The following is a 113926-nucleotide window of genomic DNA, read 5'->3' as shown; positions in this document are numbered from 1 at the left end:
AACGACCCCCACGCTCACTTTGTTCGCTGTCGACCGGAGTTGGTGCATCAGCGCTTACTCCGGTCCCATGCAACGCTCCCCCCGAGGGGGCGGTCAGCCTCATTGGCGCGGCCCGGCGGCGGAGGCTGACATGATCATTCATCTGGACGGCCGCGCGCTGACGGTGGCCGACGGCGCGACCGTCGCGGCCGTCGTCGCGGCGAGCGGCGACGACACGACGCGCGTGTCGTGCACGGGCGCGGCGCGCGCGCCGTTTTGCGGGATGGGCATTTGCCAGGAATGCCGGATGACGATCGACGGCCGCCGCCGGCTCGCGTGCCAGACGCTGTGCCGCGACGGCATGCAGGTGGAGCGCACGCGATGAAACAGGAACGACTGAGCGTCGACGTCGCGATCGTCGGCGCGGGTCCGGCCGGGCTGTCGGCCGCGCGGGCCGCCGCGCGAAGCGGCGCGACCGTTGCGATCGTCGACGACAACCCGCGTGCGGGCGGGCAGATCTGGCGGCAGCCGGCAGCGGCTGTACCGACGCCGGCCGCCGCCGAACGCGTCGCCGTGCTGCGACAGCCGAACGTCACGCACCTCGCGGCGACCCGAATCGTCGCCGAAACGCAGCCGGGCACGCTGCTGCTCGAAGACGACGAACGCGGGCTGCTGCTCGATTTCCGGACGCTGATTCTCTGCTGCGGCGCGCGCGAGCTGCTGCTGCCGTTTCCGGGCTGGACCCTGCCGGGCGTGACCGGCGCGGGCGGCTTGCAGGCGCTGATCAAATACGGGCTCGACGTGCGCGGGCAGCGTACGGTGATCGCGGGCAGCGGGCCCCTGTTGTTGGCCAGCGCGGCGACGGCCCGGCAGGCCGGCGCGCGCGTGTCGCACGTGGTCGAACAGGCCGCATGGGGCGACGTGGCCGGCTTCGGCGCGGGGCTGTGGCGCTGGCCGTCGAAGCTCGCGCAGGCCGCGAAGCTCGTTACGACCGCGTATCGGCCCGCTGCGCACGTCGTCGAGGCATTCGGCGATAAGCGGCTCGAACGCGTGCGAATTCGCCAGGGCGATCGCGAATTCGACGTCGACTGCGACCGGCTCGCGTGCGGCTTCGGCCTCGTGCCGAACACCGTGTTGCCGCGTCATCTCGGCTGCCGGATCGACAACGGCGCGGTGGCGGTCGACGCGCACCAGCGCACGAGCCGCGACGGATGTTTCGCGGCGGGCGAGTGCACGGGCGTCGGCGGCAGCGAGCTGGCGATGGTCGAAGGCGAGATCGCCGGCTATGCGGCGACCGGGCAGACCGCACAACTGGCCGCGCTGGTTGCACGCCGCGCGCACTGGCAGGCGTTCGCGGATGCCGTGCGCGAGCGCTTCGCGATCCGGGAGCCGATCCGCCGGCTCGCGCGACCCGACACGCTGCTGTGTCGTTGCGAAGACGTGCGGTTCGATGCGGTCGCGCGGGAACCGGGCTGGACGGCCGCCAAACTGCAATCGCGCTGCGGGATGGGCGCGTGCCAGGGCCGCGTGTGCGGCGCGGCCGCGCAGGCGTTGTTCGGCTGGACGCCGCCGGCGCCGCGCACGCCGCTCGTGCCCGCGCGGGTCGGCACGCTGATGCTCGACGGCACGGAATCCTGCGACCGCGCGTGACGCATGCAGCGTCGCGGTGATGCGGCCCGGTTCAGGCCGGGCCGCGCCTTTTACTCTTCCTCCACTTCGGATCGGCGACGCGATGCTGTTGACCGCGTTCGCCGTTGTTACCGCGCCACGCGTGATCGCGGCGGTCGTGATGCTCGCGCTCGGCGTGGTTCGCGGAGGTGCGGTACGCGCGGCAGCCGCCGACGGGTTGGCGGGCAAGCAGGCCTGACAGAAGGAAGGGCGGCCGGATTGCCGATCCGGGAAGCAGCGGGATACGACAATATATAAAATTATATAATATTAGTTCTTTAATCGTATCCCGCCCCGATGAACGACGATCTTCCCGCCGGCTTGCCCGGCCTCGATCAGATGCGCGCCGCCGCCGAATCGGCGTGCGCGCTCCTCAAGGTGATGTCGAATCCCGACCGGCTGCTGCTGCTGTGCGAACTGTCGCAGGGCGAGCGCGGCGTGAGCGATCTCGAGGCGCGACTCGACATCCGTCAACCGACGCTATCGCAGCAGCTCGGCGTGTTGCGGGACAACGCGCTGGTCCGTACGCGCCGCGAAGGCAAGTCCATCCGCTATTCGCTCGACAGTCCGGCCGTGATCGCGGTGATGGGCGTGCTGTACGAACAGTTTTGCGGGGCGACCGCGAAGGAGGCGCGCGATGCAGGTTGATGCGCTTCATTTCACGCCGTGGCTGTCGCTGGCCGGCGGCGTGCTGATCGGGCTCGCGGCAGCGTGGCTCGTCGCGTTCAACGGCCGGATTGCCGGTATCAGCGGGATCGTGGGCGGCTTGCCGACGGCGGGCGGCGCAGAGCGCGGCTGGCGCGCCGCGTTCGTCGCCGGGTTGATCGCAGCGCCCGTCGCGATGCGTTTCGTCGGGAGCGATCTGACGCCGCAGGTCGACGCCAATTGGCCAGAATTGCTGGCGGCCGGGCTGCTGGTGGGAATCGGCACGCGGTACGCGGGCGGCTGCACGAGCGGTCACGGCGTATGCGGGATATCGCGCGGGGCGTTGCGTTCGGTGGTCGCCACGGCGACCTTCATGGTCGCGGGCTTCGCGACCGTCTTCGTGCGGCTGCACGTGGCGGGAGGCTGACATGCAAGCAGGATTCGCGTTTCTGGCGGGGCTGCTGTTCGGCGTCGGCCTCATCGTGTCGGGCATGGCCAATCCGCAGAAGGTGCTCGGTTTTCTCGACTTGGCGGGCCGCTGGGATCCGTCGCTCGCGTTCGTGATGGCGGGCGCGATCGGCGTCGCCGTGTTCGCGTTTGCGTGGGCGAAGCGCCGGACACGGTCGTGGCTCGGCCTGCCGATGCAGTTGCCGGCATCGCGGGCGATTACCGTGCGCCTCGTTGCAGGAAGTGCGATATTCGGCATCGGCTGGGGAATTGCCGGGTTCTGCCCGGGGCCCGCGATCGTGTCGATCGGCTTCGGGTCGGCCAAGGGGATCGGGTTCGTCGTCGCGATGCTGGCCGGGATGGCCCTGTTCGAGTGGATCGAGCGTCGGCGGAACGGGCGGTGACGCCGGGGCACGCTCGCCGGGTACGGTTGCCCGGAACATCATGCGTTCGTCGGTCACCGCGATGATGCGATGAGCTCCCAGTGTTTCCCGCGGCAGGCAGGTCGCGATGTCAGACATGCTCGCTTACGTGGCGGCCGCCGTGCGCTCGCCCGGACAGCCGGCGCAGGATGCCGCGCCACACCGAGAGCATGCCTCGTTGCCCCGAGGGTTCAACGATCGTTGTGCTGACCACGCCGCTGCCGCGAGCCGACAGCGCGACATGACCGGCGGTTTCGAGCGTCAGGCATTCGCCTTCGTCGAGTTCGCGGCGAACGTATTGCGGTACATCGGGCAGCCAGTCGAGCCCGCCGTGGCGCAGCGTGACCGCCAGCGCGCCGTCCAGCACGATCAACTGGCTGCCCTTGTCGAACCACGCAAAGTGGCTTTGCCCGGCGTCGAGCCGGAGGTGTTGCGTCCGCATGGCGATTCCCTTTTTCCGGTTACTCCGGTTGTGCGGCCTCGCGACGACGAGGCGACATCGTGCAATCAGGTTAGGGAAACGGACGTGCGCACGACAGATTCAGGGGACGGGAATCTGTTGCGGTGCAGGCGACGATTTCGGGCTGCTGTATCGGTGGGTTTTCCCCGGATCTGTATCTGGCGTGCGCGGGAGGCAGCGGGCACGATGGTCCGCATGACGATTCTCGCCGACGCATCCCGCACGCCTTTGCCGAGGGACGGCGAGCCGCTTTACGAACGGCTCGCCGAACATTACCGCCGCATCATCGCGGCCGGCACGCTGGCGCCCGGCGACCGGATGCCGTCGGTCCGCGCGTGCATGGCGCAGCACGGCGTGAGCCTGTCGACCGCGATCCATGCGTTTAGGCGGCTCGAGGATGCGGGCTGGTGCGACGCGAAGCCGCGTTCGGGTTACTTCGTGCGCCGCCGCGCGGCGGCCGTGCTCGACACGCTGCCGGAAAGCGACGGGCCGCCGCTGAGCGTCGAGCCGCCGTTCGCGGGGCTGCACGAGCGCGTATCGCGCGTGATCGACCGTGCGAACGCGGCGACCGATGCGTTGAATCTCGGCGGCGCATCCGCGCACGCCGCGCTGTATCCGACCGAGCGCCTGCAGGCGCTCGCGATCCGGCTGCTGCGGCGCAAGCCCACGTTGCTGACCGACGCGGGGCCCGTCGGCGGCTCGCCCGAATTCCGGCAGACGATGGCCAAACGCGCGTTGTCTTACGGCGTGACGCTGACGCCGGACGACGTGATGTCGACGAGCGGCGGCGTCGATGCGGTGAATCTCGCATTGCGGGCGGTCGCGCGGCCCGGCGACACGATCGCGATCGAATCGCCGGCCTTCTTCGGCCTGATCCAGTTGCTCGAAAGCCTCGGCCTGAAGGCGCTCGAAATCCCGGCAAGCCCGACGACCGGCCTGTCGATCGAGGCGCTCGACGTGGCGCTGGCTGCCTATCCGGATATCCGGGCCGTGGTCGTCGTGCCGAACCTGCAAAACCCGCTCGGCTGCGTGATGCCCGACGAGCGCAAGGCCGCGCTCGTCGCGCTGTGTTCGCGCCACGGTGTGGCCGTGATCGAGGACGAGCCTTATCGCGAGCTCGTCGAGGCGCCGACGGCGGCCAGGCCGGTCAAGGCATGGGATCGCGACGGCACGGTGATCTACTGCCCGTCGTTCAACAAGGTGCTGGCCCCCGGGATGCGGCTCGGCTGGATGAGTGCGGGCCGCTGGCAGGCGCGCGTGAGGATGCTGAAATTCGCTCAGAGTCGACACAACGCCGCGTTGCTGCAGGCCGTGGCCGCCGAATTCGTCGGCTCCGGCGCATTCGATCGACACCTGCACCGGTTTCGCGAACAGTTGCGCGTGCAGCGCGACGTGACGATCGACGCGATTGCGCGGCATTTCCCGGCCGGCACGCGGATGAACCAGCCGCCGGGCGGGATGTTGCTGTGGATCGCGTTGCCGGCAGGCGTGCGCTCCGATGCGCTGTTCGACGCCGCGCTGGCGCATGGCGTCAAGATCGCGCCCGGTTCGATCTTCTCGAATTCGGACCGTTTCGACGGCTATATCCGGCTTGCCTGTACGCGCGTATTCGACGCGGCGCACGAGGCGGCGTTCGACATACTCGGCCGCCTCGTACGGGAAGCCATGGCGGCCGCGTAAGCGCGACGGCGGCAGCGGGCCGGATTTCCGAATACGCGAGTGCTCCGGCCGGACGCGGTACCGAAGCGGCAAGCCGCCGCCACTTCATCGGCCGACCGAATGCGTGGCGAGGTGCTGGCGGATCAGCGACAAATAACGATCGCCGACCGAGAAATCGCGTGCCGCGCGCGGCCGGGCGGGGGCCGGACGCAGCGTGGCCGGCGCGCTCATGCCCAGGTACCGGCAGACGGCGGACGGAAAGGGCTTGCGCGTATGCCCGAGCTGACGCGCCGCGCGCTCGACGCGGGCATCGCCGACCTGGGCACGCAGCCACGCCAGCACTTGGCGATCGGTGTCGTTGACGATACGGACCAGATGTTCCATCGCGCACCTCACTGTTCATAAATACAGTACTGTAAATATAACCAGTGTTTGCGCGAACCGCAAGCGCGGGCGCGTCGGCTGGCCGTTCGGCCAGGGTCAGCGCACCGGCGCGGCGGTGCGCGCGACCCGGGCCGCAGGAGGCGCAGAGGCGGCAGGCGCGGCCCGGCCGGTATAGCGCGCATCGGTCAGCGTGCCGAGGAACGCGACGATGTCGTCGATTTCCGCGTCGGTCAGCGCGGGCGGCGTGCCGGGCCGGCGGTTCATCGGCGTCGAATTCACGTTGATGTTGCCGCGATAGGCGGCCGGCACGTCGTCGAACGTCTTGGCGCCGTGATACCAGAAGCCGGGATCGGTCGAACGCGTGTTGTAGAACGCGACCGCGTCGCGCAGCGTCGTGAACACGCCGTTGTGCATGAACGTCTGCTTGAGCGCGACGTTGCGCAGCCCCGGCGTGCGCAGGTAGCCGCACCATTGCGTCGGCTCGGGCCAGCGCAGCCGCCGCGCGGTATTGCACAGCCCGTTGTCGAAATGGCGCGGATCGCGGTTCGCCGGCAGCGCGCGGTTGCGCGGCACGGCGATCGCGTCGTAGCCGAAATCGGTGAACAGCGAGCGTTCCGGGCGGCTCGACGTGTCCGACAGCGTATGGCAGGTCATGCAATTGCCCTTGTCCGGATTCCGGAACAGCGCGAGGCCGCGCATCTCGGCCGGCGCGAGCGGCTTGCGCGTGCGCAGGAACGCGTCGAAGCGCGACGTGAACGGCGCCATCTCGTCGCTCTGCAGATAGGCTTCGACGGCCGCGCCCAGCGCGCGCACCAGTTGCTCGGGATCGCGCCGCACCGGCGCGCCGAAGCGCGCGGCGAGATCGGGCGCGAGTTCGGTCGCATCGACCTTGCGCAGCAGCGCGGCCGGCGACCGGTTGTTCATCTCGTTCGGATCGAACAGCGGCCCGCGGATCTGCTCGGCGAGCGTATCCGCGCGACCGTCGCTGAACAGCCCGCCGAACGGCGACGGCGCGGGCGCATCGTCGTCCTGGTAGAAGTGGCGGCGCGGCACGTAGCGCACATACAGCAGCGATGGCGCATTGCGCTGGCTGAAGCGTCCGGGCCGGCTGCCTTCCGGCACGCCGGGCCCCGCGAGCGATGCGGCCGACAGTGTCGGCGCGAACGCGCGGCCCGGATCGTGGCAGCCCGCGCACGACATGCCGCGCGGCTCGGACAGCCGCGGGTCGAAGAAGATCCGGCGGCCGAGCGCGACGAGCGTCGGGTCCGGCGCGAAGCGCGCGGTGGCCGCGTCGATCTTGCCCGTCACCTGCGGCGTGCCGTTGCCGATCGTGTCGACGACGCGCGACGGCGGCGCGCCGGGAAGCAGCACCGTTTCGGCCGGCGCGGCGTGAACCGCGAGCGTCAGGCCGGCGAGCACGGTGGCGGCAAGCGTGTGCAGCGTCTGCCGGCCACGCTTGCCACGGCCGTCGCATCGAACTTCTTTCGTCACGGCGCGATGAACCCCGTCTTGTCGCAGGCGAGCGTCCGGCCCGACTGATTGCACGACGCCAGCAGCTTGCCGGCCGCCGAATACGCATGGAACGTCCAGCCCGTCGCCGGCGCGGCGTTGCGCTCCATGATCAGGAAGCCGAAGCTGTTGTTGTGCGACAGCCGTTCGATCACCGCGCCCGGCGCGGGCGTCAGGCCGGCCGGGAACGGGTCGGGCAGCGCGACGTCGAGGTTGTCGCCGCCGTTGCCGGACACGATCGTCGCCGGGTGCCCGGAGGAGAAGTTGATCGCCTGGAAATCGTGCACGTGGCCGTGCAGCGCGACGTGCACGCCCGGCGGGTAGTACGCCTGCGCGTTGAGGCTCGACATCACCGACTGCAGTGCGAGGTTGCCCGGCGCGGGCGTACTGCCGGCGATCGGCGCGAACGCGAGGATCGGATGATGGTTCGTGAAGATCGTCGTCGTGATGCCGGCCTTCGACGCGAGCGCCGCGACCGTCTGGAACTGCTTCTGGTAGATGCCGAACTGCGCGTCGGTGGTCTTCAGCGGCGTGCGGCCGACCTTCGCGGTGTCGAACACGATCACCTGCGAGCCACTGCCGAGCGACACCGCATAGGGTTCCGAATAGTTCGCGTTGTTGTCGTTGGCAGGATCGTCGCACGAGCGTACGGCCGAATACGGGCGCGGGTCGAGGAAGCGGAACCAGCCCTGGCCCGCTCGCGCGCATTCCTCGTGGTTGCCGCGCACGACGACCCACGGCGCCTTCGCGAGCAACGGCGCGGCCGGGCGGAACAGGTCGGCCTGCCACGTATCCCAGCCGTAGCCCCACGGGCTGTCCTTGCAGCCGGCGATGTCCGGCGGGCATGCGTTCTCGCGATAGTGGTAGTCGCCGACGTGCAGCACGAGATCGGGCGACAGCTTCGCGACGCTGGCCGCGATCGTATCGAGCGGCCAGACCGACGCATCGTTGCACGCCTGCCATGCGTTGTCGGCTTTCTTCATTCGGCAGCCGGTGTCCGCGATGATCGCGATGCGCTGCGGCTGCGCTTTCGGCAGCGGCAGCGTGCGGCCCGCGACGCTTGCCGCCTGCGCGCCGGCCGGCAGCGTCGCCTCGCAGACGGACACCGGGAAGCTCGACGGTTTCGAATCGGCGGGGTCGCTGGCAGTCGGCCGCTGGGGGACGGTCGCGGCGCCTGCGCGCAGCGCCATGCGCGACACCTTGCCGTCGGCGCTCAGTTGCGGGCACAGCGGGTCGCCGGCCGACGCGGGCGTGTAGTTCGTGATCACGCGCGCGATCGCCTGGTTCGCATCGCCGATCTCGACCCATGCGGCCTGGACGTTGGCCGACGCGCTGGCCGGATCGTCCGGCGTATCGATGTGATTCGAGCACGCGGACAGCGCGGCGAGGGCAGCAAGGGGAGCGCAGCGCACGAGCAGGCCGCGCGTGAGGAATCGTCGCATGGGAGGGGCAGGCACCGTAGGAAAGTCGTCAACGATACGCAGCGCGAATGTAAGAAATGTGAAAACGGGGCGTGACGGGGCGCACACCGGCAGTCCTTGACTTCAAGCCGGCTTGAAGCGGCACAGTCCGGTTCGTGATCAATGAAACGGAAGGGGATCGACGATGGAAGCCAACCGGCCCAATGAAGCGCAATCCGCGCTATGGAACGGTCCGTCGGGGCGCGCATGGGTCGATGCGCAGGCGCTGCTGGACCGGATGTTCGAGCCGTTCGAAACGCTGCTGGCGGATGGCGCGGCAGCGTCGTCTGCCAGCAGCGTGCTCGACGTCGGCTGCGGCACGGGTGCGGTCACGCTCGCGATCGCGCGGCGGCTCGGCGCGAACGCGCAGTGCACGGGCATCGACATTTCGGCGCGGATGATCGACGCCGCCCGGGCGCGTGCCGGACGCAGTGGTCTGCCCGCCCGGTTCGTGTGCGCGGACGTGCAGACGCACGCGTTCGAGCCGGCGAGCGTCGACCTGATCGTGTCGCGTCTCGGCGTGATGTTCTTCGACGATCCGGTGCGTGCGTTCGCGAACCTGCGGCATGCGGCGCGGCCCGGCGCGCAGATGCGGTTCGTCGCGTGGCGCGGCGCGGCCGACAACCCGTTCATGACGACGGCCGAGCGGGCGGCCGCGCCGCTGTTGCCGAATCTGCCCGCGCGGCAACCCGGCGCGCCCGGGCAGTTCGCGTTCGGTGACCGGCAGCGCATTGCGTCGGTGCTGTCGGACGGTGGTTGGGCCGACGTTGCGATCGAGCCGGTCGAGCGGGCATGCGTGCTGTCGGAATCCGCGCTGGACGACTACCTTGCCCGGCTGGGCCCGGTCGGCCTGGCGTTGCTGGAGACGGACGAGGCGACGCGGCGGCGCGTGATCGACACGATGCGCGCGGCGTTCGAGCGGTACGTGCACGGCGCCGAGGTGCGCTTCGATGCGGCGTGCTGGCTGGTGACGGCGCGCGCGCCGTCCGCATGACATGTAGCGTGGAAGCAGCGGATGAGGAACGGCATGGCCGCCCGTTCGCCCCGCACGCGACCGTGCCCGCGTGACGAAGCTGGGGCTGCGCGACCTGCGTGCGTCAGCGTTTGCGCGCGCGCAGCATCAACCACGCGCAGCCACCGGCGACCAGCGCCAGCCCGAGCAGAACGGCCTCGGCGCCGAGTGCGAAACCCGGCGGCATTTCGCCGCTGTTCGGCACCGGCGACAGGTTGCCGCCCATCGCGACCGCGCCGCCGGCAAGCAGTGCCGCGCAGACGATCCAGTAGACCTTGCCGAGCGGCGCCGCGGTGCGGATTCGCCACAGCGCGATGCCGGCGCCGCCGAGGTACAGCACGGCGAGCGTGCCGAGCGCGATGACGTCGACCGCGCGGCTTTGCAGCAGTCCGCTCATTCGGCCTCCGTCGCGTGCCCCGGCGCGCGGCTCAGCAGATGCGTGCGGGTGTCTGCCGCGAGCGATACGTAGCGTTCGTACTGGCGCAGCACGTCGGCGATCACTTCGTCGCCGCGCAGGTATTCGACGTCGTAGCCGAGCCGGCCATCCTCGAAGAACGTGACGATGCCATACACGTGCGCACGTGCCTCGTCCGGCGCGGCCGTCTCGCGCACCAGGAACGCGGCTGCGGATTTCGCGGTGACGCGCACGCCGTACACGAAATCGCGATGTTCGGCTGTCGGCACGGTCAACCGCACCGCATCGTCGCTGTCGTGCTGTACGTGCGCATCGACGCCGCTCGCGCGCAACTCGTCGGCGACCTTGCGCAGCGCCGGTTCGACCGTTTCCGCGATGAACTGGCGCGCTTCGGCCTCGGTCGTCTGCCGCAGGATGTGCGTCAGGCGATGGCGCCAGTGCTGACCGGTCCAGAAGCTCGTTGCAGGCGCAACGTCCTGCGAATAGTGCGCGCGATCGGCCGCGAGCCCGCGCCACAGCCCGTAGCAGAGCGCGAGCATGATGATGGCGACGGGCAGCGCGGCGATCAGCGTCATCGCCTGCAGCGCGCCCAGCCCGCCCGCGACGAGCAGCACCGCGGCCGTCACGCCGAGCAGTGCGGCCCAGAACAGCCGCTGCCAGACCGGCGAATGCGCGCTGCCGCGCGTCGCGATCTGATCGATCACGAACGCGCCCGAATCGGCGGACGTGACGAAGAACACCGCGATCAGCACGATCGCGACGATCGATAGCAGTTGCGGCAACGGCAGGAAATCGAAGAAGCGGAACAGCAGCGCATCGACGTTGGTCGCCGTCTGCGCGAGCGCGCCGGCCGCGGCGTGCGTATCGAGCCAGATCGCGCTGTTGCCGAACACGGTCATCCAGACGAGATTGAATGCGGTCGGCACGAGCAGCACGCCGATCACGAACTGGCGGATCGTGCGGCCGCGCGAGATGCGCGCGATGAACATGCCGACGAACGGCGACCACGACACCCACCACGCCCAGTAGAGGATCGTCCAGCCCCCGAACCAGCCTTCCTCGCGCGGCGGTGCGTACGCATAGGTGCGGAACGACAGGTCGACGAGGCTCGACAGGTACTGGCCGATGTTGTCGCCGAGCGCACGCAGCAGGAACGCGGTCGGGCCCGCGACGGCCACGAACGCGAGCAGCAGGAACGCGAGCAGCAGGTTCAGCTCGGACAGCCGGCGCACGCCCTTGTCGAGGCCGCTCGCGGCCGACAGCCCTGCGAGGATCACGACGAGCGCGACGAGCCCGATGCGAAACAGGTTGCTGCCGGTGTCCCATCCGGCGACCGTATGCAGGCCCGCGCTGATCTGCATCACGCCGTAGCCGAGCGTCGTCGCGATGCCGGCGACCGTGCCGACCAGCGCGAACGCATCGACGGTGTGGCCGATCCAGCCGTTGATGCGCTCGCGCAGCACCGGATACAGCCCCGAGCGCAGCGTCAGCGGCAGGTTGTAGCGAAAGCCGAAGTACGCGAGCACGAGCCCCATCAGCCCGTAGATTGCCCACGCATGGAAACCCCAGTGGAAGAAGGTCATCAGCATCGCCTCGCGCGCGGCGGCGGACGTGCCGGGGTCGACGGTCGGCGGCTTCAGGAAATGCTGCATCGGCTCGCCGACGCCGAAGTACATCAGGCCGATGCCCATGCCGGCCGCGAACAGCATCGCCGTCCACGACACGAAGCTGAATTCGGGTTCGGCATCGTCGGGGCCGAGCCGGATGTTGCCGAAATCGCTGGCGGCGATCAGCACGAGAAACACGAGGAAGCCGGTGACGGCGAGCACGTAGAACCAGTCGAACCGTGCGATGACCCATTGCTGGCCGGCGGAGAACAGCGCGCCGGCTTCGCTCGGGCGCAGTGCGCACACGACGAGCAGCGCGCCGATCACGACGAGCGCGGGCAGGACGACCTGCGGCTTGAATGTCGTGCGGGGCGAGGGACGGGAATCCGGCATGGCGGGTATCCAGTTGTGGGCGCAACGAGGCGCGACGCCGCCCGGCGCGTGGTGCGCGTCGGACCCTGATACGGCGTGCGTCGAGTGTACCGCGGTGTCAGGACTGCAGGAACAGGGCATGCAGAAGGGTAAACCTGACGAATTGTAAGGTATCGGGGTGAGCGAGAAAACCCGCGCGGTGCGTGCGGCGGGCCGGCGAGGCCGGGAAAAACGCCGCGGCGAACGCATATCGGACACCCGGACGGCGCGCACGGCATGCGCAGCGTCCAGGCGTCCAGGTAGAAGACAGCGCGCGGAAGGCGCCGTCGGGCGGGTTCAAAACGTGACCGCGATCCCGGCCATGCCGACGAACTGGCCGTGCGTCGTCGACGGCGTGAGCTGCTGCGAATCGCCGACGATCGGCGCCGCGTCGACGATGTGGCCGGCGCCTTGCGCGCCGAGCGTCCGCCCGCTCGAATGCGTGTACGCCTGCAGCGCATAGAGCGTCGTGCGTTTCGACAGGCTGTACGACTCCTTCAGCGAGTACTGCTGATAGCGGGCCGCGTTCGCGACGCCGTTCGCCTTCGATGCGAGCGTGTACGCGAATGCGCCGGCCACCGAGAACGTCGGCGTGAAGCGGTACGCGGCGAGTGCGCCGTAGGTATTGAACACGGCCGTATCGGTGAAGGCCGAACCGTTGCCGGGCAGGTACTTCACGTTCGAATAGTTGAGACCCATCGTCAGGTCGCCGAGCGTGTAGTTGCCGGCAGCCGCGACCTGCTCGACGGCCTTCGCGGTCAGGTAGCCCTGGTTCAGCACGGACACCGCGAAGCTGCCCGACGACGCGGTGGCCGGATTCAGGAAGCCCACGGAAGAGCCCGAGCTGTTGATCCGCAGATAGCCGGCCGCGATCCCGATCGGCCCGTTCGCGTAGCGCAGCGCGGCGCTGAACGTGTTGCCCTTGCCGGTCGCGCCGGCAATGCCGCCGAATGCGTACATCGCGCTCGCGGTCAGCCCGGCGAAGGTCGGCGACGTATAGGTAACCGAATTGTTCACGCGAATCGTCGTGTCGAGGCCGTCGATGTCGCCCGGATGCGCGCCGGTCGCACCGGTCAGCCAGCTGCTCGACGCGTACGGGCCGACGAACAGGAAGTAGGGCGTGTACTGGCGGCCGGCCGTCACCGTGCCGTAGCTCACGTTGCGCAGGCCGACGAAGGCCTGGCGATTGAACATCGTGCCGGCGGCGGCCTGCGCGCCCGTATTCAGGTTGAAGCCGGCCTGCAGGTCGAAGATCGCATGCGTGCCGCCGCCGAGATCCTCGTCGCCGCGCAACCCGAACTTCGACGCATACAGGTTGCCGTCGCGCAGGTAGATGTTCGAGTGCCCTAGCTGGTTGTTCACGTACGCGAGCGAATCGTCGACGACGCCGTACAGCGTGACACTGCTCTGCGCATGGGCGGCGGGCGCGCCGAGCGACGCGGTCGAAAAAATCAGGATTGCGTAACGGTTGACGGGTGCTTTCATTGTCGATCTCCGGGGTGCTTCATCTTTTCAAGGGGCGGGAGGTTGAATGCCTCCTCTGTGGCAGGCGGCGGGCCGCGCGAACGGCCCGCCTGATCGGGTTGGCTTCAGTGGTTCAGTGGTCGAACGCGACGACGAGGCGGCGCCACGCACCGTCCCCCGCATCCTGCTCGACACGCGCGCCGCGCACGGCGACCGGGCCTTGCAGCGACGCGGGCAGCAGGATCTCGACGCGCTCGGCCGGGCGCGCCGGGCGGCCGTCCCAGCGGACCGACACGCCGAGCTCGCCCGACGCCTCGCGGCCGGTCTCGATGCGCCACAGTCCGTATTCGCCGTCGCGCCACGCTTCCGTCTCGCCGTCGTCCTCGACGCATTCGCCGTACGCGACGCCGTCTTCGATGCGCGGTGCGACGACGAAGCCGCGCGTGTCGGCACGCGCACCGAAATGCTGGTCGGCGACGTTCAACGGCAGCACGCGACCTTCGCGCAGCAGCATCACCGGCGTGTCGAGCGGCGCGGGCAGCGTCACGCTCGCGCCGCCGTCGAACGACTGCGCGCTCGAACAGCATGTCCAGCGTGCGCCCGACGGCAGGTACACCGTGCGTTCGGTCCGGCCGGGATCGACGACCGGTGCGACCAGCAGCGCGTCGCCGAGCATCATGTCGTCGCACGCGTCGTAGCAGCGCGCATCGCCGGGGAAATCGGCGAGGGTCGGCCGCAGCACGGGCTCGTAGCGCGTCGTCGACAGCCACAGCAGGTGATAGAGGTACGGCAGCAGCCGGTAGCGCTGCTTGATCAGCGACGCGACCTGCGCGGTGATCTCCGGGTACATCCACGGTTCGTTGACGGTGCCGTCGTCGTTCCACGAATGAATGCTGAAGCGCGGCATGAAGATGCCGAACTGCACCCAGCGCAGCAGCAATTCGGGCGACGGCGCGGGGCCGGAGAAGCCGCCGATGTCGTGGCCGATGTTCGACACGCCCGACAGCGCGAGCCCAAGGCCCATCTTCAGGTTGTAGCGCAGCGTTTCCCACGACGTAGTGTTGTCGCCGGACCACGTCTGCACGTAACGCTGCATGCCGGCGCCGCCGGAGCGCGACACGAGGAACGGCCGCCGCGCCGGCGCATGCGCGCGCTGCGCGTCGCGCGACGCGCGCATCATCAGCATTGTCTGCAGCACCTTCGCTTCGCGCGCCGGAAACGGCTGGCCGAAGCCGTGCGCGATCGCGTCGGGCGACCAGATCTCGTATTCGTTGTTGTCGTTCCAGGTCGATTCGATCCCGTATTCCAGCAGCGCCGACGTGACCTGCTCCTGCCACCAGCGGTAGGCGTCCGGCTGCGTGAAGTCGATGTACGCGCCGACCTCGTCCCAGAACTGCACCCATGCGGGCTCGCCCGACGCGGAACGGATCAGCAGCCCGCGCTGCGCGGCGTCGTCGAAGGCGGGATGGTCGCGCAGCAGGCACGGCTTGATGTTCGCGCACAGGCGGATGCCGTGGTCGCGATAGTGCTGCACGAAGCCTTTCGCATCCGGAAACTTGTCGCGGTTCCAGTTGAACACGTAACGCTTCGCGCCGATCGACGTATAGCCCGACGACAGGTGGAACGAATCGCACAGGATGTCGTGCGCGTCGCACTGCTCGACGAACTGGTTCATCTGCTGCTGCGCGTCCGGCGCGTCGGTATAGCTCATCGTCGAACCCGAATAGCCGAGCCCCCATTTCGGCGTGCGCGCGGGGCGCCCGGTCAGCCACGTGAAGCGTCGCGCGGCCGCGAGCGGCGTCGCGGGCGACGCGATGAAGTAGTAGTCGAGATCGCCGTGCTCGGCGACGAAATAGCGATAGAGCCCGTGATAGTTGTCGAGCTCGCGGCCCATGTCGAACACGCAGTCGGACAGCGTGTCGTAGAACAGCCCGAAGCCCTGGCACGCATCGGGCGACCACGTGATGTAGAACGGGATGTGCTTGTACAGCGGGTCCGTGCTTTTCGCGCTGTAGCCCATCGCGTCGATGTTGCGCATCTCGAAGCGCGCGCCCGTGCGGTCGAGTTCGCCCGCGCGTTCGCCGAGGCCGAACACCTTGTCGCCGCGCTCGCGGGCGACGTAGTGATACGCGCGATCGTCCCACCAGCCGAAGTTGTATGCCTGCGTCGCGCGGTCGGCGAGCGCGACGCGCCATGCGCCGTTCGCGTCGCGCATCGACCACGTGCAATGGCCGCCTCGCCGGCGCACCGTAAGCCGGACCTGCGCGGTTTCGATCCGCACGCCGTCGTCGTCTTCGACGAAGTCGTAGTGGGGCAGCGCGAAGCCGCTCAGGTCGAGGCGGTCGCGCCCGTCGAGCGGCACGTCGTCGAGACCGGGTGCGATCGTCCACGTGCGCGGGGTGCGCGCCGTCGCGTCGGGCAGCACGCGCACGCGCACGATGTCGTCCTCGAGCACGAAGATTTCGACGGTGGCGCCCGTATCGGACGCGAGCAACACGCGGTTCGCGTGGTGGCTGGCGACGCGGAACACGGGCGGATGAAGGAGCGAAGTCATGAATGCGATTCCTGGTGAAAACGGAGGTCAGGCGTGCTGCGCGAGCAGGCGTTCCTGCTTCGACTGCCCGCGGATCAGCAGCGCGAGCAGCGTGACGCCGATGATGTCGAACAGCCCGAGGCACGCGAACAGCGGCGCATAGCCGATCTTGTCGGCGAGCGCGCCGACCAGCAGCGAGAAGCCGAGGCCGCCGATCCACGCGGCCATCCCGGCGAAGCCGCTCGCGGTGCCGACTTCCTCGGGGTCGAACACGTCGGCCGACAGCGTGTTGACGAGCGCGGAGATCATCTGGTGCGCGAAGCCGCCGACGCAGAACAGCGCAATCGCCGTGTACGGCGACGACACGAGCCCGATCGTCGCCGGCCCGAGCATCAGCACCGCGCCGAGCGCGACGCCGGCGACGCGCGACCACACGAGCGGCAGCTTGAAGCGATTCGCGAGGTACGGCGACAGGTAGCCGCCCGCGATGCCGCCCAGGTCGGCTGCGAGAAACGGCATCCACGCGAATACCGCGATCTGCGTGAGCGGCATGTGGCGCTCGGTCGCGAGGTACAGCGGAATCCAGAAGCTGAAGGTCTGCCACGCGGGTTCCGCGAAGAAGCGCGGCAGCGCGATCGCCCAGAAGCGCCGCGCGGTGACGACGTCGCGGATGCGGCGCTTCGACACGGGCGGCATCGTCGCCTGGCCGTCGCGGATCAGCGTGCGCTCCTGCGGCGTGAGGCGCGGATGGTCGGCCGGGGACCGGTACTGCGTGTACCAGAGCGCGGCCCACAGGAACCCGAGCGCGCCGGTGACCATGAACGCGGCCTGCCAGCCGAAGCGCATCGAGATGAACACGACGAGCGGCGGCGCGATCGCGGCGCCGAGCGACGTGCCCGCGTTGAAGTAGCCGACCGCGACGGATTTCTCGCGATCGGGAAACCATTCGGCGACGGCCTTCATCCCCGACGGAATCGCGGCGGCCTCGAACAGGCCCAGAAAGCCGCGCAGGATGCCGAGCGACAGCCAGCCCGATGCGAAGCCGTGTGCGACGCCGACCACCGACCACAGCATCGCGAACAGCGCGAAGCCGAGCCGCAGCCCGATCAGGTCGACGATGAAGCCGCACACCGGCTGCATGATCGTGTAGCCGATCTGGAATGCGCCGACGATGTACGAGTACTGCTGCGTCGAGATCGCGAACACCTGCTTGAGTTCGGGCGCGAGCACCGCGAGGGAATTCCGTGCGAGGTAGTTGAGGATCGTGCCGAGACACACGAGCACGATGATCCACCAGCGCAACGCCTTGACTGTCTTCACTGCTGTCTCCTGTCAGGGAGGGCGGCGCGCGGCGCCTGCCCGGTCCATGAGGGCCATCCGTCGGAATGGCTTGTTTCGTTTTGGTTCGTACGATGTCCGATCTTGATGCGCGCCGGTTTTTGCCGGTTCATATCGAAATCACGGTGTTCGAGCGAACATTTCGTCGTCACAGATCTGCAATGTTATCTGACGACTGATCATTTTCGAACATCCTATGTTCGAATGCGAATCCGGTCAACGTGAATCTGCATTCGAACGAACGTACTCGGGGTTTTCCCGATGACCGGATGGCGACCGTGAGCGGCGACGCAGGGCGATCGGCCGTCAAAGGCCCGTGGGGCGGGGCCGAACGATCGTCCGCACGGTCGACGGACGCCGGTTGAGGCGCAACACACCCTGATGGAAATTTATTTCTTTTCAGTCGGGAGATTGTGTAAATTCATTTTCATCGAACCTTGCAACAACCCTTCGCATGACGCCTCTCGTTCCGCCCGATGTCAGTCACGACGAACCCGCGATCGCCGAGCGGATCGCGTCGGCGATGCCGTTGATGACGCCGATTCACCGGCGCATGGGCGAGTTCGTGCTCGCGAACCCGTTTCGCGCGGCGACGATGCGGATCGACGAGCTCGCGCAGGCCGTGAATGCGTCGATCGCGACCGCGAACCGCTTCGCGAAGGCGCTCGGTTTCGACGGCTATCCGGCGATGCGTGCGGCGCTCGTGCGCGGCTTCGAGGCCACGCTCGGGCCGGTCGAGCGGCTGCGTTCCGCGCAGGAGCAGGAATCCGGCGTACGCGGCGCAGTCTGGATCGATGCGGTATTCGACCAGGCTGTCGCCAACATCGAGAACACGCGCGCGCAACTGGACGCGGCCGATGTCGAGGCGGCGGTCGAGGCGATCGTCGGCGCGCGGCGCGTGCTGATTCTCGGCGCCGGGTCGAGCGCGTTCCTCGCCGGGCTGATCGAGCATGGCCTGTCCGTCTGCCATGACAGCGTGCAGTCGCTCGCGCTGCTCGGCGGGCCTTCGCATGCGGCGCGACGCCTGTACACGGCCGATTCGCGCGATCTCGTGATCGCGCTCGCGTTTCCGCGCTACGTGAAGGACACGATCGAGCTGGCGCGTCGTGCGGCGGCGCGCGGCGCGCGCGTGCTCGGCATCTCCGACGGCCCGCAATCGCCGCTCGCGCCGATCGCGTCGCTGAACCTGTACGTGAAGGCCGAGCGGCGTTTCGCGGCCACGTCGGAAGCGGCCGTGCTCACGATGATCGAGGCGCTGATCGATGCGGTCGCGCTGCGCACGCACCGGTCCGCGAAATCCGCCGCCGAGATGACTGAATTCCTGCTGCCGTGGCTCGTGCAGCCGCAAGCGGCGCTGCCGGCCGCCAACCCTTCTTCCCCACGTCCGAAAAAATCATGACTTCACCCGCGATCGTCGCGATTCACGGCGGCGCAGGCACGATCCTGCGCGAAGCGATGGATACCGACACCGAACGTCGGTACCGCGCCGAACTCACCGCGATCCTGCAGGCCGCGCAGCAAGTGCTGGCCGACGGCGGCAGCGCGCTCGACGCCGTGACCGTCGCGGTGCGCATGCTCGAGGACTGTCCGCTGTTCAACGCCGGGCGCGGCGCCGTCTATACGGCCGAAGGCAAGCACGAACTCGACGCGGCGGTCATGGACGGCGCGACGCTCGGCGCCGGCGCGATCTGCTGCGCGACGCGCGTACGCAATCCGGTGCTCGCCGCGCGGCGCGTGATGGAGGCGAGCGAGCACGTGCTGTTCGCCGGCGCGGGCGCCGATGCGTTCGCAGCCGCGCAAGGGCTCGAACTCGCGGAACCCGGCTACTTCGACACCGAAGCGCGGCATGCGCAGTGGGTCAAGGCGCGCGCGGCGGCCGGGATGATGCTCGACCACGATGCGGCCAGCTTCGCGTTCGGCGGCGCCGCGCAACCCGCCGAGCCGCTCGATCCGGACCGCAAGCACGGCACGGTCGGCGCGGTCGCGTGCGACGTGCACGGCCATATCGCGGCGGCGACGTCGACGGGCGGCATCACGAACAAGCAGCCGGGGCGCGTCGGCGATTCGCCGATCATCGGCGCCGGCTGCTATGCGGACGACGCGACCTGCGCCGTCTCCGCGACGGGCACCGGCGAGATGTTCATCCGGCTCGCGACCGCGCATGACGTGGCCGCGCAGATCGCGTATCGCGGCGCGTCGCTCGCGGACGCCGCGCACGACGTCGTGATGAACAAGCTGCCGCGCCTCGCGGGCCGCGGCGGGATCATCGCGGTCGATGCGCACGGCAACGTCGCGATGCCGTTCAACACCGAAGGGATGTACCGCGGCTACGCGCGCGTCGGTGAAGCGCCGGTCGTCGGCATCTACCGCGACGATGCGGCCTGATTCCGGATCGCACGAGGAGAGATGCCATGACTTCGAGCCGTAACCCGTCGCCCCTGACGTTGCCCGAGCAGCGCGTGGTGGCCGTCGACGACCTGTCGGTCACGTTCCGCCGCGAAAACGCGACGTTCGACGCGGTGCGCAACGTGTCGTTTCACGTCGATCGCGGCGAGACGCTCGCGATCGTCGGCGAATCGGGCTCGGGCAAGTCGGTCACGTCGCTCGCGCTGATGCGGCTCGTCGAGCACGGCGGCGGCGAGATCACGAGCGGCCGGATCGCGTTCCGGCGCCGTGGCGGCGCGCTGGTCGATCTCGCGCGGGCGAGCGCCGCGACGATGCGCGGCATCCGCGGCGCGGACATCGCGATGATCTTCCAGGAGCCGATGACGTCGCTGAACCCGGTGTTTACGGTCGGCGACCAGATCAGCGAGGCGATCGCGCTGCACCAGTCGAAGAGCGCGGCCGAAGCCCGCGCGGAAGCGCTGCGGCTGCTCGATCTCGTGCGCATCCCGGAAGCGCGCCGCGTGTTCGCGCGCTATCCGCACCAGTTGTCGGGCGGGATGCGACAGCGCGTGATGATCGCGATGGCGTTGTCGTGCCGGCCCGCGCTGCTGATCGCCGACGAGCCGACGACCGCGCTCGACGTGACGATCCAGGCGCAGATCCTGCAACTGGTACGCGGGCTGCAGGACGAAATGAACATGGGCGTGATCTTCATCACGCACGACATGGGCGTGGTGGCCGAAGTGGCCGATCGCGTGCTCGTGATGTATCGCGGCGAGAAGGTCGAGGAGGGCGAGTCGGACCGCATCTTCGCGACGCCCGCGCATCGCTACACGCGCGCGCTGCTCGCGGCCGTGCCGCGGCTCGGCTCGATGCAGGGCACCGACGCACCGGAGAAATTCCCGCTGTTGAAGGTGGACGGCACGAACGCGACGGCCACGGCCGCGACGACGGCGTCCGCGGCGAACGACGCGCAGCCGCCCGTCGATCATGCCGCGCCGCCGATCCTGCGCGTGCGCGATCTCGTCACGCGGTTTCCGGTGAAGAGCGGCGTGTTCGGCCGCGTGTCGCAATACGTGCATGCGGTCGAGCGAGTGAGCTTCGAGCTGCGTGCGGGCGAGACGCTCGCGCTCGTCGGCGAATCGGGCTGCGGCAAGTCGACCACCGGCCGTTCGCTGCTGCGTCTCGTCGAATCGCAAAGCGGCTCGATCGAATTCGACGGCCGCGACATCAGCGCGCTGAAGGGCCCGGACCTCCAGGCGCTGCGTCGGAACATCCAGTTCATCTTCCAGGACCCGTTCGCGTCGCTGAACCCGCGCCTGACCGTCGGCTTCTCGATCATGGAGCCGCTGCTCGTGCACGGCGTCGCGAGCGGCAGCGAAGCGCAGGCGCGCGTCGACTGGCTGCTCGACAAGGTCGGCCTGCCGCCGGATGCCGCGCGCCGCTATCCGCACGAATTCTCGGGCGGCCAGCGCCAGCGGATCGCGATCGCGCGTGCGCTCGCGCTGAATCCGAAGGTCGTGATCGCCGACGAGTCGGTGTCGGCGCTCGACGTGTCGGTGCAGGCGCAGATCGTCAACCTGATGCTCGACCTGCAGCGCGAGCTCGGCGTCGCGTACCTGTTCATCTCGCACGACATGGCGGTCGTCGAGCGCGTCAGCCATCGCGTCGCGGTGATGTATCTGGGCCAGATCGTCGAGATCGGCCCGCGCCGCGCGGTGTTCGAGGCGCCGCAGCATCCGTACACGAAGAAGCTGATGAGCGCGGTGCCGGTGGCCGACCCCGCGCGCCGGCATGCGCCGCGCCAGCTCGCGGCGGACGAGATTCCGAGCCCGATCCGCGCGGTCGGCGACGAGCCGGTCGTCGCGCCGCTCGTCGCGGTCGGCCCCGATCATTACGTCGCGACGCATCGCGTGGGCGGCGCGTATTGAGGAGTGGCGTCGTGCGCCGCGATGACGGTGCGCGAACCAGCAGGCAGTCGAAACCGAAACGCCCGTGAGGCGTCACCGATTCACCGATAGGAGCCCAGCAAAATGAGCAAGCAGCATCCGTTTCCGATGTTTCGTCCGCGCGCATGCTTCGTCGCGCTCGCCGGCGCGTTCGCGCTGTCGGCCGCGCTGCCCGCGTTCGCGCAGCAGACCGCGGTGATGGCGGTGGATTCGACCTTCACGACGATGGACCCGTACGACGCGAACGACACGGTGTCGCAGGCGGTCGTCAAGTCGTTCTACCAGGGGCTGTTCGGCTTCGACAAGGACATGAAGCTCGTCAACGTGCTCGCGACCGGCTATGAAGCCAGCCCCGACGCGAAGACGTACACGATCAAGCTGCGCTCGGGCGTGAAGTTCCACGACGGCACCGATTTCAACGCGGCGGCCGTGAAGGCGAACTTCGACCGCGTGACCGATCCCGCGAACCATCTGAAGCGCTACAACATGTTCCGCGTGATCGAGAAGACCGAAGTGGTCGATCCGACCACCGTGAAGGTCACGCTGCACGAGCCGTTCTCGGCGTTCATCAACACGCTCGCGCACCCGTCGGCCGTGATGATTTCGCCGGCCGCGCTGAAGAAGTGGGGCCGCGACATCGCGCTGCATCCGGTCGGCACCGGGCCGTTCGAGTTCGTCGAATGGAAGCAGACCGACGACCTGAAGGTGAAGAAGTTCGCCGGCTACTGGAAGAAGGGCTATCCGAAGATCGACGCGATCGACTGGAAGCCGGTGGTCGACAACAACACGCGCGCGGCGCTGATGAAGACGGGCGAAGCCGATTTCGCGTTCCGCATTCCGTTCGAACAGGCGGCCGACCTGAAGAGCAACCCGAAGGTCGACGTGGTCGAGCGGCCGTCGATCGTGCAGCGCTACGTGTCGCTGAACATGCTGCAAAAGCCGTTCGACAACCCGAAGGTGCGCCAGGCGCTGAACTACGCGGTGAACAAGGAAGCGCTCGCGAAGGTCGCGTTCTCCGGCTTCGCGACGCCGTCGACCGGCGTGGTGCCGCAGGGCGTCGATTACGCGACGAAGCTCGGGCCCTGGCCGTACGACCCGGCGAAGGCGCGTGCGCTGCTGAAGGAAGCCGGCTATCCGAACGGTTTCGAGACGACGCTGTGGTCCGCGTATAACAACTCGACGTCACAGAAGGCGATCCAGTTCGTGCAGCAGCAGCTCGCGCAGGTCGGCGTGAAGGTGCAGGTGCAGGCGCTGGAGGCCGGCGAACGCGTCGCGAAGGTCGAGAGCGCGCCGGATCCGGCGAAGGCGCCGGTGCGGATGTACTACATCGGCTGGTCGTCGTCGACCGGCGAAGCGAACTGGGCGATCACGCCGCTGCTGGCCGGCGCATCGGCGCCGCCGAAGCTGGTCAACACCGCGTACTACAAGAACGACACGGTGGACGGCGACCTGACGAAGGCGCTGGAGACGGTCGACCGCGCGAAGAAGGCCGAGCTGTACGCCGATGCGCAGAAGCAGATCTGGGCCGATGCGCCGTGGATCTTCCTCGTGCAGGAGAAGATCGTGTATGCGCGCAGCAAGCGGCTGCAGGGCGCGTACGTGATGCCGGACGGCTCGTTCAACTTCGACGAGATCTCGCTGAAATGACGGCGGCTTGCCCGCCACGCAGTGCCGGCGGCGCGGGCCGCCGGTGCGCTGATTCGATCGGTGTCCCATGCTGAATTTCCTCGTCAAACGCCTGTTCGGCCTGCTGCCCACGCTCGCGATCGTCGCGGTGCTGGTGTTCCTGTTCGTGCATCTGCTGCCGGGCGACCCGGCGCGGCTCGCGGCCGGTCCCGAAGCCGACGAGGCGACCGTCGCGCTCGTGCGCGCCGATCTCGGGCTCGACCGGCCGCTGCCCGCACAGTTCGCGCGTTTCTTCGCGAAGATCGCGCACGGCGATTTCGGGATGTCGACGCGCAGCAAGCGGCCGGTATCGACCGAGATCGGCGAGCGCTTCATGCCGACGCTGCTGTTGACGCTCGTCAGCATGGGTTGGGCGACGGCGTTCGGGATGGCGATCGGCATTGCGTCGGCGGTCTGGCGCAATCGCTGGCCTGATCGGCTCGGCATGACGCTCGCGGTGTCGGGCATCTCGTTTCCTGCGTTCGCGCTCGGCATGCTGCTGATGGAGATCTTCTCGGTGAAGCTCGGCTGGCTGCCGGTCGTGCCGGACGGCACGTGGAAGAGCTACGTGCTGCCGTCGCTGACGCTCGGCGCCGCGGTCGCGGCGGTGATGGCGCGCTTCACGCGCGCGTCGTTCGTCGAAGTGCTGAACGAGGATTTCGTGCGCACCGCGCGCGCGAAGGGCGTGCATGAACCGATGGTCGTGCTCAAGCACTGCCTGCGCAACGCGATGATCCCGGTCGTCACGATGATGGGGCTGCAGTTCGGCTTCCTGCTCGGCGGCTCGATCGTCGTCGAGGCCGTGTTCAACTGGCCGGGGCTCGGGCGCCTGCTGGTCGACGCGGTGACGATGCGCGACTACCCGGTGATCCAGGCGATCGTGCTGCTGTTCTCGCTGGAATTCATCCTGATCAACCTGACCGTCGACGTGCTGTACGCGGTCATCAACCCGACCATCCGGTTCAAGTGAGGCCCGCATGAACGCGACTGTCCAGCCCGCGGCGCCGGCCGCAACGACCGCGATCCGTACGCCGTGGCGCGAATTCTGGCGCAAGTTCCGCAAGCAGACCATTGCGCTCATTGCGGGCGGCTTCGTGCTGGCGCTCGTCGTGCTCGCGTTCGTCGGCCCGCACATCGTGCCGTTCGATCCGGAAAACTATTTCGACTACGACGCGCTGAACGCGGGGCCGTCGGCCGTGCACTGGTTCGGCGTCGATTCGCTCGGCCGCGACATCTTCAGCCGGATCGTCGCGGGCACGCGCATCTCACTCGCGGCCGGCTTCTTCTCGGTGGCGCTCGGCGCGGTGATCGGCACGTTCTTCGGGCTGCTCGCCGGCTATTACGAAGGCTGGTGGGACCGCATCACGATGCGCGTCGCCGACGTGCTGTTCGCGTTCCCGGGCATCCTGCTCGCGATCGGCGTGGTCGCGATCCTCGGCAACGGGATGGTCAACGTGATCTGCGCGGTCGCGATCTTCAGCATCCCGGCGTTCGCGCGGCTCGTGCGCGGCAACACGCTGATGCTCAAGCACATGACCTACGTCGAGGCCGCGCGCAGCATCGGCGCGTCCGACTGGACGATCATCATGCGGCACATCCTGCCGGGCACCGTGTCGTCGGTCGTCGTCTACTTCACGATGCGGATCGGCACGTCGATCATCACCGCCGCGAGCCTGTCGTTCCTCGGGCTCGGCGCGCAGCCGCCGACGCCGGAGTGGGGCGCGATGCTCAACGAGGCGCGCGCGGACATGGTGACGGCGCCGCACATCGCGGTGTTCCCGAGCCTCGCGATCTTCCTGACCGTGCTCGCGTTCAACCTGCTCGGCGACGGGCTGCGCGACGCGCTCGACCCGAAGCTGGAGCGCCGTTGATGCAGGCTGCGCCGATGTGGGCCGCGACGCTGCCGGCCGGGCCGCGCGGCACGATCGCCGACGTGCCGGGCGTGATGGTCGGTCATTGCACGCTCGACACCGGCAGCGTGCAGACGGGCGTGACCGTCGTGAAGCCGCATCCGGGCGACGTGTACCGCAGCAAGGTGCCGGCGGGGGCGGCCGTGATCAACGGTTTCGGCAAGAGCGTCGGGCTCGTGCAGGTCGACGAACTCGGCACGCTCGATACGCCGATCGCGCTGACCAATACGTTCGGCGTCGGCGCGGTCGCAGAGGCGCAGATCCGCGCGGCGATCGCCGCGAATCCGCGGATCGGCCGCGACTGGCCGACCGTCAATCCGCTCGTGTTCGAGTGCAACGACGGTTACCTGAACGACATCCAGGCGTTCGCGGTCACCGCCGCGCATTACGACGACGCGTGCCGCGCGGCGTCGCGCGACGTCGCACGCGGGGCGGTGGGCGCCGGGCGCGGGATGTCGTGCTTCGACCTGAAAGGCGGGATCGGTTCCGCGTCGCGCGTCGCCGTCGCGGCCGGCCGCCCCTATACGGTCGGCGCGCTCGTGCTCGCGAATTTCGGCCGGCTGCCGATGCTGACGCTCGGCGGCGTACCGCTCGGCCGCGTCGTCGCGCAACGGCGCGCGGCCGACGCCGCGCACGCGGCGCCGCCCGAGCAGGGCTCGATCATCCTGTTGCTGGCGACCGACGCGCCGCTCGACGCGCGGCAGTTGTCGCGGCTCGCGCGCCGCGCGGCGGCGGGGCTGGCCCGCACCGGTTCCGTGTACGGGCATGGCAGCGGCGACATCGCGCTCGCGTTCTCGACCGCCTACACGATCGCGCCTGACGCATCGACGATCGCGCTGCCGGCCCTCGTGGCCGATGCGGCGCTCGATCCGCTGTTCATGGCCGCGGCCGAAAGCGTCGAGCACGCGATCGCCGACGCGTTGCTGCAAGCGGTAACGGTCGCCGGGCGCGACGGCCACGTGCGGCCATCGCTGCGCGACGCGGTGCCCGATCTCGACCGGTGGTTCAACGAATACAACGAAGGACGTTCGACCCTGTCATGAAGATCCTGATCTCGACCGACATCGAGGGCGTCGCCGGCGTATTCGCGACCGAGCAGACGCGCGCCGGCAATCCGGAATACGAGCGCGCGCGCCGCTGGATGACCGCCGAGGCGAACGCGGCGATCGAAGGCGCGTTCGCGGGCGGCGCGCAGGCCGTCTGGGTCAACGATTCGCATGGCGGCTTCCGCAACCTGCTGCCCGACGGGCTCGATGCGCGGGCGCGCGTCGTGCTCGGCAAGCCGCGTACGCTCGGGATGATGACGGGCGTCGAACAGAAGCCCGATCTCGTGTTCATGATCGGCTATCACGCGAAATCGCAGACGCGCGGCGTGCTCGCGCACACGATCAACAGCTTTGCGTTCACGCAGGTGTGGCTGAACGGCGTCGAGCTCGGCGAAGCCGGGCTGTACGGCGCGCTGGCGCGCGAATACGGCGCGCATGTCGCGCTCGCGACCGGCGACGACGTATTCGCCGAGGAAACGCAGCCGCTGTTTCCGGACGCGCGTTTCGAGACGGTCAAGACGGCCGGCGGCGCATCGAGCGGCGAGACGCTGACGCCGTCGGCGTCGTGCGCGCGGATCGCGACCGCCGCGCGGGAAACGGTCGCGCATGCGCTGTCGTCCGGCGTGCGCGCAGGCGCGCATCGGCCCGCGCCGGCCGCTTGCACGCTGCGCGTGCAGACGGTCGCGCTCGCCGACCTGTTCTGCGTGCTGCCGTCGCTCGAGCGCGTCGATGCGGTGACGCTGCGCTTCGACGGGCCGTCGGTCGAGCACGTGGTGCGCACGCTGAACAGCCTGTCGGCGATGTCGTTCATGCTCCGGTGATGCGTGCCGCGACGCCGCCGCCGGTGCGCGGCCGGTCAGCCGGTCGCGACGGTGCCAACCGTCGCGGCGAGCAGGAATGCTTCCATTGCCGCAACCGGCGAGAACGGCGTCTCGTTCATCGGATGGGTGTTGGCCGCGAGGTCGCGCAACGGTGGAGCGAGTCGTGGATCGTTCGAAGGCGACCGCCTTCGATATCGGGTCATTGATGATGGAATTCGGGCCGTGAGAAATACGCAGCTAGATCCCTACGAACACATTCCCCGGAGCGTGGTCGTGACCGCCAACGACTATGCGGGGGGCACGACGTTTCCGGATCACGCGCACGTGCGCGGACAATTCGCGTTCGCGTCGCGCGGCACGATCAGCGTGTCGACGCCGCACGGCCGCTGGCTGGTGCCGCCGCAGCGCGCGTGCTGGGTGCCGGCCGGCGTGCGGCACGAAATGACGATGACCGGGCCGGTCACGATGCTCAACGCGTTCGTGGCCGCGGACGCCGCGCAGGCGGCCGGGCTGCCCGCGCAGTGCGGCGTGTATGGCGTGTCGCCGCTGCTGCGGCAACTGCTCGACGATGCGGTCGACCTGCCGGCGATGTACGACGTCGACGGCCGCGCGGGCAAGCTGATGGATCTGCTGGTCGCCGAAATCGCGACGATGCCGCGCCTGTCGCTGCATGCGCCGCTGCCGGCCGACGCGCGGCTGGCGAAGGTGTGCCGACACCTGTTCGCGGCGCCGTCGATCGCGGCCGATCTCGACCGGGTCGCGGCCGACGCGGGCGTGAGCCGGCGCACGTTCACGCGGCAGTTCCGCGCGCAGACGGGCGTGAGTTTTGCCGCGTGGCGCCAGCAGGTGTGCATGCTCGCGGCGATTGCCCGCCTGACCGACGGGCAGCCGGTGACGCGCGTCGCGCTCGATCTCGGCTATGCGAGCGCGAGTGCGTTCACGTCGGCGTTTCGCCGCATTCTGGGCGACACGCCGAGCCGGTATCTGGAGAGTCGCCGCTAGGCGGTGCCTGCCGCCAAAAAATACGCGTCCGCCAACTTCGGCCAGACGCGTTCAAAGGCACTCTGTCTGAAAAAATGCGCGACCGGCCTGTTGGGCAGCGTCGCGCATCGTCCATATCATTGTTGCTTCGTCCGATTCAATCCTGCCGGCTCGTTGCGGATAACGAAGCATACGCTGCATAACGCGCAAACGATATCGTGTCGATCCCATGATTCATGTGCTGTCGCAGCATGCGTTCCGATTGCGCATTCGATATCGGAGCGGAAAGCCGATGAGGACGGGCATCCGCGGCTCCGCCGGTCACGATGCGCCGCACCATCGAATGCGGGCGACGGAGTCCCCCCAAACGCCGCGTGGCGCGATGCCCATCGGAATCGCGCCACGCGGCGGTGCGGTTGCAGGCGAAGCCGACGTGCGCCGGCGCACGCGTCAAACGTCGAAGAACACGGTTTCGTCCGGCCCCTGCATGCGGATGTCGAAGCGATAGACGACCGGCCGGCCCGGCTGCGCGTCGCGTTTCGCGACGAGCGTCGCGCGGCGCTCGGCGGGCACCGCATTCAGCACGGGGTCGGTCGCGTTCGCGGCGGCCTCGTCGTCGAAGTACACACGCGTGAACGCATGGGTGAGGATCCCGCGCATCATCACGGTCACGTTGATGTGCGGCGCGTCGTCGGCGGCGACGCGGCCCGGCTTCACCGTCTCGACGACGAAGCGCTGCTGCGGATCGGTGCCCGTGCCGACGCGCGCGAAACCCGTGAAGCCGGATTTCGCGATGTCGTCGCGCGACGCGGGATAGCGGCCCGCGCCGTCCACCTGCGTGAATTCCAGCACCGCGTCGCCGACGACGTTGCCGTCGCCGTCGAACACCTGCCCGACCAGCAGCACATGCTCGCCTTCGGCGTGCGCGGCGGCAATCGTCGGCGTGAACAGGCTTTTCAGGTCGTAGTCGTATTGCTGCGGGCACAGGCCGTACGCGAAGTACGGGCCGACCGTCTGCGAAGGGGTTTGCTTCAGCGTCGTCATGGTTCAGCGCTCCATCGGGGTGGCGTCGCGGCCGCGCAGCACGATGTCGAATTCGTAGCCGAGCGCATAGCCTTCTTCGGTGATGTCCATCGAGAAGCGCGAGATCAGGCGATCGCGCGCGGCCTCGGGCGTGCCCTGGAAGATCGGGTCGTACGCGAGCAGCGGATCGCCGGGGAAGTACATCTGCGTGACGAGACGCGAGCCGAAGTAATCGCCGAACAGCGAGAAGTGGATGTGATTCGGACGCCACGCGTTCGGATGGTTGCCCCACGGATACGCGCCGGGCTTGATCGTCAGGAAGCGGTAGCGGCCTTCGTCGTCGGTCAGGCAGCGGCCGGCACCGAGGAAGTTCGGGTCGAGCGGTGCGTCGTGCTGGTCGACCTTGTGCACGTAGCGGCCGGCCGCGTTGGCCTGCCACACCTCGACGAGCGTGTTGCGCACGGGCTTGCCGCCTTCGTCGAGCACGCGGCCGGTGACGACCATCCGCTCGCCGAGCGGCTCGCCGTTCTTCACGGCGTTCTTCGTCAGGTCATGGTCGAGCGCGCCGAGATCTTCCGCGCCGTAGACGGGCGCGTACTGGTCGCGCAGCTTCTCCTTCAGCGGGATCAGCGGGCGGGTCGGGCCGCGCTTGACGGACGAACGGTACTCGGGGTGAACATAGGCCGGATGCGACGGCCAGTCGCGCGGCGTGAGGATCGTGGGGGAATCCATCGGGCGTCTCCTGTCAGTTTTTCGCGAAGTGGATGGCACGACTTTAGCCAATCCGGAAAGTTATGCAAAATGACCTTTTTTCGCGAATCGCATAACCGTTCGTTATGTTCGTCCTGACAATGAAAATTCCGCCGGACAGGCAACCTGTCCGGCGGAAAAAGCGATCGGGCTTCGCGTCGTCGGTGACGACCCCGTGCACGGCCCTCCAGCCAGCCCGTCGCTGTTTTTTGTCTTTCGTTCTCGTTGTTATCCGGTCTCCCCGAGCGTGCCCGTCGTCATGGATGGCGGGGATCGAAGACGATCCCGTCGAATTCGAGCACCAGCGTGCCGCTGCGCAGCAGGGCCGCCGGTGTCGACGCGTGGCCGGCGCCGAGCACGTCGGTCACGTACTGCGCGCAGAAGCTGCGCCGCGCCCGCAGGTTCAAGCGACTGCCGAGCAGCGCATCGATTCGCTGTTCGGCCAGCGCATGGACGTGACGCTGCGCGTCGGCCGACGCTGCCGCGACGCGGCGCGCCAGTGCGATGCGTCCGCCGTCGGTACGGGCGACGAAGCGCGACAGCGGCGTGAGCTTCGTCCACGCAAACGCGGTGGACTCGGCGATCAGCGGTTCGTCGCCCGACGTATCGACGACGATGCCGAAGCGATTGGCCCAGGTGTCGACCGCGCCAGCCGCGGCATCCGATGCACCGGCCGGTACGCGGATGAACACCAGATCGCCGACATGTGCGCCGGCGGCCAGCGTGCGCACGGTCGCGAGCGGCATCGTGCGATCGGTGTCGCGTGCATCGCGCGGGGCGGCGTGGTGCGGTTCGCAGAGGGCAGTGTCGATTCGGGTCGTCATTTCGGCTCCGTCGTTGCGTGACAGGACGGAGCGGATTATGCAGACAAGTAACCAAAAGTGCTGATGTGGATGCGCAAGTAGCCTAATATCCGACCTCGAGCATCATTTTTCGATACCGCCATGACCGAGACCGCCCAACTCATCGAAACGCTGAAGCGCCAGCTGAAGGCGCAGGGAATGACTTACCGGGACGTCGCGCGTGCGCTGGACGTGTCCGAGACGAGCGTGAAGCGGCTGTTCGCGAGCGGCCGCTTCACGCTGGAGCGTGTCGCGGAGATCGCCCAGCTGCTCGGCTATACGCTCGCCGAGCTCGTGCAGGAAGCGTCGGCGTCCGCGCCGCGCTTGCGCGTGCTGACCGAGCAGCAGGAGGCGTTGCTGGTGTCGGACGAGAAACTGCTGCTGGTCGCCGTCTGCGCGATCAACTACTGGACCGTGCAGGACATCGTGTCGGCCTATCGGCTCACGCAGGCCGAGTGCGTGAAATATCTGCTGATGCTCGACCGGATGAACGTGATCGCGCTGCTGCCCGGCGACCGGATTCGCGTGCGCGTCGCGCGCGATTTCGACTGGCTGCCGGGCGGGCCGATTCGCCGCTACTTCCATGCGCACGTGCTCGACGACTTTCTCGGCAGCCGCTTCGACGGCCCGGGCGAGACGATGACGTTCCTGCAGGGGATGCTGACCGATGCGGCCGCCGCGGAGCTCGAACAGGAACTGCGGCGGCTCGCCAGCAAGGCGGCGGCGCTGCATGCGGAGTCGTCGTCCGCGCCGCTGGGGCAGAAGCACGGTACGGCCCTGCTGATCGCGAAACGGATCTGGGAGCCGACGGGATTCCACGCGCTGCGGCGCCATGCGTGATGCCGCGCCGAATGCTTGGGCCTTTCCGGAAAGTTATGCAAAATGGCGATTCATCATCATTCGCATAACGACTCGTTATGAATAACCGTATCGCCGACGGTCGCGTCAAATTCCGGCACCTGCAGTGTTTTCTCGCGGTCGCGCAGCTGGGCGGCGTGCAGAAGGCGGCCGAAAGCCTGTCGATCACGCAACCGGCCGTGTCGAAGACGATCGCCGAACTGGAGGCGATCCTCGGCGTGAAGCTGTTCGAGCGCGGCCGGCACGGCGCGCAGCCGACCCGCGAAGCGCAGCTGTTCATGCCGCACGCGAACGCGTGCGTGCTGGCGCTGCGGCAGGGCGTCGGGCTGCTGGCGCGCGAGGGCGGGGCCGCCGCCGCGACGCTGGAAATCGGCATGCTGCCGACCGTCGCGGCCTCGCTCGCGCCGGCCTTGATGAAGGCACTGACCGCACGCTGGCCGCGCATCGTCGTACGGATCGCGACGGCCGCGAACGCCGAGTTGCTCGAGCGTCTGAAATCCGGCGCGATCGAGTGCGCGATCGGTCGGCTGTCGGAGCCCGAGCGGATGATCGGGCTCGCGTTCGAGCAGTTGTACAACGAGCCGCTCGTCGCGGTCGTGCGCGCCGGGCACCCGCTGCTCGCGAGCGCGGCGCCGGCCGCCGAGCTGGCGCGCTATCCGGTCGTGCTGCCGCCGTTCGGCACGCTGATCCGCCAGTCGGCCGAGCAACTGCTCGGCGCATGCGGCGCGCCGCCGCTGGATTCGTTCATCGAGGTGCTGTCGGTATCGGTCGCGCGCGCCTTGGCGCTCGAGAATGACGCGGTCTGGTTCGTGCCGCTCTATGCGGCCGAATACGATCTGTCGGCCGGCGCGCTGGCGCGCCTGCCGCTGCCGTCGGCGGGCACCGACGAGCCGGTCGGGCTCGTGCTGCGTACCGATGCGCAACCGTCGCCGGTCGCGCGGACGCTGATCGACGCGGTGCGCGACATCGCGCGATCGCGGTTCGGCGATGCGCACCCGCACCGGGCGCCGCGTGCGGCGCGCAAGCCCGGTCGCGGCAAGCGTTGATTCATCGGGCCGGGCGACGCGCCGGGCCCGATCTCCTTTCTTGCTGCAGGGATCCGCCATTCGGCCAGTAGCCGTCATAGGGGTGCTTGGCATATCGTACCGTTTTTGATACGATTGGCGGCAAGACGATGACGAGACAGCAGATTCAGGCCACGCTCGGCGTGCGGTTCTTTCGCTCGGCCCGCGGCAACGAGCCGGTGCGCGAATGGCTCAACGCGCTCGGGCAAGTGGATCGAAGGGCGATCGGCGAAGAGATCAAGACCGTTCAACTCGGCTGGCCGCTCGGCATGCCGCTGGTCCGCAAGATGGCGAAGGATCTGTGGGAGATCCGCGTGGCGGTGCCGGGGCGCAGCGCACGCGTGCTGTTCACGGTCGTCGGCGACACGATGGTGCTGTTGCACGGCTTCTTCAAGCAGTCGCAGGCCACACCGTCGGACGATCTCGACGTCACCGTCGCGCGCCTGAAAACGCTGATGCGCGCCATCTGAATTCCCCGGTTGCGCCGGAATACACCGTCTCCGACGGTCGGGCAGCCGGCAACGCCATGCACTGGAGTACGACATGACGACCACGAACAATCCGCATATCGGCAGCGATTTCGATGCCTTTCTCGAAGCGGACGGCAATCTCGAAGCGGCCACCGCCACCGCGATCAAGCGCGTGATCGCGTGGCAGATCGGGCAGGAAATGAAGGCGCAGCACATCACGAAAACCGCGATGGCCGCGCGGATGAAAACCAGCCGCGCCGCACTCAACCGTCTGCTCGACGAAACCGACACGAGCCTCACGCTGGCGACGCTCGCGAGCGCGGCCGCCGCGCTCGGCAAACGGCTCAGCTTCGAGCTGGTGCCGGCCTGACCGGCGCGAACGAACGGCGCACGGGCGGCTCGACGTGATGGTTCGCGCGCCGGGCGGGGCGAGCGGGCCGGCGTCGGCCCGCGGGCGCATGCCGGGTCATTTGCGCGGGCCGGCGACCTGCAGATAAAGCAGTGCGCCGCCCGCGAGCAGTAGCGGGAACAGGAAATACCAGCCGGTCGTCATGAACAGTCCGGCCACCGCAATCAGCGAAATCCACGCGCAGCGATACGCGATGCCGCCACGCGGCAACAGTTTCAGCGCGGCCGCCGCGCCGAGCCCATACACCATCACGAAACATCCGGACGTCACAAGCACGAGCGGCTTCGGCCCGACGTCCGACAGCGCCGTGGCGGCCAGTGCGACGGCCGCGAGCACGGCGATCACGCCGAGGCTGCGGCGCGGCACGCCGCCCACCTGGCTGCCTTGCGCGAGCCACGCAGGCAACGCGCCGTCGCGTCCGAGCGCCGCGCCGAGCTTGGCCGCGCCCGCGAAATACGCGTTCATCGTGCCGAGCGTGAGCAGCAGCGCGGCGGCCGCCGCCAGCACTTGCGCATGGCCGCCGATGCCGCCCGCGATCAGTTCGGCGAGCGGCGCGCCCGATGCGCCTGCGGAAGGCCCGAGCACCGTCACGCTCGCGGCGGCGACCGACAGATACAGGAACCCGACGACCACGACCGCGATGCCGGCCGAACGCGGCATGTCGTGCGCGGGCCGGCGGAATTCGGCGGCGAGATGGGTGATCGCTTCCCAGCCGGCGAAGCTCCACACGAGCAGCGCGGCGGCCTGGCCGACGGCGAGCCAGCCATGCGGGGCGAATGGATGCAGGTTCGCGGTGCGCGCATGCGGCGCGGACGCAAGCACCGCGGCGAGCAGCAGCGTGACGAGCAGCGCCGACAACACCAGTTGCATGCGGCCCGACACGGTGACGCCGAATGCATTTGCGGCCGACACGGTCGCGATCAGCGCGGCGGCGGTGACGATGACCGTCGTGTGTCCGCCGCCCGTAACGGCCGCGACGTATGCACCGCCGAACATCGCGGCCGCCGGTGCGCCGGCAGGCACCGCGAAATAGAAGCACCAGCCGACGATGGCGGCAGCCTTCGGGCCGAATGCACGCCGCGCGTAGGTCGACACACCGCCCGCATCGGGATAGCGGGCGCCGAGTGCGGCGAAGGTGGCCGCGAGCGGCCCGGACAGCACGACGAGCGCCGCCCATGCGAGCAGCGAGGCCGGCCCCGCGACTTCGGCGGCGAGCGCGGGCAGCGCGATCACGCCGGTGCCGAGCACCGCGCCGATATAAAGCGCGGCGCCCTGGAAAATGGTCAGCGAACCCGCGTGATGAGCAGCGGGCGAATCGGCATGCGAAGGCATGAGCGGCAGTCTCCGGGAGTCTTGTTTTGTGTGGACGACGCGCGAAAGCCCGCGCGGTCGATCACCGATGCTACCCGAACGATGGCGCTCGCGCGGCCCGGCGATGAGTAGTCTCGTGCCGCGACCGTGTCAGCCGATGTCAGCAGGAACGCGCGAGCCGCAGGCGCGCGTCCTCGCGCGCGGCAGGCGACAGGTCGGGCGCGTAATGGAACGTGCCCGATACCAGCGAGGCGACGGGCACGCCGTCGCGGAACAGCACGCGATTGCCGGCCAGCGCCGGCACCTTGTCGCCGGGCAACAGCGTGCCGGCGAGATTCAGCGGATCGGCGCCCGTCACGCATAGGTATTGTCCGTCGCCCGGTTGCCGTCGGAGTTCGCGCAGGATCGGGATGGCCTCGGGCAGCGCGAACTGCTCGCCCGCGAGCCCGGCGACGAAGCGACCGCCGCGAATCTCGCCGCGTGCTTCGAGGCGCTGCAGCACGCGCACGAGTTCGCGCCAGCTGGGCAGCCAGTCGGCTTCGCGTTCGAGCAGCCGCCAGAACACGACGCCGTAGCGGCGCAGCAGCGTCCACACGATATGTTCGAGCGCGTCGGGATCGGTCGTGGCGAGGTTGCGTTTCGGTGCAGGCGTGTCGTCATCCGGCGGTGCCTGACGCTGTACGAGCGCCCAGCGGCCGGCGTCGTCCATCCCGCCGATCAGCGCGCCGCCGCGGCGCGTGCGTGGCGCATACGTCGCGCTGCGCTTGACGGCCGGCTTCAGCAGCGCGCGCAGGCCCGCGTAGCTGTCCGCATTCACGAGGCCGGCCGACACGAGTTCGCCGAGCGCCTGTTCGAGTTCGACGGGCAGCATGTGCAGGTCGTCAAGCAGCGCATCGAAGAACATCGCGCCGTGCGCGGCGAGTGCGTCGCGCACTTGCGTGGCGCGCGCGGACAGCGCCGGTTGCGCATCGGGGTCCCGCAGCGCCTGCCACGCGGAAAGATGACGGCGTGGCAGCAGCACGATTGGCGTCGTCTTCACGGGCGTGCCGGCCGCGCGCGCCGGCGCGCCGATGCGGGTCCACACGAGCTTGCCCGAGCGGCACAACTCGTCGAGGCCGCCCGCCGTGTAGTCGGTGAGCCGCGCGGGCAGCAGCGCGTCTTCCCACGCGCTTGCCGCGGCCTCGTAGCCTTCGAGCTGTTCGACAACGGCTGCCAGCGCGTCGCGGCCGGTGCCGCGCGTGTCGGGCGTCAGGTGCTGCCAGTGGAACAGGAAGCGCATGAAATCGGCGCGTTCGACCGGCTCGATCTCACGACGCAGCCGCTTCACCGTATAGCGATGAATGCGCGCGAGCAGATGGCGTTCGCACCATTCGTCGATCGTCGCGCCCGGCGTGAAGCGGCCGCGCATCACGTAGCCTTCGCGCTCCAGCGCCGCGAGCGCCGTCGCCACCGACGCGGGCGGCAGCCCGAGCGGCGCGGCGATCGCATCGAGCGTCAACGGCCCGAAGCCGGTGAGCCGCGCGCGGATCACGTCGACGAGCGCCGCATCGGCTTCCCACGGCTGCACGCATGCGGCCGGCACCTTGAGCGCTGGTGTCGCACGGGCGTCCGCATGCAGCGCGCGCAGGCAGACGAGCCGCTCGACCGGCACCCACAGCGCGGCGCCGCACGGCGTGGCGAGTTTCGTCGCGCGGCGGCGTTCCGCGAGTTCCGCCAATCGCTCGGGCCAGCCTGCGTGCGCGTGCGCCTCGCTGTCGGCGACGCACGCGAGCGTGAGCAGCGCATCATGCATTTCGTCGGCGTCGCGCACGAGCGGCCACGCTTCGTCACGCACCGCGTCGATTGCGTCGGCGTCGAGCGCACCGAGATCGTCGGCCGATTCGGGATCGCTCCAGCGGCGCGACTGCACGGCCTGCGTGCGGCGTTCCTCGAGCGGCGCATCGTCGAGGAATGCGTAGGGCTTCGCGTTCAGGATCTCGGCCGCGAGCGGCGACGGCGCGGGCAAGTCGCGCGCGACGAGCTCGATCGCGCCGCTTTCGATCCGGCGCAGCAGCGCGAGCCAGCCGTCGGTGTCCATCGCGTCGTGCAGGCAGTCGTCGAGCGTCTGGTCGACGAGCGGATGATGCGGAATCTCGCGTTCGCCGACGATGTTCTCGAGGCACGCGACCTGATCGGGGAACACCGTCGCGAGCAGATCGTCGCTCTTCATCCGCTGCAGTTGCGGCGCGGTGCGCCGGCCGCCGGTGAAACGCGGCAGCGCGAGCGCGGTGGTCGCGTTCCAGCGCCAGCGCACGCCGAACATCGGCGCGTCGAGCAGCGCCTGGGTCAGCACGTGCTCGGCGCTGGCCGAACGCAGGTAGCGCCACACTTCGTCGAGCGCGAAGCTGTGCGCGAGCGACAGCGACAGGATGATCGCGTCGTCGGTCGCGGCGGCCTGCAGTTCGAAGTTGAAGTTGCGGCAGAAGCGCTTGCGCAGCGCGAGCCCCCAGGCGCGGTTGATCCGGCTGCCGAACGGCGAATGGATCACGAGCTGCGTGCCGCCCGATTCGTCGAAGAAACGCTCCATCACGAGCGTGTCCTGCGTCGGCAACGCGCCGAGCGCGGCGCGGGTGCGCGCGAGGTAGTCGGCGATCTGGCGCGCGGCGTCGGGCGACAGGTGCAGATCGTCGACGAGCCAGCGCAACGCGGGGGCGAGGCGGCTTTCGGTGGGGGCGAGCGCGGTGCCGCCGGGCGCGTTGTCGGGCGAGGCGGGCTGCGCGTCAGTCTCGGCGGCCGCTTTTCGGCGTTTGCCGCGGGTAGTCGTCTTGCCTGCCTCGGTGACGTTCGCGTGCTTCGCCGCGTCGGTCCGCGCCTGCCGGTCGCCATCGGCGAACAGTCCGTCGAGCCGCGCGCGCAGCCGGCCGACCGCCGCCGACAGCTCGTCGCTGCGCCCGAGCCCCTCGCCGAGCCAGAACGGAATGCTCGGCGATTGACCCTGCGCATCCTCGACACGCACGCGGCCCGTCTCCACACGAATGATCCGGTACGACTGGTTGCCCAACTGGAACACGTCGCCGGCCAGGCTCTCGATCGCGAAATCCTCGTTGACCGTGCCCACCTGGATGCCCTGCGGTTCGAGCAGCACCGCGTAGTCGGCCATGTCGGGGATCGTGCCGCCGGAAGTGGTCGCGGTCATCATCGCGTTGCGGCGGCCGCGCACGGTGCCGCCCACCACGTCGCGATGCAGGTATGCGCCGCGCACGCCGCGCCGGCTCGTGAACCCTTCGGCGAGCATCTTCATCACTTCGTCGAAGCGCTCGCGCGTCAGCCGCGCGTACGGCGCGGCGCGCGTGAAGCTCGCATACAGCGCGTCTTCCTGCCATTCCGTGCACGCGACTTCGGCGACGATCTGCTGCGCGAGCACGTCGAGCGGCGCTTCGGGAATCCGCAGCGCGTCGAGTTCGCCGCGCTGCACGCAGTCGAGCAGCGCCGCGCATTCGACCAGCTCGTCGCGCGACAGCGGAAAGAGCCGCCCCTTCGGCACGCCGCCGACGTGGTGCCCCGAGCGGCCGACGCGTTGCAGGAACGGCGCGATGCCGCGCGGCGAGCCGACCTGGCAGACGAGATCGACGTCGCCGATGTCGATGCCCAGTTCGAGCGACGCGGTCGCGACGAGCAGTTTCAGTTCGCCGCGCTTCAGGCGCTGCTCGGCGTCGAAGCGGTGCTCCTTCGCGAGACTGCCATGATGCGCGGCGATCGCGTCCTTGCCGAGCCGGTCGGCGAGATGGCGCGCCATGCGCTCGGCGGTGCGGCGCGTGTTGACGAACACCAGCGTCGTGCGGTGCGCGGCCGCGAGCCCCGCGATGCGGTCGTACACCTGTTCCCACACGTCGGTCGCCATCACCGGTTCGAGCGGCACGTTCGGCAGTTCGAGCGCGAGATCGCGCTCGCGCGTGTGGCCCGTGTCGACGATCGCGCAGTCGCGCGGCGCGTCGGCCGGCCCGCCGACCAGGAAGCGCGCGACCGCGTCGATCGGCTTTTGCGTGGCCGACAGCCCGATGCGCGGCAGCGCGCGGCCGACCAGCGCGTCGAGGCGTTCGAGCGACAGCGCGAGATGGCTGCCGCGCTTGGACGACGCAAGCGCATGGATTTCGTCGACGATGACCGAGCGCACGTTCGACAGCATTTGCCGCCCCGACGTGGACGACAGCAGCACGTACAGCGATTCGGGTGTGGTGACGAGGATGTGCGGCGCGCGCTTGCGCAGCGCGGCGCGTTCGGCCTGCGTCGTGTCGCCGGTGCGCACCGCGGTGCGGATCGCGGGCACCGGCAGGCCGAGTTGCGCGAGCGATTCCGCGATGCCGGCGAGCGGCGCGTCGAGGTTCACGTGGATGTCGTTCGACAGCGCCTTCAGCGGCGATACGTAGACGACCAGCGTCGCGTCGGGCAGCGTGCCGTCATGCGCGAGCGCATCGCGCACCAGATCGTCGAGCGCGCACAGGAACGCGGTGAGCGTCTTGCCGGAGCCGGTCGGCGCGGCGACGAGCGTCGAGCGGCCGGCCTTGATGTGCGGCCACGCGAGCGCCTGCGCGCCGGTCGGCGCGGCGAACGTGCGCCGGAACCACGCGGCGACGGCCGGGTGGAACACGTCGAGCGCGCGGGCGGCAGGGCGGGTAGCTGTGACGTCCATCGGAGCGTTGAAATAGGGTGCGAGCGGGGGGCGAGCGTGCGGACGGATCGCACGCGAATCGAATTGTCAGTGTGCCAGACGCCGCGCGCGCGTGCCGGACATGCGTGCCGGCGATTCCAATTCAGATGGGGGCTCGCGCCGTGCTTTCAATGGACGGAAAGTTGCGTGCCCGCCGGCACGCCGAGCGCGCGCTGAATTGTGTCGAATTGCAACTGGGCCGAGCCCCAAGCCTGAATTTTTCCGAACAGCGGAACGTGCGTGATGAGCGCGAACCGCTCCTAGACGCGATGCAGCCAGCCGAGCCAGTGTTCCACCAACGGCGCACGCGACCACAGCGACTGCGCGAGCCACAGCGTGCCGCCCCACGCGGCGGCCACGACGATCAGGTCGCAATGCCCGCTGTTCCACAGGTTCAGCGAATGGCGCCGCCAGATCCACGGTACGCCGAGCGGATTGGGCCAGTCGGCGAGCAGGTGCATCACGCCGCCGCAGGCGAAGCCGAACAGCGGCGCGGCCCACAGCGGATGCGGATGATGGGTGAGCCCGTGCCAGCCGAGCGCGAGCAGCGCGACCCAGCCGATACCCCAGTGCGTGAGGGTGCGATGCGTGATCCACAGGCGGCGTTTGCGGCTCCACCAGGCGACTTCGAGCCAGTCGGGCGCGGTGCCGCCCGCGACGCCCGCCGCGAACGCGGCGAGCATGCCCGAATGCCACGGGCCGGTTGCGCCGGTTTGCGCGACGAGGACGGCGGCGGCGACGCCGGCCGCGAAGCCGGACGCGTGATGCGCATTGTGTGATGCCATAGCGAGCGAGACGAGGAAACGTGAAGCGGCGCGTGCACGAAACGATGATGCGGCGCGCAAGCGGGGCGCTATATTCGCAGATCGGCCCGAGCCGCGCGCGGCGCGTTTGCAGATTTTTTTACGCGCAATGCACGGCATGCCGCGCGGTTCGCAACTTTCGGTTTTGTGCATTGCGCGACGGCGCGCGCCGCAGGCGGTGTCGAACGCTCCACTTGTGTGTCGCGGCGCCGCAACGTGACCGGCCGCACACACGCGGCACGCTTTCGTCGCGCGCCGCGTGTTCGACCCTTTTTGTGCCCCTATACTACGAAGCCGGCATATGGCCGTCGGCGCGCCAGCGGCCATCCACGGATCAGGTGCTTGTCGTGCCTGAAGGAGATCCACATGGGGGACATGCAATGACTACGCTGAATCGCTTCAAATCATCCGCCGCCGTGCTGGCGACGGTGGCCGGCATCGGCTTCCTGCCGAACGCGCCCGCCTACGCGAAGGGGCCGCAGCCCGCGGTCCTGACGAGCTCGGCGGTGGCGGTGGCCGACAAGTACAGCGCGGATGCCGCGGAGCGGATCTTCAAGGAAGGCGGCAACGCGATCGACGCAGCCGTCGCGATCGCGTTCACGCTGGCCGTCACGTACCCGGAAGCCGGCAACATCGGCGGCGGCGGCTTCATGACGATCTACAAGGACGGCAAGCCGTACTTCATCGATTACCGCGAGCGCGCGCCGCTCGCCGCGACGAAGGACATGTACCTCGACAAGGACGGCAACGTCGTCAAGGGCATGAGCCTGTACGGCCCGCGCGCGGTCGGCGTGCCGGGCACGGTCGCGGGCATGTGGGAGGCGCAGAAGCGCTTCGGCAAGCTGAAGTGGAAGCAGGTGCTCGCGCCGGCGATCCACTACGCGCGCGACGGCTTCGTCGTCGACGAACAGCTCGCGCAGCGCGGCGTCGACGCATCGAAGGAGTTTGGCGGCAAGACCAACTTCGACAAGTATTTTTCCGGACTGAAGGCCGGCGCGAACTTCAAGCAGCCCGATCTCGCCGACGTGCTGACGCGCATCGCGAACGGCGGCGCGGAGGGCTTCTACAAGGGCAAGACGGCCGAACTGATCGCCGCGTCGATGAAGACCGGCGACGGCAACGGGCTGATCACGACCGAAGATCTCGCGCAGTATCGCGCGGTGTGGCGCCAGCCGGTGCAGGCGAAGTGGAACGGCTATGACGTGATCACCGCGCCGCCGCCGAGCTCCGGCGGCATCGGCCTCGTGCAGTTGCTGAAGATGAAGGCCGACCTCAAGCAGGACTTCGAGGGCGTGAAGCTCAACTCGCCGCAGTACATCCACCTCGTCGCGGAAATCGAAAAGCGCGTGTTCGCCGATCGCGCGCAGTATCTCGGCGATCCCGACTTCTACAAGGTGCCGATCGCGCAGCTGACCGACGACGCGTACATCGCGAAGCGCGCGGCCGAGGTCAACCCGAAGGAGCCGTCGGACACGAAGAGCGTGCAGCCGGGCCTCGGCACGACGATGCCGGAGAAGGCCGAAACGACGCATTTCTCGGTGGTCGACAAGTGGGGCAACGCGGTATCGAACACGTACACGATCAACGGCTATTTCGGCTCGGGTGTGATCGCCGACGGCACGGGCATCGTGCTGAACGACGAGATGGACGACTTCTCCGCGAAGCCGGGCGTCGCGAACATGTTCGGCGTGGTCGGCAGCGACGCGAACGCGATCGAACCGAAGAAGCGTCCGCTGTCGTCGATGTCGCCGACGATCATGACGAAGGACGGCAAGGTGTCGCTGGTGATCGGCACGCCGGGCGGCTCGCGCATCTTCACGTCGATCTTCCAGGTGATCAACAACATCTACGACTTCAAGATGCCGCTGAAGGAAGCGGTCGGCGCGATGCGTTTCCATCACCAGCTGCTGCCGCCGAACACGATCTTCTGGGAGCCGTACCACCCGATCGAAGGCGAACTCGCGAAGCCGATCGAGGCGCGCGGCTATACGCTGAAGGGGCAGGATTTCAGCGGCGACATCCAGGTCATCAAGATCGACGGCAAGACGCCGGAGGCGATGGCCGATCCGCGCGGGCGGGGCGTGACGCGGGTCATTCGTTGACGTTGACGTGAAGCAATGCGTGCGCGGCGACAGCGGCCGCGCGTGCCGTTCGGCAGCCGGTGTCTCGACCCGGCTGCCGAATTTTTTCAGCCGGTCGTTCGGATGAAGCCCGCGATCCGCGCGGCAATGGCTTCGGGCGGATCCTCGAAGCAGCCGTGCCCGACGCCGGTCCGCTCATTTCGCTTCCGACGGGCTTGGCCGCCCGTTTTCATGAATTTGACGCGCGACGCTGGGATAATGAAAGAGTTTGGCTGCGTCAATGATGGAAGGAGGCCCCATGGGCGACAACGATACCCGCACCGAGACCGACAACCGCACCGATACGGACCCGATGGAAGCGCGCCAGCGCCGTTTCGAGGAGGATCTCGTCGACGCCTACGACGAAGAGCTCGAGATGGAGCTCGACGACCGCCGCTTCGACGATGGCGAGGACCTGCTGTTCTCGCCCGAGCGTCGCGAGGCGCGCAAGGAATATTTCCGCGAGCTGTTCCGGCTGCAGGGCGAGCTCGTGAAGCTGCAGGACTGGGTCGTGAATACCGGACACCGGCTCGTCGTCATTTTCGAGGGGCGCGACGCGGCCGGCAAGGGCGGCGCGATCAAGCGCATCACGCAGCGCCTGAACCCGCGCGTGTGCCGGGTTGCCGCGCTGCCGGCGCCGAACAACCGCGAGCGCACGCAATGGTACTTCCAGCGCTATGTCGCGCATCTGCCGGCCGGCGGCGAGATCGTGCTGTTCGACCGCAGCTGGTACAACCGTGCGGGTGTCGAGCGCGTGATGAATTTCTGTACCGACGACGAGTACGAGGAATTTTTCCGGTCGGTGCCCGAGTTCGAGAAGATGCTCGTGCGCAGCGGGATCCAGATCGTCAAGTACTGGTTCTCGATCACCGACCACGAGCAGGAGCTGCGCTTCCAGAGCCGGATCGCGGATCCGCTGAAGCAGTGGAAGCTGAGCCCGATGGACCTCGAAAGCCGCCGCCGCTGGGAGGCTTATACGGCCGCGAAGGAAGAGATGCTGCAGCGCACGCATATTCCCGAGGCGCCGTGGTGGGTCGTGCAGGCCGTCGACAAGAAGCGCGCACGGCTGAACTGCATTCACCATCTGCTGGGCCAGGTGCCGTATCACGAGGTGCCGCGCCCGACGATCGATCTGCCGCAGCGCGAGCATCACGAGGATTACATTCGCCGGCCGGTGCCGGACAACATGATCGTGCCGGACGTTTATTGAGCGATTCGCCCGGTCGATCGCAATGCGACGAAGCGCGCCGCGGTATGCGGCGCGTTTTTTTGAGGTCTGGCGGAGGGTGGGCGGTTCGAATGCATGCAGTGCATGCGTACGCGCACGCCGCGCGGGCTGTCGCCGCAACGGCTCAAAGATCAGGAAACCCCGAGCGCCCCTGCGTCAGATCGAACAATTCGGCTCTTGCCGCGGCTTCGGCGGTTTCGGGCAGCTTGATCACGAGCTTCACCGTCATCCCGTACGCGCTGTCCACCAGTTCATAGCCGGCTTGTTCGATCCAGCGGCGCACGCGCGCCTCTTCCGGGTAGCCGATCTCGACCGCGAGCCGCGTGCGCCGAATGCGCTCGACGCGCTCGGCATCGAGCAGCGCCGATGCGATCGCATCCGTATACGCACGCACCAGCCCGCCCGCGCCGAGCTTCACGCCGCCGTAGTAACGCACGACCGCGCCGAGCACGCCGTCGAGGTCGTGATGGCGCAGCACTTCGAGGATCGGCCGGCCCGCGGTGCCCGACGGCTCGCCGTCGTCCGACATACCGGACTGGCCGCCCGCCAGCAACGCCCAGCACACGTGGGTGGCCGCCGGATGCTCGTCGCGCAGGCGTTGCAGGACCTGCATCGCGGCATCGCGGTCCTCGACCGGAACCGCGTACGCGATGAAACGGCTCTTGCGGATTTCGAGTTCGCGGATGGTGGAGGCGGCGAGCGAGTAACTCATGCGTCGCGACGCGGAAAGTGTAGGGAAATCAAGGCGATGATAGCTGGTGGATGCGTTTGACGGGGGCCCGTGGACGAATGGATATCGTCTGCATGAGCGCGGGGCAAAGACGGAATTTTACCGTGGCGCGCGTCGAAGCATTTCGATGCCGCTGCGCACGGCATCAACGCACGCCGACCGACGACCGCAGCGCCGCGCCCAGCGTGCGCAGCGCCTGCCGGGCGTGCGCATCGGTCAGATTCGAGTAGAGCACCACGTCGCGCGTCGGCAACGGCGGCAGCCCGTAGCGCATCCCCACGTCGACGGTGCCGGCGGGCGCCACGCGATGCCCGAGCGCCGCGATGGCCAGCCCCGCGGACACCGCCGCGCCGATCGTCGCCACGCCGCCGCCGACGAAGACTTCCGTCCACGCGACACCGGCTTCGTCCAGCGCGTCGACCGCCATGCGGCGCACGCTGCACGGTTCGGCCTGCGTGGCGAGCCGCAGCGGTTGCGGCGGATGGTATTCGAAATCGGCCGCCGCCATCCAGCCGAACGACTCCGACAGAATGGTTTCGCCGTCGAGCCGCCGGCTGTCGTGCTGCAGCGCGACGGCCGCATCGAGCAGGCCGCGATCGAACGCATCGAGCACGTCGCGCGACGCGGCGACGCGGATCTCCAGCACCAGCGCCGGCTCCGCTTCGCTCATCCGCCGCAACAGCATCGGCAGATCGGCGCCGACGACATGGTGGCTGACGCCGATCACCAGCCGTCGCCGGCTCGTGCCGAATGCGCTGATTGCGCCATGGTGAGCAGCCACCAGTTCGCGCGCCGGCTCCAGGAACGCGGTGCCGTCGGCCGACAGACGAACCTGCCGCGGCGTGCGTTCCAGCAGGCGGCGGCCGAGCCCGTCTTCCAGCCGCTTGATCTTCAGGCTCACCGCGGACTGCGTGGTGTCCAGCGCCTCCGCCGCCCGCGTGAAGCTCTTGAGATCGGCGGTCAGCACGAATGCCTGCACGGCTTCGATGTCGAGCGTTTTCATCGCACCCTCGGTCATTTCAGAATCGAATCATTGAAATATTCTGCCATCGTCTTTTCAAATGATTCAAGGTCTTCTACGCTGCGCTCATGCCGTCCGGAATGCCGTCCGTTTCTTTCGCCAGGAGTCGATCATGCTGACCGCGTACTACGTGCACCGCCTGCCGGGGGACTACGACCTCGACATCATCCGCCAGCGTGTGCGCGAGCGCGGTCGCCTGTGGGACGACACGCCGGACCTGCTGTTCAAGGGATTCCTGCTGCGCGAGGCAGGCCGCCACGGCGCGACGGAAAACGGCTACGCGTCGTTTTACCTGTGGCGCAACGAACAGGCGTTCGCGCGGTTCGTGACGGACGGCCGCTATCGGGTCGTGACGGACAGCTTCGGCCGCGCGCCGATCGACACGCAGGTGGCGCTGGACGCGCGCAAGGGCAGTGCGTCGACGGGACGTTTCGCGCGTCTGGAAACGATCGAGATTCCGGCGGATGCCGACCTCGATGCGGCACTGGCGCGGGAGATCGAACGCAATCGCGAAGCGGCGGCACGGCAGGGCGTGGTCGCGGCGGCCGTCAGCCTCGATCCGCTGCGCTGGCGGCTGACGCGTGCGCTCGTGACGGAACACGAACCGGACGACGGCGGCGCGGGCACGGTGTACCAGGTCCTGCATCTGGCGAGGCCGCTGCTCGACACGCTGGAAGCGGGCAGCGCGTGATGGCCGGCATCGTGTCGCGATTGCCGGCCGGCGTGGTGGTGGCCGCGCATCTGGCGGGTGTGGTGGCGGGCATCGCCGCGATTGCGGCGCTTGCGACGATGCTGGCGCTGCTGTTCAGATAAGGCGCTTCAGCGCAGTGGTGGTTCAGAAGGGGCGCCGCGCATGCGATGCACGGCGCCCCCGGGTCGCTTCATCGCCGCTTGCTCAGTGGCCCTGCAAGCGGATATCGCGCGACGACGCGCCGACATACACGGTCCCGCCCGGCACGACCTTCCAGCCGTTGCGCGACGTATCCCACACGCTCTGCATCCGTGGCGACACGGTCACGCGCACACGCCGCGCCTCGCCCGGATTCAGCCGGATCTTTTCCCAGCCGACCAGCCGCTTCGGCGGCTCGTCCTTGTACGGCACGCCGAGATAGACCTGCGGTACTTCCGCGCCAGCCACGCGCCCGTCGTTGCGCACCGTGAACGCGACGCTCAGCGAGCCGTCCCATTGCTTCGACACCGACAGGCCCGAATACGCGAAGTGCGTATACGACAGGCCGTAGCCGAACTCGAACATCGGCTTGATGTTGCGCGCGTCATACCAGCGGTAACCCATGTTCAGCTTTTCCGCGTACACCGGGTCGGGGTCGAACGTGCCGTTTTGCCCCCACGTCGGCGAGTCCTGATCGCGCGCCGGGAACGTCACGGGCAGCTTGCCCGACGGATTGACCGCACCGAACAGCACGTTCGCGATCGCCTTGCCGCCGGCTTCGCCCGGATACCACGCCTCGACGATGGCCGACACGTTGTCCTTCCACGGCATCAGCACCGGGTTGCCGCTCTGGACGACGACGATCGTATGCGGATTCGCGCGCGCGACGGCTTCGACGAGCGCATCCTGGTTCGACGGGTTCGCGAGGCTCAGGCTCTGCAGATCGCCGAAATCCTCGCCGGCCGGCTGCGCGACCACGACGATCGCGACATCCGAGCGGCCCGCGAGCGCCGCGGCCTGATCGATTTCCTGCTGCGTGTATGCGCGGAACGGCGACTGCTGGTCGCTGTTGCCTGCATACGTGACCTGGGCGGCCGGCGCCAGCGCGCGGATCGCCGCGACGATCGGCACGTCGACCTTGAGCCACGGATTGCGCCACCAGCTGCACCCGGTCGACGACCCGAACGTCAGGCCGCCGCAGCCGGCGAACGAACCCGATACCGGGTCGCGCGTGTTGCCCGAGCCGCCGCCGGACAGCACGGCCGCATCCGCATGGCCGCCGATCACGGCGATACGCGACAGCGCCGACGCGACCAGCGGCAACTGGTTGCCGTCGTTCTTCAGCAGAACGATCGACTGCTCGGCGGCCGCCTGCGCGAACCGGTTGCCGGCCGCGAAATCGATCGTGCCGCCGCCCTGGGCCGGATCGTCCATCACGCCGACACGGATCATCACCGCGAGCTTGCGGCGCACCATGTCGTCGAGGCGCGCGGTCGACACCGAGCCGTTCGCGATCGCCTGCTTGACGGCCGCCGGCGTCAGGTACACGCTCGGCCCGACGTCTTCTTCCTCGTCGAGGCCGGCGTTGATCGCGGCGGCGGTGCTGTGCGTGGCGCCCCAGTCGGACTGCACCTGGCCCTGGAAGCCCCACTCGTTCTTCAGCACGTCGTTCAGCAGGTGAGGGTTCTCGCACGCATAGGTGCCGTTCAGGCGGTTGTAGCTGCACATCACGCTGCCGGGCCGGCCGCGCTTCGCGGCGATCTCGAACGGCAGCAGGTACAGCTCGCGCAGCGTGCGCTCGTCGATCTGCGTATTGCCGCCCATCCGGCCGTGTTCCTGCTCGTTGCCCGCGTAGTGCTTGATCGTGGCGATGACTTTCTGCCGCTGCGTGGCGAGCGTGCGTTCGGCGAGCAGGTCGCCGGCGAGCAGCGGATCCTCGCCGAGATACTCGAACAGGCGGCCGCCGCGCGGCTCGCGCGCGAGGTTGGTGCCGCCGGCGAGGCCCATGCCGAATCCTTGCGCGCGCAACTGGATCGCGACCTGCTTGCCGAAGTCGTACGACAGCCGCCGATCCCAGCTCGCGGCGACCGCGATCGTGGCCGGGAACGTCGTGCTGGCCTGCGACGTGCTGCCGGAGCCGGTCGCCGAATCGACCATGTTGAGATCGGGAATGCCGAGCCGCGGCACGCCCTGGATGTAGCCGGCGCCGCCGCCCGGCACCTTGGACATTTCGTATTGCGAATGAATGAATTGTAGTTTTTCGTCGAGCGTCATCTTGCGCACGAGCAGGTCGGCGCGCCGTTGCGCGGCGGCTGACGCGAACGTGTCGGTCGCGTCAGCCTGCGCATTGAAATCGGCGTCGCCGGCGTAGGCGGTGGTGCAGAGGGTCGCTGCCAGCACGACGGCCGGCCAGAGTGTGTCCCGCATGTTGCTCTCCTGATCGTATTGCCGGTTGTTGGAATGATGTCTGGAGTTGCGTACGTCCGGCGGATTCGCACCGGACGCATTCGGCTGGCGATGCAGGGTGGTTGCGCGTCGGCATGCCAGCCAGGCGGGGAATCGTTACGGCCGGTTGGGCTCGATCGAGCAACGCGGACGGCGACGCGGACCGTCCGATGCTGCCGAATCGGATGTAGCGATTCTCTGCAGCGACTAATCGTACGAATGTAGTTTGACTACAGAATCGGTGTTTCTACCGATACGTGTGATCTTTATTTCGTAGGGACGCGCGGCGGGGCGGAGAGGCGGTCATCGTTCCCGATCGGGCCTGCGCGGCAGAGTAAGAATTGCCTGCGCATGGGGCGCTCGGAGGGGCGGAAGGTCGGGGCGTGTATGCCCGTGCGATATGGTTCGTTGCGCGCGCATCGAACACGAACAGCGTCGGATGCCGGTCGCCCCGTGCGGAAACCGGCGCGGCACCGACAGTGGGCTAGCCGCGTCGAGCGACCGGACTGCCGGGCATCGGAATCCCGGCGCGATAGACGACGGTGGCGAGTGCCGCGGCGACCGCCGCCTCGGCCATCAGCACGGCGACGGCGGCGCCCCGCTCGGCGAAATACCTGGCGAGCACGGGCACCAGCACGATGTTCAGAATGCCCGACGACATCAGGATTCGCGTGAATGCCGACTTCATCCCGAGCGGCAGCATCGTTTGCACACCGAACAGGTCGGTCATGCCGGCCATGAACGGAATGAAGGCCATCCAGCGCAGCACCTGGACCGTCGGTTCGTACGAAGGGCCATACAGGATCCGCACGGCGAGCGGCGCGCCGAAGAAAATCGCGAGCGAGATGCCGAGCACCATCGCGACCTGCACGACGAACAGCTTGCGCAGGAACGAGAACGCGTCGTTGCGCGCATGCCGCATCAGGTAGCTGATGCGCGGATAGGTGGCCGCCTTCAGCGGTTGCAGCATGCTGAGCGCCGCGCGGATCAGCTTGTCGCCGGCGGCGAAGTAGCCGGCCGCGACGTTGCCCGAGACGAAGCCGAGCAGCACGGTGTTGGTCGACGCGTAGAACGCGATCGACGTCGACGCCAGAAACACCTGCCAGCCGCCTTTCAGCGATTCGGCGATGTCGGCCGCGCCGACGCGCACGAAGTCGATTTCACGGTTGAGGTACAGATAGGCCGCCAGCGCGATCGCGGACAGCGTCGGCACCGCTGCGTTGACGATCATCGCGCGATCGATGTCCGCCGGGCTGTGCACGAGCGCGAACATGGCCGGCAGGCTCAGGATGCGCCCGACGAACAGGATCATGCTGAGCGCGCGCAGCTTTTCCATTCCCTGGAAATACCAGCCCGGCGTGAACGCCACGCCGGCGACCATCCCGAACCCGATCAGCAGCAGGTCGCGGTCTTCGCCGAAGCGCTCGACCGCAAAGGTCAGCGCGACGAGCACGACGAAGCAGATCACCGCGATGCCGATCTGCGCGTATAGCGTCGCCCAGAAGATGCGCGAGCGTTCGGCGCGGTTGTCGCGAGCGAGCGCGATGCGCGGCGTGGCGGTCAGGTCGAAGCTGTAGCTCGTGCAGTTGGTGAGATACGCGATGACGGCGAGCGAGAACGCGAGCTGCCCGTAGCCTTCGGGCCCGAGGGCGTGCGTCAGCAGCGGTGCGATCAGCAGCGGCACGGCGTACATCGAAATCTGCAGCGTCAGCAGCAGCAGGAAATTCTTCTTGAGGTTTGACATTCGCTCGGTCGGCGCCGTGAGTGTCGCGGTGCGGCGGCATGGGACCGCGGTGCGCGCGTGCATCCGGTCGGCGCTGACCCGGGTTGCATGGGTGGGTGGCGCGTCCGGCGTCGCCGGGCACGGCCACATCGTATGGCGGCCATGATACGGGCCGCACGGGACGACTATGTTCGCGAGCCTACCGTTCGCGGATTCCGTTCGTGCGCGCGGCATGAATCGCGGCACGGCGCGCGTCGGCGTGCGTTGTCGTCTCGCGACAGCGATGAATCTATTTGTAAGCTGCCGCACCGAAGGACGTTCGAACCGAGTGCTTTAATCGATCGCACTGTTTTGGTTCACGGTGCAAACCGCCCGACGATGCCTCGGGCACGCAACATCACCTCCCGCGGGCATGGGGAGCAGGGCAACGCATGGAACCGGGCGGGCCGCGCAGGGGCGCGGCGGGGGCCGCTGCCGCGCGTTCATCGACGAGTCGCACGATCGTGGATCGCTCATTCCGGTGGAGCGGCCCGAACGCGTGTCCGCGTCCGATAAAAATACCGATCCGAGGAGTACCGATTGAAGCCGATTACGTTCGGCAGCTGCGTGGGGTGGCTGCACGAAGGACAGACGACACAAGGTGTGATCCTGTGCGAATCGCTGGGACACGAGGCATCGTGGACGCACAAGCTCATGCGGGCGATCGCCGAGCGCCTTGCCCGCGACGGCGTCACGGTGTTGCGATTCAACTATCCGTGCACTGGCGATTCCGCGGGCGACGACCGTGACGCCGATCGGTACGCCGCGACCGTCGGCAGCATTCACGATGCGATCGATCTGCTGCGCGACCAGGTCGGTGTCGCGTCGCTGACGCTCGTCGGAATCCGCGCGGGCGCGCTGTTCGCGATGCTGGCCGCCGCGGGCGACGGGCAGCACCCGTCGCCGCGCGTCGACGCATTGGTGGCGCTCGCGCCGGCCGTGCGCGGACGCGCTTATCTTCGCGAGCTGTCGTTCGTGCATCGCCAGTGGCTCGACGTCACGTCGCCTGCGATTCGCACCGCCCATCGTGACGAGCCCTGCATGAACGTGCTCGGGCACCGCTTTCCGGACGATTTCGTCGCCGCGTTGAAGGCGGTCGATCTGTGCGACGTCGTGCGCGCTGCCCCGAGGCTGCCTGATGCGATGCTGCTGATTCAGCCCGATCAGGACGGACCTGCGTTGCGCGATGCGCTGCTCGCGCGGGGCGTGAACGTGGCGGCCGATCCGTTTCGCGAATGGCCGACGACGATGCTGGACGGGACGCGCTCGCGCCTGCCGCTCGCGGCCATCGACACGCTCGCGCGCTGGATCGGCGAACGCGTGCCGCGCACGGCCGCCGGCATCGACCCGATGTGGCGGCATGATCCACCGTGGAACGGCGAATCGGCCGCCGCGCTTGACATGACCGACATGACCGAGCAGGTCGTCGCGGTCGGGCCGGACCGATTGGTCGGCGTACTGTGCCGTCCCGCCGATACGGGGCCGGCGAATCCCGCCGCTCCGGCGCTCGTGATCGCGAACACGTCGACGAATCCGCGAAGCGGCGAAGGCCGCTTCAGCGTGCGCCTCGCGCGGACGCTTGCACGCGCCGGCGTCACGACGCTGCGGATCGACGTGAACGGCGTCGGCGACAGCGGCGCGGCTGCGCTCGACGACCAGTCGCGCGTCGTGTATTCGGCGCAGTCGAGCGACGACGTGGCGGCCGCCGCCGACTGGCTGCGTGCGCTCGGCCATCCTGACGTGGTCGCGGCCGGCATCTGTTCCGGCGCCTATGCGGCATTGCATGCGGCCGTGAAGACGCCGTCGCTCGGCGGCGTGATCGCGATAAACCTGGCGCGCTTCGTGTGGCCGGCCGGGCTCTCGCTCGACGCGGTGCAGAAGCAGCGGAACAACTCGGTGCGCGGTTACTGGCTGTCGGTGCGCGACTGGCAGAAGTGGAAACGCCTCGTGCGCGAACGGCGCGATTTGCGGCCGATCGCGCGCGCCGTCGCCGCCAATGCGATCGCGCGAGTCAGCGTGCCGGTGAAGGAGGCGGCCGCGCGCGTCGGCTGGAAGCCGCGCGCCGGCACCCCACGCGGCGTGATGCACGTGCTTGCGCAACGCAATGTCCGCACGACCCTGGTATATGGCGCGCTCGATCCCGGCATCGACGATGTCCGGCGCCACTTCGGCGCGATCGAGCACGCATTCAGATGCTCGCGTCACGTGCGGCTGCACCTCGAGCCGCAGGTCGATCACGCGGTGTACGGCGCGGTCGGCACGGACATCGTGATCGAGCGGTGCTTGCAGGCGCTCGGTCGCGACTTGACGAGGCCGGCCGTGCACGTTGCCGATCCCGTCGCGCGTGAAGCGGCTGCGGGATCGTACGCAAACGTGTCGGTCGGCAGTCCGTGATGCGGGCGGTGCCGCATGCGTCGGCGCTTTGGGGCGCGATCCCCGCTTCGTATGAAGATCGACGTTCGGTGGGGTCGCTCACAGACGCGCCGTTCGCCGTGGTGTCCAATCCCTTATCGATGCATGCACGGTCGTGCCGCGGCATGACCGGCCGGGACGGGTCAGTCGCGATCGCCCGGCTCCGCATAGGGTGATTTCGCGTAGGGCGATGCGTACAACGTGTCGCTGCGCCATACGTCGTCGGCGGGCGCATGGGCGACCTGCGCGCGATGTGGCCGCGTCGGCACGAGCGGCCGGCGCAACGCGATGCGGGCCCGCGTGTCGGGCTGGACGGCGGCGCTCGCGGCTGAACGAGCGATCGCGGGTGCTGTCGCCGCAGATGCAGCCACGGACGCAGTCGCGGCGGGTTCGGCGGCCGCACTTGCGCCGGCAGCTTGCGCCGAGCGTTGTGGCGGCACCGGCGCAACGAGCGTCGACGACGCGAAGGGCGATGTATCGGCAGGCGTGCCGGACAGCGTTTGCGCACCGGCGGTACAGAGGAAGCCGGTCGACACGATGCAGACGAACGGCGCAAGCGACGAAGAGAAGTTCATGACGGATCGTACGGAATGACGTGCGGTGAAGAGGGTGGTGCGGCATGCAAGCTGCAATGCAAGCCGCGCTGGGCAAGCGTAATGCCGGAATTCGCCGCGTTCGGCGGGTTACCGCACAGTTTTGGAAGGACACCATGTCAATCACCACGCAACCGGAATCGACGCGCGGCACGCCGCGGCCCGGCGCCCGTCGCGCACCGTGGCTGTCGCGCATGGCGATCGTGGCGGCCGCGTGCGCGCTGAGCGCATGTGCGCTGTCGCCGGGCATGACTTACCGCGCGCCGGCGGAGCGCGACGCGAATGCGCGCGTGAGCGCCGACGCATCGGGGTCGGGCGGCCTCGACGGCGTGCAGAACGTGTCGAGCGAGGATCTGATCGAGATCACGCCGGCATTCGTCGCCCAGCATCAGGCGGGGCGGTCGGCCAATGTCGACGCGGAGATCCGCCGGCTGTTCGGCAAGCCGACGCCGTATACGATCGGCCCCGGCGACGTGCTGGGCATCGTCGTATGGGACCACCCCGAATTGAACCTGCCGACGACACAGACGCTCGGCGGCGGTGACGGCGTCGGCGCCAGCTCGGTCGCGACGGGCTATACGGTCGACGCGACCGGCAACGTCCAGTTCGCGTACGCGGGCCTCGTGCACGTGGCGGGATTGACCGAGGCACAGGCGCGCGCGCTGCTGACGAAGCGGCTCGGCGAATACGTGCGCAAGCCGCAGCTCGCACTGCGCGTGCAGAGCTACCGCAGCAAGCGGGTCTATCTCGACGGCGAGGTGCGCACGCCGGGCCTGCAGATCGTCAACGACATGCCGATGACGCTGCCCGAGGCGATCGACCGCGCGGGCGGTTTCACGCCGACGGCCGATCGCTCGCAGGTTTCGGTGACGCGCGGCGACACGACCGTGAACGTGAGCCTGCCTGCCCTGATCGCGGCGGGCGTGAATCCGTCGAACATCCTGTTGCGCGACGGCGATCTCGTGCGCGTGCGTGCGGCGAGCGACGCGAAGGTATTCGTGCTCGGCGAGGTATCGCGGCCCGCGACGCTGACGTTGACCGACGGCCGGATGAGCCTCGGCGAAGCGCTCGGCGACACGGGCGGCGTGAGTCAGTACACGTCGGATGCGCGCCAGGTGTTCGTCGTGCGCCGCGGCCCCGACAATCGCCCGCGGGTGTACCACCTCGACGGCAGCTCGCCCGCGTCGTTCGCGCTCGCCGACCAGTTTCCGCTCGAGCGGCGCGACGTCGTGTTCGTCGATGCGTCATCGCTGGTGCGCTGGAGCCGCGTCGTGAACCTGCTGATTCCGTCGTCCGCGCAAGGTGCGCTGACGGCGAAAGCCATTTCGCCGTGATGCCCGAGGCGGATTTCGTGACCGCGACCGTGCGTCGCGCCATACGGGACTGATGCTGTATGAACACTTCGACCCTGCCTGACCCGCACAGCGGGCGCATTCTGCGGCCGTCCTATCCGGTGCGCCGCTACTGGAGCATGCTGTATGGCGGCCGGCGACTGATCGTCTGCACGGCGCTCGCGGGCGCGCTCGCGGGCGGCCTGTATGCGCTGTTCGCGGCTCCCGTTTACCGCTCCGACATCCTGTTTCAGGTCGAGCAAAGCCAGACCGATTCGAAGCAGACGTCGCCGCCCGGCGATCCGTCATCGGTGTTCGATCTGAAGACCGATGCATCGACCGAGATCGAGGTGCTCAAATCCCGTGCGGTGCTCGACCGCGCGATCCAGAGCACGAACCTCGCCCTCGACGCACGGCCGCATTACCTGCCGCTGATCGGCTGGCGCTTCGTGAACGCGGCCGACGGGCTGTCGTCGCCGTTGCCGGGCGGATACGTGTATGGCACCGAGCGCATCGACGTGCCGACCTTCGACGTGCCCAAGCGCCTGCTCGGCAAGCGTTTCGCGCTGACCGTCGGCGACGACGGCGCCTACACGCTGCAGCGCACGGGCTTTTTCGGCCGGAAAGGACCGGCATGGCAGGGCCGCATCGGCCAGCCGCTGCACGTCGAGACGCCGCAGGGGCCGATCGACGTGTTCGTGCGCGACGTGGCCGGCCAGCCCGGCGCACGCTTCGACCTGACGCGCTACAGCGACGAGGAGGCGACGACGTGGCTGCAGAAGAACGCGCTGATCTCGGAGCGCGGCAAGCAGTCGAACATGATCGGCGTGACGCTCGACGGCATCGATCCCGTGCACGACAGCCGTGTGCTGAACGCGATCGGAGATGCGTATCTGGCGCAGAACACGCAGCGCAAGTCCGAGGCGGCCGACAAGCTGATCCGATACATGGACGGCCAGTTGCCGCAATTGAAGGCGCAGCTGGAAGCGGCGGAGAGCCGCTTCAACGCATTCCGTGCATCGCACGGGACGGTCAATACGAGCGATGAGGCACTGGCATTGCGTCAACAGTCGGTCGACATCGAGACACGCGTGCAGACGCTGCAGCAGCGGCGCGAGGAACTGCTGACGCGCTTCATGCCGAAGCATCCGGCCATCGTGGCCGTCGATGCGCAGCTCGCCGATGCGCAGCGCGCGCTCGACACGGCCCGCAAGCAGATCCAGCAACTGCCGACCGTCGAGCAGGGCGTGCTGCAACTGCAGCGCGACGTGGCCGTCGACACCGCGCTGTACACGAACCTGCTCAATACGCGCCAGCAGATGGTCCTCGCGCGTGCCAGCAAGACGGGCACCGTGCGGATCGTCGATACGGCGAAGGTCGCCGAGCAACCGATCGGTCCGCATCGCGGGGTCGCGGTGGTCGGCTTGCTGATGGTCGGCCTGATGGCGGGCGCGGCGATCGTGGTCGCCCGGCAGCGTGTCGTTGGCACGATCGGCGACGCGGAGGAAATCGAGTGGGCGACGGGTTTGCCGGTGTTCGCGACGGTCCCGCACAGCGCCGTCGCGGCACAAGCGGAGCTGCGGTCAAAGGTGCGCCGGCGCGGCCAGCGCATGCTGGCGACGCAGGCCCAGGCCGACGGACAGGATGCGGCGCTCGAAAGCCTGCGCAATTTCCGGGCGGCGCTGCAACTGTCGATGCCGGCCGCATCGAATCCCGTCGTGCTGATTTCCGGCCCGACGACGGGCGTCGGCAAGTCGTTCGTCGCGGCCAACATCGCGTCGCTCGTGGGCGCCGCGAAGCGGCGCGTCCTGCTGATCGATGCCGACTTGCGCAAGGGCTCGCTGCACGACCGGTTCCGCTATAGCCGCGCGCCAGGGCTGTCCGACGTGGTGGCGGGCACCCACACGCTCGACGACGCAATCAAGCGCGGCGTCGCACCGGGCCTGGATTTCATCGCGATGGGCAACGTCGTTCCCGATCCGGGCGAACTGCTGCTGCAGCCCGCGCTCGCCGAACTGATCGAGCGGGTCGCATCTCGCTACGACATGGTCGTGCTCGACGGCCCGCCGTTGCTCCCGGTCGCCGATGCGCTGGTGCTGGGGCGCCTGGCGGGCGCCGTGTTCCTCGTCGCGCGGAGCGGCGTGACGACGTTGACGGAACTCGATGAAAGCGCGCGGCGGCTCGAGCACGCGCATATCGGCGTACGGGGCGTGATCCTGAACGACTACAAGGGCGCGCCGGGACGGTACGACTACGGCTACAACGATGCGAACACGCATCAGACCACGTCCGGGTTGACGGGGATGATGGCGTCGCGGCAACGGGCGGAACGCCCGTCATGAACCGGCGAGCGGGCAGGGCTGGAGGCGGGCCGCGACCAGGCCCGGCGACGTTGCGCGGGATGGCGCGCGTGCGCGGTGCGGCGGGCGGTTACACGGGCTACTGGTGGGAAGATCCGGCCCGGCTCGTGCTGATGTTCATCCTGCCGTTGTACGGATTGCTGTCGCTCAGCCTGCTGGGCGACCAGAAGTCGATCGCGAGAATCTATTTCGACGGCTACTACGCGTTCGTCGGCGCGCTGTTCCTGATGGTGGTGGCGGCCACGGCGTGGCTCGCGACGACCGAAGCGCGGACGCGGCGCGGGCCGCCGGAAACGCCCGTCGAGGTGCCGCCGCGCGTGCTCGATTGCCTGTTTGCACTCGCGCTGTTCGGCAATCTCGTGATGATGAGCGGAGTCATCGCGCGTCCGGCGCTGCTGCTCGAGTTCCTGCACGGGCAGGCTACCGCGTACGACATGCTCCAGCAGATCGGTCGGATCACCGGGTTGAGTTCGTTCACGCAGGCGACGGCGCCGTTCGTCGCGCTCTATTTCTACGTGTTCCGAACGCCGGCGAAGGGCCTGAACCGCTACAAGATCTACATGGCCGTGCTCGCGGTGCTGACGCTGCTGCGCAGCTTCCTGTTCGCGGAGCGCCTCGCGTTGATCGAGATGGTGATGCCGCTCGCGTTGATGGTCGTGCGGTTCCGGCTGCACGGCCGGTATGCGCGGCTGCTGACGCTCGGGCCGTACGCGGCGATCCCGCTGTTGTTCGCGCTGTTTATCGCGAACGAGTACAACCGTTCATGGGAAGCCTATTACGTCAACATCTACGACAACATCTTCGACTTCGCGCTCGAACGGCTCGGCCTGTACTATTCGACGTCGCTGAACAACGGTGCGGGGATGCTCGCCGTGCTCGGTTGGGGGCAGGGCCATCCGATGTTCACGTTCGATTGGCTGATGCGCTTTCCGGTGATCGGCGCGACGTTCCAGCCGTGGTTCGATTCGAGCGACAGCTTCAACCTGTTTCTGAACAGCTACGCGGACCCGGAATTCAACAATCCGTCCGGGATCTTCGTCCACTTCTATGAATGGGGCTGGTTCGGGCTGCTCGACGCAACCGTGCTCGGCTGGATGGTTGGCCGCAGCTATGCGGGCTGGCGCAGCGGCAACGGATTCTGGTGCTGCGCGCACGCGGTGCTCTACGTGTCACTGATGGAAATCATGCGTACGCCAAATCTGTTCAGCGGACGCAATTTCCTGCCGATCGTGTTGCCGATCATCGTGTTCCATTGGTTCGGGAAGCGCCCGGCGGGCGTTGGGCCTTCCGGGCATACGGGATCCGGACGCGGGACGCGCGCCGCGGAAACGAACGAGCGGGGCGGCAGTGCAACGGCATAGCAGCTCGCAGGGCGCCCGGACCTCGGGATGATCGCGCGAAGCTCAAGCGGTACGCGTTCGTACCGCCGTGTCGCGTCCTGGCCACGCGGGGAAGCCGGCAATGTGCGCGAAGCCTGTCCGCAATGCGACCAGATAGACGACGATCGGGATCGCGACACCGGCCAGCGTGCCGAGTACGAGGTGTAAGGCGAGATCGGTGATGCCGGCGCGCATCAGCACGATCCGTACGGCCGCCATCGCGAAGATGTGGGTCAGGTAGATCGGCATCGATGCGCAACCGATTGCCGCCAGCCATGCCGCGCGTGCCGGCTGCGACGCATACCGATGCGCGAGTTGCAGCGTCAGCGCGATGCCCGAGAACGCGGCGGGAAGCGCCCAGATGCTCGTCGCGCCACCGAAGCCGTGAGCGAATACAATTGCGGCGACGAATGCCGTTGCCGTGGCGGCGCATGCGGTTGGCCCGCTGTTGCGCGCGAGCCAGCCGGGCAACGCCTGCGACGCAATGACGCCCGTCACGAAGAACGGTGCGTTCATCAGCGTGATCGACAGGATGCCCCACTGCGTCGCCGCGCCGAGTACCAGCCCGAGCACCGCGCATCCGGCGAGCCAGCCGCGCGCCCGCGATGGCATGGGTGAACGCGTCGTATTCGGCACGGCCGCCGCGAAAGCCCGGATGCCGAGCATGCAGAGCATCAGCGCGTACAGGAACCAGAACTGTGCGAACGGTCGCCAGCCGATCGCCAGCAGGTCGTCCAGCGTGAACGGATGATTGGTGCCGTGCGACGCCATTGCAATCTGCACGGCGCCCTGCGCGATCGACCACAGCAGGTACGGATACACGATCGTCCTGATCTTCGACCACAAGAAACCGTCCGGCGCGCGGCGCAGCGAGCTGCAGACGTGCAGGCCGGACAGGAAGAAGAACAACGGCATGTGGAACGTGTAGATCACGTAGTCGTTCCACGCGAATGCCGTGTCGGCCGCGCCTGTCGGCACAAGGTCGGCGGAAACGGCACCGCGCAGCACGTGGCCGTATACGACAAGAATGATTCCCGCGCCGCGGGCGACATCGAGGCTGGTTTCGCGAGCAGTCATGATGAAGGGGCGGTCGGCCCGTCAGGTTCCGCACCGCCGGGATATCGGACAGTCGTTCACTGTATGGCGGACCGATGCGCAGGACAGTGCGGTGGGCGACAGTGGGTCGTCGTGCAGCCCGACGGATGTCCTACAGCCCCTCGAATATCGCCTTCATCATCTCGGCGCTTCGGCTCCAGCGATACTTCTCCGCGTGCAGGCTTCCCTTGCGTTTGAGCTCGGCCCTGAGTGCGTCGGAATCGAGCAGGCTCCGCAATTTCCGCGCGATGTCGTCCTGCGAATACGGATCGCAGTACAGCGCCGCATCGGCACAGACTTCCGGCAGGGCCGCAGATTTGCCGACTACGACCGGGCAGCCGTAGCGCATCGCCTCGAGAGGCGGTATGCCGAAGCCTTCGTAGATCGACGGATACAGGAAGCACGCGGCGTGCTGATACAGCGCCTTCAATTGTTCGTCGCTGATATAGCCGACGTACTTGACGTTCGGTTCCGCCGCCGCCATGAGGTCCTGCTTGCCGAACACGGTGGTGTTCTGCATCCCGACGATGACGAGATCGACCGACGGATCGTCGATCTGCCTGAACGCCGCGATCAGCCGGCCGAAGTTCTTGGTGGGATTCATGCTGCTGACCGCGAGCACGAACCGGTTCGGTGTCAGCGCATGCTTATCGAGCACGCTGGTGTCCGGTTCCAGGGTGTCGAGATGATCCGCGCCGAGCGGCACGACGCTGATCTTCTCCGCGGCAACCCCGCAGTGATGCGCGAGGCGATCCCGCGAGAAATAGGAGTTGGTCAGCACGCAGACGGAGGTTCGCGCCAGGATCCAGAACATGACCCGGTACCACATGCGAAACGGGCGGGAGAAATGCGCGGGGGTGTCGAACACGGCCGCGTCGTGCATGTAGATGATCTGGTTGCCGATGAAAATGGATGCCGAATTGCTGAGATTGACGATGCGGCCGCGGCGTGCGAACAACGGGAGCACCAGCTGTTCCCACACCACGCCCTTGTAAAAGCCGACTTTGACCATCTTCGCTCCGCTTACCTCGATGCCCGGCTGCGGAGGCACCAGCACGGTTACCGGATCCTGCGGCTGAAACTTGATCAATGCGGCGATCAGCTCGCGTGCGACGCGTTGCACCCCGGTTGTCTTCTGCGTGGTGAATCGGCCGTTGTATACGAGTGGCTTCGGTTTCTTGAACGAGATCATGTCCATAAGGGGATATCGAAATCAGGCTTTGACGTGATCCGCTGCAACCGGCTTGAACTCGCGCGTGTCGACGCGCGGCTCGTCGGTGCCGAGTCCGTAAAGCGCATGCCATTGCCGGAAGATCGCGCTCATCGAAAACCGCTGAATGGCCCGCTTTCGCGCGGCATCACCCATCCGCTCGCGAAGCTGCCGATCGTCGCGAAGGGCGGTCACGTACTCGACCATCTCGTCGGCGGTTGACGCGACATAGCCCGTCACACCATGAATCACCACGTCGCGATTGCCGACAACGTTCGTCACGACGGCCGGAATTCCGGCAACCTGCGCTTCGATCAGCGCGACCGGCATGCCTTCCCAGCGCGAGGTCTGGACATAGATGTCGAGTTCCGACGTCAGCGCCAGCGCGCGTTCGCGGGTTACCCAGCCACTGCATGCGACGGCCTCGCGCGCGGCGGAATCCGGGATCTCGGCCGCGTTGCCGCCGATCCACAGAAACTCGACGCTGGCGCCGTGCAACATGTCGGCGAGTCGCACGAATGCTTCATGGTTCTTCTGGAACGACGCGCGGCCGCTCATCCCGATCACGACCTTGTGGTCGTCGCGCGTACGGCGGGCCGGAATCTCCGCGACGTTCACGCCGTTTTCCACCAGGACCGCCGATCTTGGCCTGACTTTTCCGTTGATCTCGCCGAGCTCGCTGCCCGAGCACGCGACAATGGTGCCGCCGATGCGCGCCGCGATGCGCTCGAAGCTCAGATAAGCGAACTGCTTGATGGGCGACACGTCGCAGCGCAGGAATGACAGGCCGTGTGGCGAGTAGAGAACCGTTGCATTCGGGGCGGCGATCCGGGCAGCGATACGTCCCAGCACGCCGGCCTTCGACGAGTGCAGATGAATCGCGGTCGGCTTGCAGTCGCGCAGGGTACGGACGAGCGCGTGCACACTCCGCAGATCCTGCCGGACGTTGACCTCGCGCACCATGTCGATATAGACCAGCTTCACGTCGGGCCGGAACAGCGTCGAGAAATCGGCCGGCGTTTCCGGCCGGATCGCGTGCAGGACCGTCACGTCCACGCCGGCCGCGGCGGCATGGTTGGCGAGATAGGTGAGCATCGACAGCACGCCGCCGCCGAATGCTTCGGCAATATGAACGATCTTTTCCTGGGTCATCTCTCGGTCTGTCGATTCGGTCGCGCTGTTCGTTACCCAGTGCGACGATGGAGGCGGCGTATCGTCAAGTCGTCAGCGGACCACGCATGCCGTACGTCCTATCCATTACGCATTCCTGATTGATTGATGCGCGATCGCCGCCGCCATTGCTTCCGGTCTGTCGGACTTGATCGCGCGAACACGCCACGTGGCGGCGAACATCTACGCGCCACGCATGCATCAATTGGTCCGGACCATTGTGAAGCGCACGCCGCACGCACTCGGTGCGATGGCTAACCGAACAAGCGAATCGGCAGCCGCAGTCGCGTCCGGATGGGATTCATCGCGCGCCGGTGCGTTGGTCGGGCGACTTGCGTACGCGAGCGAGCGGATTGGACAGATAGCGGATCGCGCGATTGCTCAGCGTTGACGATGGCAGCAAGCACGCGAGCGACAACACGGTAACCGCCACTTTCTTGGCCGGGCGCCAGAACGGGTTGCGCAGCACGGTGTGCCAGTAGCGTCCCGATTCGCATAGGAACCAGCGCCAGCGCCGCGCGAGCGGCGCGCGATACAGCGTGCTCGCGAAGCGCGCCTTCTCGATGGCGAAGTCGAGCGGGGCCATCGGTAGCGCTTCCCGCAACCGCGTGCCGGCAAGCGTGCGCAGGATCGACCAGCGGCGTTCGGCCTTCAATGCACCGGTTGCCGCGTCTTCCGAGTTGGCGAGCGCGAGGGCCGGGCCGTCGGCCGCGCTTGTGTTCGACTGCTGGTGCATGCGATAGCCGCCGAGCGTCGCATCGATCATGTGGACGGCACCGAGCAGCGCGATGCCGTAGATCGCGTAGAAATCGGCGCCATGGAGATTGTCGGCAGTGACGGGCACCGGAAAAATGCGTTTCAGCGCAGCGACCTGGTACGCATTGCCCGATGCAGGCGGCGACGGGTACAGCCAGCCCGCGCGCAACAGGCGGCCGCAATCCGTATCGATCACCGACTGCGGCACGCTCGCGCCGGTTCGCGCGCCATCGTGCGCGATCACGTCGAGCCGGAAATGGACCTTCACGAAATCGCCGGATGCGAACGCGGCGAGCACGCGTGCCGCGGCGTCGGCATAGAGCAGGTCGTCCGCGTCGAGCAGGATGACGTAGCGCGACGTGACGTGCTCCAGCGCGCGGTTGTACGCGGCAACCTGACCGCGATTCTCCTGGAACACCGCGGCAATGCGCTCGCCATACGAGCGAATGATGTCGCGCGAATCGTCGGTCGACCCGTCATCGACGATCAGAACGCGGACGCCGTGCGCGGTCTGTGCGAGCGCCGAGTCGATCGCGTCGCGCAGGTACTTGCCGTGGTTGTAGTTGCAGATTGCGATGGTCAGGTCGGTCATGTGCGGAAGTCGGACGGGCGCGCGGACGATCGGGGTCATGATACGGATCGCGCGGCTGCGCACAGTTCGCGAGCCTACCGTTCGGGAGTGCGCGCGCGCATGGCATATCGCGTCGTCGATGCGGTACTGGAGCGCTTGGTCTGATGACGCACCGAAGCCGTTCGGAGCCCCTGATCTAATCGACGTTGGAGCATCGCCGCTTTCGTCGGCTTAGCGGACAGGCCACGCAGCCGGCCGTCAATACGTGCGGTTCGACGTGCACGGAGACTTGTCAGGGAACGATACGATATGCATGAATTGCAACGCCTGTCGCGCTTTGTGGTCGCCGGCATGTGCATGGCGGGCGCGCTATCGTGGCCGGCGCTCGCCGCGCCCGCCACCTCCGCGACCCAACCGGCCGCGCTTGATGCGGCGGTACCGGACGCGTACGTGCGTCCGGACCCCGCCGCGGCCGATCAGGGCGACGCGCTGCAACGCGCGCTCGACGCGCTGCGGCCGGGGCAGCGGCTTGTATTCGCACCGGGGCGGTATGTCGTCGGCCGGTCCCTCGTCGTGCGGCAGGCGCGTGTGGTGCTGTCGGGCTTCGGCGCGACGCTGATCGCGACAGCGCCGAACGATCAGACGATCGAGTTGCACGGCGACGGTACGACGCTCGTCGGGTTCCGGCTCACGGGAACCGGCACCACGCGTCTCACGACGCCGGAGTCGACGAAGATCGAGGTAACGGGGCGCGACGTGCAGGTGCTCGACAACATCGTCGACGGTGGCGCAGGCGCGGGCATTTTCGTGTTCGGCGGTGCGGATGTCGCGATCGTCGGCAACGAGGTGCTGTCGACGCTGGCGGACGGCATTCACATGACGCACGGCTCGCGCAACGTGCTGGTGCAGGGCAACGTCGTGCGTGGAACCGGCGACGACATGATCGCCGTCGTGAGCTACCAGGCGGAAGGCGTGCTGACCCGCAACGTGATGATTACCGGCAACTCGCTGGAAGGCAACCCGTGGGGCCGTGGCATCACCGTCGTCGGCGGCGCGAACGTGACGATTTCAAACAACATCGTGCGCAACGTGCAGGTCAGCGCCGGGATTCTCGTCGCTCAGGAAGACAGCAACCGCACGGTCGGCTCGTCTGACGTCCGGATCGAGCGCAACGTGATTGCCGATATTCAGACGGCGACAGGTCGGACCGATTCGCGTCCGCTCACGCAGCAAGCAGCGATCGAGGTCAGCACGTGGTCCGGTTCGGTGTCGCGCGTGACCGTGATCGGCAATCGCGTTTCGAATGCGCGATTCGATGGCATTCGGTTGTGGGGCAACGTGTCGGACGTACGGCTGGCGGACAATCAGCTGTCGGGGATCGGCGGCATGCCGGTGCGGGCCGGACCTGAACCGGATTGCGCCGCCGGCGCGTCCGCGGGTTCGTCCGCGAACCATCGGGCAAGGGGCGCGCCGTGCACGAGCACGCGCCTGTATCGGCCGGGCGCGCCCGACGCCGTCGGCGCCGATACGTCACTGCTGCCACGCGTGCGCGAATCCGTCAGACGGGCGCGCTGGTCCCAACGCGGCGTCGATTGATCGTGCGGGGCGCGGCCAACGCGCCGGCGCGATTCGCATGCACCTGTCCCACGCTCGTCCGGCTAACCGGGTTCTCCGGCCGAGAGCGATACGACCGGCGTGGGTTGCGCGGAAGTCGTCCTTGACGATGGCTGAACCGTCCCGACGACCGCCCGCCCATACTGATCGTCGAACCGCACGATATCGTCCTCGCCGAGATAGTTGCCCGATTGCACCTCGATGATTTCGAGCGGAATCCGGCCGGGATTCTCGAGTCGATGCACTTCGCCGACGGCGATATACGTCGATTCGTTCTCGCACAGCAGGAACGTCTCGGCGCCGCGCGTGACCTTCGCGGTGCCGCGCACCACGATCCAGTGCTCGGCACGGTGATAATGCATCTGCAGCGACAACTGCCTGCCGGGTTCGACGACGATCCGCTTCACCTGGAAGCGCTCGCCGAAATCGATCGAATCGTAATGGCCCCACGGCCGCTGCACCTTGCGGTGCTCGCTCGCCTGCGGGCGCTGGTCGGTCTTCAGGCGCGCGACGATGTTCTTCACGCGCTGCACGTCGTGCTTGTTCGCGACCAGCACCGCATCGGCCGTCTCGATCACGACGACGTCCTTCATCCCGACGCACGCGATGAGGCGGCCTTCGGAGCGCACGAGGCTGTCCTGCGTATCCTCGAACACGATCGGCCCGCGCGCGACGTTGCCCTGATCGTCCTTCGGCATGATTTCCCAGATCGCGTCCCACGTGCCGACGTCCGACCAGCCGGCCGCGAGCGGCACCACGATGCCTTCGATGCCGAGCTCGCCGTGTTGCGCGAGGCGCTCCATCACCGCATAGTCGATCGAATCAGACGGGCACGCGTCGAAGGCCGCCGCATCGATCCGGAAGAACGGATCGTCGGCGACGCCCGCGCGCCATGCGTTCTCGCAGGCGGCGTGGATGTCCGGCGCGAGCGCGCCGATTGCCTTCAGCCAGACCGATGCGCGCGTGACGAAGATCCCGCTGCTCCACCAGTAATCGCCCGATTGCAGATAGCGTTCGGCGAGCGCCGCATCGGGTTTTTCGACGAAACGCCCGATCGCGTAGCCGCCCTGGCTGCCGTGGCGGCCCGAGCGCGGTTCGCCGACCTGGATGTAGCCGTAGCCCGTTTCCGCGCGGCGCGGCAGCACGCCGAGCGTGACGATCGCGCCTTCCTGCGCATAGCGCGCCGCGCGTGCGATCGCGTCCTGGAACGCGCCGACGTCGACGATCACGTGATCGGCCGGCATCACGGCGAGCACGGGGTCGTCCGCGAGCGCGCTCGCGTCGAGCGCGGCCAGCGTCAGCGCGGGCGCGGTGTTGCGCGCGGCCGGCTCCAGCAGGATGCGGGCGGGCGCCGAGCGGCCGTGCACCTGCTCGGCGCTCATGAAGCGATGCTGTTCGCCGCAGACGAGCAGCAGCGTATCGCCGAGCGACGCGTTCGCGATGCCGTTCAGGCGGCGCGCCGTCGCCGACAGCGGCGACTCGTTCGAGACCAGCTCGATCAGTTGCTTCGGATACTGCTCGCGCGACAGCGGCCACAGCCGCGTGCCGGAGCCGCCGGCGAGAATCACCGGCAGGATGCTCGGCAGATCGGGTTCGGGAACCGGGCGAAGGGTAGGGGTCATCGGTTCGCTCCGGTATCGGCGGGTAGCCGGGTGCGCGCGCGGCCGTCCGCGCGCGTGTCGTCGTTGCGGGAGACGGAAACGGCCCGCGACAGCAGGTGACGCAGCGCGCCGGCTGCACGGTCGGCCGACCGTACCAGGCCGACGAACGGCGCACCCTGTTCGAGATACGGGCCGTAGGCCTTGCGGAATCCGAACTGTTTGTAGAATGCCTGACGCGGCGCGGGGACGTGCGTGCGCACCGCGGTGTCCGGCCATGCGGCCTGCGCGGCGGTGAGCGCGCGCCCGATCAGGCGTTCGAGCGTGTCGTCGTCGCGGCAGCTTTCGCTCGTCAGCACCTTGTCGATCACGACGTCCGGATCGATGTCGTCGCCGGGCAGGATGCGCGCGTACGCGGCGACTTCCGTCGTGTCGCCGTTGCGCACGCTCGCATAGACGTGCAGCGCGCCCGCGTCCTTGCCGTCGATGTCGAGATGCGTGTGCGCATCCTCGACCACCAGCACGGCGTTGCGCGCGCGCAGGATTGCGTAGAGATCGACGGCGCTCAGGTGTTCGAATTCACAACAATGCCATTCCATGATGCGGTCCTCGCGTGATGCCTTCGGCACGCCGCGCCGCACGGACGCGGTCGTTCCGTGCGGCGCGGCGATCTTCATCATCCGGATGCGGGGTGCGGCGGTCTGTTCGAAAGCGTACTCACGCTCCGGATTCGCATGCACGGCGCGGGATACGACGCGACGTGCGCGTCACGGGAGCGTCGCAATGTGCGATAGCACACACCGTCGGGGCCGGTGCCTTTTCATAATTGCTTCATCGTGGCGGCCTGCAATGAGGCGCGACCGACATCGCGCGCAAAACGGGTCACCGGGACGCGGGACCGAGGATTGCGGTGGTTCGCGACCGGCCGGTCGCGCGCTTGCACCGTCGTGGTGATCGGCTGGTGCGTTTGCTTCGGGTCGTGACGTGCGCGGTGGCCGATCGCGCCGGGAGGGCCGTCATGCTGCACCGCACGGCGCGCGGGCGTGCGTCCGATGCCCGGCGCCCGGCACCCGAGCCTGTCGGCGGGGAATTCGCCGAAAAGAGGCTGCGCGGCGCGAGGCCGGTGATTACGACGTGTAACGGCCGGGCGGCCCGCGCGCCGGCGCAAGGCGATGCGGCGACCCGCCGGCGCGCGCGATTATGCGGTCCGGACGCGCGGTCCCACGCACTTTTGGGAGATTTCGGTGAAAATCGCAGGTAATCGATCGTATCAATCTTGCGGAAAAGTAGTATTTGCCACTGATTGACGGGAATGGTCGGAGATAATCAAATCTCAGTGGTCAAAAGCGCGCAGCGCGGGGCCACGGGCAGCGTAACCGACTGATTCAGGATTATCTTTTGGTAACAAGGTCATCTCGAAACGGGGTGTAGATTCAGGTGCGGATGAAATGGGGCGGTCAATCCGGGCGCGGTTTGGCAGCCCTCCGGTTCAGCATCGGGCGCGACTGTCGTGTACGACGCGACGCACATGCGGACGGAATGTCCGTTTGCCGGCGTGCCCCGCCTGACGGCGGGTCGCTTCAAAGCCGGAATGTCATGGCTCCCGCAGCCGCGCATTCCGTTCGAGTTCGATGACAACGAGGCCGGATGACATCCGGCTCGACCTCCGGGGGTTTTCGCCGTGTGCAGTTTCGATCTTCGCCAAGGCTGCGGAAACGCAGCGCGGAAGGGCGGCCATGCGCCGCCGGCCGCAGCGCACGCGGACGGTTCGCGGAGTGCAGAGAGTGACGGTTCGTTATGAATATGCCAATAACGCGCGATAAGAGCGCCGGCGCGGGGAGCGGTAACGGGCAGCGTCCGCTGATTTACTGGACGCAGTCGCCGTCCGTGATGCTGCGAAAGGAATTGTCGCGCCGCGACTGGAAAGTGACGGTCGTCGCGCATGCGAACGACCTGCGCGACACGTCCGGCGAAATTACCTGCGGCATTCTCGATCTGAGCGGCGGCCATGCCGATGCAATCGGCAGCATCGCGTCGACTTGCGCGTCGATGCGCGACGTCGTCTGGGTGGCGCTCGTGGACGTCGGCCAGACGGCGTCGCCGAACGTGCGCGCGCTGTTGCGCGACTACTGCTTCGACTACGTGACGCTGCCGGCGTCGCACCAGCGGATCGCCGATACGGTCGGCCATGCCTATGGCATGGAGTGCCTGTTCGCGCGCGATCGCGAACAGCTCGAATCGGAGGAAAAGGGCATCGTCGGCACCTGCAGCGCGATGTTGCGGCTGTTCGATACGGTGCGGCGTTTCGCGCGCACCGACGCACCGGTGTTCGTGTTCGGCGAAACGGGAACCGGCAAGGAGCTCACGGCCGTCGCGATCCACCGTCATTCGGAGCGACGCAACGGCCCGTTCGTCGCAGTCAACTGCGGCGCGATTCCGCCGCATCTGCTGCAGTCCGAGCTGTTCGGCTATGAGCGCGGCGCGTTTACCGGCGCGAACGCGCGCAAGATCGGCTACGTCGAGGCCGCGAACGGCGGCACGCTGCTGCTCGACGAAATCGGCGACCTGCCGCATGAAAGCCAGGCGAGCCTGCTGCGGTTCTTGCAGGAACGTTCGATTCATCGTCTTGGCGGCAGCGATCCGGTGCCGGTCGATGTCCGGATCGTGTCGGCGACGCACGTCGACCTGCGCGACGCGATGGAGGAAGGGCGATTCCGCGCCGACCTGTTCCACCGGCTGTGCGTGATGCGCATCGACCAACCGCCGCTGCGCGCGCGCGGCAAGGACATCGAACTGCTCGCGCACCACATGCTCGAACGCTTCCGCGGCGATGCGCGCCATCGCGTGCGCGGCTTTTCGACGGATGCGATCACGGCGCTCTACAAGCACGACTGGCCGGGCAATGTCCGCGAACTGATCAACCGCGTGCGCCGTGCGGTCGTAATGACGGAGGGGCGCCTGATCACCGCGCAGGATCTAGAGCTCGAATACTGTCTCGATGCGGCGTCGCCGTCGGTCGCCGACATCCGCAAGTCGATCGAGCGCGAGGCGATTGAAACCGCGTTATTGCGGACGCGCGGACGCGTCGCCGCTTCGGCGCGCGAGCTCGGCGTGTCGCGCGCGACGCTGTATCGCTGGATGGAGGCGTACGGCATCGAGCGACCGCGCGGGACGGGCTCGTCCGACTGATATGCGCCAGCATCACGCTCGCGCCGGACGCGAGCGTCGTGTCAGCCGGCCTGCGTGGCGCGCACCGCGCGCGCGGCGTTGACGGCCCGGATTTCCACCGTGGGCGCGACGTAGTCGTCGGCCGCCGCGGGCTTCCCGTCGGTTCGCAATGGAATGAGCGCGATGCGCGCAGGCGTGCCGGGCGCGAGATGGAACCAGTCGTCGCTCGGCATGAAGCCCGGCGCGTCGATCTGCACGTGGCGGGCGACGTGTCGCGTGTCGATGTCGACGTGCCAGGTCGCGCCGGTGCGCGACACGCATGCCTCGATCCCCGGTTCGCGACGCGCCAGCACGGCCGGATGCGTGCGGGACGGAAAATGGAACGCCTGCGACAGCAGCGTGCCGTCGTCGGCGCGTAAGGTCGCTACGACCGTATCGTGTTCGCAGGGGCCGAAGCGGTACGCGTAGGTCCAGTCGAAGAAGCGGCCGAGCAGCTCGGCCGAGCCGAGCCGTACCGTGTCGTGCGCGGCGATCCGCACCGGGGAGCTGGCCCGCGCGACCGGCGTGCGGCCGTCGCGCAGCGCGACCAGCTCGATCGCGGCCGACAGCGGCGCCGGGCGTTCGTTGACCACATGCACGTCGAGCCCGTTCAGGCCTTCGTCGACGAGCAGCACCTGGATCGGCTGCAGCACCTGACGCAGCGCATACCAAGCCGATTTCGGCCGGTGCGCGGCGTCGATCACGCCCCATCCGGCGCCCGGCATCACGTCCTGGAACTGCCACACGAGCGCGCCCGCGCAACGCGAACCGGTGCGCCGCCATTCGGAAAACGTCTCGCGCATCACGTCCGCGATCACCGCACGCGACAGCTCGAGGTAGCGCGCCGGGTCCTCGCGCCGCAGCCGGTCGGGCACGACGTCGTACAGCGTCTGCAGATAATGGTCGCGGATATCGTCGAAATCCCACGACGTGCCGGGGTCGCGGGGCACGGCCGCCTTCCAGCGCGGTTCGTGCACGCCCGGCCAGCCGAGTTCCGCGAGCGTCGCATCGCCCGGCACGTTCGCGAACGCGAGGCATTCGCTCGCAAAGCGCACGTCCGCGCGGCGCGCGTCGTCGAGCGGGCGCAGATACGCGCCGACGCCGTAGTAGTGCGACACGCGTTCGCGCGGCATGAACGGCAGCACGCCGCCGTCGGGCGAATCGGGCACGTACGGGACGTCGGGGCGGTGTGCGGCCGCGTGGCCGGCCAGCCGGTCGGCGGTCAGCTCGACGAAGCGCTGCTTCGGCCCGAGCCCCGACATCGCGGCCTGCTGCGCGATCTCGCTGCCGCCGCACAGCACCGCAAGCGACGGCGAAGGGCCGTGACGCGACAGGAACTGGCTCGCCTCGCGATCGACGTTGGCCGCGAACGCGGGATCGTCGAGCGCGTAATCGAAGTTCGCGAAACCGAAGTCCTGCCAGACCAGCAGCCCGAGCCGGTCGCACCATGCGTGGAACGCGTCGGCCTCGTAGGTCATCGTGCCGCCGACGCGAATCATGTTGAAGCCGGCGTCGCACGCGAGCCCCAGCAGGCGGCCGTAGGTCGCGTCGTCCGCGTGCAGCGCGAGCGGCGCGGCGCTGCTCCAGCATGCGCCGCGCGAGAATACGGGCACGCCGTTGATGCGCAGTCCGAAACCCTTGCCGTCGGCGCCGGCGTCGACGTCGATCGTGCGAAAACCCGTCGAGCCCAGCGACCGGCGCGCATCGCCGATATGCAGGGCGATCTCGTAGAGCGCCGGTTCACCGTGCGTATGCGGCCACCAGCGGCGCACGTTCGGTATCGCGACGCTCGTGCGCAGCCGGTCGGCGCCGGCGCGTTCGAGCGTCGCGTGATGTTCGCCGCATGACAGCCGCGCCGCGAACATGTCGGGCAGCGGCGCGGCGAACGTCAGTTCCGCATCGAGCCAGCCCGTGTCGCCTTCGACGCGTGCATGCAGTTTGCAATCGGTAAGAATGGGCCCGTCGGACGGATCGAGCACGTCGATGGGCCGCCATGGGCCGGTGGGCACATACGGCGGGAACCAGCCCGGCATATGGCCGAACAGCGACGTGCGGATCGTGCGCAGCGTGGCCGGTTCGGCCAGCCGCGTGCGCCAGCGTGCACGGCGCGTCGCGCGCGCGTCGCGCAGGTGCGGCGCGAGCGCGCGGAAACAGACAGTCAGCCGGTGCGTGCCGTCGAGCGACACGGGCACGTCGTGCGCGACGAACATGCTGTCCGAGCAGTGGATCGGCGTGTCGTCGAGCCAGGCCTGCGCGAGCGTCGCGAGGCCGTGAAAGCGCAGGATGCGCAGCCCGCGCCCGCGCAGTTCGAGCCGATACCAGTGGTCGCGCTCGTCGAGCGACGCGGCTTCGTCGAGCCGGCCGGACAGCGCGAGCGCCTGCGCGACCGTGCCGGGCACCGGCGCCGCGATCCAGCCGTCGTGGTCGGCCGGGAGGTCGCGCGGCTCGCGCACGGCGCCCGCGGCCGTCGCCCGCATCGACCATGCGGGCAGCGTGCGCGCGCGCGTCACCGCATGGCCGGCACGGGCGCTGCGTCGGCGCGCACGGGCGTCACGTGCCGCAGCGGCGCGCCGATCTGCCGCGCGCACGCGACGAGGTCGGCGTACGCAGCCTCGATCGCTTCGAGCGTCGCATCGCCGCGTTCTTCCTTGCCGCGTGCGCACGCGCGCGCGAGCCGAAATTCGAGCACCATCGCTTCGGACGCGATGCGATCGCACGCGGCGCGGATCTCGGCGAACGGCCCGGTGCAGCCGCTGGCGTGCAGCCAGCGCGCATAGTGGCCGAACAGTTCGAAATTCGCGCCGAGCTGCCGCACCGAATTGAACGAGTACGCATGAAAGCGTTCGAGCGGCGCTTCCGCGAGGATCTGCGCATCGGTCTGCAACTGCCGGCGGAACGCCGCGATCGGATCGACGACCGGCAGGCGCCGCAGGTGGCGCTGCAACGCGGCGAGCGAGGCTTCGCACAGCGCGCGCTCGTCGAGCGGCGCAAAGCGTCGCTTCGCGCATTCGACATACGGCGGCAGCGTCATCGGCGAACTCGCGCCGATGAGCCCGTTGTAGTCGAAATCCTCGGCAACGTAATAGCCGCTGTTGTGGAAGTAGCCGATCTGGTGCTTCTCGCGGTCGATCGCGTCGATGCCGATCGTCGTCTTCGTATGCTGCGTGCGGTAGCTGGTGCCGCGCGTATCGGGCAGGAACCACGCGTCGACCTCGACGATCATCAGGTGGCCACGCGCGACCTGCGTCTCGATGTGCTGGTCGAGCGGCTCGTAGATCGAATGCTCCTGCACGACGATCCCGTAGAGCCGCTCCAGTTCGTCGTGCGGAAACTTGAAGAACGTGAACTGGTCGCCCTCGAAATCGAGCGCGATCGTAAACGGCAGCGCTGCATACGGATTGAGGCCCCACCAGCGGAGCACCTCGAGCCACATGTCGACGTAGCAGTTGGTCTGCTTCCAGACCATCTCCTGACTGTGCAGCGGGTGCGGCCGGTAGTGGCGCGCGCGGTGGCGCACGCCCTCGAACGACGCGTCTTCGCCGTCGCGGGAAACGAACCTCATCGCGCGCCCCACAGCACGTCGCGCACGTCGCTCGGCCATGCGTCGATGTCGAAGCCGTGGTGGCGGAACAGCGCGAGCGTGAGCCGCTCGAGGCCGAAGCCGACGCAGCCCGTGTGCGCGACATCGCCGGTCGCGGTGCGGATGTCCCACAGCAGTCCGAAGTGGTCCATGTGGTAGTTGAAGCTCAGGCACGCGGTCTGCCGGTCGTCGTGCTCGATCGGAATCAGCAGCTCGAACTTCAGGTTCTGCTCGCGCTGGCTGTCCGCGACGATCTTGCCGCCGCGCCCGAAGAACGGGTCGTTCGCGAGATCGATCGCATTCGGCAGGCGCAGCGCGTCGATCATCCGCGTGCCGCGTTCGATCCATGTCTCGCGGAACGAGACGATCTGCTCGGGCGTGCCGATCCGCACGTACTCGCGCATCCGGAACAACTGCATGCGGGTCGGGTCGAGCGACGGTTCGTGACGGAAGCAGTACGAGAACACGTCGACGATCCGGCCGTCGGCGGGCAGCGCGCCCGCGCGCGCGACGACGGGATACACGGGGTAGCACGCGGCCGGCGTCATCACGACGTAGGTCGGCTTCTGGTTTTCGGTCCAGTCGTCGCCGCGATCGAGGCATTGCAGCACGCGCTGATGCTGGCGTTCGTCGCCGCAGAACGCATGCACGCTGCCCGCCAGTTGCGGAAAGCTCTTCATGTATTCGCTGCGCTCGAACTCGGTGCGGCTCATCGCCGGCGGGAAGCGCAGCACTTCGGCCTGCTGGTCGGCGCCGATGCGCGTGACGAACGCGTCGAGCGCTTCGACCACGCGCTCGAATCGTTCGCTGCGGCCGAACAGGCCCTGGATGCCGGTCGAGACCAGCAGGCCCGCATCGATCAGCGCGTCGCGCAGCGGATTGACGCCCGCGCGGTCGAGCGGTGCGTTGGCGGGAACGGAGGGGGCGGTGGGCACGGCGAGGCGATCGTTCACGTATGTTTCTCCAGCGTCGCGGGACGCAGCGCGAGCAACAGGCTCGCAGTGTTGGCGGCAATGCGGTCGTTGCTGATCATCAGCGGCGCCGCGTGCAGGTCGCGAATGTGGCGGCCGATGCTGAACGGCGTGCCTTGCTTGTAGCCCGCCATCCCGCAGATCATCATCGCCTGGTGCGCGACCTCGAGCGCGGTCGCCGACACGTAGGTCTTCAGCGTATTGATCTCGGCGGCCCATGCCATGCCGGCCGACCACGAGCGGGCCGACGCGTTCGCGTGGAGGCGCAGCACGTTGTCGACGCGCGCCTGCATCGCCTGCATCAGCGCGAGCGATTCGGCGATGCGCCGCGCGGCGGGCGACGGCGCGCCATCGGTCTGGCGCGCCTGCGCGCGGAAGAACTGGTGCGCGCGATGGAACGCGTCGCCGGCCACGCCGATCCACACCGCGGCCCACAGGATGTGCGAGACCGGCACCATCGTTTCCTCGGCGATCTTCGCGAACGGCACCGGCAGGCATTGCACGGCGGCGCCCTGCGCGTCGAGCACGAAGCCGTTGCTGCACGTGCCGCGCATGCCGAGCGTGTCCCATTCGCCGCGGCGCGTGAGCGTATAGCCGTCGCGCAGCAGCGTGACGAGCACCTGCTCGGAAGCCGGCGCATCCGCATCGCGTCGCGCGGTGGCGAGAATGCCGTCCGCGTAGTCGCCGTACGAGATCGTCGGCGCGGATTTGTGCAGCCGGAACCCGCCGCCGTCGATCTCGAGCGCGCACTGGCTCGCGCGCAGGTTGCCGCCGACGCCGTCTTCCGACGTGGCCGAGGCGAGCAGCCACTGGTGACGCACGAGCTGCTGCAGGAACAGCTTGTGCCAGCCCTGGTCGGCGGCATGGCCGACGATGCACGCCACCTGGATCTGGTGCATCGCGAACACCATCGCCGACGACGCGCACGCCTGGCCGAGGATCGAGCAGGCCGACGCGACGTCTTCCAGCGACGCGCCAGCGCCGCCGAGATGGGCCGGCACCATCGCGCCGAGCAGCCGGCGCGCGCGCATCGCCTCGATTGCCTCGACGGGGCAGCGCGCGTCGCGATCGACCGCATCGGCATGCTGCGCGGCGATCTGCGCAACGGCATGCGCGGCCTCGTCGAGCCGATGCGAATCGCTGTCGGACGCGAGTTCGGGAAGCAGCGCGCTCATGCGGAGTGCTCGGTGCGTTGCAGCGTGGCGATCGTGTCTGCGAGCGCGTCGATGCTGCGGAACAGGTTGCGGTTCAGCATCTCGTCGGGAATCTCGATGTTGAACTGCTTTTCGATCGCGAGCATCAGCTGGATCGTATCGAGCGAGGAGAGGCCCGCTTCGTAGAGGTCGTCCCCGTCGCGGATCGAGTCGATCGCGGCTTCGAGGTGGGCGACGTGCTTCAGGATGGTTCTGATTTCGTTTTTCACGTGCTGCTCCGGCGTGCGTGGTGTCGTCCGCTCGGGCAGACGCGCGATAAGCGCTGACATCCCCCCGGCAGTCCGGCATCAGTAGACCATCGGCAGCCCCGGCGTTCTGTTCGCCACCCTACAAACGGCTGACCCGGCACGCGGGCGGCGCCGAAGCGCCGCCCCGACCCGGCGCGCCGATCACGCGCGCGACGCGGCCGGCACGCCGGAGTCGGCCGACAGGATGCGCTTCATCTCGTCGCGCACGATCGCGCGGCAGCCGCACGACATTTTTTCGAGGCCGTCGAGGTCCGCGAGCTCGATCGAGCTGCGGTATTGCCGGATCAGGCCGAGCTTCTGGATTTCGCCGGCGGCGTCCGTGACCGTTTCGCGTCGTACGCCGAGCATTTGCGCGAGCATGCTGTGCGTCACCTGGATCTCGATGCTGCGCGTGCGATCGAACGCGAGCAGGAACCATCTGCATAACTGATGTTTGAGCACGTGATGACGGCTGCAGAACGTGATCTGCGCGACCTGCGCCATCAGCAGCCGCACGCAGACGAACACGAGATGGCGGATCACCGGCGACGCCTCGAACGCGGTCGCGAAGACGCGCCGGTCGAGCCGGTAGACGAAGCCGTCGCGGCACGCGACCGCGCGGCAGGGCATCCGGCCGCTGCCGCCGATCACGTCGTCGCAGACCACGCTTTCGCTGCCGATCTCCGCGACTTCCAGCGTCATGCCGCCGGACGACACGTACTGCAGCGAAATCGCGGTCGTGACCGGCAGGTAGACGGCGGCGAGCATTTCGCCGGGTTCGCACAGCACTTGCCCGGATTTCAGGTGAACGAGTTGCAGGTGGGGCGTCAGCGTGGCGAGTTCGTCGCGGTCGATGGCCGCGAGAAACCGGTTGGCGTCGAAGCTGTGGGAAAGCTCGATCATGCCGTTCGCATAAGCGACGGCGTCGGTGGCCTGATGAGTCACGGCGCATCCTCGCAGGTGGGCGGTCGCGCGTCGTTGCGGCGAATCCCGGAATGGAAATCGCACGATCGTGCGGACTTTGTTGATCAAAAAAACGGAATGACGATACTCGCGAAAAAGGCTAGCACGCAATTGAATTCGGCCAATTCGACTTTTTGCCATTTCACAAAGTTTGACGATTTCGACTGCACGCAAACGTTATGTCGATTTAAGAATTCCTTTCTCCGGAATTAATCATCCGGAAATGGAATCGTGAACCTGCTTGTCATTCTATGTCGACCGGAATCAATCGGACAACGTGACGAATCGTACAGAGAAAGTGGCGGGAAGACATTGAACATTATTTGACAAATAAATGGGGTCATCCAGATTTTGTATTTATATCAACGGCTTGCAGGCGATATGTGCGGTGGTGGACAGAGTGGGGAATTAGTGTGCCGATTCAAATTTGAGACAGTTTGAAACGAGCGTGTGCGGTGCGGCGACGCCGAGAAATGCTGCGCCGCACATCACGGAAACAATTGAAAATCGGCTGTAAGTATTTGAACGATAAGCATCGCGACCGCAACGCCGGCGTCCCGAGCCGGCGCGCGGGAATTGATCAGTCGAATGCGTGCTGTGTCCGTCGTATGGGGGAGTGTCCGGAAATGAGACGTTTTTTCGGTTTTGGGGTCGGTTATTCAGGGGCTCTAAATCGGATGTGATTCATATATTAAGGACGGGCGGCTATTGGCACGTAAATCGCTTATTCGGGCTGGCGTGTCGAAACGGGGCAGTCGACTCAATTCGGCGTTGACAAGCCGATGATCAGTCGGATTCAGGGTTGTGGGCCGCAACCGCTGTCAACGTCCGGGCGCGCATCGCGATAACGAGTTCCGTGCCTGCCGCTGGCGGCGCGGACGATAAAAGGGATACAGACATGCTTCATCTTCACTCGAGCTATTCGGCGAACGCCATTCTTGCTGCCCTCCCGGAGGACAGCATCCGCGCCATCGCCCCGCATCTCGAACTGGTCAGGATCAAGGCCGGGATGCTCGACCGGGTCGGCGAGCCGATGCGTCATCTGCATTTTCCGACGACGGCGATGATGTCGGTGCAGCACCTGATGGAGGACGGTGCGATGGTCGAGGTGGCGGTGGTCGGCCGCGAGGGTGTGGTCGGGCTGGGGACGCTGGTCGGCGGTATCGCCGCGTCGAGCCGGGTCGAAGTGCGCATCGGCGGAATGGCCTATCGCGTGCCGAGTTGCGTGATGCGCGCCGAATTCGAGCGGTCGGCGCAGACCTACCGGCTGTTGCTCAACATCTGCCAGGCGACGATGGCGCAGATCTCGCGCAGCGCGCTGTGCAACCGGCATCACTCGGTCAGCGAGCAGCTCAGCCGCTGGCTGCTGCTCGCGCACGACCGGATCGACGGCGACGAGCTGGCCGTCACGCAGCAGACGATCGCGAACATGCTCGGCGTGCGGCGCGAAGGCGTGACGGAAGCGGCCGGGAACCTGCAGGAAGCCGGGCTGATCCGACAACGCCGCGGCCGCATCACGGTGCTCGACCGCGACGGCCTCGAACATCACGCGTGCGAATGCTACAGCCTGATTCGCGCCGACTATCGGCGGTTGCTCGGCACGCGCGAGCATGCGAGGCCGGCGACGATTCGCCCGCGCATGCCGGACGCGTACCGCGGATTCCCCGCGCATGGTGCGTGACGATGCAGTCGATGTCCGGTGGAACGAATGCGATCCGGCGTGCCGCGATCGCGGCGGCCGACGTCGTGCTCGTGCTGGCCGGGGCGCTCGCCGCGCAGGCGGCGTCGGGGCTCGGTTGGCATGCGCTGTCCGACGCGCAGCGCGGCGCGATCGCACTGCTGTGCGTGCTGACGGTGGCGCTGCTGCCGCGCTACCTGCGCACCGTGCGCGGCGGCGTGGCGGTGCGGGGCGGTGCGCACGTGTTGACACACACGCTGGTGGCCGTGGTGTGCGCGAGCGTGCTGACGGTTGCCGGCACGATGTGGATCATGAATCGCGGCGGCACCGTGACGACCCGCTGGATCGCGCGCACGGTGCTGGCCGGCGACGCGGCGCTGCTGCTCGGCCGCGCGGCGCTGCTGGCGTTCGCGCTGACGCGTGGCGACCCGCGTGCGCGGCAGCGCCGCGTCGCCATCGTCGGCGCAACGGCTTACGGGCGCGTGGCGATCGAGCGGATGCAGCTCGCGCCGAACGGCCCGTTCGCGGCCGCGTGCGTGTTCGACGACGATGCGCCGGCCGCCGCGGGCGGCATCGGCGGCGTACCGGTGATCGACGACTGGAACGCGTTGCGCGAGCGGATTCGCGGCGGCGACATCGACGAGGTATGGCTCACGCTGCCGATGTCGCACGAGTGGCGGATCCAGCGGATCGTGCGCGAGTTGCGCGACGAGTTCGTCGAGTTGCGGCTGTTGCCCGACGTGCGGCAGATGGCGGTCGTCGATCGTTCCGCGACCGACGTGCTCGGCATGCCGGCGATCAATCTCGCGACCACGCCGCGCTCCGCGCCTGAGCTGTGGGCCAAGTTCGCGTTCGACCGGCTGTTCGCGTTCGGCGTGCTGATTCCGTTGCTGCCGCTGCTGACGATGCTCGCGATCGCGGTCAAGCTGTCGTCGCCGGGGCCCGTGCTGTTCAGGCAGCGCCGCAAGGGCGTCGACGGCCGCGAGTTCGACATCCTGAAGTTCCGGACGATGCGCGTGCATCGCGTGCAGCCGGGCGTCGTGCGGCAGGCGTCGCGCAACGATTCGCGCATCACGCGCGTCGGCGCGTTCCTGCGGCGCACGTCGCTCGACGAGTTGCCGCAGTTCTTCAACGTGCTGTTCGGGCAGATGTCGGTGGTCGGCCCGCGTCCGCACGCGATCGAACACGACGACTTGTATCGGCAACTGATCGACTGTTACATGTACCGCTACCGCGTACGGCCCGGCATCACCGGATGGGCGCAGGTGAACGGCTATCGCGGTGAAACGCGCAAGGTCGAGGCGATGGCGGCGCGCGTGAAGTTCGATCTGTTCTACATGCAGAACTGGAGCTTCTGGTTCGACATCAAGATCATCCTGCTGACGGTGGTGCGCGGCTTCATCGGGCGCAACGCGTTCTGAGGATCCCGAATGATTGCAGCAGCGCTGCGCGAGCGATCGTATCGACCGCGCGATGCCGGTCCGCGGGCGCGGAAAGAACCGCGGCGACCGCACGGGAAATTGCTGCGCTGCGGGTGTGCCGACGCGCTGCGCCGCCCGCGCCGCAAGGCGGGGATTGCGCGTCCGTCCCCAGTTTCCGCACCGCTGCCGCTGCGTGAACGGCACGCTGATTCCGGTCAACACACGCGTGTTCAATGGGTTTATCCTGCGTCGAATGCGTCCGGCGTTTCGCGTCCGGCCGCCCATCCGGATGCGACCGCGCAGGTCATGCCTGCGCGCCGCGCACCGGTGCGATACCGCGCGCCGCTCTTGTTTCGCGCGGAACCCGGAACAGGAGAGACGGCCATGTCGCTCGACCCACGACAACGGCAGACGCTGAAGCAGCGGCTGAACGAGAGCGAGCAGGCGCTGCGTGCGGAGATCCGCGCGAGCGAAGACCAGCGCGCGTCGGAATCCTATGCGGAGCTTGCCGGCGCGGCGCCGGACGAGGGCGACGAGGCGAATGCGGACCTCTTCGTCGACGTCGACCATGCGTTGATCGGCATGAAGCTGACCGAGCTGCGCGCGGTTGGCCGCGCGCAGCAGCGGATGCGCGACGGCAGTTACGGCGAATGCATCGACTGCGACGGCTCGGTCGGCTACGAGCGCCTGCTGGCGCGCCCGACCGCCGAACGCTGCACGCATTGCCAGTCGCTCTACGAGCGGCGCTACGCGACGACCCCGCGCGCATCGCTCTGACGTCGTGCGTGCGTACGCTCGCCGACCATGGCCGCGACATCCGGACGATGATCGCGAACGGCGACAATCCCGGGAAGATTCCGTCGATCGGGCGCGGCTGGCTGACGCGGCATGACGTGCTGAACACGCGCACGCTCGCGCAACCGCAGCCACTGCTGGCGCGCACGATGGGCGGTGCGGGCAGCACCGGCGGCAGCGGCACGCAGCGGAGCCGGTCGAAGGGTGCGTGAACGCGTCGCGCCCGGCCGCGACGCGTTCGACTCATGCCGGCAAGCTCATCCGAGTACGCCGGTCGCCGGGACGTAGGGCAGCCCGAGCGCCTGCGCGACCGCTTCGTACGTGATATGGCCGTCGCACACGTTCAGGCCCGCGCGCAGATGCGGATCGTCGAGCATCGCCTGTTTCCAGCCCTTGTCGGCGAGCGCGAGCGCATGGCCGAGCGTTGCATTGTTCAGCGCAAAGGTCGACGTGCGCGCGACCGCGCCGGGCATGTTCGCGACACAGTAGTGGACCACCCCGTCGACGACGAAGGTCGGCGCAGCATGCGTGGTCGCATGCGAAGTCTCGAAGCATCCGCCCTGGTCGATCGCGACGTCGACGACGACCGCCCCCTTGCGCATCGTCGCGATCATGTCGCGCGTGACGAGCCGCGGCGCCGATGCGCCCGGCACGAGCACGGCGCCGATCACGACGTCGGCATCGCGCACGGCTTCGTCGACCGTATGCGCATTCGAGCAGACGGTCGCGATCCGGTTGGCGAACACGAGATCGAGCTGGCGCAGCCGGTTCACGTTGGTGTCGAGCACGGTGACGCGCGCACCCAGGCCCACCGCCATCTGCAGCGCGCCGGTGCCCACCACACCCGCGCCGAGCACGACGACGTGCGCGGCCGGCACGCCCGGCACGCCGGCCATCAGCACGCCGCGGCCGCCGCGCGGGCTTTCGAGGTGGGTCGCCGCGACCTGGATCGACATGCGCCCCGCGACTTCGCTCATCGGTGCGAGCAACGGCAGGCCGCCGCCGGGGCCCGTCACGGTTTCGTAGGCGATGCAGACCGCGCCGGATTTCACGAGCGCGGCGGCCTGATCGGGATCGGGCGCGAGATGCAGATACGTGTAGAGGATCTGGCCGCGCCGCAGCATCGCGCATTCGGCCGGCTGCGGCTCCTTGACCTTGATGATCATGTCGGCGCGCGCGAAGATTTCGTCCGCGCCGTCGCTGAGCAATGCGCCCGCGGCCGTGTAGTCGTCGTCGAGCAGGCCGATCGCCGTGCCCGCGCCGCGCTGCACGAGCACGCGATGGCCGTGCCGCGTGAGTTCGCGCGCGCCGGCCGGCGTGAGGCCGACGCGGTATTCGTGGTTCTTGATCTCTTTCGGCACACCGATCAGCATGAGTCGCCTCCATGGCCTTCGTTATCGTCGTCGTGCGGGCAGCCGGTTGCACAGCGGCGTGCCGATCGCAGTACTGGAATAACAGCGTAGTGGTGCGCGGAGGGAAGTCAAGCAGCCGGCTCGCGCGACGACGCATCCGCACTGCAGCGCAGCATGCGCGGCGACCGGTTGCGACCGGACGTCGCAATGCGCGCGTGGCCGGGTTTCGGTATCGTCGTGCGTGGCGCGGGCCGGGGCCGCGTGCCGAATCCTTTCGGCAACACAACGGGACGAGGACATCGATCGACATGACAGGTGCGTATTTCAGCGTGCCGACGCTTTGCGCCATCGCGCTCGTGCACGTCTACTGGGCGTTCGGCGGCCGGCTGGGCAAGCGTGCGGCCATTCCGGAGCAGGACGGCGTACCGCTGTTGCGGCCGACTGCCGTCGGCACGCTTGCCGTCGCGGCGGCACTGCTGGGCGGCGCAGGCGTGGTCGCCGCGCGTGCCGGCTGGCTCGGGCGCAACGCGTATCCCTGCACGATCGCGTTCGCGGTCGTTGCGCTCGCATTGATCTTCGCGGTGCGGGCCGTCGGTGATTTCCGCTACGTCGGCTTCTTCAAGCGGATTCGCGGGTCGCGTTTCGCGAGGATGGACACGCTGTATTACTCGCCGCTGTGCGCGGCGCTGGCGTTGTCGATCGCGTCGATGTTCTGGCCGTGGTGAGTGGCGGCCGGCGCACGGCTCACTCCGTGCGCGTATCGTCGATCAACGCTACGTATTCGGCTGGCACGGCATCGGTCAGCCAGACGCCGTTTTCGGCGACGAAGAACGTATGGCCTTGCCGATGCATGCGCCGCGCATCGACTTCGAGGATCGCGGGCACGCCGTAGCGCGCACCGACGGCCAGCGCCGTGCGGACGTCCGCCGACAGGTGTACGTGATGACGGGCGCCGGGTTTCAGCCCTTGCGCGCGAATCGAATCGAGGAAGCGCGTCGCCGTGCCGTGATAGAGGCGCTCGGGCGGTTGCGCGGCCGGATATTGGCGCTGCACGGCGGCCGTCGAATGACCCTGTACCGCGCGGACGCGTTGACCGTCATCCGACAGCGCGAAGCGCTGCTTGTCGCTGGTTGCGCACACGCTTTCGATCGTCGCGCGATCGAGCTGGCCTCCGTGACGGGCGGCGCCGGCGATCAGTTCGTCGATGTCGGCCCAGCCATCGGCGTCCAGTTGGAGGCCGATGGCCTGCGGCTCGTGGCGCAGCAGGTAGCTCAGATATTTGCTGATGCCGGTCGCATCGGGCGCCGGCTGTTTGTTTTTCTCGGTATTCATGAGTTGCGGAGGCTACCAGAGCGCGCTGCAACTCGATACCGTCATCTGTCCGGACGTCGCCGGAAAGCGACACGCGCGCGCCGCAGCTGATCGTCCGCCCGGCCGGGAAGCTGTCCGCTATCTCGCCATCCTTGCACATTCCGGTTTCCGAATTTCCCATTGTTGCTAATTTCGATGCACTGAATTGCATTGAACCCCCTGGCAATGGAACCGGTTCCAGCTATAATTCGCCCGCACTCGTCGCCGGACCCGAAAGAGGTCGTGCGCGTTGCGCTTGCCGTGGGCAGACGCGACGTCTAAGTTGAACAAGGGTCATGGGCGATGACGGACAGATGCAGGCCGATGCCGGTATTTGTCCGACGATAGGCCCGCAATGAGGTCGATCCGCGCAGCGCGCCGCCGGCATCCGGGGCGCCGCGCGGCCGCAACGAGGGCGTCCCCGCGAATCGCGGCCGGCCGCCAGCATCGAGGTTGTGCGCAACACACGAAAGAACAGGGCAACCGGCCGCCTGCGGCACGGCTGCCTGCCGGGCACGCGGCATGCGGAATGCGCGCGTCCGAACCCCGATCCCCAACGATCAACATCCGACCATGTCCACGTCACCTGACAAACCCAATTCGCGTCGCCGTTTCCTGCGCACATCGGTCGCGCTCGTGCCGATCGCGTCGGTCGCCGGCTGCGACCTGCGCTCGTCGTCGTCGCCGTCCGCGACGACGGCCGGCAACGCGTCCGCTGCGTCGGCCGGCGCCGACCGCGCGCCGTACAAGCCGACCTTTTTCGATGCGAAGGAATGGGCGTTCGTCCAGGCCGCGGTCGACCGGCTGATTCCGGCCGACGCCGAAGGCCCCGGCGCGCTCGAAGCGGGCGTGCCCGAATTCATCGATCGCCAGATGGAGACGCCGTATGCGCACGGCGCGACGTGGTACATGCAGGGGCCGTTCCAGCAGGGCGTGCCGGAGCTCGGCTACCAGTTGAAGCTGGTGCCGCGCGACATCTACCGGCTCGGCATCGCGGCGGTCAACCGCTATTGCGAAAAGGCGCACGGCAAGGCGTTCGCGGATCTCGACGCGCCGACGCGCGACGCCGTGCTCGGCGCGCTGGAGAAGGGCGGCGCGCAGATCGACGACGTCCCGCCCGGCCTGTTCCTCGGCCAGTTGCTGCAGAACACGCGCGAAGGCTACTTCTGCGATCCGGTGCATGGCGGCAATCGCGACATGGCCGCGTGGAAGATGATCGGTTTCCCGGGCGCGCGCGCGGACTTCATGGATTTCGTCAACCAGAGCGGCAAGCCCTATCCGTACGGCCCCGTCTCGATCAACGGGGAGCGCAGCTGATGGCCGCAGACAAGAAGCCGCATGTCGATGCGGTAATCGTCGGTTTCGGCTGGACCGGCGCGATACTCGCGAAGGAACTGACCGAAGCGGGCCTGAACGTCGTCGCGCTCGAGCGCGGCGAATATCGCGACACCTACCCGGACGGCGCGTATCCGAACACGATCGACGAGCTGACCTACAACATCCGCAAGAAGCTGTTCCTCGACCTGTCGAAGACGACCGTGTCGATCCGCCACGGCCTGCAGGACACCGCGCTGCCGTACCGGCAGCTCGCCGCGTTCCTGCCGGGCGAAGGCGTCGGCGGTGCGGGGCTGCACTGGTCGGGCGTGCACTTCCGGATCACGCCGGAAGAGCTGCGCCTGCGCAGCCACTATGAAGAGCGCTACGGCAAGAAGTTCATCCCCGAAGGGATGACGATCCAGGATACGGGCGTCACGTACGACGAGCTCGAGCCGCATTTCGATTTCGCCGAGAAGGTGTTCGGCACGTCGGGGCAGGCGTACAAGGTCGGCGGCAAGGTGGTCGGCGACGGCAACGTGTTCGAGGCGAACCGCAGCGACAATTTCCCGCTGCCCGCGCAGCTCAACACGTATTCGGCGCAACGCTTCTTCGATGCCGCGCACTCGCTCGGGCTGCATCCGTACAGGCTGCCGTCGGCGAACACGTCGGGCCCGTACACGAACCCGTACGGCGTGCAGATGGGCCCGTGCAACTTCTGCGGCTACTGCAGCGGCTACGCGTGCTACATGTATTCGAAGGCGTCGCCGAACCTGAACATCCTGCCCGCGCTGAAGCAGGCGCCGAACTTCGAGCTGCGCTCGAAGTGCCATGTGCTGCGCGTCGACCTCGACGACACGAAGAAGCGGGCGACCGGCGTGACCTACGTCGATCCGGCCGGGCGCGAGGTGCACCAGCCGGCCGATCTCGTGATCGTGGCCGCGTTCCAGTATCACAACGTGCACTTGCTGCTGCTGTCGGGCATCGGCAAGCCGTACGACCCGATCTCGGGCGAAGGCGTGGTTGGCCGCAATTTCGCCTACCAGAACCTGTCGACGATCAAGGCGTTCTTCGACAAGGATACCTACACGAATCCGTTCATCGGCGCGGGCGGCAACGGCGTCGCGGTGGACGACTTCAACGCGGACAACTTCGACCACGGCCCGCTCGGTTTCGTCGGCGGCTCGCCGCTGTGGGTGAACCAGGCCGGCGTGAAGCCGATCAGCGGCATCGCGACGCCGCCCGGCACGCCGCAGTGGGGCTCGGCGTGGAAGAAGGCCGTCAAGGACAACTACGCGCACACGATCTCGATGGATGCGCACGGCACCAACATGTCGTACCGCGACGTGTATCTCGACCTCGATCCGACCTATCGCGATTCGTACGGCCAGCCGCTGTTGCGGATGACGTTCGACTGGAAGGACAACGACATCAAGATGGCGCAGTACGTGACCGGCCAGATGAAGAAGATCGCGGAAGCGATGGGGCCGAAGGCGATCGGCGTGTCGACGCGCGAGTTCGGCAAGCATTTCGACTCGCGCCAGTACCAGACGACCCACCTCGTCGGCGGCGCGATCATGGGCACCGACCCGAAGACGAGCGTGCTGAACCGCTACCTGCAGTGCTGGGACGTGCACAACGTGTTCGTGATGGGCGCATCGGCGCTGCCGCAGGGCATCGGCTACAACCCGACCGGGATCATCGCGGCGCTGGCCTACTGGTCGGCCCGCGCGATTCGCGAGCAATACCTGAAAAATCCCGCCCCGCTGGTGACCGTATGAAGAGGACGATGAACCACCACAACGCCGCGCGCCGCGTTTCTCCGCTGCGGCGCGCGCTGGCGATCGGCTCGGCATGGGCGGCATTCGGCCTCGCGGGTGGAACCGCGTTCGCACAGCCGGCGTCCGCGCCGACCGCGGCTTCGGGCCCGGCGGCCGCACCTGCCGCCCAGTCGGCCGACGCGGCCCTCGTCAAGCGCGGCGAATATCTTGCGCGCGCAGGCGACTGCATCGCCTGCCACACCGCGAGCGGCGGCAAGCCGTTCGCGGGCGGGCTGAAATTCGACACGCCGATCGGCGCGATCTACTCGACGAACATCACGCCGGACGCGAAGACGGGCCTCGGCGGCTGGACCTACGACGACTTCACGCGTGCGGTGCGCGAAGGCGTGCGCAAGAACGGCGACACGATGTATCCGGCGATGCCGTTCCCGTCGTACGCGCGGCTGACCGACGACGACATGAAGGCGCTGTATGCGTACTTCATGCACGGCGTCGCGCCGGTCGAGCACGAGAACCGCAAGGTCGACATCGTGTGGCCGCTGTCGATGCGCTGGCCGCTCGGCATCTGGCGCAAGCTGTTCGCGCCGTCGCCGAAGCCGTTCGACGCGGCGTCGTACCCCGACCCGGTCGTCGCGCGCGGTGCATATCTGGTGCAGGGGCTCGGCCACTGCGGCGCGTGCCACACGCCGCGCGCGCCAACGATGCAGGAGCGCGGCCTGACCGACGCCGATGGCCTCGACTTCCTGGCCGGCGGCGCGGCGATCGACGGCTGGGTGCCGACGAGCCTGCGCGGCGAGCCGCGCACCGGCCTCGGCACGTGGAACGAAACCGAGATCGTGCAGTTCCTGAAGACCGGCCGCACGCTGCGCACGGCCGCGTTCGGCGGGATGACGGACGTGGTCGGCCACAGCATGCAGCACATGACCGACGACGACCTGAACGCGATCGCGCGCTACCTGAAGACGTTGCCGCCGCGCGTGCAGGGCGAGCGGCCGCACGTGTACGACGCGGCCGCGGCGAAGGCGCTGCAGACCGGCGACGCGAGCAAGCCGGGCGCGGCCGTCTATCGCGACAACTGCATGGCTTGCCACCGCAGCGACGGGCACGGCTACACGCGCGTGTTCCCGGCGCTCGCCGGCAACCCGGTCGTGCAGGGCGACGACCCGACGTCGCTGATCCACGTCGTGCTGGAAGGCAGCGCGCTGCAGGGCACGCGCACCGCGCCGTCGACCTTCACGATGCCGCCGTTCGGCTGGCGGCTGTCGGACCAGGAAGTCGCGGACGTGTCGAACTTCGTGCGCACGAGCTGGGGCAACACGGGCGCGCCGGTGACGGCCGCGCAGGTCGCGAAGGTGCGCAAGAGCGTGCCGTCGACGCGGCCCGAGCCGCCGCCGGGCGCGCGGTTCCCGCAAGCGTCGCGCTGACCGGAGCGGCGGGACGCGGGCCCCGCCTGCTGCTGGGGCGGCGCCCACGCGCGGCGGGTCCGCGCGACGCCTTTCCCTTCGCCGGGGTTGTACCCCGCACCGCGCGCAGCGGCGTGAAATTTTCGCGGCTGCGCGCCATTCTTCCGCCTCATCCCTTATCCTTTCACTCTTGAACCTTACTAAATAGTTACAAGAGCTTGGGAGGGGGGATGCCTCATGACGTTAGCCTGATTGCGTTGCTCGCGGCCGGTTTCGGTCTCGCGATGATCTTCGGTTACCTCGCGTCGCTGCTGAAAATGCCGCCGCTCGTCGGCTATCTGCTCGCCGGGATCGTGATCGGCCCCGGCACGCCCGGTTTCGTCGGCGATCTGTCGCTCGCGCAGCAGCTCGCCGAAGTCGGCGTGATGCTGCTGATGTTCGGCGTCGGCCTGCATTTCTCGCTCGGCGATCTCCTCGCGGTGCGCAAGATCGCGCTGCCGGGGGCGATCGTCCAGATCACCGTCGCGACGCTGCTCGGCGGCGGGCTCGCGCTCACTTGGGGCTGGAGCCTCGGTGCGGCGCTCGTGTTCGGGCTCGCGCTGTCGGTCGCGAGTACCGTCGTGCTGCTGCGCGCGCTCGAAGGGCGCGGGCTCGTCGAGACGGTCAACGGGCGCATCGCGGTGGGCTGGCTGGTCGTCGAGGATCTCGTGATGGTGCTCGTGCTGGTGCTGCTGCCGCCGGTGGCGGGGCTGCTCGGCGGCACGCCGCCCGGCGACGCGCATGCGGCCGGCGGCAGCGTGTGGGGCACGCTCGGCGTCACGATGCTGAAGGTCGCCGCGTTCATCGCGCTGATGCTGGTGGTCGGCAAGCGCGTGTTCCCGCGCATTCTGTGGCTCGTCGCGCGCACGGGTTCGCGCGAATTGTTCACGCTTTGCATGATTGCCGCGGCGGTCGGCATCGCGTTCGGCGCGGCGAAGCTGTTCGACGTGTCGTTCGCGCTCGGCGCGTTCTTCGCGGGAATGATGATGCGCGAGTCGGAGTTCAGCCGGCGCGCGGCCGACGAGACGCTGCCGTTGCGCGACGCGTTCTCGGTGCTGTTCTTCATCTCGGTCGGCATGCTGTTCGACCCGAAGGTGCTGATCGAGGAGCCGCTGCACGTGATCGAGGTCGCGGCGATCGTGCTGGTCGGCAAGACGCTCGCGGCGGTCGCGCTCGTGATCGCGTTCCGCTATCCGCTGAACACCGCGCTGACGGTCGGCGCGGGTCTCGCGCAAATCGGCGAATTCTCGTTCATCCTCGCGGGGCTCGGACGTGCGCTCGGGCTGCTGTCGGCCGAGGGGCAGAGCCTGATTCTCGCGGTCGCGCTGATCTCGATCGCGATGAACACGCTGCTGTTCGCGATGATCGATCCGGCGCTCGCATGGATTCGCAAGCATTCGGCGTTCGCGCGCAAGCTCGAGGCGCGCGACGATCCGCTCGCCGCGCTGCCGATGTCGACGCCGCAGACGCATCTGACCGGGCAGGTCGTGATCGTCGGCTACGGCAAGGTCGGCACGCGGATCGCGCATGCGCTGGACGAGCGCGGGATCGCCTATGTCGTCGTCGAGCAGAATCGCGAGCTCGTCGAGAAGCTGCGCGCGGACGGCACCGCGGCCGTGTCGGGCGACGCGATCGAGCCGATCGTGCTCGTGCAGGCGCATATCGCGCGCGCCGGGATGCTGGTCGTCACGCTGCCCGACGTGTTCGACGTGCGGCAGATCGTCGAGATCTCGCGCACGCTCAACCCGACGCTCGAGGTCGTGCTGTGCACGAACAGCGGCGACGAGGCCGCGCTGCTGTCGAGCGAGGGCATCGGCACCGTATTCATGGGCGAGACCGAACTCGCGCGCGGGATGACCGAGCACGTGCTCGGCCGGATGGCGAAGCCGGTCGCGGCCGCGCATTGACGGCGCGCGGCATCGCGCCTCGCATCGTCAGCCTGCGGTAGCGGCCTTCGCGGGCGCGGGAGTGCCGGATTGCGCGGCCGTCTTCAACGATGCCGCCGGTTTCGGCGCCCCGACCGTCTTCTGCGGCGCGGCGGCCTGCGCCGGTGCATTCTTTTCCGGTTCGACCGGCGCATCGGGCGGCACGCCGAGCAACTGCAGCGAGCCGCTCGTGACCGACGCGAACACCGGGCCCGCCACCGTGCCGCCGTAGTACCCCTTGCCGCGTGGCTCGTCGATCATCACCGCGACGATCAGGCGCGGGTTGCTCATCGGCGCCATCCCCGCGAACAGCGCGCGGTACTTGCCCTTCGCGTAGCTCGCGCCGACCTGCTTGCGCGCGGTCCCCGTCTTGCCGCCGATCCGGTAGCCGTCGACGCGCGCGCGGCGCCCCGTGCCGCCTTCGCCGACCGCCATCTCGAGCATCGAGCGAATCGCGGCGGCCGTTTGCGGCGACGTCACGCGGTGGCCGCGGTGCGCGTCGATCGTCTGCTGGTCGGTGCCGTTCTTCAGCAGCGACACCGGGTGCAGCGTGCCGTCGCCCGCATAGGCCGTGTAGGTCTGCGCGATCTGCAGCAGCGACATCGACAACCCGTAGCCGTACGCCATCGTCGCCTGCTCGATCGGCCGCCAGCGCTTGTAGCCGCGCAGCCGGCCCGACGCAACGCCCGGGAACGTCAGTTCCGGCGCGCGGCCGATCCCGTACTCCTGGTATTTGTTCCAGATCGTTTCGGCGGGCAAGTTGAGCGCCAGTTTCGCGAGCGCGACGTTGCTCGATTTCTGCAGCGCTTGCGACACCGTTAGCGACCCGTGGTTCGACGTGTCGTGGATCACCGCCGGGCCGATCTTGTAGGTGCCCGGCGACGTGTTGATGATCGTGTTCGGCGTGACCTTGCGCTCGTCGATCGACAGCGCGACGACGAGCGGCTTGATCGTCGAGCCCGGTTCGAACGTGTCGATCACCGCGCGGTTGCGCAATTGCTGGCCGGTGAGGCGGGCGCGGTCGTTCGGGTCGAAGGTCGGATAGTTCGCGAGCGCGAGGATCTCGCCGTTCTGCGCGTCGAGCACGACGACGCTGCCGGCCAGCGCATTGTTCTCGATCACGGCCGCCTTGAGCTGGCTGAACGCGAGTTGCTGGATGCGGCGGTCGATCGTCAGTTCGATCGTCGCGCCGTGCTGCGCGGGGACGAGCGGGCGCGTGTCCGACACGATGCGGCCGAGCCGGTCGCGGATCACCTCGCGCTGGCCGGACGTGCCCTGCAGGCGCGCATTCGCCGCGAGCTCGACGCCTTCCTGGCCCTTGTCCTCGACGTTCGTGAAGCCGACCACGTGCGCGGCCGATTCGCCTTCCGGGTAGAAGCGTTTCGAGTCGGCGATTTGCGTGATGCCGTCGATCGCGAGCTTGTCGAGCCGGCTGGCGGTGTCCGCGTCGACCTGCCGCTTGAGCAGCACGAACGTCTTGTCGTTGCCGAGACGCCGCTTCACCTCGGCGAGCGGCAGGTCGAGCAGCTTCGCGATTTGCGGGTAATCGGTGTCGGCGACCTGTTTCGGGTTCGCCCAGATTTCATAGGTCGACAGGCTGACCGCGAGCATCGCTCCGTTGCGGTCGACGATGCGTCCGCGCATCGCGTCGAGCTCGATCGTGCGCTGATAGCGCTTCTGGCCCTGGCCGACGTAGAAATCCTGGTTCGCGACCTGCACCCAGAACGCGCGCGCGATCAGCGCGGCGAACGCGAGGAACACGACGACCACGATCAGCCGCGAGCGCCACATCGGCAGGCGCGCGGCGAGCATCGGATTCTTGGTCGCCGCCGCGTACGGATCGGCGGGGTGGGTCTTCTTTTTCACGCTCATGCAATGGCCGGGTCGGGCCGCCGTGCGGCGGTGGGTCAGTCTGAATAATGCGATTGTAATAAATGAGTAAACACCGTGTGAGGAAAGTATGGTCCGGCCCCGCAAAAAGACGAAGGGTAGGCCGTCTGGAAAAGGGAGGAAAGCGCAGCAAAGGGGGCGACGCAGGATGCCGCGGCGGCTGCGGAGGATGAAACACGGGCGATCCGTCGCGAGCGGAGCCGGACACGCGGTCTCCGCCATCGCGCGATCGCGACCGTTCCGACGCGCGATCAATTGCCCGCGCGACGATAATTTCTCTAATCTCGAAAATAAAAAGCGCCTCGAACGGAGGCGCCATTCATGCTGAATATCGAAATGAATATCACTACTGCCGGAATAAACCCGAAAACCGCAGACGATTCATGTCAATAATACCTAGCGGGCAACGGAAATAAATTCCCGGTATTCCGGCTGGGTCGTGCAGGTATCGACCGCCTGCAGGCGCCATGCGCCGTCGGGATGATCGCCGGCGAGCACCGCGGGGCCCTGTTCGCGGCGCATCGCATCGAACGACAGCCCCTTCAGTTGACAGACGGCATTGCCGCTGTCGGCTGCACAGAGCGCCATCGCGCCCTCGATGTCGCGGACCTTGCCCCAGGTCGGAAGGTCGATGCCCTGATGTGCCTCGCGCGACCACAGACCCTCGTCGGTATCGACCCACAAGACTGCGAAGGAATGCCGGGTTGCCGATTCGCTGCCATTAATCCGAATGGTGAGGCGCATTGCATCGTCTCCTTAAAAAAAGACACATTCGACCGTTTGAACTTGAACAGTCTAGATAGACTGGTGTGAAACGCAAGTGATAATCCGCAATAAATTTATATTGAGCCCATTTCGATTCCAGATGAAAGGACGTCTGACGATTCATGGTCATTCCCGACGCGTCAGCACAGGCGCGCGATACCGGCGATGGCCGTGGCCGGTCGGGCACGCGCCGCGGTCCAGACATGGGATGACAGGGCCGCCGGCCGCGTCGATCTGTCGCGCACCGGCTGCCATCGCGACCGGGTCGATCGGCGCGTTTCGGCACCGGTCGAATGCAGCCGACCGAACGTTTCGTCGTTTTAATCAGCCGACCGGCACGACACACTCCGACAATCGCGTACAAATCGGCACACTTTCACGAAACTTTCGGGACAGACTTGCATGCGGTCGGGCCCCACACTGGGAACTTCCCCGATCCTGTGCCGCGGACGCCCGTCCGCGCCGGCTGCCGCCGCCTCGTGCCAGAGCGCGATCGACGCGATCGCAGGCCGCACGCCCGATCGGGAGCCGCCGGGGCCCGCGTCGGCCCCGGCCCGGCCGGCGAGCCGGGCGGCGCCCGCAACCGCGGGCGCCGCGCCGCCCCGGCCGATTCTTCGAAGGAGACTATCGTGCTGATCTGGAAAACCGCGTTGTCGCTCAACTGGCGGACGAGCCTCGTGTCGCCGGCCAGCGCACCGGTCGCGGCGGCGAACGTCGGACGGCTGGTGCTGACCGGCGCCACCGGCTTCATCGGCAGTACCGTGCTGACGGCGCTCGTCAATGCAGGGCTGCTCGAACGCATCGCCTGCGTCGTGCGCGCGCGGGACCGCGGCCATGCGGTCGCGCGGCTGCGTGAAGCCGCGTTGCGCGCGGGGCTCACGCCGTACTGGGCGTCGCGCCTGACCGACGCGAACGTGATCGTCGGCGCGCTCGGCGATGTGTGGCACGGCGCCGATGCGTCGCGCCTGGCCGGCGCGACGCACGTGATTCATTGCGCGGGCCATGCGTCGCCGGCCGACGGCGCGCACCTGCGGGCCGACATCGCCGATGCGGTGCGCTTCGCCGAGCGCTTTGCGCGCGCGCCGCGCCTGCAACGCTTCGTGTACGTCGGCACCGCTTACGCGCATGCGGGCCGCGGCGGGATCGTGCAGGAAGAGGCGGAGCGCGCGGGGAACGACGTCGTGCCGCGGGCCGGCGACGGCCTGCCGGGCGCGGTGCTCGCGGCCGACTATCTGCACGCGAAGGCGGAGACGGAGCAGCGCCTGCGCGCGCTCGGACTGCCGCTCGTCGTCGTGCGGCCGTCGCACGTGGTCGGCCATACGGTGCTCGGTACGCGGCCCGCGCCGAATTCGTTCTGGATGTTCCGGCTCGCGCATGCGGCGCGTCGCTTCACCGCGCGGCCGATGACGCGCATCGACATCGTGTCGGTGGACGACGTGGCGCGCGCGACGATGCTGCTGGCCGTCAAGCCGACGCTCGCGCACGACGTCTATCATGTGTCGGCCGGCGACGAGGCGCCGCAGGTCGCGCAGATCGTGCGCGCGATGGACGAGGCGGCGGGGATGACCGGCGCGCCGCGCTACGCGGCATGCGCGCCGGCCGAACTGCCGCTCGTCGTGCGCGACGTGCTCGGGCGGCCCGATCCGGCGCTCGAGCGCGTGATCGGCCGGGCGCTGCAGCGCTGCGGCGAATTCGCGACGGTCGATCGCGTGTTCGACAATCGCCGCGTGCGCGACGAAATCGATTTCGAGCCGCTGCCGTTCATCGATTACGTCGAGGAGTGCATGCGCACGTCGCGCGGCGTGGCGGTGACCGAGCTGATGCGCGGCGCGATCCACTAACCGGTCGCATCGCCCCGGCGCCCGTTCCCGCCCATGGCGGGCGCGGGCGCCGTCTTCATGCCTGGTTGCCGAGCTCGATGAGCCGGTCGAGCGCGCGGTAGATGTCGTCGAGGCCGTCCTCGCCGAATCGCGCTTCGAGCTGACGATATTGCTCGTCGATGCGCGGACCGATTTCCGTCACCAGTTTCCTGCTTTGCGGCGTCAGGCTGACCAGCAGCCGGCGCTGATCCTCCTGCGCGCGCGTGCGCGTGATCAGGCCGTCGCGCTCCATCCGTTCCAGCACGCCGGTCAGGCTCGGGCTCAGGATGCAGCAGCGTTTCGCGATCTGCCCGGCTTCGAGCGCCTGCGCCGGTTCGCCGTCAAGCACGCGGATGATCCGCCATTGCTGTTCGGTCAGCGAGAATTCCTTGAGAATGGGGCGAAACAGGCCCATCAGCGTTTCGCGGGCCTCGAGCAGCAGCATGGCCAGGTTGCGATGGTCGAGCGTACGGTTCATCGGGGTGAGCAGAGGACGGGGACGCATCAATCTTAACAGCCGAAGCTGATGAATTTCGCGTATCAGGGTAATCGAGGTTGTCAGCGCCCGATTGTTTACTTAAGATATTAACTATTGATGATGCGCCGCGACGCGCGGCAGGGGAATGACGCATGGAGCTGTCTTGCACGACCGCCGCGGCGCCGCCGTTGCCGGTCGCCATCGGTACCGTCTACGGCGCGCTGCTCAACGAGCGCGGGGCGCTCGCCGCACTCGGCGACGCCGTGAACGCACCGCCTTACGGCCGTCCGCCGCAGGCGCCGGTCCTGTACATCAAATCGGCCAACACGCATGCGGCCGATGGCGCCGCCGTCGTCGTGCCGGCCGGCGTCGACGCGCTGGAAATCGGTGCGTCGGTGGCCGTCGTGTTCGCGCGGCGCGCGACGCGCGTCGCGGCCGCGCGGGCGCTCGACTACGTGCACGGCTTCACGCTCGCGAGCGACGTATCGGTGCCGCACCCCGATTACTACCGTCCGGCCGTGCGCTTCAAGTGCCGTGACGGCTTCTGCCCGCTCGGCCCGGCGATCGTGCCGGCCGCCGCGCTCGCCGATGTCGACGCGATCGGGCTGACGGTGCGGATCGACGGCAAGGTGGCTGCGTCCGCGTCGACCGCGACGCTGATTCGCCCGGTGCGCGAGCTGATCGCCGACGTGACGGCCTTCATGTCGTTCGACGCGGGCGACGTGCTGCTGCTCGGCGTCGCGGGCGGCGCACCGCATGCCCGCGCGGGCAGTACGATCGAGATCGCCGCGGCCGGCATCGGCACGCTGCGGCATACGCTGATGGCGGAGGAAGCACGATGAAGACGGCGCGCGTGATCTACAACGGCGCACTGCATGCGGCCGAACCGGCCGGCGACGGCGCGATCCGCATCGATACGGGGCGCGTGGTGGCGGAGGATGCCGTGGTGTGGCTGCCGCCCGTCGCGCCGCGCACGACGTTCGCGCTCGGCCTGAACTACGCCGACCATGCGAAGGAACTCGCGTTCAACGCGCCGAGCGAGCCGCTGATCTTCCTGAAGGGGCCGAACACGTTCGTCGGTCACCGGTCGCTGACCGTGCGCCCGGCGGACGCCACGCACATGCACTACGAGTGCGAACTGGCCGTCGTGATTGGCCGCCCGGCGCGTCACGTGAGCCGCGCGCAGGCGATCGACTACGTGGCCGGCTATACGGTCGCGAACGACTACGCGATCCGCGATTACCTCGAAAACTACTACCGCCCGAACCTGCGCGTGAAGAACCGCGACACCTGCACGCCGCTCGGGCCGTGGTTCGTCAGCCGCGACGAGATCGGCGACGCTGCCGACCTGACGCTGCGCACGACCGTGAACGGCCGCGAGACGCAACGCGGCAGCACGCGCGACATGGTGTTCGACGTGCCGGCGCTGATCGAGCACATCAGCAGCTTCATGACGCTCTCGCCGGGCGACCTGATCCTGACCGGCACGCCCGAGGGGCTGGCGGACACGCAGCCGGGCGACGAGGTCGTGACCGAAATCGAAGGAATCGGCCGGCTCGTGAACACGATCGTCGGCGAAGCGGACTACTATCGCGCCGGCTGAGGCCGTCGCCAAGGAAGGAGAGCACATGACCATCAAGCACTGGATCGGCGGCCGCAAAGTGGAGAGCCGCGACACTTTCACGACGCTGAACCCGGCGACGGGCGACGTCATCACCGACGTCGCATCGGGCGGCGAGGCCGAGGTCGACGCGGCCGTGCGCGCGGCGAAAGATGCGTTCCCGAAATGGGCGAACACGCCGGCGAAGGCGCGCGCGAAGCTGATGCGCAAGCTCGGCGAGCTGATCGAGAAGAACGTGCCGATGCTCGCGGCGCTGGAGACGCAGGACACCGGGCTGCCGATTGCGCAGACGAGCAAGCAGCTGATTCCGCGCGCGTCCGAGAACTTCAACTTCTTCGCGGAAGTGTGCGTGCAGATGAACGGCCGCACCTATCCGGTCGACGACCAGATGCTGAACTACACGCTGTACCAGCCGGTCGGCGTGTGTGCGCTGGTGTCGCCGTGGAACGTGCCGTTCATGACGGCCACGTGGAAAACGGCGCCATGTCTCGCGCTCGGCAACACGGCCGTGCTGAAGATGTCGGAGCTGTCGCCGCTGACGGCCGACCAGCTCGGCCGGCTCGCGCTCGAAGCCGGCATTCCGCCCGGTGTGCTGAACGTCGTGCAGGGTTACGGCGCGACGGCCGGCGACGCGCTCGTGCGGCATCCTGACGTGCGCGCGGTGTCGTTTACCGGCGGCACGGTCACCGGCAAGCGGATCATGGAGCGCGCGGGCCTCAAGAAGTATTCGATGGAGCTCGGCGGCAAGTCGCCGGTGCTGATCTTCGACGACGCCGATTTCGACCGCGCGCTCGACGCGTCGCTATTCACGATCTTCTCGATCAACGGCGAACGTTGCACCGCGGGCTCGCGGATCTTCGTGCAGCGCACGATCTACGACCGCTTCGTGCAGGAATTCGCGCGCCGCGCGAACAACCTGGTGGTCGGCGATCCGGCCGATCCGGGCACGAATCTCGGCGCGATGATCACGCGCCAGCACTGGGAAAAGGTGACGGGCTATATCCGCATCGGCGAGCAGGAAGGCGCGCGCGTGGTCGCGGGCGGCGCGGACAAGCCGGCCGGGCTGCCCGATCATCTGCGCAACGGCAACTTCGTGCGGCCGACCGTGTTCGCCGACGTCGACAACCGGATGCGCATCGCGCAGGAAGAGATCTTCGGGCCGGTCGCGTGCATCATCCCGTTCGACGACGAAGACGAAGGGCTGCGGCTCGCGAACGATACGGCGTACGGCCTCGCGTCGTACATCTGGACGCAGGACGTCGGCAAGGTGCATCGGCTCGCGCGCGGCATCGAGGCCGGGATGGTGTTCGTGAACAGCCAGAACGTGCGCGACCTGCGCCAGCCGTTCGGCGGCGTGAAGGAATCGGGCACCGGGCGCGAGGGCGGCGAGTACAGTTTCGAGGTGTTCGCGGAGATCAAGAACGTGTGCATCTCGATGGGTTCGCATCACGTCCCGCGCTGGGGCGTGTAACGGGCGCGTAGCGATTCGCCGCAAAGAACCATACGGAGACTTGAACGATGGGCAAACTGTCCCTCGCCGCGAAGATCACGCACGTGCCGTCGATGTACCTGTCGGAATTGCCCGGCAAGCATCACGGCTGCCGTGAAGCGGCGATCCGCGGCCACCGGCTGATCGGCGAGCGCTGCCGCGCGCTCGGCGTCGACACGATCGTCGTGTCGGACGTGCACTGGCTCGTCAACGCGGGCTATCACGTGAACTGCAATGCGCGGTTCGCGGGCACCTATACGAGCAACGAGCTGCCGCATTTCATCCGCGACATGCAGTACGCGTATCCGGGCAACCCGGCGCTCGGCCGGCTGATCGCGGAAACGGCCACCGAGCGCGGCGTCGCGACGCGTGCGCACGAGATCGACAGCCTCGAGCTCGAATACGGCACGCTCGTGCCGATGCGCTACATGAACGGCGACCAGCACTTCAAGGTCGTGTCGATCGCCGGCTGGTGCATGTGGCACACGCTCGACGAAAGCCGGCGCTTCGGCGAGGCGCTGCTCGAGGCGATCGAGAAGAGCGATTCGAACGTCGCGTTCCTCGCGAGTGGCTCGCTGTCGCACCGTTTCAACGACAACGGCAGCCCCGAGGAATCGATCCACCAGATCAGCCGCGAATTCTTCCGGCAGGTCGACCTGCGCGTGGTCGAGCTGTGGAAGCAGGGCGATTTCAAGACCTTCTGCGCGATGCTGCCCGAGTACAACGTGCATTGCCACGGCGAAGGCGGGATGCACGACACGGCGATGCTGCTCGGGCTGCTCGGCTGGGATCGTTACGACCAGCCCGTCGAGATCGTCACCGACTATTTCGCGAGCTCGGGCACCGGGCAGATCAACGCGATCTTCCCGCTCGCCTGAGCGCCGCATACCTATCAGGAGCGTTGCCATGCCACACATCGTCGTCGAATACACCGCGAACATCCGCGACGACGCGCGCATTCCCGCGCTGCTGCGCACGATCAACGCGACGCTGATCGCGCAGGGCGGCGTGTTCCCGACCGGCGGCATCCGTTCGCGCGCGATCGAGCTGCACGACTACTGCGTCGCCGACGGCACGGAGGACGACGCGTTCGTCCACGTGACGCTGAAGATCGGCGCGGGCCGCAGCGACGAAACGAAGCAAGCCGCGTGCGACGCGCTCTTCGACGCGATCAAGGCCCATTTCGCCGAGTTGTACGCGAAACGCTATCTCGCGCTGTCGATGGAACTGACCGAGTTCAGCGAAAGCGGCTCGTACAAGCACAACAACATCCACGCCCGCTACAAGCGGGCCGGCTGAACCCCATTCCCGATCCGATCATGCTCGAACCCGCCATCATCGACCAGCTCGCGCACCGTCTGCACGACGCCGAGCGTGCGCGCACGCAGATCCGCCAGATCTCGCTGGACCATCCCGACATCACGATCGACGACGCGTATGCGATCCAGCGCGCGTGGGTGACCCTCAAGCTCGCGGAAGGCCGTACGCTGAAGGGGCACAAGATCGGCCTGACGTCGAAGGCGATGCAGAACACGTCGCAGATCGACGAACCCGACTACGGCGCGCTGCTCGACGACATGTTCTTCGAAGACGGCGGCACGATCCCGACCGGCCGCTTCATCGTGCCGCGCGTCGAGGTCGAGCTCGCGTTCGTGCTCGGCAAGCGGCTCACCGGCCCGAACTGCACGATCTTCGACGTGTACGACGCGGTCGATTACGTCGTGCCGGCGCTCGAGATCATCGACGCGCGCAGCCAGTCGATCGACCCCGACACGAAACGGCCGCGCAAGGTGTTCGACACGATCGCCGACAACGCGGCGAACGCGGGCGTCGTGATCGGCGGCCGGCCGGTGCGCCCGCAGGACGTCGATTTGCGCTGGGTCGCGGCGATCATGTCGCGCAACGGCGTGGTCGAGGAAACCGGGGTCGCCGCCGGCGTGCTGAACCATCCGGCGAACGGCGTCGCATGGCTCGCGAACCGGCTGTCGCGCTTCGACGTCGCGCTGGAGCCGGGGCAGATCGTGCTCGGCGGATCGTTTACGCGGCCGTGCGCGGCGCGTTCGGGCGATACGTTCAGCGTCGACTACGGCCCGCTCGGGACGATCCAGTGCTACTTCGAGTGAGGTGAGCGAACGATGCAGATGCCGTCGAATGTCTTCAAGGCCGCGCTCGCACGCGGCGACGCGCAGATCGGCCTGTGGCTCGGTCTCGCGAATCCGTACAGCGCCGAAGTGGTCGCGGGTGCCGGTTTCGACTGGCTACTGATCGACGGCGAGCATGCGCCGAACACGGTGCCGACGATCCTCGCGCAACTGCAGGCGATCGCGCCGTATCCGTCGCATCCGGTCGTGCGCGTGCCGTGGAACGATCCGGTGATCGTCAAGCAGGTGCTCGATCTCGGCGCGCAGACGCTGCTCGTGCCGATGGTGCAGAGCGCCGACGAAGCGCGTGCGGCGGTGGCCGCGACGCGTTACCCGCCGCACGGGATGCGCGGCGTCGGTAGCGCGCTCGCGCGCGCGTCGCGGTGGAATCGCGTCGGCGCGTACCTGCATCGCGCGAACGACGAGATGGCCGTGCTCGTGCAGGTCGAGACGCGCGCGGGGCTGGACGCGATCGATGCGATTGCGCGGGTCGACGGCGTCGATGGTGTGTTCATTGGCCCGGCCGATCTCGCGGCCGATCTCGGCCATCTCGGCCACCCCGGGCACCCGGACGTGCAGGCCGCGATCGATGGCGCGATCCGCGCGATCAAGGCGGCCGGCAAGGCGCCGGGCATCCTGAGCGCGGATGAAGCGGCTGCGCGGCGCTATCTGGAAGCGGGTGCGTTGTTCGTCGCGGTCGGCGTCGATACGACGCTGCTGGCACGGAGCGCGGAGCGGCTTGCCGCGCAGTTCAAGGGGAACGGCGGCGATGTCGTGAAGAAGGGCGACGGCACGTATTGACGTAGTGGCGGGCGGTTTTTGTCCGCTGACCGCCGGCCGTTCGCCGTGCGGCTTCATGCACGCGCATGGCCGTATCTATTCCTCCGCTCGCCTTCCCGTCTCCATATACTTCCCCGGCGTCGTCCCCAGCGCACGCCGGAACATGTCGATGAACGCGCTCACGTTGTCGTACCCGAGATCGAGCGCGATCGTCGTCACCGGCACGCCGTCGGCGATGCGCTCCAGCGCTCGCAGCAACCTCGCCTGCTGACGCCAGTGCGCGAACGTCAGCCCCGTCTCGGCGACGAAGCGGCGGCTCATCGTCCGTGCGCCGATGCCGGCCCATTCGGCCCATTCCTCCAGCCGCCGGTCGTTCGCGAGATCCGCGGCCAGCGCATCGGTGATCTTCACGAGCCGCGGGTCCCGCGGACGGACCAGCCCCAGCGCCTCGGCTTCCGATGCCGCGATTTCGTCAAGGATCACGTCGGCGATCCGGGTCTGCGCGGCATCCAGTTCCGAGTCGCCCCAGCTTGCGGCGCGCTGCACGGCTTCGCGCAGCAGCGGCGTCGTGCGGATCGCGCGCGGCGTCGCCGGCAGCGTCGCGCAGCGGGCTTCGGCGACGAACGCCGACCAGCCCGAAATCGGCCCGAACGAGCGCAGCGAATGCCGGCAATGCGGCGGAATCCAGATCGCGTGGATCGCCGGCACGACCCATTCCTGGTCGTCGAGGCCGATCGTCACCAGCCCACTCAGCGCGCCGACGAGCTGGCCGCGCGCATGCGAATGCGGCGCGGTGATGCGCGGGTCGCGTTGCGACAGGACGGCGGCGACCACGAACGGGCCGTCGTCGGACGTGACGAAGCGGGCGGGCAGGAGTGGATCGGACATGGCCGGATATCGGTATCGAATGGCCGTTATACCGGAGATCGGCCGGTTTCGCACGCCTACACTGCGTCCATCGATGACAACCGGAGTAAGACGCGATGCGAGCCGAACAGATGCTTCCCGACCATGCCAACCAAATCGATGCCGGCGGAACGACGATCCGCAAGGGGACCGTTGGCGCGTTTCTGGTCAACGCGCGTGTGTTGACCGATCCGAACGCCGCGCCGGCGGAGAGGGCGCGCGCGGAGGCCGATGCGATCGACGCGTTGCCTGCACTGCGTGCGCTCGGCCTGTTCGACGTACTGGAAGTACGCGATCCCGCGCTGCGCGCGTGGCTCGATGCCCGGTAAGGGCCCACCGTCCAGGATTGAAGGAACCACCATGAAAGCAGCAGTCGTTGAAGGCGCCGGACAGCGTCCGGTTTATACCGAGTTCGAACCGCCGCGCGCGATGCCGGGCCACAGCCTGATTGACGTGACGGCGTCCGCGCTGAGCCGCATCGCGCAGGGGCGCGCCGCGGGCACGCATTACTCCTCCGTTGGCGGTTATCCGTTCGTCGTCGGTGTCGACGGCGTGGGGCGTCTCGACGACGGTCGGCGCGTCTACTTCTTCGGTGCACCCACGCCGTTCGGCGCGATGGCCGAACGCACGATCGTGCTCGATACGCAGTGCGTGCCGCTGCCGGACACGCTTGACGATGTCACCGCCGCGGCGATCGCGATTCCGGGGATGTCGTCGTGGGCGGCGCTGACCGAACGCGCGCGGTTCGTCGCGGGCGAGACGGTGCTCGTCAACGGCGCAACGGGCACGTCGGGGCGGCTCGCGGTGCGGATCGCGAAGCATCTCGGTGCGGCGAAGGTGATCGCGACGGGCCGCAACGCGGCCGCGTTGCAGGCGTTGCTGAAGGCCGGCGCGGATGCCGTCGTGTCGCTGCAGCAGGACGACGCCGATCTGGCGCGGGCGCTCGAACCGCATTTCCGCGCGGGCGTGGATGTCGTGCTCGATTATCTGTGGGGCGCCAGCGCGCGGACGCTGCTGGGCGCCGCCGCGAAAGCGACACCGGGCGGGCGGCGGCTGCGTTTCGTGCAGATCGGCTCGATCGGCGGCGCGGACTTGCTGGTGCCCGGCGCCGTGCTGCGGGCGACCGCGATCGAACTGATGGGCAGCGGGATCGGCAGCGTGTCGCTGCCGCGCTTGCTGGCGTCGGTGCGCGGCGTATTCGACGCGGCCGGGGAGGCGGGCCTTACGATCGACACGCGCACCGTGCCGTTGTCGGCCGTTGGCGAACACTGGAGCGATTCGAGCAGCGTCGTGCGTCCGGTGTTCACGATGCGTGGCGAGTGAACGGCGGATCGCCACGTGGCGGGCCGGATGTGGCCTGAGCGCCGGGTTGCGCGGCGGCATCGGGCCATTCGCCGTCATGCCGCCGCGCGTAGCGTGAAAGCAGGCGGGGCGGCCGATCACCCGCTGCCGCTCGTCACGTCAGCTTCAAAACCGCTGCTGAATCCCCGCCGTGACCCCGACCTGCGTGGTGCCATACCCGTTGAAATCGCGCGACACGCCGACTTTCTGGTCGTGTTTCGCGATCGCGAACGCCCCGGCCGCATACAGCACCGTGCGCTTCGACAACGCGTACTGCGCGCGCACCGACACCAGTGTCGGGTCGGCATCCGTGCCGCCCTTGATGTTCTGGTGATAGACGGCCGCGATCAGCGAGAACGTCGGCGTGAACTGGTACGACCCGCCGAGCCAAACCATGTCGCTCAACTGGTTCGCCGCCGTGGTGCGGAACGTGCGCTTGTAATTGCGGTATCCGGCCATCGTTTTCAGGTTGCCGAAGTCGTAGCTCAGGCCCGCGTGGATGCCTTGAATGTAGTTGACGGTATCGGCCGGCGTGACGCTGTCGGCCGCACCGTTCTGCCGGTCGAACGTGACGACGGCGGCGAACGGCCCCGTCTCGTAACCGATCGCGAAATCGTACTTGGAGCTGGTCTTCACGCTGCCCGGCACGTTGCCGAAACCGTACAGCGCGCCGAACTTGAAGCCGCTGAATTCGCCGTCGTAGCGCACGGCGTTCGACGAGCGCGTGAACATGCCGTCCTTGCGGCCGCCCGTCGCCATCGACGACGAGGCCCACGAATAGTTCTGCGAGTAACCCATCGGGTCGAACGGCATCATGTAGTCGTACGTGACGGTGAAGTTGCGGCCAAGCGTCAGCTCGCCCCATTTGCTTTTCAGGCCGACCGTCGCGCGGCGCGCGAAGATCGAGTCCGGGCCGTCGTCGGACGCACCGTTCGCGAGATCGATGCCGCTTTCGAGCCGGAACACGGCCTTCAACCCGCCGCCGAGATCCTCGACGCCGCGCAAGCCCCAGCGCGACGTGTTCTTGTTGCCCGACTTCAGCTTGATCGAATTGCCGCCTTCCGGTGCCGCATGGTTCGCGAATTCGATGCCGGCGTCCATGATCCCGTATATCGTGACCGACGACTGCGCGTGCGCGACCGGCGCGGCGAGACAGGCGGCTGCAGCCGAACCGGTGAGGACTACTGCTCGAATAGAACGTTCTGCGCGTGACTTCATTTTGACGGTGTCTCCTGGGTTGTTTTAGGCGGGGTGAAACGGAAAACGGGCACGCAGCGCGCCATCGGCGGACGCGATGAAGCGTCCGTCGATGCGAGTCGCAAAGGGATACGCGCTCGACTGCCAGCGCGGCGGCGCGCGAGCCGCCGCGATCGGGTCAGCCCGCTTTCGCGAACGCCCAGCAGTCGTTGGTCGGGAATTCGATCCAGTGCTTGCCGGCCGCGCGCGGCACATGGCCGAACGCACGCAGGCGCATGTCGCCGCAATGGAACAGGTATTCCCATCGGTCGCCGAGATACATCGACGTGACGAGGTCGGCCTGCAGCCGGTTCGCGCCCGGGCCGTCGGCGACCTGCACGCGTTCGAGACGGATCACGGCCTGGGCGTCCTGGCCCGGCGCGAGCGTGTCGCGGGCAAGCGCTTGCAACTCCCAGCCGTCGCCGGCGAGCGTCACGCATTCGCCGTCGATCGCGGCGACGCGCGCGTCGATGCGGTTGTTGCTGCCCATGAACTCGGCCGTGTACAGCGAGCGCGGCGCACCGTACAGCTCGGCCGGCGTGCCTTCCTGCTCGATGCGGCCGTTGCGCAGCAGCAGGATGCGGTCGGACATCGCCATCGCTTCGGTCTGGTCGTGCGTCACGCACAGGGCCGACAGCCCGAGCGACACGATCAGCTCGCGCAGCCACGCACGCGCCTCCTCGCGCAGCTTCGCGTCGAGGTTCGACAGCGGCTCGTCGAGCAGGATCACCGGCGGGTTGTAGACGAGCGCGCGGGCGATCGCGACACGTTGCTGCTGGCCGCCCGACAGCTGATGCGGAAAGCGCTCGGCGAGATGGCCGAGGCCGAGCTGGTCGAGCGCGGTCTGCACGCGCTGCTTCTGTTCGGCCGGCGCGACGCGGCGCAGCTTGAGGCCGTAGCCGACGTTGTCGGCGACGGTGCGGTGCGGCCACAGCGCGTACGACTGGAACACGAGGCCGAGCGAACGCTGTTCGACGGGCAGGTCGATGCGTTGCGCGCCGTCGAAGAACACGCGCTCGTCGAGCTGGATGCGTCCGTCGGACGGCTGTTCGAGGCCGGCCACCGCGCGCAGCAGCGTGGTTTTGCCGCTGCCCGACGCGCCGAGCAGGCACACGACTTCGCCGGCCTTCAGTTCGAACGACACGCCCTTGAGGATCGGGTTGGCGCCGTAGCTGAGGTGCAGATCGTCGACGATGAGCTTATCCATGAAGTTTCACTCCGAAGCGCAGGGCCACGCCGAGACCGGCGCCGACCATCGCGATGTTGATGACAGAGAGCGCGGCGACCTGGTCGACGGCGCCGGTCGCCCACAGCGACACGAGCAGCGCGCCGATCACTTCGGTGCCGGGCGACAGCAGGTAGACGGCGGTCGAGTATTCGCGCTCGAAGATCATGAAGATCAGCAGCCACGCGGCGAGCAGGCCGAAGCGCACGAGCGGCAGCGTCACGTCGAGCGACACGCGGCTGCGCGTCGCGCCGACGCTGCGGCCGGCTTCTTCCAGCTCGGGGCCGACCTGCAGCAGCGCGCTCTGGATCAGCCGCATCCCGTACGCGAGCCACACGACCGTGTACGCGATCCAGATGCTCCACATCGAGTTCTTCAGTTCGCGCAGGCCGGGCACGAACAGGAAAATCCACAGGAACGCGAGACCGGCGAGCAGGCCCGGCACCGCGCGCGGCAGCAGCACGAGGTAGTCGAGCAGCCTGGTCGCCCAGTCGGGGCGACGGTGGCCGGCGAACGCGACGAGCGAGTAGAAGCCGATCGCGAGCGCGCCGCCGATCACGCCGATGCCAAGCGTGTTGACGATCGCGCGCACCAGGTTGTCCTGCTCGAACAGCTCGATGAAGTTCGACAGCGTCAGTACCTCGGCGAGCGCGACGCCTTCGCCCCAGTTGGTCACGAACGCGCGCAGCACGATGCCCGAGATCGGCACGATCACGGTCAGCATCAGCCACAGCGCGACGATCGCGAGCGCGACCCAACGCCACACGCCGAGCGGCAGCACCGTCGCGCGGCCGGCCTTGCCCTTCACGGTGACGAAGCGGCTCGCGGTCTTCAGCAGGCGGCGCTGCAGCAGCACGAGCGGGAACGTGATCGCGACGATGCACACGGCGACCGCGGCCATCAGGTGATACGACGGCACGCCGAGCTTGTTGGTCAGCTTGTACAGGTAGGTCGCGAGCACGAGGTGGCCTTCCGGGTCGCCGAGCACGAGCGGCAGCCCGAACACCTCGAAGCCGAGGAAGAACACCAGCACGCCGGCGAACAGCAGCGCGGGCATCGTCATCGGCAGGCTCACGTCGAGCGCGACGCGGAACGGGCGGGCGCCCGTCACGCGCGCCGCTTCCTCGACGTCCGAGCCGAGGTTGCGCAGCGCGGCCGACGAATACAGGTACACGTGCGGCACGTGCGTGAGGCCGACGATCACCGTGATCGCGAAGATCGAATACACGTTCCAGGGCACGTTCTGCACCCCGAACAGTTCCTTGAACCACACCGAGTAGAAGCCGACCGGGCCGGCCGCGACCACGTAGCCGAACGCGAGCACCATCGGCGACACGAACACCGGCGTGAGCAGCAGCGGTTCGAGCCAGCGGCGGCCGGGCAGGTCGGTGCGCACCATCAGGAACGCGAGGATGCCGCCGAGCGGGATCGAGATGAACAGCATCCCGCCGGCGATGATGAACGAGTTCTTCACGGCCGACCAGAAGTCGGGATCGCTGAAGATGAAGCGGAAGCCGTCGATGCCGAGCGTCTTGTTCGCGTCGAAGAACGGCGCGGACAGCAGGCTCTGGAACAGGATGAAGCCGAGCGGCAGCGCGACCGCGACGGTCAGTACCGCGACGACGATCCAGCGCAGCATGCCGGCGAGCGGCTGCAGGCGGCTGACCGGCAGCGCGGGAACGGCGTCGCGCGGGCCGGCGGCGGGTGGAACGGCCGGTGCCGTGCCGCGTGTGCTGGTTGAAAGCATGAGTTCGCCCCTGCGGCCATCCGGATGGCCGCCTCAAGGAAGTCGGTGAGGAGAAGGGGCCGCCCGCGCGACGGGCGGCGGGCAGCCTGGGTCAGCCGAAGCCGATCAGCGCATCAGCGCTTGATCGCCTGCTGCCATTGCTTCAGGAACGCGAGGCGCTTCGACTGGTCGAGATAGACGAGCAGGCCGGTGCCGATCTGGATCGGCTTCAGCGAATCGCCGAGTTCCTTCGTGAGGCTCGCGGCCGACGTCTCGCCGGTCACGTCCGCGCGGATCGCGTACAGGTTCGCCTGGTTCGCGATCAGCGTCTGGCCGCGCTTGGACAGCAGGTAGTCGACCCACAGCTTCGCGGCGTTCGGGTTCTTCGCCTTCTTCGACACGGTGGCGAGGCGGCTCACGACCTGTGTGTAGTCCTTCGGAAACACGTAGCCGATCGACTTGTCCTTCTTCGCCTTCGCGTACGCGTACGAACCGATGATGTTGTAGCCGATCAGGTTCTCGCCCGACGAGATGCGCTCCATCATCGCGCCCGTGCTCGACTGCAGCTTCGGGCCGGTCGCGCCGATCGCGTTTACCAGCTCCCACGTGACCTTCTCGTTCACGTGCGCGTCCTGGGTCAGGTAGTTGAAGCCGACGCCCGATTTCTCGATGTCGTAGGTCGTGACCTTGCCCTTGAACTTGTCGGCCTGCGTGGTGAGCAGCTTGATCAGCTCGGCGCGCGTCTTCGGCACTTCGTTTTCGGGGATCAGGCGCTTGTTGTAGACGATTGCGAGCGGCTCGAACGTCGTGCCGTACGCCTGCTTCTGGTATTGCGCCCATTGCGGCACGTTCGGGCTTTCGGGCGAATCGTAGGACGCCATCAGGCCGTCGTTGACGAGCTTGACCTGCAGGTCCATCGCCGAGCTCCACAGCACGTCGGCGCTGGTGCTGCTCGCCGCGTTCTCGCTGATGTAGCGGTTGTACAGCTCGGTGCTGTTCATGTCGTTGTACTCGACCTTCACGCCGTACAGGCTTTCGAAGTCCTTGATCAGCGGACGTACGAGGCCCGTGTCGGTCGTCGAGTAGACGATCAGCTTGCCTTCCTTCTTCGCGGCGTCGATCACGCCCTGGTAGTTCCCCGGGTAGCCGGCCGGAACCTGCGCGGCGGCGCTGCCGGCGGCGGTGCCCAGAAGGACCGCCAGCGCGGCGGCGAGGTGCTTCGGTGCAAACGGCATGTCTTCCTCCAGTGATGCGTCGATGTTGTTCGAGTGACGCGGATGTTAAGTGCGACGCACTTTCAGCCCGCTTTCATTTCCGTTCACAATCGTGCCGTTCGTGTCATGGATTTCCCGAGGTCGACGCGGCCGCCGCCGCGGGTTTCGCGGCGCGCGGCAGGGTTCGAAAGGGAGAGGGGGCGAGGTTGCCGGCTACGCGGACGCGGCCAGCAGTTGTCCGAGGACGCGGCCGCCATGCCGTGCGTGCGCGGCCGTCAGCGCCGCATACCCGACGACGACGCCCGCTTCGCACCGGGCGCTTCGACAGAAGCCGTGGATCGGCTGCAACTCGATGCCCGCCGCGCGGGCTTGCGAAACGTACGCAGCCTCCTTGATGCCGGGTGGCAGCCACAGCACGAAATGAAAGCCCGCATGCTCGCCGGACACCGTGTATCGGCCGCCCGCATGCTTCGCCAACTGGTCGAGCACGATGTCGCGCCGCTGACGGTATGCGTGGCGGGCGGCGCGCAGGTGCTTCGCGAAATCGCCGTGGCCGATGAAGCGCGCGAGCGCGAGCTGCGGCGCGACGCCGACCGAGCGCGCGGTCGCGTGCCACACGGCGGACAGCGCCGGCCGCAGTGCCGCCGGCACGACCATGAAGCCGATGCGCAGCCCGGAAAACAGCGTCTTGTTGAACGACCCGCAGTAGATCACGCGATCGCACGCATCGAGCGATTTCAGCGCGGGCAGCGGGGCGGTCTGGTAGCTGAATTCGCCGTCGTAGTCGTCCTCGATGATCCACGTGCGGTGGCGTTGCGCCCAGTCGAGCAGTTCGAGCCGACGCGACACCGACATCGTGACGCCGAGCGGCGCCTGATGGGCCGGCGTCACGTAGGCGGCGCGCGCATCGGGATGGCGGTCCAGCGACGCGGTGTCGATGCCTTCCCGATCGACCGGCACGTCGATCGCGGTCGCGCCCGCGAGCGTGAAGATCTGCCACGCCGACGCATAACCGGGATCTTCCATCAGCACCGTCGAGCCGGGCGCGAGCAGCGTGCGCGCGACGAGGTCGATCGCGTGGCGGATGCCGGTCGTGATGACGATGTCGCCGGCCTCGCACGGGATGCCGCGGTATTCGCGCAGGTACGCGGCGATTTCGGCGCGCAGGCTTTCGACGCCCTGGGCCGGCGTCGCGCCGAGCTCGTCGGCCGTCGCGGCAAGCAGGCCGGCGCCGAGCGCCTTCTTCCATTGCTGCATCGGCAGCAGGCCGGGATCGGAGAGCCGCGCGACGAACGGGACGCCCGGACGCACGCCGTGCTCGGATTCGGCCGCGGCGGCCGGCGCCGGGGAGGCGGCGGCGTGGAGCGGGGCGCCGTCGCGCGACTGCGCGGCCGCGCGCAGATAGCTGTCCGGCACTACCGCGCAGACCCGTGTGCCGGACCCCTGCGTGCGGGCGATGTAGCCCTCGGCGCACAGGATGTCGTATGCCGCTTCGACGGTGCCGCGCGCGACGTCCCAGCGCGCGGCCAGCGTCCGGCTCGATGGCAGCGGGCTGTCGGCGGACAGCAGGCGCTTCAGGATCGCGTCGCGAATCGTGTCGGCGATGCATTCCTGCTTCGATTGCGGGCTGCCGCCCGACAGCCCGGCGGGGCGCGGCAGATCCAGCGGAATCGCGGCTTTGCCTCGCGGCATAGTGGTCCAGTCAATAGTCGATTTAATGGCCCTTCAGCTTATATCACTTTCACCTTAGATTGCTGTCGACTTCACCCATCCTGACCGAAACGGACTCACCGCATGAAGACGCGCTCATTACCCCGATGGGGCTGGCTGTTCCTGCTGATGCTCGTGGTGTGCCTGCCGCGCGTCACGATCGATGCGTACCTGCCGTCGCTGCCCGCGATGGCGGACGCGCTGCACGGCACCGACGCGCAGTTGCAGCTCACGCTGACCCTGTACATGGTCGGCTATGCGCTGTCGATGCTGGTGTCGGGGCCGCTGTCCGACCGCTACGGCCGACGTCCGGTGCTGCTCGGCGGCCTGGGCGTGTACGTCGTCGCAAGCGTCGCATGCGCAGGGTCGACGAGCATCCCTGCGCTGATCGCCGCGCGCATGTTCCAGGCGCTGGGCGGCTGCACCGGGACCGTGATCGGCCGCGTGATCGTGCGCGAACGTTTTCCGGCCGCGACTCAGGCCACGATGCTCGGCCATATTTCGGCCGGCATGGCGCTGTCGCCGGTGGTCGCGCCGCTGGCCGGCAGCGCGATCGCCGAGTGGCTCGGCTGGCGCGGCGTGTTCGGCTGGCTGGCGGCGGGCGGGCTGGTCGCGGCCGCGATGGTGCTGCGCTACCTGCCCGAGACGCGCGAATGCGACGCGCGGCCGCCAGCCGGCGCCAGCGCGGGGTTGCTGCGAACCTACGCCGGCCTGCTGCGCGAGCGGCGCTTCCTGCGCTATTCGCTCGCGATCAGCTTTGCTTACTGCACGTACTACCCGTTCATCGCGGAATCGTCGACGCTGTTCCAGCGGCACATCGGCGTGTCCGGGCCGGTCTATGCGGCGATCTTCGGCGTGACCGTACTCGGCTATCTGGTCGGTTCGAATATGTTCGCGCGGATCAGCGCGCGCTGGTCAGCCGATTCGGTCATCGCGGCGGCGGCGGCCGTCAATCTCGTCGGCGCCGCCGTGCTGGGGATCGGCGGCGCGATCGCCCCGACTTCGGTGACGGCCCTCGTCGCACCGATGTTCGTCGTGATGATCGCGGTCGGGATCGCGATTCCGGCCTGCCAGTTCGCGGTGATGCAGCCGTATACGAAGATCGCCGGTACGGCGTCGGGGCTGTTCTTCTTTATCCAGATGGCGATCACGGCCGCGTGCGGTGGCGTGCTGGCGTGGCTGTCGGACGGCACCGCGCGCCCGATGATCGCCATCACGGCCGGCGCGAGTATCGCGTTCGTCGCGGTGGTGGCCGGTTTTCGCGAGCGGCGTGTGACCGGCGATGCGCGCATCGCGGCGCGCAACCGTCCGGCTGCCGAGCGCTGAGCGGCAGCCGCCGGCGCCGCCCGCGGCCGCTTCGCAACACCCGCGCAACCCGTGTTTGCGCGAGGCGTGGAGACGGAAAGGATCATGTAATGTAGCGGGCTGTCGCTGACCTTACCGGAATCCCCATGCGCGTGCTGCTCGTCGAAGACAACCCGAACCTGGCCCAGTCGCTGAACGACGCGCTGAGCGCCGCGCGCTTCGCGGTCGATCACATGGCCGACGGCGAGGCGGCGGACCACGTGCTGCGCACGCAGGATTACGCGCTGGTGATCCTCGATCTCGGGCTGCCGAAGCTCGACGGGCTGGAGGTGCTGCGGCGGCTGCGCGCGCGCCGCAATCCGGTGCCGGTGCTGATCCTCACCGCGCACGGGTCGGTCGAGGACCGCGTGAAAGGGCTCGATCTCGGCGCCGACGACTATCTCGCGAAGCCGTTCGAATTGACCGAACTGGAGGCGCGCGCCCGCGCGCTGATCCGGCGCAGCCTCGGTCACGAGCACTCGCGCGTCGAATGCGGGCCGCTTTCGTACGACAGTATCGACCGCGGCTTCCATCTCGCGGGCGAGCCGCTGTCGCTCACGCCGCGCGAGCGCTCGGTGCTCGAGGTGCTGATCCTGCGCAACGGCCGCGCGATCAACAAGGACACGCTGTCGGAGAAGATCTTCGGGCTCGACGAATCGGTCAACGCGGACGCGATCGAGATCTACGTGTATCGCCTGCGCAAGAAGCTGGAGAACACGGGCGTCGCGATCGTCACGCTGCGCGGCTTGGGCTACTTGCTCGAAGCGAAGGCGGACGAGTGATCCGCCTTCACGCTCACCGTCATTCACTGGCCCCCGAGGAGGCGCATGCCGTCGCCGGCCGGCTTCGCAACGACGACCTCCGGCCCGGGCGCAGGGTAATGCGCCGCGAATACCCCGCCATGCCCGTCGGGACGGCCCGGCGAGCCGCATGATGACCCGCCCGAACCTGCGCGCGCAGGTCGCGCTGTGGCTGCTGTTGCCGCTGCTCGGCCTGCTCGCACTCGACTCGTGGCTCACGTACCAGCGCGCGATGAGCGCCGCGCACGTCGCGTTCGACCGCACGCTGTCGTCGTCGCTGAAGTCGATCCGCGAAGGCGTGCGGCTCAACGCCGGCGAGATCGAGGTCGACTTGCCGTATCTCGCGCTCGAAATGCTCGAATCGAGCGACGGCGGCAAGATCTACTACCTGATCCGCGAGGACAACGGCCGCACGGTCACCGGCTATCCCGATCTACCGCTGCCGCATGGCCGCGACGCGGGCGATGGCGCGCTGTTCGTCACGCGCTACTACGACGTCGTGTATCGCGGCGAGCAATTGCGGATGGCCGCGTTGCGTATTCCCGTGCACGACGTGCCGACCGCGCAGTCGCGCATCGTGTGGGTGATGGTCGGCGAGACGATCGAGGCGCGTCAGGCGCTCGCGCGCGAGATCCTGATCGGGTCGCTGCTGCAGGAAGGGCTGCTCGTCGTGCTGGCGCTCGGAATCGTGTGGCTCGGCGTCGGGCGCGGGCTGCGGCCGCTGAACCGGCTGTCGGCGACGGTCGCCGCGCGCAGCGAGGACGATACGACGCCGCTCGACACGGGCGCGATGCCGAGCGAACTCGCGCCGCTCGTCGATTCGATCAACCAGTACATCGGTCGCACGCAACGGATGCAGGTGGCGCGGCGCCGCTTCTTCGCCGATGCGGCCCATCAGTTGAAGACGCCGCTCGCGGCCGTGCAGGCGGGCGTCGAACTCGCGTTGCGGCCCGACGAGCAGCCGCGCGCGAACGTGCACCTGCGGCGCGCGAACGGCGCGGTGCGGCAGGCCGCGAAGATCGTCCAGCAACTGCTGTCGCTGTCGCGGCTCGATTCGGACAGCGGTCATGCGGTCGCGCACAAGCCGGTCGCGCTGCATCGGCTCGCGCGCAGCGTGACGCTGGACTGGTCGCCCGTCGCACGCGCGCGCGACATCGATCTCGGGTTCGAGCACGAGGCCGACGTCGACGTGCTCGGGCAGTCCGACCTGCTCGGCGAGATGATCGGCAACCTGATCGACAACGCGATCCGTTATGTGGGCGACCATGCGGTGATCACGGTGCGCGTGTCGCGCGACGGGGCGGACGCGCGGCTCGACGTGATCGACAACGGGCCGGGCATTCCGGCCGACGAACGCGACGCGGTGTTCGAACGCTTCCATCGCGGCAGCAAGACGCAGACGGTCGAAGGCACGGGGCTCGGCTTGTCGATCGTGCGCGAGATCGCGCGCGTGCATCAGGGCAGCGTGACGCTGGCCGATGCGCACGGCGGCGGGTTGGTGGTCACGGTGCGGCTGCCGGCGGCGAGCCATCGTTAGAGAGGGTTTCGACACGCGTCGCAGCCGTTGCAGCCGAGTGGCGGGGCGCGCGGCCTGCCGACCGGACGCCCCGGCGCTCACGGCTTCAGCAGCAGCTTGCCGATGGACTTGCGGCTTTCCATGTCGGCATGCGCGTGCGCCGCGTCCGCCAGCGGGTATTCGCCGCCGATCCGGACCTTGAGCCGGCCTTCC

97 protein-coding genes (1 of these 97 running past the window's edge) are annotated in these 113926 nt (G+C 68.1%); 53 read left to right on the top strand and 44 right to left on the bottom strand.

What is annotated here, in order from left to right; all coding sequences use genetic code 11:
* Positions 1 to 130 precede the first annotated feature (130 nt).
* The 6 genes from KR541_RS28155 to KR541_RS28135 all read left to right on the top strand — a co-directional run bounded on the left by KR541_RS28155 (position 131) and on the right by KR541_RS28135 (position 3143).
* The gene (locus KR541_RS28155) at positions 131 to 364 is read left to right on the top strand and encodes a 2Fe-2S iron-sulfur cluster-binding protein (protein ID WP_050010794.1); all 234 of its coding nucleotides are present in this window, start codon (positions 131 to 133) and stop codon (positions 362 to 364) included.
* Positions 361 to 1629 (top strand): NAD(P)/FAD-dependent oxidoreductase, encoded by a 1269-nt coding sequence (locus KR541_RS28150; RefSeq protein WP_050010796.1) that lies wholly within the window; start codon positions 361 to 363, stop codon positions 1627 to 1629. The genes KR541_RS28155 and KR541_RS28150 overlap by 4 nt, the downstream gene beginning before the upstream one ends.
* 82 nt (positions 1630 to 1711) lie before the next feature.
* On the top strand, positions 1712 to 1846 hold the full coding sequence (locus KR541_RS36975; RefSeq protein ID WP_256975748.1) for a hypothetical protein: 135 nt from the start codon (positions 1712 to 1714) through the stop codon (positions 1844 to 1846).
* Between the two features lie 98 nt (positions 1847 to 1944).
* Positions 1945 to 2295, top strand: a complete 351-nt coding sequence (locus KR541_RS28145; protein WP_050010798.1) for an ArsR/SmtB family transcription factor — start codon at positions 1945 to 1947, stop codon at positions 2293 to 2295.
* Entirely contained in the window at positions 2285 to 2719 is a 435-nt protein-coding gene (locus KR541_RS28140; RefSeq protein WP_089489279.1) for a YeeE/YedE family protein, read from the top strand. Before KR541_RS28145 ends, KR541_RS28140 begins: the two co-directional genes overlap by 11 nt.
* A gap of 1 nt (position 2720) precedes the next feature.
* Positions 2721 to 3143 (top strand): DUF6691 family protein, encoded by a 423-nt coding sequence (locus KR541_RS28135; RefSeq protein ID WP_050010802.1) that lies wholly within the window; start codon positions 2721 to 2723, stop codon positions 3141 to 3143.
* 109 nt (positions 3144 to 3252) lie between these two features.
* Here KR541_RS28135 and KR541_RS28130 read toward each other — a convergent pair whose 3' ends face one another.
* Positions 3253 to 3603, bottom strand: coding sequence for a hypothetical protein (locus KR541_RS28130; protein ID WP_050010803.1), 351 nt, complete (start codon positions 3601 to 3603; stop codon positions 3253 to 3255).
* A gap of 204 nt (positions 3604 to 3807) precedes the next feature.
* On the opposite strand from KR541_RS28130, the gene KR541_RS28125 reads away from it, so the two are divergent.
* Complete coding sequence (locus tag KR541_RS28125; protein ID WP_050010805.1) at positions 3808 to 5301, top strand: aminotransferase-like domain-containing protein; 1494 nt, start codon at positions 3808 to 3810, stop codon at positions 5299 to 5301.
* An 84-nt stretch (positions 5302 to 5385) separates the two neighbouring features.
* Here KR541_RS28125 and KR541_RS28120 read toward each other — a convergent pair whose 3' ends face one another.
* The 3 genes from KR541_RS28120 to KR541_RS28110 all read right to left on the bottom strand — a co-directional run bounded on the left by KR541_RS28120 (position 5386) and on the right by KR541_RS28110 (position 8615).
* Entirely contained in the window at positions 5386 to 5664 is a 279-nt protein-coding gene (locus KR541_RS28120; RefSeq protein ID WP_027782819.1) for a CppA family protein, read from the bottom strand.
* Between the two features lie 96 nt (positions 5665 to 5760).
* On the bottom strand, positions 5761 to 7155 hold the full coding sequence (locus KR541_RS28115) for a cytochrome-c peroxidase (RefSeq protein WP_050010808.1): 1395 nt from the start codon (positions 7153 to 7155) through the stop codon (positions 5761 to 5763).
* A complete protein-coding gene (locus KR541_RS28110; protein WP_216089937.1) occupies positions 7152 to 8615 on the bottom strand; it encodes a metallophosphoesterase family protein in 1464 nt (487 codons plus the stop codon). The genes KR541_RS28115 and KR541_RS28110 overlap by 4 nt, the downstream gene beginning before the upstream one ends.
* Positions 8616 to 8778: 163 nt before the next feature.
* Here KR541_RS28110 and KR541_RS28105 point away from each other — a divergent pair, with 163 nt between their 5' ends.
* Complete coding sequence (locus tag KR541_RS28105; protein ID WP_050010811.1) at positions 8779 to 9627, top strand: class I SAM-dependent methyltransferase; 849 nt, start codon at positions 8779 to 8781, stop codon at positions 9625 to 9627.
* 103 nt (positions 9628 to 9730) lie between these two features.
* Here KR541_RS28105 and KR541_RS28100 read toward each other — a convergent pair whose 3' ends face one another.
* From KR541_RS28100 to KR541_RS28080, 5 genes are all read right to left on the bottom strand, one after another.
* Complete coding sequence (locus KR541_RS28100) at positions 9731 to 10042, bottom strand: hypothetical protein (protein ID WP_124554138.1); 312 nt, start codon at positions 10040 to 10042, stop codon at positions 9731 to 9733.
* On the bottom strand, positions 10039 to 12060 hold the full coding sequence (locus KR541_RS28095; protein WP_216089936.1) for a BCCT family transporter: 2022 nt from the start codon (positions 12058 to 12060) through the stop codon (positions 10039 to 10041). Before KR541_RS28095 ends, KR541_RS28100 begins: the two co-directional genes overlap by 4 nt.
* 315 nt (positions 12061 to 12375) lie before the next feature.
* On the bottom strand, positions 12376 to 13563 hold the full coding sequence (locus KR541_RS28090; protein WP_216089935.1) for a porin: 1188 nt from the start codon (positions 13561 to 13563) through the stop codon (positions 12376 to 12378).
* Between the two features lie 112 nt (positions 13564 to 13675).
* On the bottom strand, positions 13676 to 16096 hold the full coding sequence (locus tag KR541_RS28085) for a glycoside hydrolase family 31 protein (protein ID WP_050010816.1): 2421 nt from the start codon (positions 16094 to 16096) through the stop codon (positions 13676 to 13678).
* A 27-nt stretch (positions 16097 to 16123) separates the two neighbouring features.
* Positions 16124 to 17395 carry an MFS transporter gene (locus KR541_RS28080; protein ID WP_050010817.1) on the bottom strand — a complete coding sequence of 424 codons (1272 nt, stop codon included), beginning with the start codon at positions 17393 to 17395 and terminating at the stop codon, positions 16124 to 16126.
* 472 nt (positions 17396 to 17867) lie between these two features.
* Between KR541_RS28080 and KR541_RS28075 the strand changes: the two genes are divergently transcribed.
* The 9 genes from KR541_RS28075 (at position 17868) to KR541_RS28035 (ending at position 28191) form a co-directional block, all read left to right on the top strand.
* Positions 17868 to 18812, top strand: a complete 945-nt coding sequence (locus tag KR541_RS28075; RefSeq protein WP_089489282.1) for a MurR/RpiR family transcriptional regulator — start codon at positions 17868 to 17870, stop codon at positions 18810 to 18812.
* The gene (locus KR541_RS28070; protein ID WP_089489283.1) at positions 18809 to 19798 is read left to right on the top strand and encodes an isoaspartyl peptidase/L-asparaginase family protein; all 990 of its coding nucleotides are present in this window, start codon (positions 18809 to 18811) and stop codon (positions 19796 to 19798) included. Before KR541_RS28075 ends, KR541_RS28070 begins: the two co-directional genes overlap by 4 nt.
* Positions 19799 to 19824: 26 nt before the next feature.
* Positions 19825 to 21729 (top strand): dipeptide ABC transporter ATP-binding protein, encoded by a 1905-nt coding sequence (locus tag KR541_RS28065; protein ID WP_089489284.1) that lies wholly within the window; start codon positions 19825 to 19827, stop codon positions 21727 to 21729.
* 102 nt (positions 21730 to 21831) lie between these two features.
* A complete protein-coding gene (gene gsiB, locus KR541_RS28060) occupies positions 21832 to 23394 on the top strand; it encodes a glutathione ABC transporter substrate-binding protein GsiB (RefSeq protein ID WP_089489285.1) in 1563 nt (520 codons plus the stop codon).
* Positions 23395 to 23461: 67 nt separating this feature from the next.
* The gene (gene gsiC / locus KR541_RS28055; protein ID WP_050010825.1) at positions 23462 to 24382 is read left to right on the top strand and encodes a glutathione ABC transporter permease GsiC; all 921 of its coding nucleotides are present in this window, start codon (positions 23462 to 23464) and stop codon (positions 24380 to 24382) included.
* A gap of 7 nt (positions 24383 to 24389) precedes the next feature.
* Positions 24390 to 25283 carry a glutathione ABC transporter permease GsiD gene (gene gsiD, locus KR541_RS28050; RefSeq protein ID WP_050010827.1) on the top strand — a complete coding sequence of 298 codons (894 nt, stop codon included), beginning with the start codon at positions 24390 to 24392 and terminating at the stop codon, positions 25281 to 25283.
* Entirely contained in the window at positions 25283 to 26365 is a 1083-nt protein-coding gene (locus KR541_RS28045; protein WP_050010828.1) for a DmpA family aminopeptidase, read from the top strand. The genes gsiD and KR541_RS28045 overlap by 1 nt, the downstream gene beginning before the upstream one ends.
* On the top strand, positions 26362 to 27189 hold the full coding sequence (locus KR541_RS28040; protein ID WP_050010829.1) for a M55 family metallopeptidase: 828 nt from the start codon (positions 26362 to 26364) through the stop codon (positions 27187 to 27189). The genes KR541_RS28045 and KR541_RS28040 overlap by 4 nt, the downstream gene beginning before the upstream one ends.
* Before the next feature lie 222 nt (positions 27190 to 27411).
* Positions 27412 to 28191, top strand: coding sequence for an AraC family transcriptional regulator (locus KR541_RS28035; protein ID WP_050010830.1), 780 nt, complete (start codon positions 27412 to 27414; stop codon positions 28189 to 28191).
* A 429-nt stretch (positions 28192 to 28620) separates the two neighbouring features.
* On the opposite strand, the gene pcaG is transcribed toward KR541_RS28035, so the two are convergent.
* The 3 genes from pcaG to KR541_RS28020 all read right to left on the bottom strand — a co-directional run bounded on the left by pcaG (position 28621) and on the right by KR541_RS28020 (position 30767).
* The gene (gene pcaG, locus KR541_RS28030) at positions 28621 to 29214 is read right to left on the bottom strand and encodes a protocatechuate 3,4-dioxygenase subunit alpha (RefSeq protein WP_050010832.1); all 594 of its coding nucleotides are present in this window, start codon (positions 29212 to 29214) and stop codon (positions 28621 to 28623) included.
* 3 nt (positions 29215 to 29217) lie between these two features.
* Positions 29218 to 29925 carry a protocatechuate 3,4-dioxygenase subunit beta gene (gene pcaH / locus KR541_RS28025; protein WP_006489685.1) on the bottom strand — a complete coding sequence of 236 codons (708 nt, stop codon included), beginning with the start codon at positions 29923 to 29925 and terminating at the stop codon, positions 29218 to 29220.
* Positions 29926 to 30200: 275 nt separating this feature from the next.
* Positions 30201 to 30767, bottom strand: coding sequence for a YiiX/YebB-like N1pC/P60 family cysteine hydrolase (locus KR541_RS28020; protein ID WP_216089934.1), 567 nt, complete (start codon positions 30765 to 30767; stop codon positions 30201 to 30203).
* A 120-nt stretch (positions 30768 to 30887) separates the two neighbouring features.
* Between KR541_RS28020 and KR541_RS28015 the strand changes: the two genes are divergently transcribed.
* From KR541_RS28015 to KR541_RS28000, 4 genes are all read left to right on the top strand, one after another.
* Positions 30888 to 31625 (top strand): helix-turn-helix domain-containing protein, encoded by a 738-nt coding sequence (locus KR541_RS28015; protein WP_050010837.1) that lies wholly within the window; start codon positions 30888 to 30890, stop codon positions 31623 to 31625.
* A gap of 77 nt (positions 31626 to 31702) precedes the next feature.
* The gene (pcaQ, locus tag KR541_RS28010; RefSeq protein WP_050010839.1) at positions 31703 to 32689 is read left to right on the top strand and encodes a pca operon transcription factor PcaQ; all 987 of its coding nucleotides are present in this window, start codon (positions 31703 to 31705) and stop codon (positions 32687 to 32689) included.
* 128 nt (positions 32690 to 32817) lie between these two features.
* Positions 32818 to 33177, top strand: coding sequence for a type II toxin-antitoxin system RelE/ParE family toxin (locus KR541_RS28005; RefSeq protein ID WP_050010840.1), 360 nt, complete (start codon positions 32818 to 32820; stop codon positions 33175 to 33177).
* 73 nt (positions 33178 to 33250) lie between these two features.
* On the top strand, positions 33251 to 33547 hold the full coding sequence (locus KR541_RS28000; RefSeq protein ID WP_012338300.1) for an XRE family transcriptional regulator: 297 nt from the start codon (positions 33251 to 33253) through the stop codon (positions 33545 to 33547).
* Between the two features lie 96 nt (positions 33548 to 33643).
* Here the strand turns inward: KR541_RS28000 and KR541_RS27995 are convergent, their stop codons facing one another.
* From KR541_RS27995 to KR541_RS27985, 3 genes are all read right to left on the bottom strand, one after another.
* Positions 33644 to 34918 carry an APC family permease gene (locus KR541_RS27995; RefSeq protein WP_050010842.1) on the bottom strand — a complete coding sequence of 425 codons (1275 nt, stop codon included), beginning with the start codon at positions 34916 to 34918 and terminating at the stop codon, positions 33644 to 33646.
* A 139-nt stretch (positions 34919 to 35057) separates the two neighbouring features.
* A complete protein-coding gene (locus KR541_RS27990; protein WP_216089933.1) occupies positions 35058 to 39566 on the bottom strand; it encodes an Lhr family helicase in 4509 nt (1502 codons plus the stop codon).
* A gap of 278 nt (positions 39567 to 39844) precedes the next feature.
* A complete protein-coding gene (locus tag KR541_RS27985) occupies positions 39845 to 40369 on the bottom strand; it encodes a metal-dependent hydrolase (RefSeq protein WP_089489288.1) in 525 nt (174 codons plus the stop codon).
* A 398-nt stretch (positions 40370 to 40767) separates the two neighbouring features.
* Here KR541_RS27985 and ggt point away from each other — a divergent pair, with 398 nt between their 5' ends.
* Positions 40768 to 42489: a gamma-glutamyltransferase gene (gene ggt, locus KR541_RS27980; protein WP_216089932.1), complete on the top strand. Its 1722-nt coding sequence runs from the start codon at positions 40768 to 40770 to the stop codon at positions 42487 to 42489.
* A 277-nt stretch (positions 42490 to 42766) separates the two neighbouring features.
* Positions 42767 to 43717, top strand: coding sequence for a polyphosphate kinase 2 (ppk2, locus tag KR541_RS27975; protein WP_050010849.1), 951 nt, complete (start codon positions 42767 to 42769; stop codon positions 43715 to 43717).
* 142 nt (positions 43718 to 43859) lie between these two features.
* Here the strand turns inward: ppk2 and KR541_RS27970 are convergent, their stop codons facing one another.
* Both KR541_RS27970 and KR541_RS27965 read right to left on the bottom strand, forming a co-directional pair.
* Positions 43860 to 44447: an IMPACT family protein gene (locus KR541_RS27970; protein ID WP_124630314.1), complete on the bottom strand. Its 588-nt coding sequence runs from the start codon at positions 44445 to 44447 to the stop codon at positions 43860 to 43862.
* 163 nt (positions 44448 to 44610) lie between these two features.
* Positions 44611 to 45468, bottom strand: coding sequence for a LysR family transcriptional regulator (locus KR541_RS27965; protein ID WP_216089931.1), 858 nt, complete (start codon positions 45466 to 45468; stop codon positions 44611 to 44613).
* Positions 45469 to 45598: 130 nt separating this feature from the next.
* Between KR541_RS27965 and KR541_RS27960 the strand changes: the two genes are divergently transcribed.
* Positions 45599 to 46177, top strand: coding sequence for a DUF4865 family protein (locus tag KR541_RS27960; protein WP_176015339.1), 579 nt, complete (start codon positions 45599 to 45601; stop codon positions 46175 to 46177).
* Entirely contained in the window at positions 46177 to 46299 is a 123-nt protein-coding gene (locus KR541_RS36970) for a hypothetical protein (RefSeq protein ID WP_256121801.1), read from the top strand. Before KR541_RS27960 ends, KR541_RS36970 begins: the two co-directional genes overlap by 1 nt.
* A gap of 82 nt (positions 46300 to 46381) precedes the next feature.
* On the opposite strand, the gene KR541_RS27955 is transcribed toward KR541_RS36970, so the two are convergent.
* Both KR541_RS27955 and KR541_RS27950 read right to left on the bottom strand, forming a co-directional pair.
* Positions 46382 to 48583, bottom strand: coding sequence for a glycoside hydrolase family 3 C-terminal domain-containing protein (locus KR541_RS27955; RefSeq protein WP_050010853.1), 2202 nt, complete (start codon positions 48581 to 48583; stop codon positions 46382 to 46384).
* Between the two features lie 502 nt (positions 48584 to 49085).
* On the bottom strand, positions 49086 to 50345 hold the full coding sequence (locus KR541_RS27950; RefSeq protein ID WP_050010854.1) for an oligosaccharide flippase family protein: 1260 nt from the start codon (positions 50343 to 50345) through the stop codon (positions 49086 to 49088).
* Positions 50346 to 50903: 558 nt separating this feature from the next.
* Between KR541_RS27950 and KR541_RS27945 the strand changes: the two genes are divergently transcribed.
* Positions 50904 to 52757, top strand: coding sequence for a serine aminopeptidase domain-containing protein (locus KR541_RS27945; RefSeq protein WP_050010856.1), 1854 nt, complete (start codon positions 50904 to 50906; stop codon positions 52755 to 52757).
* A gap of 161 nt (positions 52758 to 52918) precedes the next feature.
* Here the strand turns inward: KR541_RS27945 and KR541_RS27940 are convergent, their stop codons facing one another.
* Positions 52919 to 53350, bottom strand: coding sequence for a hypothetical protein (locus tag KR541_RS27940; protein WP_050010858.1), 432 nt, complete (start codon positions 53348 to 53350; stop codon positions 52919 to 52921).
* A 134-nt stretch (positions 53351 to 53484) separates the two neighbouring features.
* On the opposite strand from KR541_RS27940, the gene KR541_RS27935 reads away from it, so the two are divergent.
* The 3 genes from KR541_RS27935 to KR541_RS27925 are packed head-to-tail and all read left to right on the top strand — an operon-like array spanning position 53485 to position 58420.
* Positions 53485 to 54702, top strand: coding sequence for a polysaccharide biosynthesis/export family protein (locus KR541_RS27935; RefSeq protein WP_050010859.1), 1218 nt, complete (start codon positions 53485 to 53487; stop codon positions 54700 to 54702).
* Between the two features lie 59 nt (positions 54703 to 54761).
* Complete coding sequence (locus KR541_RS27930; protein WP_050010860.1) at positions 54762 to 57041, top strand: polysaccharide biosynthesis tyrosine autokinase; 2280 nt, start codon at positions 54762 to 54764, stop codon at positions 57039 to 57041.
* Positions 57038 to 58420, top strand: a complete 1383-nt coding sequence (locus tag KR541_RS27925; RefSeq protein WP_050010861.1) for an oligosaccharide repeat unit polymerase — start codon at positions 57038 to 57040, stop codon at positions 58418 to 58420. The genes KR541_RS27930 and KR541_RS27925 overlap by 4 nt, the downstream gene beginning before the upstream one ends.
* A 42-nt stretch (positions 58421 to 58462) precedes the next feature.
* Here KR541_RS27925 and KR541_RS27920 read toward each other — a convergent pair whose 3' ends face one another.
* The 4 genes from KR541_RS27920 to KR541_RS27905 form a co-directional block, all read right to left on the bottom strand.
* Positions 58463 to 59515 (bottom strand): acyltransferase family protein, encoded by a 1053-nt coding sequence (locus KR541_RS27920; protein WP_050010862.1) that lies wholly within the window; start codon positions 59513 to 59515, stop codon positions 58463 to 58465.
* 130 nt (positions 59516 to 59645) lie between these two features.
* Positions 59646 to 60725 carry a glycosyltransferase family 4 protein gene (locus tag KR541_RS27915; protein ID WP_050011080.1) on the bottom strand — a complete coding sequence of 360 codons (1080 nt, stop codon included), beginning with the start codon at positions 60723 to 60725 and terminating at the stop codon, positions 59646 to 59648.
* Between the two features lie 21 nt (positions 60726 to 60746).
* Entirely contained in the window at positions 60747 to 61895 is a 1149-nt protein-coding gene (locus KR541_RS27910; RefSeq protein WP_216089930.1) for a glycosyltransferase, read from the bottom strand.
* A 319-nt stretch (positions 61896 to 62214) separates the two neighbouring features.
* Entirely contained in the window at positions 62215 to 63261 is a 1047-nt protein-coding gene (locus KR541_RS27905; RefSeq protein ID WP_050011081.1) for a glycosyltransferase family 2 protein, read from the bottom strand.
* A gap of 288 nt (positions 63262 to 63549) precedes the next feature.
* On the opposite strand from KR541_RS27905, the gene KR541_RS27900 reads away from it, so the two are divergent.
* Entirely contained in the window at positions 63550 to 64836 is a 1287-nt protein-coding gene (locus KR541_RS27900) for a right-handed parallel beta-helix repeat-containing protein (protein ID WP_216089929.1), read from the top strand.
* A gap of 62 nt (positions 64837 to 64898) precedes the next feature.
* On the opposite strand, the gene KR541_RS27895 is transcribed toward KR541_RS27900, so the two are convergent.
* Both KR541_RS27895 and KR541_RS27890 read right to left on the bottom strand, forming a co-directional pair.
* Positions 64899 to 66476, bottom strand: coding sequence for a mannose-1-phosphate guanylyltransferase/mannose-6-phosphate isomerase (locus tag KR541_RS27895; RefSeq protein ID WP_216089928.1), 1578 nt, complete (start codon positions 66474 to 66476; stop codon positions 64899 to 64901).
* A complete protein-coding gene (locus KR541_RS27890) occupies positions 66473 to 67051 on the bottom strand; it encodes a GNAT family protein (RefSeq protein ID WP_050011082.1) in 579 nt (192 codons plus the stop codon). The genes KR541_RS27895 and KR541_RS27890 overlap by 4 nt, the downstream gene beginning before the upstream one ends.
* A gap of 1198 nt (positions 67052 to 68249) precedes the next feature.
* Here KR541_RS27890 and KR541_RS27885 point away from each other — a divergent pair.
* Positions 68250 to 69641, top strand: coding sequence for a sigma-54 dependent transcriptional regulator (locus KR541_RS27885; protein ID WP_175976070.1), 1392 nt, complete (start codon positions 68250 to 68252; stop codon positions 69639 to 69641).
* Between the two features lie 41 nt (positions 69642 to 69682).
* Here the strand turns inward: KR541_RS27885 and KR541_RS27880 are convergent, their stop codons facing one another.
* From KR541_RS27880 to KR541_RS27855, 6 genes are all read right to left on the bottom strand, one after another.
* The gene (locus KR541_RS27880) at positions 69683 to 72136 is read right to left on the bottom strand and encodes a glycosyl hydrolase 2 galactose-binding domain-containing protein (protein ID WP_425542638.1); all 2454 of its coding nucleotides are present in this window, start codon (positions 72134 to 72136) and stop codon (positions 69683 to 69685) included.
* Between the two features lie 29 nt (positions 72137 to 72165).
* The gene (locus tag KR541_RS27875) at positions 72166 to 73221 is read right to left on the bottom strand and encodes a DUF1839 family protein (RefSeq protein WP_124554165.1); all 1056 of its coding nucleotides are present in this window, start codon (positions 73219 to 73221) and stop codon (positions 72166 to 72168) included.
* Positions 73218 to 74192 carry an amino acid--[acyl-carrier-protein] ligase gene (locus tag KR541_RS27870; protein ID WP_050010868.1) on the bottom strand — a complete coding sequence of 325 codons (975 nt, stop codon included), beginning with the start codon at positions 74190 to 74192 and terminating at the stop codon, positions 73218 to 73220. Before KR541_RS27870 ends, KR541_RS27875 begins: the two co-directional genes overlap by 4 nt.
* Positions 74189 to 75385: an acyl-CoA dehydrogenase family protein gene (locus KR541_RS27865; RefSeq protein ID WP_050010870.1), complete on the bottom strand. Its 1197-nt coding sequence runs from the start codon at positions 75383 to 75385 to the stop codon at positions 74189 to 74191. Before KR541_RS27865 ends, KR541_RS27870 begins: the two co-directional genes overlap by 4 nt.
* Complete coding sequence (locus tag KR541_RS27860; protein ID WP_050010872.1) at positions 75382 to 75633, bottom strand: acyl carrier protein; 252 nt, start codon at positions 75631 to 75633, stop codon at positions 75382 to 75384. Before KR541_RS27860 ends, KR541_RS27865 begins: the two co-directional genes overlap by 4 nt.
* A 180-nt stretch (positions 75634 to 75813) precedes the next feature.
* The gene (locus KR541_RS27855; RefSeq protein WP_175976075.1) at positions 75814 to 76596 is read right to left on the bottom strand and encodes a Crp/Fnr family transcriptional regulator; all 783 of its coding nucleotides are present in this window, start codon (positions 76594 to 76596) and stop codon (positions 75814 to 75816) included.
* 916 nt (positions 76597 to 77512) lie between these two features.
* Between KR541_RS27855 and KR541_RS27850 the strand changes: the two genes are divergently transcribed.
* From KR541_RS27850 to KR541_RS27835, 4 genes are all read left to right on the top strand, one after another.
* Positions 77513 to 78295, top strand: coding sequence for a Crp/Fnr family transcriptional regulator (locus KR541_RS27850; protein WP_050010874.1), 783 nt, complete (start codon positions 77513 to 77515; stop codon positions 78293 to 78295).
* A gap of 11 nt (positions 78296 to 78306) precedes the next feature.
* Entirely contained in the window at positions 78307 to 79713 is a 1407-nt protein-coding gene (locus KR541_RS27845) for an undecaprenyl-phosphate glucose phosphotransferase (protein WP_050011086.1), read from the top strand.
* Positions 79714 to 80097: 384 nt separating this feature from the next.
* Positions 80098 to 80490, top strand: coding sequence for a TraR/DksA family transcriptional regulator (locus KR541_RS27840; RefSeq protein ID WP_050010876.1), 393 nt, complete (start codon positions 80098 to 80100; stop codon positions 80488 to 80490).
* 8 nt (positions 80491 to 80498) lie between these two features.
* Positions 80499 to 80720 (top strand): hypothetical protein, encoded by a 222-nt coding sequence (locus tag KR541_RS27835; RefSeq protein WP_050010878.1) that lies wholly within the window; start codon positions 80499 to 80501, stop codon positions 80718 to 80720.
* Positions 80721 to 80765: 45 nt separating this feature from the next.
* Here KR541_RS27835 and ald read toward each other — a convergent pair whose 3' ends face one another.
* Positions 80766 to 81881, bottom strand: coding sequence for an alanine dehydrogenase (gene ald / locus KR541_RS27830; RefSeq protein ID WP_050010880.1), 1116 nt, complete (start codon positions 81879 to 81881; stop codon positions 80766 to 80768).
* A gap of 287 nt (positions 81882 to 82168) precedes the next feature.
* Here ald and KR541_RS27825 point away from each other — a divergent pair, with 287 nt between their 5' ends.
* Complete coding sequence (locus KR541_RS27825) at positions 82169 to 82585, top strand: DUF3995 domain-containing protein (RefSeq protein WP_050010881.1); 417 nt, start codon at positions 82169 to 82171, stop codon at positions 82583 to 82585.
* Between the two features lie 19 nt (positions 82586 to 82604).
* Here KR541_RS27825 and KR541_RS27820 read toward each other — a convergent pair whose 3' ends face one another.
* On the bottom strand, positions 82605 to 83192 hold the full coding sequence (locus KR541_RS27820; RefSeq protein WP_216089926.1) for an RNA 2'-phosphotransferase: 588 nt from the start codon (positions 83190 to 83192) through the stop codon (positions 82605 to 82607).
* Positions 83193 to 83783: 591 nt separating this feature from the next.
* On the opposite strand from KR541_RS27820, the gene KR541_RS27815 reads away from it, so the two are divergent.
* The 4 genes from KR541_RS27815 to KR541_RS27800 all read left to right on the top strand — a co-directional run bounded on the left by KR541_RS27815 (position 83784) and on the right by KR541_RS27800 (position 89654).
* Positions 83784 to 84527, top strand: coding sequence for a gluconate 2-dehydrogenase subunit 3 family protein (locus tag KR541_RS27815; RefSeq protein ID WP_050010884.1), 744 nt, complete (start codon positions 83784 to 83786; stop codon positions 84525 to 84527).
* On the top strand, positions 84527 to 86305 hold the full coding sequence (locus KR541_RS27810; protein WP_011547848.1) for a GMC family oxidoreductase: 1779 nt from the start codon (positions 84527 to 84529) through the stop codon (positions 86303 to 86305). Before KR541_RS27815 ends, KR541_RS27810 begins: the two co-directional genes overlap by 1 nt.
* A complete protein-coding gene (locus KR541_RS27805; protein ID WP_176015332.1) occupies positions 86302 to 87729 on the top strand; it encodes a c-type cytochrome in 1428 nt (475 codons plus the stop codon). Before KR541_RS27810 ends, KR541_RS27805 begins: the two co-directional genes overlap by 4 nt.
* Before the next feature lie 209 nt (positions 87730 to 87938).
* Positions 87939 to 89654 (top strand): cation:proton antiporter domain-containing protein, encoded by a 1716-nt coding sequence (locus tag KR541_RS27800; RefSeq protein WP_050010888.1) that lies wholly within the window; start codon positions 87939 to 87941, stop codon positions 89652 to 89654.
* 27 nt (positions 89655 to 89681) lie between these two features.
* On the opposite strand, the gene KR541_RS27795 is transcribed toward KR541_RS27800, so the two are convergent.
* Together KR541_RS27795 and KR541_RS27790 are read right to left on the bottom strand one after the other, a co-directional pair.
* The gene (locus KR541_RS27795) at positions 89682 to 91544 is read right to left on the bottom strand and encodes a peptidoglycan D,D-transpeptidase FtsI family protein (RefSeq protein WP_050010889.1); all 1863 of its coding nucleotides are present in this window, start codon (positions 91542 to 91544) and stop codon (positions 89682 to 89684) included.
* A gap of 414 nt (positions 91545 to 91958) precedes the next feature.
* Entirely contained in the window at positions 91959 to 92306 is a 348-nt protein-coding gene (locus KR541_RS27790; protein ID WP_050010890.1) for a DUF3564 family protein, read from the bottom strand.
* A gap of 650 nt (positions 92307 to 92956) precedes the next feature.
* Here KR541_RS27790 and KR541_RS27785 point away from each other — a divergent pair.
* Positions 92957 to 94168, top strand: a complete 1212-nt coding sequence (locus tag KR541_RS27785) for an SDR family oxidoreductase (RefSeq protein WP_050010891.1) — start codon at positions 92957 to 92959, stop codon at positions 94166 to 94168.
* Positions 94169 to 94223: 55 nt separating this feature from the next.
* On the opposite strand, the gene hpaR is transcribed toward KR541_RS27785, so the two are convergent.
* The gene (gene hpaR / locus KR541_RS27780; RefSeq protein WP_050010892.1) at positions 94224 to 94664 is read right to left on the bottom strand and encodes a homoprotocatechuate degradation operon regulator HpaR; all 441 of its coding nucleotides are present in this window, start codon (positions 94662 to 94664) and stop codon (positions 94224 to 94226) included.
* Positions 94665 to 94816: 152 nt separating this feature from the next.
* Here hpaR and KR541_RS27775 point away from each other — a divergent pair, with 152 nt between their 5' ends.
* Genes KR541_RS27775 through hpaI form a run of 7 tightly spaced genes read left to right on the top strand, consistent with a single transcriptional unit; the run spans position 94817 to position 100716 of the window.
* On the top strand, positions 94817 to 95506 hold the full coding sequence (locus tag KR541_RS27775; protein ID WP_050010893.1) for a fumarylacetoacetate hydrolase family protein: 690 nt from the start codon (positions 94817 to 94819) through the stop codon (positions 95504 to 95506).
* The gene (locus KR541_RS27770) at positions 95503 to 96267 is read left to right on the top strand and encodes a fumarylacetoacetate hydrolase family protein (RefSeq protein WP_050010894.1); all 765 of its coding nucleotides are present in this window, start codon (positions 95503 to 95505) and stop codon (positions 96265 to 96267) included. The genes KR541_RS27775 and KR541_RS27770 overlap by 4 nt, the downstream gene beginning before the upstream one ends.
* A gap of 25 nt (positions 96268 to 96292) precedes the next feature.
* Complete coding sequence (gene hpaE, locus KR541_RS27765) at positions 96293 to 97756, top strand: 5-carboxymethyl-2-hydroxymuconate semialdehyde dehydrogenase (RefSeq protein WP_216089925.1); 1464 nt, start codon at positions 96293 to 96295, stop codon at positions 97754 to 97756.
* A 47-nt stretch (positions 97757 to 97803) separates the two neighbouring features.
* Positions 97804 to 98652, top strand: a complete 849-nt coding sequence (hpaD, locus tag KR541_RS27760; RefSeq protein ID WP_050010896.1) for a 3,4-dihydroxyphenylacetate 2,3-dioxygenase — start codon at positions 97804 to 97806, stop codon at positions 98650 to 98652.
* Between the two features lie 28 nt (positions 98653 to 98680).
* The gene (locus tag KR541_RS27755) at positions 98681 to 99073 is read left to right on the top strand and encodes a 5-carboxymethyl-2-hydroxymuconate Delta-isomerase (protein WP_011547838.1); all 393 of its coding nucleotides are present in this window, start codon (positions 98681 to 98683) and stop codon (positions 99071 to 99073) included.
* 20 nt (positions 99074 to 99093) lie between these two features.
* Positions 99094 to 99897, top strand: coding sequence for a 2-oxo-hept-4-ene-1,7-dioate hydratase (gene hpaH, locus KR541_RS27750; protein ID WP_089489299.1), 804 nt, complete (start codon positions 99094 to 99096; stop codon positions 99895 to 99897).
* A 12-nt stretch (positions 99898 to 99909) separates the two neighbouring features.
* Positions 99910 to 100716 (top strand): 4-hydroxy-2-oxoheptanedioate aldolase, encoded by an 807-nt coding sequence (gene hpaI / locus KR541_RS27745; RefSeq protein WP_089489300.1) that lies wholly within the window; start codon positions 99910 to 99912, stop codon positions 100714 to 100716.
* A 75-nt stretch (positions 100717 to 100791) separates the two neighbouring features.
* On the opposite strand, the gene KR541_RS27740 is transcribed toward hpaI, so the two are convergent.
* Positions 100792 to 101583: an AraC family transcriptional regulator gene (locus KR541_RS27740; RefSeq protein WP_216089924.1), complete on the bottom strand. Its 792-nt coding sequence runs from the start codon at positions 101581 to 101583 to the stop codon at positions 100792 to 100794.
* Between the two features lie 95 nt (positions 101584 to 101678).
* Between KR541_RS27740 and KR541_RS27735 the strand changes: the two genes are divergently transcribed.
* A complete protein-coding gene (locus KR541_RS27735) occupies positions 101679 to 101930 on the top strand; it encodes a hypothetical protein (RefSeq protein ID WP_050010900.1) in 252 nt (83 codons plus the stop codon).
* A 31-nt stretch (positions 101931 to 101961) separates the two neighbouring features.
* On the top strand, positions 101962 to 102924 hold the full coding sequence (locus tag KR541_RS27730) for a quinone oxidoreductase family protein (RefSeq protein WP_050010901.1): 963 nt from the start codon (positions 101962 to 101964) through the stop codon (positions 102922 to 102924).
* Positions 102925 to 103068: 144 nt separating this feature from the next.
* Here KR541_RS27730 and KR541_RS27725 read toward each other — a convergent pair whose 3' ends face one another.
* The 5 genes from KR541_RS27725 to pdxR all read right to left on the bottom strand — a co-directional run bounded on the left by KR541_RS27725 (position 103069) and on the right by pdxR (position 110035).
* A complete protein-coding gene (locus KR541_RS27725; RefSeq protein WP_089489303.1) occupies positions 103069 to 104160 on the bottom strand; it encodes a porin in 1092 nt (363 codons plus the stop codon).
* 157 nt (positions 104161 to 104317) lie between these two features.
* Positions 104318 to 105385, bottom strand: coding sequence for an ABC transporter ATP-binding protein (locus tag KR541_RS27720; RefSeq protein WP_050010903.1), 1068 nt, complete (start codon positions 105383 to 105385; stop codon positions 104318 to 104320).
* Positions 105378 to 107150, bottom strand: coding sequence for an ABC transporter permease (locus tag KR541_RS27715; protein ID WP_089489304.1), 1773 nt, complete (start codon positions 107148 to 107150; stop codon positions 105378 to 105380). The genes KR541_RS27720 and KR541_RS27715 overlap by 8 nt, the downstream gene beginning before the upstream one ends.
* A 113-nt stretch (positions 107151 to 107263) precedes the next feature.
* On the bottom strand, positions 107264 to 108364 hold the full coding sequence (locus KR541_RS27710) for an ABC transporter substrate-binding protein (protein ID WP_050010905.1): 1101 nt from the start codon (positions 108362 to 108364) through the stop codon (positions 107264 to 107266).
* 192 nt (positions 108365 to 108556) lie between these two features.
* The gene (gene pdxR, locus KR541_RS27705; protein ID WP_216089923.1) at positions 108557 to 110035 is read right to left on the bottom strand and encodes a MocR-like pyridoxine biosynthesis transcription factor PdxR; all 1479 of its coding nucleotides are present in this window, start codon (positions 110033 to 110035) and stop codon (positions 108557 to 108559) included.
* A gap of 102 nt (positions 110036 to 110137) precedes the next feature.
* On the opposite strand from pdxR, the gene KR541_RS27700 reads away from it, so the two are divergent.
* The 3 genes from KR541_RS27700 (at position 110138) to KR541_RS27690 (ending at position 113734) form a co-directional block, all read left to right on the top strand.
* The gene (locus KR541_RS27700) at positions 110138 to 111379 is read left to right on the top strand and encodes a multidrug effflux MFS transporter (RefSeq protein WP_050010907.1); all 1242 of its coding nucleotides are present in this window, start codon (positions 110138 to 110140) and stop codon (positions 111377 to 111379) included.
* A gap of 125 nt (positions 111380 to 111504) precedes the next feature.
* Positions 111505 to 112179: a response regulator gene (locus KR541_RS27695; RefSeq protein WP_050010908.1), complete on the top strand. Its 675-nt coding sequence runs from the start codon at positions 111505 to 111507 to the stop codon at positions 112177 to 112179.
* Between the two features lie 151 nt (positions 112180 to 112330).
* Positions 112331 to 113734 (top strand): sensor histidine kinase, encoded by a 1404-nt coding sequence (locus tag KR541_RS27690; RefSeq protein WP_050011087.1) that lies wholly within the window; start codon positions 112331 to 112333, stop codon positions 113732 to 113734.
* A 77-nt stretch (positions 113735 to 113811) separates the two neighbouring features.
* On the opposite strand, the gene KR541_RS27685 is transcribed toward KR541_RS27690, so the two are convergent.
* Positions 113812 to 113926, bottom strand: partial view of a quinone oxidoreductase family protein gene (locus KR541_RS27685; RefSeq protein WP_235356115.1) — the 3' end only. It continues 839 nt past the right edge of the window; 115 of the gene's 954 nt are visible here — the last part of the coding sequence; its start codon lies beyond the right edge, outside the window; its stop codon occupies positions 113812 to 113814.

The sequence above is a fragment of the Burkholderia sola genome, from assembly GCF_905400185.1.
Classification (GTDB): Bacteria; Pseudomonadota; Gammaproteobacteria; order Burkholderiales; family Burkholderiaceae; genus Burkholderia; species Burkholderia sola.
Note: the sequence above shows the minus strand (reverse complement) of the source record. Positions and strands in the feature narration are given on the sequence as shown.

What these genes read in the sequence shown, in the direction of transcription:
- KR541_RS28085 (WP_050010816.1), bottom strand. Translation starts at nt 16,096, where the DNA reads ATGACTTCGCTCCTTCATCCGCCCGTGTTCCGCGTCGCCAGCCACCAC.
- KR541_RS28015 (WP_050010837.1), top strand. Translation starts at nt 30,888, where the DNA reads ATGACCGAGACCGCCCAACTCATCGAAACGCTGAAGCGCCAGCTGAAG.
- KR541_RS27915 (WP_050011080.1), bottom strand. Translation starts at nt 60,725, where the DNA reads ATGATCTCGTTCAAGAAACCGAAGCCACTCGTATACAACGGCCGATTC.
- KR541_RS28020 (WP_216089934.1), bottom strand. Translation starts at nt 30,767, where the DNA reads ATGACGACCCGAATCGACACTGCCCTCTGCGAACCGCACCACGCCGCC.
- KR541_RS28075 (WP_089489282.1), top strand. Translation starts at nt 17,868, where the DNA reads ATGACGCCTCTCGTTCCGCCCGATGTCAGTCACGACGAACCCGCGATC.
- hpaE (WP_216089925.1), top strand. Translation starts at nt 96,293, where the DNA reads ATGACCATCAAGCACTGGATCGGCGGCCGCAAAGTGGAGAGCCGCGAC.
- KR541_RS27985 (WP_089489288.1), bottom strand. Translation starts at nt 40,369, where the DNA reads ATGGCATCACACAATGCGCATCACGCGTCCGGCTTCGCGGCCGGCGTC.
- KR541_RS27720 (WP_050010903.1), bottom strand. Translation starts at nt 105,385, where the DNA reads ATGGATAAGCTCATCGTCGACGATCTGCACCTCAGCTACGGCGCCAAC.
- KR541_RS28135 (WP_050010802.1), top strand. Translation starts at nt 2,721, where the DNA reads ATGCAAGCAGGATTCGCGTTTCTGGCGGGGCTGCTGTTCGGCGTCGGC.
- KR541_RS27775 (WP_050010893.1), top strand. Translation starts at nt 94,817, where the DNA reads ATGGAGCTGTCTTGCACGACCGCCGCGGCGCCGCCGTTGCCGGTCGCC.
- KR541_RS27695 (WP_050010908.1), top strand. Translation starts at nt 111,505, where the DNA reads ATGCGCGTGCTGCTCGTCGAAGACAACCCGAACCTGGCCCAGTCGCTG.
- KR541_RS28000 (WP_012338300.1), top strand. Translation starts at nt 33,251, where the DNA reads ATGACGACCACGAACAATCCGCATATCGGCAGCGATTTCGATGCCTTT.
- KR541_RS27805 (WP_176015332.1), top strand. Translation starts at nt 86,302, where the DNA reads ATGAAGAGGACGATGAACCACCACAACGCCGCGCGCCGCGTTTCTCCG.
- KR541_RS27790 (WP_050010890.1), bottom strand. Translation starts at nt 92,306, where the DNA reads ATGCGCCTCACCATTCGGATTAATGGCAGCGAATCGGCAACCCGGCAT.
- hpaD (WP_050010896.1), top strand. Translation starts at nt 97,804, where the DNA reads ATGGGCAAACTGTCCCTCGCCGCGAAGATCACGCACGTGCCGTCGATG.
- KR541_RS28100 (WP_124554138.1), bottom strand. Translation starts at nt 10,042, where the DNA reads ATGAGCGGACTGCTGCAAAGCCGCGCGGTCGACGTCATCGCGCTCGGC.
- KR541_RS27770 (WP_050010894.1), top strand. Translation starts at nt 95,503, where the DNA reads ATGAAGACGGCGCGCGTGATCTACAACGGCGCACTGCATGCGGCCGAA.
- KR541_RS27865 (WP_050010870.1), bottom strand. Translation starts at nt 75,385, where the DNA reads ATGAGCGCGCTGCTTCCCGAACTCGCGTCCGACAGCGATTCGCATCGG.
- KR541_RS27875 (WP_124554165.1), bottom strand. Translation starts at nt 73,221, where the DNA reads ATGAGGTTCGTTTCCCGCGACGGCGAAGACGCGTCGTTCGAGGGCGTG.
- KR541_RS36975 (WP_256975748.1), top strand. Translation starts at nt 1,712, where the DNA reads ATGCTGTTGACCGCGTTCGCCGTTGTTACCGCGCCACGCGTGATCGCG.
- KR541_RS27825 (WP_050010881.1), top strand. Translation starts at nt 82,169, where the DNA reads ATGACAGGTGCGTATTTCAGCGTGCCGACGCTTTGCGCCATCGCGCTC.
- KR541_RS27755 (WP_011547838.1), top strand. Translation starts at nt 98,681, where the DNA reads ATGCCACACATCGTCGTCGAATACACCGCGAACATCCGCGACGACGCG.
- KR541_RS27925 (WP_050010861.1), top strand. Translation starts at nt 57,038, where the DNA reads ATGAACCGGCGAGCGGGCAGGGCTGGAGGCGGGCCGCGACCAGGCCCG.
- ppk2 (WP_050010849.1), top strand. Translation starts at nt 42,767, where the DNA reads ATGGGCGACAACGATACCCGCACCGAGACCGACAACCGCACCGATACG.
- KR541_RS27900 (WP_216089929.1), top strand. Translation starts at nt 63,550, where the DNA reads ATGCATGAATTGCAACGCCTGTCGCGCTTTGTGGTCGCCGGCATGTGC.
- gsiB (WP_089489285.1), top strand. Translation starts at nt 21,832, where the DNA reads ATGAGCAAGCAGCATCCGTTTCCGATGTTTCGTCCGCGCGCATGCTTC.
- KR541_RS28065 (WP_089489284.1), top strand. Translation starts at nt 19,825, where the DNA reads ATGACTTCGAGCCGTAACCCGTCGCCCCTGACGTTGCCCGAGCAGCGC.
- KR541_RS27885 (WP_175976070.1), top strand. Translation starts at nt 68,250, where the DNA reads ATGAATATGCCAATAACGCGCGATAAGAGCGCCGGCGCGGGGAGCGGT.
- KR541_RS27740 (WP_216089924.1), bottom strand. Translation starts at nt 101,583, where the DNA reads ATGTCCGATCCACTCCTGCCCGCCCGCTTCGTCACGTCCGACGACGGC.
- KR541_RS28070 (WP_089489283.1), top strand. Translation starts at nt 18,809, where the DNA reads ATGACTTCACCCGCGATCGTCGCGATTCACGGCGGCGCAGGCACGATC.
- KR541_RS28105 (WP_050010811.1), top strand. Translation starts at nt 8,779, where the DNA reads ATGGAAGCCAACCGGCCCAATGAAGCGCAATCCGCGCTATGGAACGGT.
- KR541_RS27800 (WP_050010888.1), top strand. Translation starts at nt 87,939, where the DNA reads ATGCCTCATGACGTTAGCCTGATTGCGTTGCTCGCGGCCGGTTTCGGT.
- ald (WP_050010880.1), bottom strand. Translation starts at nt 81,881, where the DNA reads ATGCTGATCGGTGTGCCGAAAGAGATCAAGAACCACGAATACCGCGTC.
- KR541_RS27950 (WP_050010854.1), bottom strand. Translation starts at nt 50,345, where the DNA reads ATGTCAAACCTCAAGAAGAATTTCCTGCTGCTGCTGACGCTGCAGATT.
- KR541_RS27715 (WP_089489304.1), bottom strand. Translation starts at nt 107,150, where the DNA reads ATGCTTTCAACCAGCACACGCGGCACGGCACCGGCCGTTCCACCCGCC.
- KR541_RS27725 (WP_089489303.1), bottom strand. Translation starts at nt 104,160, where the DNA reads ATGAAGTCACGCGCAGAACGTTCTATTCGAGCAGTAGTCCTCACCGGT.
- gsiC (WP_050010825.1), top strand. Translation starts at nt 23,462, where the DNA reads ATGCTGAATTTCCTCGTCAAACGCCTGTTCGGCCTGCTGCCCACGCTC.
- KR541_RS27700 (WP_050010907.1), top strand. Translation starts at nt 110,138, where the DNA reads ATGAAGACGCGCTCATTACCCCGATGGGGCTGGCTGTTCCTGCTGATG.
- hpaR (WP_050010892.1), bottom strand. Translation starts at nt 94,664, where the DNA reads ATGAACCGTACGCTCGACCATCGCAACCTGGCCATGCTGCTGCTCGAG.
- KR541_RS27940 (WP_050010858.1), bottom strand. Translation starts at nt 53,350, where the DNA reads ATGAACTTCTCTTCGTCGCTTGCGCCGTTCGTCTGCATCGTGTCGACC.
- KR541_RS27710 (WP_050010905.1), bottom strand. Translation starts at nt 108,364, where the DNA reads ATGCCGTTTGCACCGAAGCACCTCGCCGCCGCGCTGGCGGTCCTTCTG.
- KR541_RS28045 (WP_050010828.1), top strand. Translation starts at nt 25,283, where the DNA reads ATGCAGGCTGCGCCGATGTGGGCCGCGACGCTGCCGGCCGGGCCGCGC.
- pdxR (WP_216089923.1), bottom strand. Translation starts at nt 110,035, where the DNA reads ATGCCGCGAGGCAAAGCCGCGATTCCGCTGGATCTGCCGCGCCCCGCC.
- KR541_RS27930 (WP_050010860.1), top strand. Translation starts at nt 54,762, where the DNA reads ATGAACACTTCGACCCTGCCTGACCCGCACAGCGGGCGCATTCTGCGG.
- KR541_RS28005 (WP_050010840.1), top strand. Translation starts at nt 32,818, where the DNA reads ATGACGAGACAGCAGATTCAGGCCACGCTCGGCGTGCGGTTCTTTCGC.
- KR541_RS27970 (WP_124630314.1), bottom strand. Translation starts at nt 44,447, where the DNA reads ATGAGTTACTCGCTCGCCGCCTCCACCATCCGCGAACTCGAAATCCGC.
- hpaH (WP_089489299.1), top strand. Translation starts at nt 99,094, where the DNA reads ATGCTCGAACCCGCCATCATCGACCAGCTCGCGCACCGTCTGCACGAC.
- ggt (WP_216089932.1), top strand. Translation starts at nt 40,768, where the DNA reads ATGACTACGCTGAATCGCTTCAAATCATCCGCCGCCGTGCTGGCGACG.
- KR541_RS27955 (WP_050010853.1), bottom strand. Translation starts at nt 48,583, where the DNA reads ATGCGGGACACACTCTGGCCGGCCGTCGTGCTGGCAGCGACCCTCTGC.
- pcaQ (WP_050010839.1), top strand. Translation starts at nt 31,703, where the DNA reads ATGAATAACCGTATCGCCGACGGTCGCGTCAAATTCCGGCACCTGCAG.
- KR541_RS27965 (WP_216089931.1), bottom strand. Translation starts at nt 45,468, where the DNA reads ATGAAAACGCTCGACATCGAAGCCGTGCAGGCATTCGTGCTGACCGCC.
- hpaI (WP_089489300.1), top strand. Translation starts at nt 99,910, where the DNA reads ATGCAGATGCCGTCGAATGTCTTCAAGGCCGCGCTCGCACGCGGCGAC.
- KR541_RS27890 (WP_050011082.1), bottom strand. Translation starts at nt 67,051, where the DNA reads ATGGAATGGCATTGTTGTGAATTCGAACACCTGAGCGCCGTCGATCTC.
- KR541_RS27730 (WP_050010901.1), top strand. Translation starts at nt 101,962, where the DNA reads ATGAAAGCAGCAGTCGTTGAAGGCGCCGGACAGCGTCCGGTTTATACC.
- KR541_RS27960 (WP_176015339.1), top strand. Translation starts at nt 45,599, where the DNA reads ATGCTGACCGCGTACTACGTGCACCGCCTGCCGGGGGACTACGACCTC.
- KR541_RS28110 (WP_216089937.1), bottom strand. Translation starts at nt 8,615, where the DNA reads ATGCGACGATTCCTCACGCGCGGCCTGCTCGTGCGCTGCGCTCCCCTT.
- KR541_RS28130 (WP_050010803.1), bottom strand. Translation starts at nt 3,603, where the DNA reads ATGCGGACGCAACACCTCCGGCTCGACGCCGGGCAAAGCCACTTTGCG.
- KR541_RS27990 (WP_216089933.1), bottom strand. Translation starts at nt 39,566, where the DNA reads ATGGACGTCACAGCTACCCGCCCTGCCGCCCGCGCGCTCGACGTGTTC.
- KR541_RS27910 (WP_216089930.1), bottom strand. Translation starts at nt 61,895, where the DNA reads ATGACCCAGGAAAAGATCGTTCATATTGCCGAAGCATTCGGCGGCGGC.
- pcaH (WP_006489685.1), bottom strand. Translation starts at nt 29,925, where the DNA reads ATGGATTCCCCCACGATCCTCACGCCGCGCGACTGGCCGTCGCATCCG.
- pcaG (WP_050010832.1), bottom strand. Translation starts at nt 29,214, where the DNA reads ATGACGACGCTGAAGCAAACCCCTTCGCAGACGGTCGGCCCGTACTTC.
- KR541_RS28040 (WP_050010829.1), top strand. Translation starts at nt 26,362, where the DNA reads ATGAAGATCCTGATCTCGACCGACATCGAGGGCGTCGCCGGCGTATTC.
- KR541_RS27840 (WP_050010876.1), top strand. Translation starts at nt 80,098, where the DNA reads ATGTCGCTCGACCCACGACAACGGCAGACGCTGAAGCAGCGGCTGAAC.
- KR541_RS36970 (WP_256121801.1), top strand. Translation starts at nt 46,177, where the DNA reads ATGGCCGGCATCGTGTCGCGATTGCCGGCCGGCGTGGTGGTGGCCGCG.
- KR541_RS27795 (WP_050010889.1), bottom strand. Translation starts at nt 91,544, where the DNA reads ATGAGCGTGAAAAAGAAGACCCACCCCGCCGATCCGTACGCGGCGGCG.
- gsiD (WP_050010827.1), top strand. Translation starts at nt 24,390, where the DNA reads ATGAACGCGACTGTCCAGCCCGCGGCGCCGGCCGCAACGACCGCGATC.
- KR541_RS28155 (WP_050010794.1), top strand. Translation starts at nt 131, where the DNA reads ATGATCATTCATCTGGACGGCCGCGCGCTGACGGTGGCCGACGGCGCG.
- KR541_RS28150 (WP_050010796.1), top strand. Translation starts at nt 361, where the DNA reads ATGAAACAGGAACGACTGAGCGTCGACGTCGCGATCGTCGGCGCGGGT.
- KR541_RS28140 (WP_089489279.1), top strand. Translation starts at nt 2,285, where the DNA reads ATGCAGGTTGATGCGCTTCATTTCACGCCGTGGCTGTCGCTGGCCGGC.
- KR541_RS27820 (WP_216089926.1), bottom strand. Translation starts at nt 83,192, where the DNA reads ATGAATACCGAGAAAAACAAACAGCCGGCGCCCGATGCGACCGGCATC.
- KR541_RS27845 (WP_050011086.1), top strand. Translation starts at nt 78,307, where the DNA reads ATGTCCGGTGGAACGAATGCGATCCGGCGTGCCGCGATCGCGGCGGCC.
- KR541_RS28120 (WP_027782819.1), bottom strand. Translation starts at nt 5,664, where the DNA reads ATGGAACATCTGGTCCGTATCGTCAACGACACCGATCGCCAAGTGCTG.
- KR541_RS27920 (WP_050010862.1), bottom strand. Translation starts at nt 59,515, where the DNA reads ATGACTGCTCGCGAAACCAGCCTCGATGTCGCCCGCGGCGCGGGAATC.
- KR541_RS27815 (WP_050010884.1), top strand. Translation starts at nt 83,784, where the DNA reads ATGTCCACGTCACCTGACAAACCCAATTCGCGTCGCCGTTTCCTGCGC.
- KR541_RS28095 (WP_216089936.1), bottom strand. Translation starts at nt 12,060, where the DNA reads ATGCCGGATTCCCGTCCCTCGCCCCGCACGACATTCAAGCCGCAGGTC.
- KR541_RS28145 (WP_050010798.1), top strand. Translation starts at nt 1,945, where the DNA reads ATGAACGACGATCTTCCCGCCGGCTTGCCCGGCCTCGATCAGATGCGC.
- KR541_RS27850 (WP_050010874.1), top strand. Translation starts at nt 77,513, where the DNA reads ATGCTTCATCTTCACTCGAGCTATTCGGCGAACGCCATTCTTGCTGCC.
- KR541_RS27880 (WP_425542638.1), bottom strand. Translation starts at nt 72,136, where the DNA reads ATGCGGGCGACGGCCGCGGGCGCCGTGCGCGAGCCGCGCGACCTCCCG.
- KR541_RS28125 (WP_050010805.1), top strand. Translation starts at nt 3,808, where the DNA reads ATGGTCCGCATGACGATTCTCGCCGACGCATCCCGCACGCCTTTGCCG.
- KR541_RS27905 (WP_050011081.1), bottom strand. Translation starts at nt 63,261, where the DNA reads ATGACCGACCTGACCATCGCAATCTGCAACTACAACCACGGCAAGTAC.
- KR541_RS27935 (WP_050010859.1), top strand. Translation starts at nt 53,485, where the DNA reads ATGTCAATCACCACGCAACCGGAATCGACGCGCGGCACGCCGCGGCCC.
- KR541_RS27895 (WP_216089928.1), bottom strand. Translation starts at nt 66,476, where the DNA reads ATGACCCCTACCCTTCGCCCGGTTCCCGAACCCGATCTGCCGAGCATC.
- KR541_RS27810 (WP_011547848.1), top strand. Translation starts at nt 84,527, where the DNA reads ATGGCCGCAGACAAGAAGCCGCATGTCGATGCGGTAATCGTCGGTTTC.
- KR541_RS27690 (WP_050011087.1), top strand. Translation starts at nt 112,331, where the DNA reads ATGACCCGCCCGAACCTGCGCGCGCAGGTCGCGCTGTGGCTGCTGTTG.
- KR541_RS28090 (WP_216089935.1), bottom strand. Translation starts at nt 13,563, where the DNA reads ATGAAAGCACCCGTCAACCGTTACGCAATCCTGATTTTTTCGACCGCG.
- KR541_RS27735 (WP_050010900.1), top strand. Translation starts at nt 101,679, where the DNA reads ATGCGAGCCGAACAGATGCTTCCCGACCATGCCAACCAAATCGATGCC.
- KR541_RS27995 (WP_050010842.1), bottom strand. Translation starts at nt 34,918, where the DNA reads ATGCCTTCGCATGCCGATTCGCCCGCTGCTCATCACGCGGGTTCGCTG.